Consider the following 115,343-nt stretch of genomic DNA (forward strand, 5'->3'; position numbering starts at 1 on the left):
ACGGCACCGTCATCGTCTGCGGCGAGGACCCGCATCTGGTCGAGCTCGCCAAGTCGACGGGCCGTCACGTGCTTTCCTACGGCTTTGCCGAGAGCAACGACATCGTCTGCGTGCACCCGGATGTCAAGGGCATCCAGAGTGACTTTATCGTTCGCTTTGAGGACGGCACTGAGCACGCTGTGGAGATCAAGAGCAACCCCGGTCGCCACAACATGCTCAACGCTACGGCTGTGCTCACCGTCGCCCATGTCCTGGGCCTTGACATCGACGCCGCCGCCAAGGCGCTCTCGAGCTTTGAGGGCGTCCGCCGTCGCTTTACCCACGTGGGCGATATCGATGGCATCACCGTGGTCGATGATTACGGCCATCACCCCACCGAGATCAAGGCGACGCTTGCTGCCGCTTCGTCGCTGGGCTACAAGCACGTCGACGTCGTGTTCCAGCCGCACCGCTATTCGCGCCTGCAGGCCCTGTGCGACGACTTTGCCGATGCATTTGCCAATGCCGATAAACTGCTGCTGATTGATGTGTTCTCGGCTGGCGAAATGCCCATTCCGGGTGTCACCTCTAAGATGCTCGCCGATACCGTGCGCGCCAAGCATCCTGGCAAGGAGGTCGTGTACTGCTCCAGCCGTCTTGAGCTCAATCAGGAGCTCGAGCAGATGGTGGGCGAGGGCGACCTGCTGCTCACCATGGGTGCCGGCGACGTTACGACCGTCGGTCCCGAGTTCATTGAGTATCTGACTGCCAAGAAAGACGCTTAAGTCTAATGGGTCTGTTTAACGCCGTCATGGCGCTCTCGGGCATGATCGACACGGATGTGATCGAGGACGAGCGCCTTGCGCGTCATACGAGCTATCGTATCGGCGGCAAGGCCGACCTCTTTGTGACGTGCCATAGCTATCATGCCCTCCGCCGCGCCGTGGCGGTGCTCGATCGCGAGCAGGTGCCGTGGGTCATCATCGGCAAGGGCTCCAATCTGCTGGTTGCCGATGGCGGTTATCGCGGTGCCGTCATTTCGCTCGGACGTGAGTTTCAGCGCACGGTTGTTGCCGATGACGGTTGTACGCTGACGGTCGGTGCGGGCGTGATGTTTGCGCGCCTGGTCAACGATGCCCTGTCGCGTAGCCTCTCGGGCCTTGAGTTTGCCGTTGGCATCCCTGGTTCGGTCGGCGGTGCGATATCTATGAATGCCGGCACACGGACCGAGTGGATTGGCTCGCTGGTTGAGGATGTCGTAACGTTTGACCCGGCATCCGGTATCAAGCATTATGCGGGGTCCGAGATCACTTGGGGCTACCGCGAATGTAGCCTTCCGCGCAATGAGATCATCCTCGAGTGCGTGCTCAAGCTTAAACCGGCGCCCAAGGCCGACATTCGCGAGCGCATGGAGCGGTACCTTACGAGGCGCAAGCGTACGCAGCCCATGGGTCGCGCATCCTGCGGGTCGGTCTTTCGCAATCCGCCCGATGCGAGTGTGGGCAAGCTTATCGAGGATTGTGGATTAAAGGGTTTTTCGATTGGCGGCGCGGAAGTTTCGCCCGTTCACGCTAATTTTATCGTTAATAACGGAACTGCCTCGGCCGATGACGTTGCCGCGGTTATCAGACATGTGCACGGAAAGGTGAGGGAGGCGTATGGCATCGAGCTCAGACCGGAAGTTAAATTCCTCGGCTTCTAGAGCATCGAAACCCACCTTCCGCCGCGCCGGAGGGCGTTCCGGCGCGCCTGCCAAACCTCAACGCAATACCGTCGCGCACTCTAAGTCTGTCGGGCATGCTCGACAGATCGGTCGTCCGGTCGTCGGCTCGCAGCTCGGTAATCGTCCGGCCGCAAAAAAGTCCTCGCGTCCCTCGGTGACGTCAAAGCCTGTTATGGGCGCCAAGCCTGCCCGTCCCATGGCAGCTCCCAAGCCCTCGACGGGAACTAAAGTGGCGCGTCCAGGTCGCACGCTGGGCGCATCGAAACCGCGCTCGCTGACATCGGTGCCGGCTACCGCCAAGAAGCCTTCGAGTAAAAAAGGTTTCAACCCGTTATCTTCACTTGGAGCGATGGCAAATAAAACATCAGACGCCGCTTCTGTCGTTACAGGCAAAGGCAAAATCGTGGGCGGCGTTCTGGCCGTCTTGGCCGTGCTCGTCGTCGTTGCCATCGTGGTGATCAACTCTGGATTGTTTACCGCCACTGATATTCAGATTCAAGGCAGCGAGCATGTGACGAAGCACGATGCTATCCAGCTGATCGACTTGCCCGAGGGAACGTCGCTTTTTAACGTCGATCCCGACCAGATTACCGAGGATCTCAAGCAGAACCCGTGGGTCTCGGGCGTGGATGTCCAGCGCCAGTTTCCCCATACGCTTATCATCACGCCGACGGAGCGTAAAGTTATCGCCATTGCGTATATCAGCTCCGATGACCTTGCCTGGGCTATCGGAGACGATGACACCTGGATTGCCCCGCTGTCGACGTCGGTCGAAGTGGACGACCAGGGCAACGTCATCACGACAGGGCAGGGCTCAAATACCTTGACCGGAATCGATGCCGCGCTGGCGCTCGCCAAGCATTATGGCGCGGTGTTGTTGACTGATGTCTCGGCGGATGTCGCTCCGGTTTCCGGCCAGGCGGTGAACTCCAAAGCCGTTAAGGCCGGCTTGGATTATGTGCGTGGTTTTTCGAGCGAGTTCTTGGGACAAGTCAAGGATATTTCCACGCCTTCGGTCGAAGCCATCTCGGCAAACCTCAATAACGGCATTGAGGTGTCGCTGGGCGATTCGGACGATATCGCCAAGAAAGAACGCGTAGTCACTAAGTTGCTTTCGCAGGTAGAGGGCGTAACGTATATCAATGTGCGCTCTCCGGGCAACTACACATTTAGGAATGCTCCGACCTCGTAGCGCTGGTTGATGCTTTGTTGAGGGGCCATACCACGCCGTTTATCTGGTTTGTTTGGTTTTCACGGTCAATTATTTGACTGATACGTTCATAATGTGCAAACATAATACGGTTTACCTTTGCATTTACTTTCAACCTGAAGGTTAATGTGCGCAGGGGTCGACCCATGCTATGGCTATAACCTTTGTTCGGAGGACCGACATGCACGAGACAGAGATCAACAACTACCTTGCCGTCATTAAGGTGGTCGGCGTCGGCGGCGGCGGTACCAACGCGGTCAATCGAATGATCGAAGAGGGCATCCGCGGCGTCGAGTTTGTTGCCATCAACACCGATGCTCAGGCGCTCGCGATCTCTGATGCCGATATCAAGGTGCACATCGGCACCGACCTTACCCGCGGCCTGGGCGCCGGCGCCAACCCCGAGGTTGGCCGCAAGGCTGCCGATGAGTCCCGCGACGACATTGCCGAGGCGCTCGCTGGCGCCGACATGGTGTTTATCACCTGCGGTGAGGGCGGTGGCACCGGTACCGGCGCTGCTCCCATCGTTGCCGATATCGCGATGAACGAGGTCGGCGCACTGACCGTCGCCGTCGTGACCAAGCCCTTCACCTTCGAGGGCCGCAAGCGCAAGAAGAGCGCCGAGGAGGGCATCAAGACCCTCTCCGATTGCGTCGACACCATGATCGTCATCCCTAACGATAAGCTGCTCGACATCGCCGAGAAGAAGACCACCATGCTCGAGGCCTTCGCGATTGCCGATGGCGTCCTTTCCCAGGGCACCCAGGGCATTACCGACCTCATCACCGTCCCCGGTATCATCAACCTGGACTTCGCCGATGTTAAGACCATCATGAAGCAGGCCGGTACCGCCATGATGGGTATCGGTACCTCTTCTGGGGATACTCGTGCCGTCGACGCTGCCCAGCAGGCCATCTCCAGCCCGCTGCTCGAGAGCTCCATCGATGGTGCCACGCGCGTGCTGCTCTCCATCGCTGGTTCCAAGGACCTGGGCATCCAGGAGATCAGCGACGCCGCCGACGTTGTCGCCAACGCCGTCGACCCCGAGGCGAACATCATCTTCGGTACCGTTGTCGACGAGTCCCTGGGCGATCAGGTGCGTATCACCGTCATCGCTACGGGCTTCTCCGATTCCAACGTCAACCGTCAGGACGAGCTCTTTGCTGCCCAGCAGTCTCAGAGCAAGGCGGCTGCCTCCGCTGAGCCGCAGCGCACCGCTCCGGCTGCCAGCCCGGCTCAGGCCGCTCCGACCCGCAACGTCGGTGGTACCGAGCTGCCCAACTTTGGCAACGACCAGTTCGAGCTTCCCGACTTCCTGAAGCGCGGTAGCTTCTAGTTCGTTTTTCTCAACGACCTGCACGGGGTGTGTCCATTTGGATGCACCCCGTTTTGTTTCTCGTTTGTAAACGAAAGCCTCCAATCTCCTTACGTTCCCTTTACGTTTGGTCCCTACCGCTGCGGGTATCCTTTTAAGGAAGTATGACAGCCGTATAAACGCGGACTGCGCGGCGACGCCGCGGTACTTGTGTTATTAGGAGGCTTTAGTATGGCAGCACGTGCGGACAACGTTTCGCGTGTCGACCATGATGGAGTTACGTTGGTGGAGGGCGCGACATCCGATGTCCGCTTTGCCTTTACCGAGCGCACCGGTGGCGTTTCTGAAGATGCGTACTCCTCGCTCAACCTGGGCTCGCATGTAGGCGATGACCCCTTTGCTGTTCAAGAAAATCGTCGTCGAGCGCTCGAAGCTATGGGCGCCACTGAGTGCGAGCATAATCTGCTCGTGCCCAATCAGGTACATGGTGACCATATCGTTACGGTGACTTCGAACGGCGCCGATGACCTTGAGGACGTTCGCGAGCAGATTGCCGAGGGCTGCGATGCCATCGTCTGTACGGCCCATGACGTGCCCGTGCTGCTCTGCTTTGCCGACTGCGTTCCCGTGGTGCTGGTGGCCCCCGGCGGATTTGCCGTGGTGCACTCCGGTTGGAAGGGCACGATTGCACGTATTTCTGCCAAGGCGTGCCGGGCGCTTTGCGATGCTGCCGGCTGCGATGCGAGCGACGTTTCCGCCTATATCGGCCCCCATATCTTGGCTGACGAATATGAGGTATCCCAGGAACTCATGGATCGCTTTGCCGTCGAGTTCTCTTGCATCGATGCGAGTGCCTCTCGCATGCTCGATCTTTCCGCTGCCATTTGTGAGGCGCTGGTAGATGCCGGTGTGGACGCGGATAATATCGTGGATACCCAGCTTTCGACTGTGCGTCAGAACGACCGCTTTTATTCCTACCGTAACGAGGACGGCACCTGTGGGCGCCATGCTGCGATCGGCGTGATGCTATGAGAAAGATCGTATCGGTCCTGAGCGCCGCTGTGCTTACGCTTACGCTGTGCGCCTGTTCTTCGGGATCTTCTACCTCTTCCATTACCGTGGCCGGCTCCACGACCTGTCTTCCTATCGCCGAGATTGCGGCGGAGGGCTTTAAGGAGGAGACCGGCATCGACGTGCTCGTTTCCGGTTTGGGTTCTTCCGCTGGCATCGAGGCCGTCAGCGCCGGCACGGCCGATATCGCCAGCTCCTCCCGTGGACTCAATGCCGACGAACAGGATCTGGGCCTGACTCCTATCGTCATTGCCCACGACGGTATCGCGGTCATCGTGAACGACGATAACCCGGTCGATAACCTCTCGACCGAGCAGCTCCGCGATATTTACGCCGGTAAGATCACCAACTGGAAGGAAGTCGGCGGAGAGGACCTGAAGATCCAGGTCATCAACCGAGACGAGGCGTCCGGCACGCGCGAGGCCTTCCGCACCATCGTGATGGACGGCACCCCGTTCGATCGCCGCTCGGCCGTTCTTTCGGGCACGGGCCAGGTGCGCGACGTGGTATCTCGTTCGCGCGGGGCTATCGGCTACATTTCACTGGGCTTCGTCGATAGCCTCAACGCCAAGACCTCGGTCAAGGCCGTCTCGGTCAATCATGTTGAGGCGTCCGAGAAGACGGTCGCGAGCGGCGGCTATCCCATCTCGCGCGACCTTTACTTCTTTGTGAAGGGTGCGCCTTCGCAGCAGGCGCAGGATTACATCGACTACGTGACGTCCGAGAAAATGGACAAGCAGATTCGCGAGGCGGGCTTTATCCCCGTCACCAACGACGAGAAGGGGAGTGAGTAGCATGGAAGCACAGGAAAACTCCCAGACTGGGCAGAATGTTCAGACGCCCAAGAAGCGCGAGCTGGCGCTCGTTTCGCGCAGCACCTATATCAAGGAGAAGGCGCTGCAGTGGATCTTCTTTGCCTGCGCGTTCTTGGCGGTTGTTACCGTCATCCTGATTTTTGTCTTTACCACGTACTCGGCGCTGCCCGTCTTTACCGACATCGGCCTGGCGGACTTCTTCAGCTTTACGTGGGCGCCCTCTGAGGGCCACTACGGCATCGTGTCGCTGCTTGCCGGCTCGGGTCTGGTGACCGTCGGTGCGCTCGCCATGGGCGTGCCGCTAGGTGTGGGTACGGCCGTGTACCTGGTCGAGATCGCCGGCAAGCGCGTGCGCAAGCTCATCAGCCCTGCCGTTGACCTGTTGGCCGGCATCCCTTCTATCATCTATGGCTTCTTTGGCATGATCATCATCCGTCCGTTTATCGCGCAACTGACCGGTGGTCTTGGTTTTGGTGCGCTGACGGCGTGGTTCGTGCTTGCCATCATGATCGTCCCTACCATCACCACGCTCACCATCGATGCTCTCAATTCCATTCCCATGGGCATTCGCGAGGCATCGTATGCTATGGGTGCTACTAAGTGGCAGACCATCTATAAGGTCGTGCTACCTGCCGCCAAGCTGGGTATCGTGGATGCCATCGTGCTGGGTATGGGTCGCGCCATCGGCGAGACCATGGCCGTGCTCATGGTCGTGGGTAACGCCCCGGTTATTCCCGACAGCATCGCGAGCCCCATCTCGACGCTCACGAGCCAGATCGCGCTCGACATGAGCTATTCCTCGGGTCTGCACCGCTCGGCGCTGTTCGGTATGGGCGTGGTCCTGTTTATCATCTCCGCCACGCTGGTGGGCATCGTCCGTCTGATTTCCAAGAAAAAGAGGGGGTAGGCTATGTCCGATTCCGTTGACACGACGGTCGATACGACCTCGTCGCGCGAGCGCATCAAGCGTGCCCTTTCCCACGGCAAGAAGGGCCGCATCAACAAGGACCTGTCCAACAAGATCATGCTTGGCGTGTTTCGTGCCGCGGCATACATCACCACACTGGTGCTGGTCGCTATCATCGCCTACGTGGTCATTAACGGCCTGCCGCATATCTCGCTCGACTTTATCTTCGGTTGGCCCCAGGGCGTCAACGCCGAGGGCGGAATTTGGCCCACGATCGTCTCGACCGTCTATGTGACGGCGCTCGCCATGCTTATCTGCACGCCGATCGCTGTGCTGGCAGCCGTCTATCTGGCCGAGTACGCCAAGCAGGGCAAGGTCGTCGAGCTCATTCGCTACGCTGCTGACGCTTTGGCCTCGGTGCCCTCCATCGTTATGGGCCTGTTTGGCTACGCCTTGTTTGTCGAGGCCATGGGTCTGGGCCTTTCGATGGTCTCGGCCGCTCTGGCACTCGCGCTCTTGATGCTTCCCATCGTCATGCGCACCACCGAAGAGGCCATTCGCGCCGTTCCGCGCTATATCCGTTGGGGCGCGTACGGCCTGGGCGCCACCAAGTGGCAGGTCGTCTCCAAGATCGTGCTTCCTTCTGCCTTTGGTCGTATTGCCACGGGCATCGTCCTCGCCATCGGCCGTGCCATTGGCGAGACCGCGGTGGTGCTCTACACCATGGGCCAAGCCATCAATCTACCTATTTCGCCGCTCGATTCCGGCCGCCCCATGACGGTTCACCTGTACCTGCTTGCAAACGACGGCATCAACATGAACGCAGCCTACGGCACCGCGCTCTTGCTGATGGTGATCATTCTGGCCTTCAACCTGTTTGCGCGCTTCCTGTCGCGCAAGCGTCGCTAGTTAAGGAGTCCCATGTCCGTTTATCAGTCCGCTCCCACGCTGGAGCAAGCGGCCATTACGGCCAAGGATTTCAACTTTTGGTACGGTGACTTTCATGCGCTGACGGGGCTTGACCTCAACATCGCCAAAAACGCCATCACCTCCTTCATTGGCCCTTCGGGCTGCGGCAAGTCGACGTTTTTGCGCTGCATCAACCGCATGAATGATCTGATCGAGGGTACGCGCGTCGAGGGCGCCATGACGCTCGACGGCAATGATATCTATGCCGAGGGCGTCGACCCGGTCGATCTCCGTCGTCGCGTGGGCATGATCTTTCAGCAGCCCAACCCGTTTCCCAAATCCATCTACGAGAATGTCGCCTTTGGCCCTCGTCTGCAGGGCGTGACTAGCAAAAGCGACCTCGATGACATCGTGGAAGAATCGCTCAAGCGCGCCAACCTCTGGAAAGAGGTATCCAATCAGCTCAACAAGGATGGTTTGGCGCTCTCGGGCGGTCAGCAGCAGCGTCTGTGCATCGCGCGCGTGCTTGCGGTGCAACCCGATGTCCTCCTGATGGACGAGCCCTGCTCCGCCATCGATCCCACATCCGTCTCTAAGGTCGAGGATCTGATGGCCGAGCTGGCGCCCGAGATGACGATCATCATCGTCACGCATTCAATGCAGCAGGCAGCTCGTATCAGCGACTACACCGCATTCTTCTTGCAGGAAGTTGCCGGCGAGCCCGCCACGCTCATCGAGTATGGTCAAACCGACGCGATCTTCACCAGCCCGGTGGACTCGCGGACGGAAGACTATATCACCGGCCGCTTTGGCTGATCGGTGCGACTAGTCCCAAGCCGATCGGACCTGGTCCGGTGCGTATTCACTGTGCGGGCGGCATGACCGCACCCAACTGATTGGAGTGAACCATGCGCAAACTGTTTTCCCGTCAGCTCGTCGAGGCCCGTCACGAGATGCTGAGCATCTATGAGGCCGTCGATCTGGCTCTCCACGATGCCGTGAAGGCCTATGTGACCGACGACCGCAAGCTCGCCACCAAGACCAAGAAACGAACGCTTTCGATTGACGCGCGCTGCGCCAACCTGGAGGCCGTCTGCTACAACCTGATCGCCACGCAGTCACCGGTCGCCTCCGACTTCCGCCTGCTTCAGACGATCATCTACGTTGACTTTAACCTGCAGCGCATGACCGATAAGGTCCGTCAGATCTGCCGTGCCACGCGTCATATGATCAAGGCCGACATCTCGCTGCCAAAGGAGCTTGTCGGCACGGTCGAGGCCGAGGCTGAGGCCGTCTACCAGGTGCTGGGCTCTTCGCTTTCTGCGCTCGTCACCAATGACATGTCCATCATCTGCAACCTGGCCGTCGAGGACGAGCCGGTGCACGCCGCCTACGAGAAGTTCTTCCGCACCTTTAACCGTATGGATACAGGCGACTTTATGGACGACGATAGCAACTATGACGACCTGCGCCGCGCCATCATGGTTTCGCGCTACCTCGATCGCATCGCTTCGATTTCCATCGATGCCGCTTGCCGTCTGACCTTCCTGTTGACTGGTCAGCGTATGAACGCCGGCGATATCGCCCGTGTGGACGAGGATGAGCTCGAGAGCATGCGCGTGCCTTCGGGCGAGGGTGTTATCATGAGGCCCGCCGTCGACGCGCGCTACGTTGCCAAGGTGCCCGTTAACGAGGTCAGCGAGGGTCTTCGCTACCTGCTCGATCATCTTGAGGACGAGGACGATGGCGAGGACGACGAGGAGTAAGTAGCCCCGTTCGTCGAAAGATTGTAAATACCTAAGTGAGCGCGGCCTTGCACATGCGGGGCCGCGCTCTTGCGTTAGCATGGGACTACTTGTTTGGCTGTCAGCGGAGGCGATTAGCAATGGATAACTATTTGGACTTGATGCGCGCTCGCCGCGAGCAGATTCTGGAACGTTTTTATGCGGCGCTCGATCACGCGGGCCGCCCCCACGACGCCGCGCGCCTCATTGCCGTGTCCAAGACCGTTGGTGTCGATGAGACCGTTGCTGCCATCCAGGCGGGGTATCGCCATTTTGCCGAGAACCGCCCGCAGGAGCTGGTTCGCAAGCTCACGGGTCTGGCGGAGCATCCGGAGCTGCCCGAGGTGCGCTTCGATATGATCGGCAACCTGCAGACCAATAAGATCAATGCGGTACTGGGCTCAGCCGAGCTGATTCACTCGGTGGGTTCGCTGCATCTGGCGCAGGCGATCTCGAGCCGTGCTGTCCGCAAGATTGAGGCAGGCGAGCTCGCCGGCCCCCAGCGTGTGCTCATTGAGGTCAATGTGAGTGGTGAGGAGTCGAAGGGAGGCTTTTCGCCCGATGAGATTCGCGCCGCCGCGGGTGAGCTTGCGGAGCTTGAGGGAATTTGCGTGCAGGGGCTTATGACTATGGCGCCCCGGGGGAATAAGGATGTGGCACGCCGCACCTTTGCGGGGCTTCGTGAGCTGAGGGATGAGCTGGAGACGGCACATCCCGATTTGAACCTGCCTGAGCTTTCCTGCGGCATGAGCGAGGACTTTGAGCCTGCCCTTGAGGAGGGCTCTACGCTCGTTCGCCTGGGCAGGGTAGTATTTAGCCCGGAGTTTGCAGTAAAATAAGGCTCTGAAGTGCGCACTGATTATCGGGGCGCCTGCACTAAACCGCGAGAGGACACAACCATGGGCTTCCTTGACGAGATTAAAAATAAGATGCACCTGGGCGGCCAGCAGGGTTACGACCAGGGTTATGGCCAGGACGACGACTACGGCTACGATGACGGCTATGACGATGGTTATCAGGGCAACGGCTACAGCGGTGCTTCGGGCGAGGGCTTCTACACCCAAGACGAGCCGAGCAACGGCCTGCTTGGTCAGACGCGCCGCGGTGAAGCTGAGTCGGTTGCCGTGTATACGCGCTCCGGTCAGCTGGTCGGCGATGACTCCCGCCATGCCACGACGTATAACCCGCCTTCGCGCTCGCAGGACAGCGTTGCGAGCGGTTATCGTCCTGGTGCCTATGACACGCCGTCGAGCTACGCCGAGAATACCCGCGCCCGTGCCGCCGCTGCGCCCGCGCCTGCACCGAGCGATGCCTCGGCCTATGCGAGCAACATCATCAACGCCACGCCGCAGCTGCCGGCCTATGTCCTGCGCCCCGAGAGCTATGACGACGTGGAGACCGTAGTGCGCCGCGTTCGCACCAAGCAGCCTGTCGCACTGATTTTTGTGGGCGTACGCACCGAAGTCGCTAAGCGCGTCTTGGACTTCTCTTACGGCTTTGCCTGCGGTCTGGGTGCCACGGTCAAGGAGGTGGGCGACCGCGTGTTCATGGTGCTGCCCGCCGGCTGCGAGGTCAAAGATTCCGATCTCAAGAAGCTTCGTGCCGACGGCTACCTTAAGTAAAGACAAGACGAGGAGATTCCCATCAACATCTACACTATCGTCCAGCTGGTCAACACGCTGTTCAACTTCTATTCCACGCTCATTGTCGTCTACTGCTTTATGACGTGGATTCCCATGAAGCAGGGCGGTTTGCTTCAGGATATTGCCGCGGTGCTTGATAGCGTGTGCGGTCCGTGGCTCAACCTGTTCCGTCGTTTCATCCCGCCGATGGGCGGTATCGATTTTTCGCCGGTCGTTGCGATTATTGCGTTGCAGTTGGTGCAGAGGCTGGTTCTGCAGCTTCTTATAGGTATACTCGTATAGAACTGGCTTAGTAACTTACGTCGGGCGTATAGCGCCGAGGCGATGATAAAGGAGACTTGTTATGGCTATTACCCCTGCAGACATCCAGGCTCAGACTTTCTCTGAGGCCAAGCGTGGCTACGATCCTGCCGAGGTCGACGTCTTCTTGGAGACGCTGTCCTCCGAGGTTGACGCTATGCTCGCTAAGATCGTCGACCTTAAGGGTCGTCTGACTGCTACCGAGCAGCAGCTTGCCGATGCCCAGGCTCAGCTTGCCCAGGCTCAGGATGCCACCGCCCAGGCCGTTCCTGCCGCCCCCGTGGCTGCTCCCGCCCCTGACTTCTCCGCTCAGGAGCGCCAGATTTCCGCTGCCCTGATCGCTGCCCAGCAGACCGCTGAGACTATCGTCAACGATGCCAACGAGAACGCTGAGCGTATCCGCAACGAGGCTGACGCCAAGGCCCGCGAGGTTATCCGCCAGGCTCTGACCGAGAAGCAGGCCGAGCTCGAGGAAATCGATCGTCTCAAGGCTTCCCGCGAGGAGTTCAAGGCCGAGTACCTCAAGCTCATCCAGCACTTCATGGATGATGCCCAGAACTCCTTCCCGGCCGACCTCATGGCCTCCACGCCGGTCGGTTCTGCCGCTTCTCCTGCGGTGACTGTTCCCGCCGAGCCGCTGCCCGTCGCTGACCCGGTTGTCCCCGTGGCCGATCCTTTCGCCCCGATCGACAACTTTGCCGCCGACGATCTGGACTAACATTCGTCCTACAATTTAGTATCTCGAAAGGACCCGCAGCTTGCGGGTCCTTTTTTATGACTGTGCAGGGTGTGCAGGGGCGCGCAACATAAAAAACCGAGCCCTGCACATAGTGGCGCAGAACTCGGCGAATGGGTGAGCGGTAAAAGGTAGGTTTTAGGGCATGTGCCAAAAACTACTTGAGGAGGAAGTTGGGGAGGGGAATGGTGCGGGCCTCGCGATGCTCGGGATCGGCGATGTGGTCGGCAGGATAGCCACAGACGAGCATGTGATAGGGATAGACGCCCTTGGGCAGGTCGAACTGCTCCTGTGCCACCTCGGGCTTAAAATGGCATACCCAGCACGTTCCCAGGCCCTGCTCGGTGGCCTCCATCATCATCTGGTCGCACACGATGGACGTATCGATTTCACTGGAATTCATCTGGTCATACGGACGCACCCAAGCATCATCGGTAACGCTGCAAATAAGGAAGACAAGCGGAGCCCCAAAGATAGACCCATCACGAGCAAACCGAGGCTGACAAGCAGCAGCCTTCTCCAGAAGCTCAGGCGTATCCAGCACCATCACACGGGTTGGATGGTTATTACAAGCTGAAGGAGCAATACGCCCAGCCTCAACAATGGCATCCACTACCGACTGCTCAACAGAACGATCCTCAAACTCGCGACAAGAATACCGACCCCGAGCCAGATCCAAATAAGACATACAGGTCCTCCTACAATTAAAAATCAAACAAACCCAAAGTAACCCAAAGAGTACCCAAAGCAGCAATCGCCAAACGTTCATCAAGGGCCAAAGTGTCCGAACGGGTACCAAAGGTCCCTTCAGCCAAACCTCCATTGCGCTACAACTATCAGCCAAAGTTCCCAATGGTGGTACGTAAGGGAGCGGGCCCGACCGCTAATACCTTTTGAACGACTCTGCTTGCAGCCGGAGTGAAAAAGGTATTAGCGGTCGGGCCCGCGACCGGTGGGATACGTGCCCCCAATTAACTGTTCTTCATGACAATCGAATCCACAACATCGGCCACATTCTCACAGCAGTCAGCGCAGTACTCCAGGAAGGCGTAGACGTCACGCCAGGCGATGACCTCGAGCGGATCTTTGCCGTTGACATGCAGGTTGCGCATAGCGTTGATGTAGAGGTCGTCGGCCTCGGACTCGATCGTGTTGATCTGGATGACGAGCTCGCGCAGCGTCTTGGACTTGCGGTAGTTAGGCAGCTCGACCATCAGGTCCTTCATGGCGCGGCAGGCGTCGGTCACCTTGTGGGCGATGACGATGGCGTCGGGATGGATACTCTGGATGTTGGTGAAGTAGACGCGCTGCACGACGCCCTCGATGCGGTCGAGCACGGTGTCGAGCGAGCAGCTCATCAGGTCCAGGTCCTCGCGCTCAAGCGGGGTGATAAAGGCCGTGAGCAGGGCGTCCTCAAGCTCATGGTGCTTCTTGTCGGCCGCATGCTCGATCGCGTGCATCTTGTCGAGCATATCGTGAATCTTTGCAGGATCGAAGTTCTCGAAAATCTTGGTGAGCAGCTCGGCGGCCTGGACGGCAAGGTCGGCGCAGGCGACGTAGTTGTCAAAGTAGAACGAATCGGGTTTCTTTGCCATGAGTGGGTCCTTTCGAGGCGAAGACGGGTGGGCGAAGTATTACGGTCCGGATGGACGCTCGGTTTGACTAGATGAACATCATGAACAGCTTGGCCATGACAAAGCTGATGAATCCACAGGCGGGGAAGGTGAAGAACCAGGTGAACATCATGTCCTTGACGACGCCGAAGTTGATGGCCGAAAGGCGCTTGACGGCACCGACGCCCATGATGGCGCAGGTCTTGATATGGGTGGAGGACACGGGGATGCCGGTAAGGGTGGCAAGCAGCAGGTTTGCGGCGCCCGCGAGGTCGGCGGAGAAGCCCTGGTACTTTTCGAGCTTGACCATGCTCTGGCCAACGGACTTGATGATGCGCTCGCCGCCCACGCTGGTGCCGATGCCCATGGTGGCCGAGCACAGCAGCATAATCCAGATGGGGATGCCGGCATCGCCGACGCTCGTCTGGCCGCTGGCAAAGGCCACGCCTAAAAAGAGCACGCCGATGAACTTCTGTCCATCCTGCGCGCCGTGCATAAAGCTCATGGCCGCAGCGCTCGCGATCTGAGCGTATTTAAAGAAGACATTGGCACGTCGCCTGTTGGCGGCGGCGAAAAGAATCGAGACGAGCTTGCACAGGACCCAGCCCATGACAAAGCCCAGGCCGATGGAGAGCGCCAGGCCGTAGATGACCTTCATCCACTCGTGGACGTTGACGCTGCTCGCACCGCCGAGGGCGATGGCGGCACCGGTCAGGCCGGCGATAAGGCTGTGGCTTTGCGAGGTGGGGATGCCAAAACGCGACGCTGTGGCGCCGTAGACGACGATGGAGAAGAGTGCCGCGCACAGGCAGGCGAGCGCCATGGTACTGTTTCCGCCAAAGTCGACAATATGGGAGATGGTGTTGGCGACGCTCGCGTTAAAGTGCGTCATGATGAGCACGCCGAGGAAGTTGAATGCGGCACTCATGAGAATGGCGGCGCGGGCGGGCATGCAACGCGTAGTGACGCAGGTCGCGATGGCGTTGGGTGCGTCGGTCCATCCATTGACGAAGATGGCGCCGAGCGCGAGGATCACGGTGACGGCAAGGACTGGGTTCGACACAAGTTGGCCGAGGAAGGTTGAGAACGTTACGTCCATATATGGGCTTTCTCGAAGTTTGCAGGCACGTTACAGAAACATGATAAATCGTATCACCTCCTGCGGGTTTCTTTACCGAGTTCTGATGGGAGCAGTGAATTTTTTGGCACTAAAATTGAATATTATCCCTGTTGACCGCGGGTGTTCTTTTTGCTAACACGCCATGCGGACACATGCGATCGCTCCGACACCCCAAAACCACAGCCTGTTCGCTTTACAACATGCAAACATGCGTTCGATAATAGGAGGCATGGAATATCGACAGACAGACGGCAAAACTCGGCGCGTGCACAAGCAGTATGTGGACGTCGTGGCTCGCATCCTCGCGGGCGGACAGGTTGTGCCGGTCACCGTCTGCTGGGTCGACGGCCGTTGTTTTACGATCGACGAGATTGTCTCGACCACTGGGTTTGGCCTGACGGTTCACGGCATCCGTACGGCAACCTATAAGGTACGTTTTGGCGGACATGCGACCGAGTTGTATCTGGAGGACCAAACGCGTGAGCGGGCGGATGGCTCGCAGACGCATGTGATGCGTTGGTGGGTATGGGCGTTTGACCGCACGCTTGAGGGCGAGCGCCGCAGGTAAGAGCGCGCGGCATTCGGGTACAATGGCAGGGATCTTGTCACCTACGGCGCTGTCGTGGCGCTTTTTGAAAGGACGAAGTATGAACGATATTCAGGGCTATCAGAACGGCCCCGTCGAGACCGGCGCAAGCCGCGCCAAGGAGATGTCGCCGCGCGCGTACAATCTCGCCATGTCCGCCCTCATCTTCTTGGGCTTTTGCGCCATGGGCGCTGGCGCCTACTTTACGAGCACCATGTCGTTTGCGCGCATGATGATGAGCGGCGCCGCCCTACCGCTGGTCTTTGGCTCGTTTATTTTAACCATCGTCGGCATGGTCATGATGTCGGCTGCTGCGGGCAAGCAGTCCGTGGGCCTGTCCCTTGTGGGCTACGTAATCTTTGCGAGCACCTTTGGCCTGACCGCGTCGTTTGGCCTTGCCAACTACGACCTGCCCACCATCAACACTGCCTTTATCGCCACGGCCGCTATCACCTTTGTCTTTGGCGCCTTGGGCGTGACGTTCCCCAAGTTTTTCCAGCGCGTATATGGCATCGGCTTTGGTATTCTGCTTGCCACCATTTTGGTTGAGATCGTGCTGATGTTTATGGGCGTTTCGCAGACCATCACCGACCTGATCGTGATTGTGGTGTTTGCCGGCTTTATTGGCTACGACACCTATGTTGCCACGACAGTGCCGCCTACGCTGCCCAATGCGGTGCTCATGGCGTCCAATCTGTTCGTGGACATTATCAACGTGTTCCTGCGCATCCTGAACATCCTCGGTCGTCGCGACTAGCGCGGGGGATTGCAGCGTTTCTTGCCGGACGCGGTAAAACGATGTGAAAGGCGGTCCTGCGGGGCCGTCTTTTTTGTAGCGGCGGGGTATCATGGATGGGAAAAGCCGATAGCGGCAGCGACAGGAAAGGTGACCACTTATGGCAGACGTCGACAACAGGAACCGTAACCGCAGGTCCAACCGAGCGGGTCAGCCCAATCCCAAGCGCGAGGCCCGTGCCAAGGCCGCCGAGCGCCATGTGGCGACTGTGTCCGAAGCGTTCGCCAAGGATATCGAGCGTTCGCTTGCCGGTGTTCGCGAGTTTGACGGCATGCCCGCCGGCTTTGTCGCGGCGATGAAGGCCAAGGTTCAGAAGGCAGCAGCTGCTGAGGAGCAAGCTGCCGAGGACGTCGAGGCCGCTGTCGATGTCGAGGTGGCGCCCGAGCCCGTCGAGGAGGCCACCGAAGCCGAGTCTGCGCCCGCCGAGGAGCCTGCGGAGACCGAGCCCGCGCCTGCTGAGGAGCCCGCTCCGGTTCTGCCCGAGGTCACCGTGCTCGATGCCTCCGCCACGCAGGCCATCTTGGACAACGGCCGCGGCTATGCGCAGTTCTGCGACATGGCTGTGCTCGCCTTTGCCTCGTTCACCAATCCGGGCGGTGGCTACATCCAGGGCTATCTGGGCCAGGAGGCCACGCTGTGCGCCGATTCGTATCTGTACAACGTCCTCGATAAGCAGCGTAAATGGTACGGTGAGAACCGTCGCCGCAACATCAACTGTGAGCTGTACCGCAACCGTGCGCTGGTGGTGCCCGCGGTGCGCTTCGACCGCAAGCATGTGCACGCCTATGCCGACGTGATCGTCGCCGCTGCACCCAACGCCAAGCGTGCTCGCCAGGAGTACCGCGTGAGCGACGATGCCTTGCTTGACGCCCTGCGCGACCGCATCCGCTTTGTGCTTGCTATCTGCGATGAGCTTGGCCGCGAGAAGCTCGTACTGGGTGCTTGGGGCTGCGAGAACAACGGCTTTGACGCAGAGGCCGTGTCCGAGCTCTTCCGCAAGGAGCTCGCATCGGGCGACTTCAAGGTCAAGCAGGTCTTCTTTGCCGTGCCCTCTACGCGCTGGGACGAGGACTTCGCCAAGTTCGAGCACGTGTTGGCAAACTTCCCCGAGCGCAACGAGGAGTCCTATGCTCAGGTTGCCGCCCGTGCCGCAGCCGCCCGTGCCGCCGAGCAGGCTCAGGCCGCTGCCGAGGATGACGAGGATGACGACGACTGGCGCAAGTACCTGTAAATGGTGCGCGTGATGCGATATACCGAGCCGACGGGGGCTGCTCCCGTCGGCTTTTTATTGAGTGGGGAGCTTACGATGAAAAACGTTCTGTGCTTTGGTGACAGCAACACCTATGGCTATGATCCGGCTGGTATGCGCGATGGCACTGCGGTGCGCTATGCGCAGGATGTGCGTTGGTGCGGCGTGGCGCAGCGTGATCTGGGCGATGGCTGGCATGTAATTGAAGAAGGCCTCAACGGCCGCACGACGGTACGCGACGACATGTGCCATCTGGACACCAATCTTAACGGCATCCGCGCGCTGCCGATGCTGCTCGAGGCTCATAAGCCGCTGGATGCGATCGTTATTATGCTGGGAACTAACGATTGCAAGACGGTCTTTAACGTGACAGCTTCCGATATCGCCCGTGGCGCCATGGCGCTGATTCGCGCCGTCCGCGCGTTTCCGTGGACCGACGCTGCGCCTTGCCCGCGCATCCTGCTGATGGCTCCTATCAAGATCAAGCCGCAGATCGCCGATGTGTATATGACCGACTTTGACGAGCATTCCGTCGAGGCCTCGGAGCATTTTGCTGAATACTATGCGCACGTAGCTGAGCAGTTTAGCTGCGACTTTTTGAATGCAGCGGAGTTTGCCGAGCCGGGCGATATCGACTATCTGCATATGATGCCCGAAAGCCACGAGAGCCTGGGTCACGCCGTGGCAGCCAAGCTCAAAGAGATGCTCGGTGAGTAGCACGGCCCCAAGCCACCACAAAGGTACCCTTGTGGTGGCTTGTTTCGTTGATTTGTCTCGATCTGTAACATCTAGGGTCGATTTAGCCGAGTTACTGTTACAGATCAAGACTATCTTCTCGGTGGAATTTGAATGTCTCGATCTATAGCAGGTGGGCTGAAAAATGGGCTCTAACTGTTACAGATCGAGATGTTTGTGGGAGCCACCGCAAAGGTGCCTGTCCCCTTTGCGGTGGTTTTGGGCTGCGAATCTTAATATTGCCACATGTGGTTGACGGGGCCGGAGCCTTTGCCCATGTCAAAGCCGGCGGCGAGAGCGCCGGTTAGGTAGGCCTTGCCGGCGTTGACGGCATCGGCAAGATCCATGCCCTGGGCCAGCGCGCAGGCGATGGCGGACGAAAGCGTGCAGCCGGTGCCGTGTGTGTTGTCGGTCTCGATGCGCTTGTGGCGGAACCACGTGGTGAGCGGATCGCCCAGATGGTTGCCCTCGTCATCGAGTGGCGCGGGTTCGGCCAATACATCGTTGGCCTCGTTGACAAGATGCCCACCCTTAACGAGGGATGCGCAACCAAAGCGGCGGGTGAGGAGCATGGCAGCATTTTGCTGTGTGCGCTCGGAGTCGACCTCGTAGTCAAGCAGGGCCATGGCCTCGGGAATATTGGGCGTGATGACGGTTGCCAGTGGGAACAGGCGGCGGGTGAGCGCCTCGGCGGCATCTTCGGCAATCAGCCGTGCGCCCGAGGTGGCTACCATGACGGGGTCGACGACCACGTTCGTCGCGTTCCAGGCGCTCAGGCGGTCGGCGATAACCTCGATAATCTCGGCAGAGGAAACCATGCTTATCTTGACGGCGCTGGGGCGGATATCGTCAAATACGGCGTCGATCTGCGCAGCGACGATATCAGGGGAGATATTCTGCACGGCGGTGACACCGAGCGTGTTTTGTGCGGTGATGGCGGTGATGGCCGTCTCGGCATACAGGCGGTGCGCCGTGATGGTCTTGATGTCGGCCTGAATGCCGGCGCCACCGCTGGAATCGGATCCTGCGATGGACAGGACGGCAGGTACCTTACTGCGATCCATGTTTGCTCCCTTGTTCGGTCGGAATCAAATGGGTCTTTAAGCCAGCATTATAAAGATGCCCGGGCCGACTCTATGTCGAACCCGGGCGGGCGATGCAATCTTTACGCAAATGTAAGCAAATGTTCACACGTCAACAATTGACGAACACCATGTTACCGATTGTGGCTCCGGTGACGAGTTAGTCCTCCATGCCGAGGTCGATCGTCGTGCCTTCGAACACCTTGTTAACGGTGCGGACGGCGCACATCTTGCCGCACATGGTGCAGGTGCCCTCGGTGGCGGCGGGGGATTCTTCGTAGCGTTTCTTGCCGGTAACCGGGTCGAGCGCGCACTTCCACATGGCGTCCCAGTCGAGCTTGCGGCGTGCCTGACCCATCTTGTCGTCCATGTCGCGGGCGTGCGGCACCTTCTTGGCGATATCGGCGGCGTGCGCGGCAATCTTGGTGGCCATGAGGCCATCGAGCACGTCCTGGGCGTTGGGCAGGCACAGGTGCTCGGCCGGCGTCACGTAGCACAGGAAGTCGGCACCGGAGCTGGCGGAGATGGCGCCGCCGATGGCAGCGGTGATGTGGTCGTAACCCACGCCGATATCGGTCACCAGCGGCCCGAGCACATAGAACGGGGCATTGTGGCACAGGCGCTTCTGCAGTTTCATGTTGGCGGCGATCTCGTCGAGCGCCATGTGACCCGGACCCTCGACCATGACCTGGACGCCGGCGGCCCAAGCGCGCTTACACAGCTTGCCCAGCTCGATCATCTCAGCGGTCTCGGTGGCGTCGTTGGAGTCGTAGAGGCAGCCCGGGCGGCAGGAGTCGCCGAGCGAAATCGTCACGTCGTACTCGTGGCAAATCTCGAGCAGCTCGTCAAAGTACTCGTAGAAGGGGTTTTCGTTGCCGGTGACCTCCATCCAGCCAAACAGCAGCGAGCCGCCGCGGCTGACGATGTTCATGAGACGGCCGGTCTCCTTAAAGGTCTTGGTGACCGACTTGTTGATGCCGCAGTGGATGGTCATAAAGTCCACGCCGTCCTCGGCGTGCGCGCGCACGACCTCGAACAGGTCATCCTTGGTAAGCTTGACCAGCGGCTTTTCCATGTAGCCGATGGCGTCGTACATGGGGACGGTGCCCACCATAAGCGGCGTCTCGTCGATGAGCTGCTGGCGGAACTGGCGCGTCTTGCCCGAGTTGGAGAGGTCCATGATGGCGTCGGCGCCAAAGTCCTCGGCGATCTTGACCTTCTTCCACTCCTCGGCGGCATCGGCCTTATCGCCCGAGATGCCCAGGTTGACGTTGACCTTGGTGGACAGGCCCTCGCCGACACCAAAGGCGCGCATGCCCTTTTTGATATGCACGATGTTGGCGGGGATGGCGATGCGGCCGTCGGCCACGCGCTCGCGGATGTACTCGGGGTCGCGATGCTCGCGCTCGGCAACCTCCTTCATCTGCGGCGTAATCTGCCCGGCACGGGCGAAGTCGATTTGCGTGACGAGCTTGGGCTCGGTCTGTGTGCTCATTGGCACGGCTCCCTTCGTTGGCATTACCCATATCAGGTTTGCGGGTCAGGGCGGGCGCGCCCAGTCTCAGCCTGCCGTCTTGTCCTGCAAGCTCCCCGTTATGTCATGGGCTCAAGTATAGCCTGAATGGGTACGATTGGGCCAACGAGCGTGCCTGTGGGGAGGCGAACATGGAAGACAAGCATCTGTATCGAGAGACGCAATGGGATGTATCGGCCGAGGAATGCCGTGCGCACCATGGCCTTGTCGCGATTGGTTTTGCGGTGCTTGCTGTGCTGGTGATTGCCTTTTGTATCTGGACGTTTGGTGGTCGCGGCGGCGTTGCATGGGAGTTCGAGGCTGATGATAGCCTACCGATTATGACGATGAAGGTCTCTGGCGGCAATACCGTTGCCGCGCCGGGCGACTATTGGTATCCGCGCGATGGATTTGTCCAGCTGCAGCTGAGCGGTGGTTCCATTCCTGGTGAAGAGATCGAGCGCGTGACCTTCGATGCGTCGCTTAAGACGCTGTTGGTCGAGCTCAAAGATCAAGGGGATGTGCCCACGACGATGGATATCGCCCTGACGGAATGGCGCCTGGAGCCCCCGTCGGGTGTCAAGGTGTCCGAGGTGGAGCACGTTAAGGTTACCTACCAAGATGGCTCGACGAGCGAGATTGCAAAGGCCGATGGCTTGGCGGAGTAACGGGGGGGGTGGAAACGGCGGGTCTATTGTGCCTGCGCGTTCATGAAAACCAGGGTGTTTTCGTCTGAAAGCTCGGGGATGTGACGATAGCCGATGTTGAATGCGGTGAGCCCGCTTGCATCCTCGAGCTCGTTTTCTGCCATCCACCGCACCATGGAACCGCGCGCCTTTTTGCTGGCGGTCGACCGTTGGATGGGCTTCCCGTTGCGGATACCCTCGCCAAAAAGGCATGTGACGGCCGTGGCGTCGCCCGCGAGATGGGGCAGAACGGCTTTGGCATACTCTACGCTGGCGAGGTTGACGATCGTGGTGTTTGAGCCTGCCGGGGCGACAGCCTGCGCGAGCTTGTCGCTCCAAAACGCGTAGAGGTCTCGGGCATCGTCAACGGCGAGCTTCGCGCCCATTTCCAGTCGATACGGTTCGACGGCATGAAAGGGACGAACGCACCCGTAGAGGCCGGAGAGGATCCATAGATGGTCTTGCAGCCATGCGAGCTGCGCTGAATCCATCACCTCGGGCGCCATGCTCTGGTATTGAATGCCGTGATAGGACATGACGGCAGGGGAGAGGTGACGGGCGAGTGCGGGATTGTCGAGATTGCCGTTTCCCAAGATGGGCCTAAACTCATGCAGGGTGTTGAGGCAAGGCCCCAGCAGTTTGTCACTCACGTTCCATAGCGCCTGCAGACCGCCGCTGCCCTCATTCCGCTCGATATCTAGCAGTGCGCGGTGGAGGCGAGCCGTCTCGTGCACAAAAGGTGGAATCCCCTGAACTTCAAAAGCATCTTGTGCCGCGCGCATCTGCTTGGCGGGCGAAATGATGACCTGCAGCATGGACTCTCCTCTGCCAAAAAGGAAGTTGCGGTGGAATACGGTCTGTTTGGGGGTGCGGACGATTTCTTGGACCGCGCCTAGGCGTATCCAAGCTTCCTGCGGTACTCCATCGGGCTCAGCCACTCGAGGGACTTCTTGATGCGCCCGTCCCGATAGTACACGAGGTAGGCCTCGAGCCTCCCCATGAACTCCTCGGCCGTCACGCCCTCCCAGTCCCTATAGCGGAAGAACTCGTTCTTGAGGCGCCCGAAGAAGCCCTCGCAGGCCGAGTTGTCCGGGCTGCAGCCCTTCGCGGACATGCTCCTGACCAGGCCGTTCTCCTCGCAGATCCCGATCCACTCCGGCCAGCGGTAGTGGCCGCCCCGGTCCGAGTGGATCGTCGTGCGCGCGCCCGCCGGCCTCGCCGCGCAGGCCTTGAGCAGGCTCGAGTTCGCGAGGCGCTTGTCGGGGTGCAGCCCGATCGACCAGGCAACGGGCATCCCGTCGAAGCAATCGATGACCGGGCTCAGGTAGACCTTCTCGCCGCCCGGGAGCCTGAACTCGGTGATGTCGGTGAGCCACAGCCGGTTGGGCTCGTCGGCGCGGAACTTCCTGTTCACGAGGTTCTCCGGCGCCTTGGAGACCTCGCCGGCGTAGGAGCTGTAGCCCCGGGCGCGCTTCTTGTTGTAGACGACCTCGAGGCCCTCCTCGCGCATCACGCGGGCCACGCGCTTCTCGCTGGCGCGGACGCCCTCGCGGCGCAGGCGCGCCCAGACGGTGCGGTACCCCCAGCAGCCCGAGCCCTCGCGGAAGATGCGCACCACGCGGCCGCGTATGTCGGCGTCGCGGTCGCGCGGCGCGGCGACGCGGGGCCTCCAGTACTCATAGGAGCTCTTCGATATCCTCAAGAAACCTGTGATCGAGCGGAGGGGCAGGGCGGTCGCCCGCCTCAATCTCTCGCCGAGCTCGCACTTGCTCCTGTTCGAGATCGAAGCCGGGTCCCACCCTTCCGCTTTTAGGTCGGCCAACACCGCCCTGAGCAGCAGGTTCTCTATCTGGTCCTCGTTGAGCCCGGCGAGCGGGCCGGTCGCGGGCGGGGCGTAGGTCGACTTGTCGGGGCCCAAGCTGGCCTCCTTCCGTGGCGGTTTCCTCGCCACGATTCTACAGCCCCCGCCGGTGTAGCTGCGCGGGAGGTGCCCCGTCGCCCACTTCTTGGCCGCGCTCACCGTGACCCCCGCGAACTCCGCGGCGGCGGTGGGCCCCATGCCGTCCTCCGTCGCCAGGAGGAAGAGCTCGACCTTCTCCCTGCTGTACATGCGAACCTCCAGTCCGGACCGCTTCACGGTCCAACTTTCTGTCCGCACCCCCTTTTGGCCGGTTATGGGCCAGTTTAGTCCGTATTTCACCGCAACTGATGAAGGGTTGGTTAGGCGCGCTCGAGGAAGGCCTTGTAGCCACGGTAGGCCTCGTAGATATCGGCCTTGTTGGCGACCTCCCACAGGGCGTGCATGGACAGGACGGCAACACCGGAATCGATGACGTTCATGCCGTACTTGGCCATGATGTAGGCGATGGTGCCGCCGCCGCCCGCGTTGACGCGACCGAGCTCACAGGTCTGGAAGTCCACGCCGGCCTCGTCCATGATGTCGCGGATGAGGGCCACGTACTCGGCGTCGGCGTCGTTGGAGCCGCCCTTGCCGCGGCTGCCCGTGTACTTGTTAAAGCACAGGCCGCGACCCATGAAGGCTGAGTTCTTGGTCTCGAACTTGCCGGCGTAGCCCGGGTCGAAGCCGGCGGACACGTCGGAGGAGAGCATGCGGCTGCGGGCGAGTGCGCGGCGCAGGGCCAGCGGGCTGTCCTCGCCGGCGAGCGTCATGATCTCGGCGACGGTGTTCTCGAAGAAGCGGCTCGTCATGCCGGTGGCGCCCACGGAACCGATTTCCTCCTTGTCGACGATGAGCGTGATGCTCGTGCGCTCCACGTTGGCGACGTCGATCTGGGCGAGCATGGAGGGGTAGGCGCAGACGCGGTCGTCGTGGCCATAGCCCAGAATCATGGAGCGGTCGAGGCCCATGTCACGGGCGGGACCGGCGGGCACGACCTCGATCTCGGCGGAGAGGAAGTCCTCCTCCTCGACGTCGTACTGCTCCTTGAGGATATCCAGGAACATCTGCTTGACGGGCTCCTTGGGAGCGTCCTTGTCGTCCTCATCGAACTTGACGGGACGGCCGCCCACGATCACGTCGAGGATTTCGGCGTCGACGGCGTCCTTGGCGGGCTTGGACATCTGCTCGCTCGAGAGGTGGATCAGCAGGTCGGAGATGGTAAAGACCGGGTCGTCCGTCTTGTCGCCGATGTTGATGTCGACGGTGGTGCCGTCCTTTTTGCAGATGACGCCCACAAGTGCGAGCGGGGAGGCCACCCAGTGGTAGCTCTTGACGCCGCCGTAGTAGTGCGTGTCGAGGTAGGCCATGTCGCCGGCCTCGAAGGCGGGATTCTGCTTAAGGTCCAGGCGCGGCGAGTCCACGTGGGCGCCCAGGATGTTAAAGCCCTGCTCGAGCGGGGCGGTGCCAAGGTTGACGAGCATAAGGTCCTTGCCGTGGTTGGCGGCGTACACCTTGTCGCCTGCCTTGAGCTCGCGGCCCTCGGCAATCACGGTCTCCAGGTCGACGTATCCCGCCTCCTCGGCCATCTTGATGCCGGTCTTGACGCACAGGCGCTCGGTCTTGTTCTCGCTCAAAAACTGCTTATAGCCGCGGCAAAGCTCCTCGAGCTCCTCGATTTGCTGTGGCGTGTACTTTTTCCATGCGCAGGGACGCTCCATGACGCAGGCTCCTTTCGGATCGATCGTGCTGGTTGATGTACCGTGAGCCATCGTATCACGCGCGGGCCCGCGGCGGCAGGGAAGCCTGATGTGCGGTGGCCGCGGGGCGGGGAGCGTGTAAACTGGAGTGAGCAAACCGTGCCCAGCCCAAAGCGAGGTATTCAATATGTCTGACAAGCGCCGCACCTTTGCCGTTATCGACGGCAACTCGCTCATGCACCGTGCCTTCCACGCCGTGCCGCCGACCATGAACGCGCCGGACGGTCGCCCCACCAACGCGATCTTTGGTTTTCTGAACATGTTCCTCAAGATGATCGATGCCTTTAACCCCGACGGTGTGGTCGTGGCGTTTGATAAAGGCAAGCCGCGCGTGCGCATGGAGATGCTGCCGCAGTATAAGGCGCAGCGCCCGCCCATGGACCCCGATTTGCACGCGCAGTTTCCGATGATCAAGGAGCTGCTCGGTGCGCTCAATGTGCCGATTCTGCAGTCTGAGGGCTGGGAAGGCGACGATATCCTGGGAACCATGGCGCGCCTGGGTGAGGAGGCCGGCTGCGACATGCTGCTGGTGACCGGCGACCGCGACATGTATCAGCTCGTGACCGAGCACGTCAACGTGGTCTCGACCCGCAAGGGCCTGTCCGACGTGGCGATCATGACGCCCGAGAGCGTGGACGATCTGTATCACGGCATCACGCCGGCGCTCGTGCCCGACTTTTATGGTCTGAAGGGCGACACGTCGGACAACATTCCCGGCGTACCGGGTATCGGCCCCAAAAAAGCAAGCGCGCTCATCGCGCAGTACGGCAGCCTGGACGAAGTCATCGCGCATGCCGACGAGGTCAAGGGCAAGATGGGCGAGAACCTGCGCGCGCACATCGACGACGCGCTGCTGAGTCGTAAGGTGGCGACCATCCGCACCGATGCGCCCGTTGAGCTCGATTTTGAGGCGACGTCCTTCCCGGCGTTTTCTGCCGATGAGGTGTCCGCAGCACTGGGTACGCTTGGTATCACTGCCATGCAGAACCGTTTCTTGGCACTGATCGGTGACGAGGGTGGCGCTGCTGCCGCTGCTAGCACGTTTGAGATGCCTACGATTGAGCGCACCGCTGCCGGCGATGCCGAGGCGCTTGCTGCCGTGGCGTCCGAGGTTGCCCGTGCGATCGAGGCGGGCGAGTGGGTCGCCGCCGTGGTGGACGACGACAAGGAAGAGGGCGCGCTCTTTGGACTGACGCGCACACTGTGGTTGGCGACGTCCAAGGGCCTGTTCGCGCTCGAGGAGGCCGATGGCGGCACGCCTGCCGCTGTCGAGGGCTTCAACTTCGTCCACGGCGTGATCGCCGGCGTACTTGCGCGCCTGTTTATGGAGGGCCGTGTGGCGAGCCCGGATATGAAGGCGCTGCTGCACGAGCTTTCGCCCATCGATTCTTCTGAGCCCGAGCTCATGGACCCGTTGTCAGTCGATTCCACGCGCATCTTCGATACCGTGGTGGCTGCCTATCTGCTGGATTCCGATCGTTCCGAGTTCGATGAGGCATATCTTGCCGATACGTATTTGCAGATGGCGTTGCCTGCGGCGCGCGGCGCAGAGGGTGCTGGTGAGAACGCTCCGGTGCCAGCCGCCCGTACTGCGGCCCTGACACTGGCGCTGGTCGCACCGCTGCGCGAGTGCATGGCCCGCGAGAATGCCGCCAACGTGTTCGATGGCATCGAGATGCCGCTCGTTCCGGTACTTGCCAAGATGGAGCGCGCGGGCATGCTCGTGGATCCCGATCGGCTGCGCAGCCTGTCCGAGGGTCTGGCGACCCAGATCACCGAGGTCGAGCGCAGCATTCGTGACCTGGCAGGCGACGAGACCTTTAACATCGGCAGCCCCATGCAGCTCTCGCACGTGCTGTTTGATGTTATGGGGCTTCCGACCAAGGGCCTCAAAAAGACCAAGCGCGGCTACTATTCGACCAACGCCAAGGTGCTGAGCGACCTTGCCCGCGACCACGAGATCGTGCGCCTGATTTTGGACTGGCGTGAGAAGTCCAAGATTAAGTCGACCTATCTGGACACGCTAGGTCCGCTGCGCCGTGGTGACGGGCGTGTGCACACCACGTACAACCAGACCATCACCGCGACGGGGCGTCTGTCTTCGAGCGACCCCAATCTGCAAAACATTCCGACGCGCTCGGAGCTGGGGCGTACCGTCAAGACGGCGTTCTCGGCGGGCGAGGGAAGCGTCTTTTTGGCGGTGGACTACTCGCAGATTGAGTTGCGTTTGCTGGCGCATCTTTCGGGAGACGAGCACCTGGTGCGCGCCTTTAACGAGGGTGAGGACTTTCATGCCGAGACGGCCGCGCGCGTGTTTGGCGTGCCGGTGTCCGAGGTAACGCCCGACTTGCGCAGTCGCGCCAAGGCCGTGAACTTTGGCATCGTGTATGGTCAGCAGGCCTACGGCCTGTCGCAGTCGCTGCATATCTCGATGGCTGAGGCACGCGACATGATCGATCGCTACTACGAGGCCTACCCGGGCGTGCGCACGTTCCTCGACAATGTGGTGGCGCGAGCCAAGCAGACGGGCTATGCCGAGACCATGTATGGCCGCAGACGCCATATTCCCGAGCTCAAGGCCAAAAACCCACAGCTCCGCGGCTTTGGTGAGCGCACGGCCATGAACCACCCCATGCAGGGCACCGCCGCCGACATCATCAAGATCGCCATGGCCCGCGTAAGCCGCCGTCTGGAAGAAGAGGGCTTTGCCGCCCACATGATCCTGCAAGTACACGACGAACTGGACTTTGAGTGTCCCGTCGACGAAGTCGAGCGCCTCACCGCCATGGTCCGCGACGTCATGGAACATGTAGTAGACCTCCGCGTACCGTTGATCGCCGAAGCCAGCACCGGCATAACCTGGGCCGATGCGAAATAGGGAAGCACTCCGTAAGGCAAGCTCGCCCAAGACGCAAGCCCCCACATACTTAAGATTTGGGACAAACACTACTGATTAATTTGTCCCACAGTAACCAAAACAGAGGGGAGCCCCTTCCAACAAGGAGCTCCCCTCTGCTCAAATCATTTCAGCTAAGTATCTAGACACTCAAGACGCCATCTTGGCGGCAGGAAAGTAAACCTAGGGCCTGGCCGGGCGGCACGGGTTAACTTTTCGTAGATTCCGCACGCAAAGAAAGCCACTTAATGTGGCTTTCGTCTTGCGCAGGACCTGACCGAGCGAAAAGTTATCCCGTGCCGCCCGGCCAGGCCCGATGGGACGGCTACCGAGCCGCCAAGATGGCGTCGATGAGCGTCAGTACGCCCCCGTCGTTGTTGCTCGGAATGCGCCACTTGGCGTGCGCGTTCATGTGCTCCTCGGCATTATCCACGATAAAGCTATGCCCGACGCGCTCCAGCATGGGAATATCGTTGTAGGTGTCGCCCACGGCGGCAGCGTCGGCGATATCGATGCCCAGGTGCTCGCACAAATGCGCCACGCCCGAACCCTTGTCGACGCCCAGGTTCATAAAGTCGATCCACTCGCGGCCCGCATTGGTGACGTAGAGCTGATCCGAGAACGCGGGGCTATAGGTCTCGCGGAATGCGGGCTCGGCATCGTAGGCAGGGAAAAAGACCGAGATCTTATTGGACTCGATATCAAGGCCCTCAAAGGTGTCGACATAGTTGATCGTGTTGTAGTACACGCTGATCTCGTCGTGGTACTGATGGTCGCGGGCGAGCACATAGAACTCGTCGTAGCAGCACAGGACGGGAACGGCGCGCGGGTCCTCCGAGGCACGAGCGAGCACCTGCTGATACAGCGCCATATCGATGTTGCTCTTATAGATATAGCTGCCGCGATAGATGACGCAGGCTCCGTTGTCGGGACAAAAAGCAAGGCGGTTCTTAATACCCTCGAACATCTCCTCGAGCTTGGGGGCAGGGCGTCCGCTGGCGGGGCAGAACACGATGCCAGCCTCGGCGAGCTTGTCCAGGCGCTCGTCGAGGCCCTGGGGTAGTACACGCTCGTCGGTGAGAAGCGTCTTGTCCATATCAACGGCGAGAATCTTAATGCTGCCGATATTGGTGTCCGATTCGTAAGTTTGCATAAAAGCGCGCCTTTCGTTTCGAAATTGTTTCAGACGTTATAACCATCAACCAGTAACCGAGCGTATTGTCGCAGGAACGGAGCGTATTTGCACTGCAATTCACAAAGTAATGAAAAAACTTTTCAGAAATTTGAATTTGTCGCTTGTGCTGCTGGCACTTTAGCGTAATATAGCGAACATCGAAAACGGAGACGGAAAAACAACCGCTTACCGAGGAAAAGGTACCGTTTACGATATATGAATTGCGCCCGGCGATAGGTGAAAGGAGAGGCAGATGCAGTTCGTAAAGATCATCACTACTGCAGACAATGCCATCCGACGCCAGCGCGCAATTTCCCGACGACGATAATAATCGTCTCTGTTCGTATGGGGTGAAATGCCCCAACAGAGTCATTTTGAGGTCGTTGGGTTTTAGCACGACATAGACGCATGTTTCTAGGGCATGTTGTGCTGCTTTTTGCTATTTAACCTGATATTGCACGGTTTTTGACCTCGAAATGACTTGCAACTGACCGATGTTCTAACTAGCTACCAAGGGCGAAAGGAAACAGCCATGAGCAAGGAAAAAGTCGTTCTCGCATATTCCGGTGGTCTTGATACATCTGTATGTGTCAAGTGGCTCCAGGACGAGAAGAATCTCGATGTCGTTTGTGTCTGCGGCAATGTGGGCCAGGAGGAGACCGGCCTGGACGCCAAGAAGCAGAAGGCCCTCGACCTGGGCGTTCTGGATTGCCAGGTGCTCGATCTGCGCGACGAGTTCTCCGATGAGTTCCTGACCAAGGCCATCGCCGCAAACTCCATGTACGAGAACAAGTATCCGCTGCTCTCCGCTCTTTCCCGTCCGCTGCTCGCCAAGAAGCTTGTCGAGGTCGCCCACGAGTTTGGCGCGACCTACGTCGCCCACGGCTGCACCGGCAAGGGTAACGACCAGGTCCGTTTTGAGGCCGCCGTCAAGGCCCTCGACCCCGAGCTCAAGGTTATCGCCCCGGTTCGCGAGTGGGACCTGAAGTGTCGTCCCGACGAGGTCGCCTACGCCCATGCTCACAACGTGCCGGTTCCCGAGGGTGCCAACGACAACCCCTACTCCATCGACGACAACCTGTGGGGTCGTGCCATCGAGTGCGGTCACCTGGAGGATCCTTGGAACGAGCCGCTCGACGACGCTTGGGTTATGACCAAGAACCCCGAGGACACGCCCGACACCCCGACGTATACCGAGATTGAGTTTGAGGCCGGCAAGCCCGTCGCCGTCGACGGCAAGAAGATGAAGCTCTCCGAGATCGTCATCGCACTCAACAAGATCTCCGGCGACAACGGCTTTGGCCGTCTCGATCTGGTCGAGGATCGTCTGGTGGGCCTCAAGAGCCGCGAGTGCTACGAGGTTCCCGGCGCCCTGACGCTCATCACCGCCCACAAGGCGCTCGAGGACATCTGCGTCGAGGGCGACCTGCTCAAGACCAAGATCAAGCTCGAGCAGGATTGGGCCACCGCCGTGTACAACGGCCAGTGGTACAGCCCGCTCAAGAACGCGCTCGATGCCTTTATGGCCGACACCCAGAAGTTCGTGACCGGTACCGTCCGTCTGAAGTTCTTTAAGGGCAACTGCCATGTCGTCGGCCGCAAGAGCCCCTTCAGCCTCTACGACTACGGTCTGGCTACCTACGACCGCGACACCACGTTTGACGAGAAGGCCAGCGCCGGCTTTATCGAGATCGATACGCTGTCGCTCAAGACGTGGGCAAAGGTCCAGGGTCCCAGCTCCGCTGCCGCCCAGGCCTAGCGCCTCCTTCCCTTGGTATCCGCGCGGCCCATCCGCGTGATACATAACGGGCGCACGGGGTCCCTACCTTTCGTTATGCTTGCTGACACTTCTTAACATCGGTGGCCCCTACGTTCCGCCCGCATATATGATGCCGCGACTGCGGCTGAGTCCGAGCCCCGCCGGGGTTGTCCGGCGGGGCTCCTTCTATCAATTTGGCGGCTCTGCGCCCATATATATGAGGAGTATCCATTATGTTCAATGCTATCGCGCATGCTTTACTTTCCCTCGCGCCCGAGCTCGATGCTGCGAAGGTCGAGGACGTCCCTATGAGCCTGAAGGCCTGGATCGATGGTTCGCAAGGCAACATCCGGAGGGAGACGTTGGGCGCCAAGTGCCTGGTGCGTCACTTCTTTGCAAATTAGCTACATGGCCCCGCGCACAGTGGGGAATGTGTAAAACTAGCGGTTGAAAAATCGCTTTAGCGACATGGCGCATTGCTTTGGGCGCTTGTTTTGGTATTTGGAGAAAGGGGACGGTTCCATGGCTCTTTGGGGCGGTCGTTTTGAGGCGGGAGTGGCCGAGGTCACGCAGGAGTTTGGCGCGTCGCTGCCGGTCGACAAACATCTCTATAAGCAGGATATCGCCGGTTCTAAGGCGCATGCCAAGATGCTGGCGGCCCAGGGCATCATCAGCGCCGAGGACGAGCAGGCGATTGCCGAGGGCCTGACCGGAATCGAACAGGATATCGATGCCGGCAACTTCACCTTCGATATCAACGATGAGGACATTCATATGTCCATCGAGAGCGAGCTGACGCGCCGTATCGGCGAGGCCGGTAAGCGCTTGCATACCGGGCGTTCACGCAACGACCAGGTGGCGACCGATACGCGCCTGGGCGTCAAGGCGTTGGCCAAGGAGCTCATGGAGGCCAATCTTGAGTTGCGCCATGTGCTGGTGGATGCGGCCAAGAAGTACGACAAGGTGATTCTGCCGGGCTACACGCACATGCAGCATGCTCAGCCCGTGCTGCTGTCACATCATCTGCTGGCGTATTCCTGGATGTTCGCGCGCGACTTTACACGCCTGAAGGCCGCCTTTGATGCCGCCGACAACTGCCCGCTGGGTGCTGCCGCGCTTGCCGGTACGAGCTATCCACTCGATCGTCAGATGACGGCTGCCGAGCTTGGCTTTGCGGGTGTGATTCCCAACTCGCTCGATGCGGTTTCCGACCGTGATTTCCTGCTCGATCTGCATTACGCCGGCTCCGTCATGGCCATGCACCTGTCGCGTCTTTCCGAGGAGATCGTGCTGTGGTCGAGCTCCGAATTTGGCTTCATCACGCTTTCCGACTCGTACTCCACCGGCTCGTCCATCATGCCGCAGAAGAAGAATCCCGACTTTGCCGAGCTTATCCGCGGCAAGAGCGGCCGAGTCTATGGCAACCTGGTGCAGCTGCTTGTGACCATGAAGGGCCTGCCGCTGGCCTATAACAAGGACTTGCAGGAGGACAAGGAGGGCGCGCTCGATACCGCCCACACGCTCATGCAGTGCCTGTCGGTTATGGCCGGTATGATTTCGACTTGGACCGTCAACGAGGATGCCATGGCGCGCGAGTGCGGCGTGGGGCACCTTGCCGCTACCGATGTTGCCGATTACCTGGCCAAGCGTGGCCTGCCGTTCCGTGAGGCGCATGCCGTGGTGGGCCATCTGGTCCTGATGTGTGAGAAGCGCGGCTGCAATCTTGAGGACCTGCCGTTTGAGGTCTTCCGGGAGGCAAGCCCGCTCTTTGAGCGCGATATTACCGAGGCGCTCGACATCCCGTCGATTGTCGCCGCGCGCACGACCGAGGGCGGTACCGCCCCTGCCGCCGTTGCCGTGCAGCTGCAGCGTGCCGAGGCACAACTTTTTGCCGACGAAGGTGTGTTTGGCTCGTTGACCAAGGTCGTCGAGATGGGCCACGGAGCCAATTAGCTTATAGGATGCGTCTGTCTGGTGCGTTCATCATATCTTGCCTTTACGGGTGCTCGCTACGGTGGGCGCCCGTTTTGTTATAGGGAAGGAAGGAGCTTGTCGAGAACTTTTGTAGGACATTTGCGCAGGTTGTGAAGGGGGTGCGTTCACGGGCGGCAATCGACCGTCCGTTCTGTTCGTTGCAGTTGGAAGTGGGGCGGATGGTACTCTAGTCGGGCTTCGGAACAGAAGTGACACATATGGAGCGCTTCAATTAATAATAACGCTTCAATAAACGGCTTTTTGTTTAACTGCAGCTAGAACTCTGTTACGATGCAGTCCAGGCGGGTGCCGGAATGGGACTTGGGCACGCGCGAACCTACTTGAAAGGCTACCTTATGGCTATCGAGAAGACCTTCATCATGATTAAGCCCGACGCTGTGCGCGACCGCAAGATCGGCGAGATCGTTGCTCGTATCGAGCGCAGCGGCCTTGTCATCGAGCGCATGGAGATGACCACGCTTGAGCGCGCCACCGTCGAGGAGCACTACGCCCATCTGGCCGACAAACCCTTCTTTGGCGGTCTGTGCGACTTTATGACGAGCGGTCCGGTCGTCAAGATGGTTGTTTCCGGTCTTTCCGCCGTCTCCAAGATGCGCACCCTTATGGGCGCCACCAACCCGCTTGATGCCGCTCCTGGCACCATTCGCGGCGACTTTGCCGTCGATGTCAACGCCAACGTGATTCATGGCTCCGACTGCCTGGAGAACGCCGAGATCGAGATCAAGCGTTTCTTTGGCTAAACCAGCTTTGACTCCTTAAAGCTGTTAGCGTGTGGCTTGGGCGCCGCGGAACTCCATCCGCGCCGCCCTTTTATTCCAAAATCTATGAAGGGGCCCGCTCGGACATGTGTTCCGAGCGGGCCCCTGCTGTTAGCTTGTGGCGCTAAGTGGTTTAGGCCTCGTCGACAACCTTGAGGCCGCGCGTGTGGTCGATCTCGTTGAGGAGGTTAACGCGACGCTCGTGACGGCCGCCCTCAAATTCGGCGTCGAGCCACTCGTCGACGATCATCTTGGCGAGCTCGGAGCCCACGACGCGGGCACCAAAGGCGAGCACGTTGGTGTTGTTGTGCATGCGGGAGAGCTTGGCGCTGAAGGGCTCGGAGCATACGACGGCGCGTACGCCCTCGACCTTGTTGGCGGCCAGGCTAATCCCGACGCCGGTGCCACAGATCAGGATACCCAGGTCGACGTCGCCGTTGGCAACGGCCTTACCCACCTTGTAGCCGGCGATGGGGTAGTCGAAGCTCTCGGAGGTGTCGGTGCCAAAGTTCACAACCTCGCAGCCGCGCTCCTTCAGGTGCTCGGAAATGATGTTCTTGAGCTCGACGGCGGCGTGGTCGTTACCGATACCGATCTTCATGGATGGTTCCTCTCTGGTCTATGCGGCGCAAATGCTAAAGGTGTTTACCGCGTTCGACTGCATGATAGCGCGACTTTTGTGTAAACGCTCGGGCGTTTTTTGGTCAAACGCTTTAGCAGGCAATAAGACCTGCTTTTCATGAATGAATACCGCCAGTTTGTGCTTGAGCGCCGTCCGCCGGAACCATAGTTGCGGTTTTTGATGCATTGTTATCAAATAAAAGGGCTAATTATTTTCGAGAGCCCAGCCCGTTATGCAAGCAGGAGATACCTATGCCTACCGATTCCCTTCGTGATGCCGCGTTTTGCGATGTTTTGAACCGCGAGCTTGTCTGTGCGCTCGGCTGCACCGAGCCTATTGCCGTTGCCTATGCAGCGGCGTTGGCGAGCCAGACGCTCGGTTGCGAACCCGATCATATGGACGTTGCCTGCTCGGGCAACATCATCAAGAACGTTAAGAGCGTGACCGTGCCCAACTCGGGCGGTATGCACGGTATTGAAGCTGCGGCCGTGCTGGGCGCCGTGGGCGGTGACGCCAAGAGCGCGCTCGAGGTGCTCGAGAGCGTTAACGACGAAGATCGTGCTCGCGTGATCGAGCTCCTCGCCGATGCCGGTTACTGCGATGTGTCGCTTGTCGAGGGTGTGCCCAACCTCTACATCAAGGTGACCGCCACGGCCGGGGGCCATACCGCGGTCGTCGAGATTACCGATCACCACACCAATGTCACGTGCCATACGCTCGACGGTATTCCGGTGTGCGGCAAGTCGGCGGGGGAGTGTGCCGCCTGCGCCGAGCGCGTGGTGGCCGAGCGGGCGGCGGATAAGGCTGACACGCCCATGTCGATTGAGTCCATCATCGACTTTATCGAGGACGGCGACATTGAGGGCGCCCGCGCTGCCGTTGAGCGTCAGATTGAGCTGAACGGCGCGATCAGTGCCGAGGGCCTCGCGCACGCTTGGGGCGCCGAGGTGGGCCGTACGCTGCTGGGCGCTCGTGCCGATGACGTCGCCTGCCGTGCCCGTGCCCGTGCGGCCGCCGGGTCCGACGCCCGCATGAACGGCTGCGCGCTGCCGGTCGCCATTGTGTGCGGCTCGGGCAATCAGGGCATTACCTGCGCCTTGCCCGTCATGGAGTATGCCGAATACCTGCGCTGCGACCACGAGCGCCTGGTGCGCGCCGTGATGCTGTCCGATCTTATCGCCGTGCATATCAAGAGCTATATTGGTGCGCTCTCGGCGTTTTGCGGTGCTATCTGCGCCGCGTGCGGCGCCGGCGCTGCGATTACCTGGCTGTGCGGTGGCACGCGCGAGCAGATTGGCGCGACGGTTTCGAACACGCTCGGTAACGTTGGCGGCATCGTGTGCGATGGCGCCAAGGCGAGCTGTGCCGCCAAGATTTCGGCTGCCGTTGATGCTGCGATTCTGGGACATGACATGGCCATGCAGGGGCGTGGCTTCCGTGCCGGCGAGGGTTTGATCCAGGATACCGTCGAGCAGACGATTGCTAGCATGGGCTACGTGGGCCGCGTGGGCATGAAGGACACCGACGTCGAGATCCTCAACATCATGATCGGCAAGACTCGAGTTTGTTAAGACAGTTCGTCGGCTACTTGGTGTTCGTAGAAGGCTTCTACTACGGCGTTGAAGTCGCGGGCGAAGTCTTCCATGGTTCCGCGCCAGGTGGCTCGGCCGGGTTTTCCCTGACCAACATAGGCAGTCTGAATGCCGCAGGCGGGGCTGGGGAAGTCACGCTTGGGGTCGTTGCCCACCATAAGGACCTCGTGCGGCTCGAGCCCCATCACCTGAAGCTGCTCTAGATAGTAGGTGGCATCGGGCTTGCAGCGGGTGGTGTTTCCCATGTGCGTGACGAGCTCAAAGGGGGCGTCGGCCAGGTCGCCCCAACCCATGCGGCACTCGATGGCCCCCTGCGGAAAGCTGGGGTTGGTGAAGAGCGCGCAGCGCAGCCCAGCGTCCTGTACGGCCTGAAGCGCGGCGTGTGCGCCCGGCATGGCGTGGGCGTTGATGACGTCATCATTCTTGTATGGAAGAACTTCGCGGTCGTAGTAGGTAAATGCCTCGTAGATGATAGGATCGGAGAGGCAGATGCCGCACCTGCGCTCGACCTCGGTGCGGTAAAACTCAAGATTGGTGCGGTTGTCCGTGCCGCTTCGGCGGTTGGCGTTGAGGTCGACCAGGATGGTGCCGAGGCGTGCCATCGTGCCACCGCGGCTGCGGCGCCCGATATCCGCGAGCATCGACGAGACATCCTTAAAATAGCGAAGGATGAACGCGTTGAGGTTGATGCTAAGAAGCGTCTCGTCCATATCGAAAACGACTGCTTTGAGCACGCGGGCACCTTTCTCGAAATAACGTTCCAGAATCGTTGGTTCCGGATACTTTACCCCAAAGCCGTATGCCTAACGGCCTATCGTCAACTTACGGAGACGGTCGTCCACAAGATTGCGAAAAAGTCTCCATACGAGTAAAAAATCGCAGTTCGCGCTTGAAATCGAAGTAATTTCCCCGTAATCTATACGAACGTGATTGCATAAGCGTCACATTAGTATCTGTCGGCTCCCGAGTGTTCCTAAACGTTGTGTGCTTGTCGCACCCTTCTGTAGGTCCTAGCAATCGGGGCCCCGTAGTTCGAAAGGGGTCCACCTTTGAGTGAGATTCAGAACTCGTCCATTTTCTCTCTTGACGATGTCAACGAGGAGGAGATGAACAACCTCATCGACGGTACGATTACCGACTTTGATGAGGGCGATCTCGTTAACGGCACTGTCGTTAAGATCGAGCATGACGAGGTGCTCGTTGACATCGGATTCAAGTCCGAGGGCGTTATCCCGGTCCGCGAGCTGTCCATCCGCAAGGACGCTAACCCTGCAGACATCGTTGCACTCGGTGATCCCATCGAGGCCCTGGTTCTCCAGAAGGAGGACAAGGACGGTCGTCTGGTCCTGTCCAAGAAGCGTGCCGAGTACGAGCGTGCTTGGAATCGCATCGAGGAGAAGTTCAACTCCGGCGAGAACGTCGAGGGCGAGGTTATCGAGGTTGTCAAGGGCGGCCTGATCCTCGACATCGGCCTGCGTGGCTTCCTGCCCGCTTCCCTCGTCGACCTCCGTCGTGTTAAGGACCTCACCTCTTACATGGGCACCCGCATCGAGGCCCGCGTCATCGAGATGGACCGCAACCGCAACAACGTTGTCCTCTCCCGTCGCGTCGTGCTCGAGGAGTCCCGTAAGGCCGAGCGCTCTGAGATCCTGTCTAAGCTCAAGTCTGGCATGCGTCTCCAGGGCACCGTTTCCTCCATCGTCGACTTCGGCGCCTTCGTCGACCTCGGCGGTATCGACGGCCTCATCCACATCTCCGAGCTCTCCTGGAACCACGTCAACCATCCTTCCGAGGTTGTCAAGGTCGGCCAGGAGGTCGAGGTCGAGGTTCTCGACGTCGATCTCAACCGCGAGCGCATCTCCCTGGGTCTCAAGCAGACCACCGAGGATCCGTGGCGCGCACTGGTCAAGAAGTACCCCGTCGGCGCTATCGTCGAGGGCACTGTGACCAAGCTTGTCCCGTTTGGCGCTTTCGTCGACCTGGGCGAGGGCATCGAGGGCCTGGTGCACATCTCCGAGATGGCCAACAAGCACGTCGACCAGCCTTCTCAGGTCACCCACGTGGGCGACAAGGTTCAGGTCAAGGTCATGGAGATCGACCTCGACCGTCGTCGTATCTCCCTGTCCATGAAGTCCGCTGCTGAGACTCTGGGCGTCGAGATCGAGGTCACCCCGCTGCCTTCCGAGAAGAAGGACGAGGAGACCGACGCCGAGTAAATCGGTTTGACGATCACTTGTTTTAAGGGATCCGTCCGCAATGGACGGGTCCCTTTTTGCATTTGCTGCTGAGGTACGCGATGCTGCTCGTGCGCAATGCTGCCGGGCTGTTCACAGGCTATTGAGTTGTCGGTGCATGAATAAATGCCGACATCCCGCCTCGGGGAGGAGGCGGGAACGCACCGAGTAGACGGAGGGGTGCGGAGCGCGGTCGTGTCTCGACTGACGACGTTGCCCATCGACGGAACTATTGTAGCGCATGGGTGGTTCTTGGTTTATCGTGCGAGCGCTTGTGTTGTGCCGTTGCCTGCGGCAACGGTGTGTTACACTCTTGCACTGCTGAGTGGGCCAGACGGTCGCGCGATGTGCTGCTTGCAGCACGCGTGAGGAAAGTCCGGGCTCCAGAGGGCGGGATGCCGGCTAACGGCCGGGCGGAGTGATCCGACGGAAAGCGCCGCAGAAAAGAAGACTCCCACCTGCGCCGCAAGGCGTAAAGGGAAAAGCTGAAACGGTGGTGTAAGAGACCACCAGCGTCGTGGCAACACGGCGGCTTGGCAAGCCCCATCCGGAGCAAGCGCGAATAGGAACGCTATGGGCCGGCCCGGTCCGCGTTCGGGTAGCGTGCGTGGAGCTGCACGGTAACGTGCAGACAAGATAAATGACCGTTCACGACAGAACCCGGCTTATAGGCCCACTCAGCTTTCTTGTTGACGCTGCGACGACGTCAGCTGGCCGATTTGGCGCTCATTCGTCGGTCGCCGCCATAAGGCGTGCTCCCTCCTCTTTCGGGCCAAATCGACTCAGCTGACGCCGTCTCGCTGTTGGTGACGGCGTCATTGGCGTTTCCGTTCTTGTTGGCGAGGGCAACGGTACACCCTTTGCCGTATTATTGAGGCTGTTTGTTGCTTTGCTTGTTGTTGAGGGGCTTTGTTGGACAGCTATTTTACTCTGCAATCGAATATTGAGGCTTCGGGCGAGTTTGTGGATCGCAAGAGCCGGTTTATTGCCCAGCTGGTCCATATTGAGTCTGAGGATGAGGCGAATGCCTTTATCGAGATGATTCGCAAGCGTCATTACGACGCTCGACACAATGTTCCCGCGTGGATTTTGGTCGATGGACGCGAGCGCCAGAGCGATGACGGCGAGCCGAGCCGTACGAGCGGCATGCCGACGCTCGAGGTGCTTCGCGGCGCGGGGCTCAAAGATGTTTGCTGCGTAGTGACGCGCTATTTTGGTGGTACGTTGTTGGGGCCGGGCGGCTTGGTTCGCGCCTATACTGCGGCGACGCAGGCGGCGGTGGCTGCGGCTCAGGAAGCCGGGCAGATCGTTGAGATGACGAGCCTCGTGCCGGTTGATGTACGTGTGGCCTATCCGCAATACGAGCAGGTGCTTCGCTTGGCGCAGGATTCGGGTGCTAAGGTTGCGGATACCGATTATGCGGATGCCGTGACGATTCACTTGGTGTTTAAAGCGGGGGAGCAGGAGCCGTTTTGCACTAAGATGCGCGAGCTTATGGCGGGGCGCGAGGAGATTGAGGTCGGTGCTCCCGAGTTTGCGGAGTTCTAACGACGACGGTCGGCGTGCTTTTGGATGAATCCCAAGCGCGCCGGCCGTCGTTTTATGTTGCCGCCGTTTACTCGGCGAGCTGCTTTAGCACATCGCAGGCGATGTCGACGGCGTCGTCGATGCAGCCGGGGCAGCTGCGGAGCGGACCCTGGTCCGAGCCGATGCCCTTGAGCGTGCCGCAGACGGTCGTGGTGTTCTTCTCGCCAAAGCGCTTGGCAATCTCGCGCGACAGCTTGTAGGTCTGGCCCTTGGTCTTGGGGTTCTCCATACCGTCGCTCATCACAAAGCCCATGATGGCCACGGCGCCCGAGATGGCGCCGCAGGTCTCGGTCATGCCGCCCATGCCGGCGCCAAAGCCCTCGGTGAGGGTAAAGGCGATCTGGGGGTCGAGCCCCACAGCGGGCGCGAGCGTGCAAGCGACAGCCTGGGCGCAGTTAAAGCCGCGGGCGTGGTACTCGGCAGCCTGAGCCTGGCAGGCGGCAGTGTTGAGCTGGGTGGTATCGATCTGCTTCATCGGTGTCTCCTTGATTGCGGTGTACCCGCCTATGGTACCCTTGCCGGCGCATTCGCTTATCGAGACCGCAGTGCATATCTCATTGTTTTTCGCCATCGAACACTTTCTTAAGATTTGGGACAAATAAACCTGATTAATTTGTCCCATAACCTATCGGCGGGATGGGTTGAGAGGGGTGCGGGGTAGCGGTATCGTGAACCGAATAAAAACAAAACCCAAGTAAGGGAGTTGGATATGAGCGAGCAGACTATCGGTACCACGTGTGTTCAGGGCGGCTATCACCCGGGAGATGCGGAGCCGCGCCAGGTGCCCATCTACCAGTCCACCACGTGGAAATACGACACGTCCGAGCACATGGGCAAGCTGTTTGACCTGGAGGAGTCGGGCTACTTCTACAGCCGTCTGCAGAATCCCACGTGCGATCTGGTTGCCGCCAAGATCTGCGAGATGGAGGGCGGCACCGCTGCGATGCTCACGAGTTCGGGCATGGCCGCGAACTTCCTCGCGATCTTTAACGTGGCCGGTGCCGGTGATCACGTGGTCGCGAGCTCTGCTATCTACGGCGGTACGTATAACCTGCTCGCCCACACCATGGGCCGCATGGGCGTGACTTGCACGTTTGTCGCCCCCGACTGCACCGATGAGGAGCTGGAGGCAGCCTTTGAGCCCAATACCAAGCTCGTCTTTGGCGAGACGATTGCCAACCCTGCCCTTGCCGTGCTCGATATTGAGCGCTTTGCCAAGGCCGCGCATGACCACGGCGTGCCGCTGATGGTCGACAACACCTTCCCGACGCCCGTGATGTGCCGTCCCTTTGAGTGGGGCGCCGACATCGTCACGCACTCCACGACCAAGTACATGGACGGTCACGCGGCCTACCTGGGCGGTGTAATCGTCGATCACGGTCAGTTTGACTGGATGGCCCATGCCGACAAGTTCCCGGGCCTCACCACGCCCGACGAGAGCTACCACGGCGTGACGTATGCCGAGAAGTTCGGTCGCGAGGGTGCCTTCATTACCAAGGCAACCGCTCAGCTCATGCGCGACCTTGGTCCCATGCAGAACCCGCAGGCGGCGTTTTTCCTGAACAGCTCGCTCGAGAGCCTGCATGTGCGCATGCCGCGTCATTGCGAGAACGGCCTGGCCGTTGCCAAGTTCCTGCAGAGCCATCCCAAAGTGCGCTTTGTGAGCTATCCGGGCCTGGAGGGCGATAAGTACTATGGCCTGGCTCAGAAGTACATGCCCAACGGTACCTGCGGCGTCGTGAGCTTTGGCTTTACCGGCGGTCGTGCGGCTGCCGAGACCTTTATGAAGAGCCTCAAGCTCGCCCAGATCGCCACGCACGTGGCCGACGCCCGCACTTGCTGCCTGCATCCCGCTAACGCCACGCATCGCCAGATGAACGATGAGGAGCTCATCGCCTGCGGCATCTCCGCCGACATGGTGCGCCTGTCGTGCGGCCTCGAGGACACGGCCGATCTGATTGCCGACCTTGAGCAGGCGCTCGAGCAGTGCTAGGCTAGCTCCGTACAAGGTGCCGATGCTGGCAGAAAGCTTCGGCGACCTTCAGTTCCGATTCCGTAGGCGGGACCCCAATTGCGTCTTTGCAGGCGATTGGGGCCCCGTTTTTTGCGTTGTGCCACTCGAAAGGATGGATATGGAGAAAACCGCAGAGCAGCTGCGCCGCGAGCGCATTGCCCTTGAGGGCGACACCCACGGCAAGAACAAGTGGGCGATTCTGTTTACCGTGCTCATCATGACGTTTATGGTGTGTCTGGATTCGACCGTCGTGACCGTGGCGCTGCCCGTGATGCAAAAGGAGCTGGGCGTGGGCCTCGATCGCATTCAGCTGGTAAGCTCGGTGTATCTGCTTGCGACGTGCGTGGCTATGTTGCCGTTTGGCCGTCTGGGCGACGTGCGCGGCAAGGTGAATGTGTTCCAGCTGGGCGTCATCGTCTTTTCGGTCGGTTCGCTGCTGTGCGGCCTTTCGGCCTCGCTCGAGGTTCTTATCCTGGCACGCATTGTTCAGGGCGTCGGTTGCGCGGCAGCCATGGCCAACAACATGGGTATCATCACCGAGTCGTTTCCGGCGCGCGAGCGCGGCCGTGCCATGGGTATTCTCGCGACCTTCGTGGCCCTCGGCATGATGTGCGGCCCCGTGCTCGGCGGCATGCTGGTGGCAAGCTTTCCCTGGGAGAGCATCTTCCTCATCAACCTGCCCATTGGCGTCATCTCGTTTATCGTGGGGCTCTATACGCTACCGCATGTTAAGCCGGAGGCCGGCGAGCGCCCCATGTCCCTGATCGAGGCTGCTCGTCGCTGCTTTGCAAATTCGGCCTTCACCATCAACCTTGCCTGCATGCTCATCGTGTTCGTTGGTATTGGCGCATCCGAGTTTATCCTGCCGTTCTATTTTCAGGACGCCCACGGCTTTGGTTCCGATATCTCCGGACTGCTCTTTTTGGCACTGCCGATGGTAAATGCCTTTATCGGCCCGCTTTCGGGTACGGTTTCCGACCGTGTTGGCTGCGAGGGCCCCACGGCCGTGGGCCTGGGCGTGTACGTGTGCGGCCTCTTTGCGGTGAGCACGCTCGACGAGCACTCTTCGATCCCTGTCATCGTGTGCTGCGTCGCATTTATGTCGTGCGGTACGTCGATCTTCCAGAGCCCCAACAACTCCCTGTACATGGGGTCGGCCCCGCACGAGGCGCTCGGTTTTGCGGGCAGCTTGGGCAGTTTGGCGCGCTATGCGGGCATGGCGCTGGGTATTACGGCGGCGTCGCACATCCTGTATGGCCAGATGAGCGTGGCGATGGGCGAGGCCGTGACCAGTATTGTTGCAGGTCGTCCGGATGTGTTCCTGTACGGCTTTCGCTCGGTGTTCTACGCGCTCATGGCTGTGGCCGCTGTGGGCTTTGCGCTCGCCATGGTGCGTTTGGTGAGGATGCGCGCCCGCCATTAGCGTGTTGGGAGGCTGTCTGCCACGATTCGCGCCGTCCCAAAAAGACTGGTTTGTGGTGCGATGCGGCTTGTGGGGCGGGCGGGGGTCGGTCCGTGGTAGACTATCGAACAACGTTTATTAATCGCGCGGTATCGTTGCCGCGAGAAGGGGTTGCGCCATGCAGGAGCTTGAGGATCGTATTCGCCATGACGGCATCGTAAAGGCCGGTAACGTCCTTAAGGTTGATGCCTTCCTCAACCACCAATGCGACGTTGAGCTGTTCGACCACATGGGCGCCGAGTGGGCTCGTCTGTTCGAGGGTGTCGAGATCAACAAGATCCTGACGATTGAGGCTTCGGGCATTGGCATGGCTTGCATCGCAGCCCAGCATTTTGGCGGCGTGCCGGTGGTCTTTGCTAAGAAGGCACAGTCCATCAACCTCGACGGCGAGCAGTATGCCACGACCATCTACTCCTTCACCAAGCAAAAGGAGTATCCGGTCATCGTTGGCAAACGCTTCCTGTCCGAGGGTGACAAGGTCCTGATCATCGATGACTTTTTGGCCAACGGCTGCGCGCTCGAGGGCCTTATCAAGATCTGCGAGGCTGCAGGTGCCGAGGTGTCCGGTATTGGCATTGCGGTGGAGAAGGGCTTCCAAGGCGGTGGCGATAAGCTCCGCGAGCGCGGCTTCCGCGTTGAGAGCCTGGCCCGTATCGCCGATATGGACTGCGAGACCGGCGAGATTACCTTCGCCTAAGCGCGCAACACAAGCGATTGGTATGCGATGTGACAAAGGGACCGTCCCTTTGTCACATTTTTTGTATGAAGGGAGGTGTTGATATGGACGAGAACAAGATGGGATGGCGCGAGTATGCGCGCTATGCCGAGATGCCGGCCGAGGAGTTGGCGCGCGATTGCGAGGTGCAGGTGTTTCGCGCGACGGGTCCGGGCGGACAGGGCGTCAACACGACGGACTCGGCGGTGCGTATGAAACATATCCCTTCGGGAATTACCGTGACGGCGCGCGAGAGCCGCAGTCAGTTCCAAAATCGCGCGAGTTGCCTGCGTAAACTGCGCGCTGAGCTTGAACGTCGCGGGCGTCCACCGCGCCGACGCGTAAAGACTAAGGTGCCTCAGCGCTCTCGCCAACGCAGACTCAACGACAAGCACTTCAACGCCATTAAAAAGGCCAACCGTCGCAAACCAGGCGGGGAGGAATGATCTTCTCAATAAGTTGCGGTGAAATAGGGACTGTTTCGCGGCTTTAACTGCATAAACAGTCCCTATTTCACCGCAACTTAGGTGGGGTTAGCGGGTGGGGCGCCAGACCTGGAGGGCGCCGCCGAGGACGTCGACCTCGATGCGCGAGGCGACAACGGGCTCGCCGTCGGCCTGGATGGGGTAGTCGGGCTCCTCAAAGGTGAGCTCGGCATGGCGGCAGCGGCGCATGCGAACCGGCGGCAGCTTGGTGTGGTGGCCGTCTTTGGCCGAGAGGAACATAGGCAGGGCAACCGCGCGGGGGACGGGGCCGCAGGCGTAGCAGACGTCGAGCATGCCGTCGCAGGGGTCGGCATCGGGGCAGATGCGATAGCCCGAGCCGTACGTGGGGCCCAGCTGAATCGCCATGATGATCGCCCTCACGCGCTCGGCGGGCGTGCTGTCAAAGCTGGCTGTCATGGGGTAGTTGCGATAGCGCAGGCCAAACTGCTCAAGTCCCGAGAGGGTGTAGAGCGGAGCACCCGTCAAGCCGGTCTTTTTGCGAAGCTCGGTGGTGCCAAGGCCGATGGCGGCATCGATGCCGACCGAAAGCGTCTGGTCATAGTACTCAACGGTAGCCTCGCCGCTACCGCTTGCGGGGTTCCATGAGCGAATGCGCCCGATATCTTGACGCTGCAGCTCACAAGTGAGCAGCGTGCCAAAATCCTTACCGGAGAAATCGTCGATGCCGAGCGTCTGGGCAAAATCGTTGCCGGAGCCCACGGGCAGGACGGCAAGAGCGGGGCGGGCGTCCTCCTTTTGCGTCATAAGCCCGTTGACGACCTCGTGGATCACGCCGTCGCCGCCGAGTGCGATAACGGTGCGATAGCCCTGAGCCTGCGCGGCCAGCTCCTTGGCGTGTCCCATACGTTCGGTCAACACCAGGTCAAACTGGGATGCGCGTGCAGTCATGTCCAAAAAGCGTTGCAGGCGCTCGGCAACTTCGCGTGCCGCAGCCGACTGGGCGGCTGGGTTAGCGATGATGAGCGTGCGACCAAAATCAGTTGCGTGCATGGGGCGACTCCCGGCGTGTGACATGACGGTGCGGTCGCGCTCAGGTCGAATTGCCCCCGATTGTGGCTGCACGGCGATTATTACATCTACTCTATCAGGTCGTTGTGGCGCTCGATAGCATCCGCTACCGTACCGCCCTCATCCACAATAAGCGAACGGCGCTTGGGTGAGATGATGCGCTGGGCGGGGTACACGCCGCGGTGTCCGCCGGTTAGGTAGCTGATAAAGGCCACGATGACAAAGAACCCGGCGGCCGTGCCGTGGAACAGGTCGATGGCCATCATGCAGGTGGTGATGGGCACGTTGAGGCCGGCGCAGAACACACCGAGCATGCCGAGAGCCGCCAGAAAACTGGGGTCAAGCCCGGTAAGGCGACCGATCCAGCCACCGAGTGCCGCACCGATGCCAAACAGGGGCGTGACCTCGCCGCCTTGGAAGCCCGCACCCAGGGTAAGCGCTGTGACGACCAACTTGATGGCTGCGTCCGCCAGGGTAGTGTTGCCTGCAAATCCTGCGCCGGAAAGCCACGTGGAAAGGCCGGCGTAGTCCCAGGCGTCGAGGAGGGCATAGGCGGCCAAAACCACGAGTGCGCCTATGAGTGCGCGGACGAGGTAATTGGCGATAAAGCGACCGTACAAGCTTTTGACGGTTCGAACCGACCAGGCAAAGAGGCGTGCCGTCAGGCCGAAGATAATGGCGCTGATAACAACGATGACAACCGTCCGTGGTGTCATGTTGGGAACGCTGGCGATGACATTCGCCTCGTACTCGGTTCCCAAGGCAAGCGACGTAAAGTAGCCGGTAAACGAGGCGACCAGGCAGTAGATGCCCGCGGTGTAGTCGATCTTGCCGATAAAGCACATCTCCATGCCAAAGAAAGCTCCAGCAAGGGGCGAACCGAATACGGCGCCAAAGGCCGACGAGATGCCGGCGAGCATGAGGTCGTGGTGGTCATGCTTTTTGAGGTGGGCGAGGCTCGAGATGTTGCTGGCGATGGTGCCGCCAATCTGCACCGCGGCTCCCTCGCGACCGGCCGATCCACCCGTTAGGTGCGTGAGCGTAGAGCAGACGAAGGTGAGGACGGCCATGCGCATATGGATGAGGCGTGTGCCCAGAGCGGAGTCGATGACCAGGTTGTTACCGCGTTTGGCAGCAAGGCCGTGGTTTTTGTACACCCATGCGGTGGCAATGCCCACAACGGGAAGCAATGCGTAGACCCACGCGTGGTGCTCGCGATAATCGGTCGCGATATTCAGCGAGGCCAAAAACGCCCAAGCGGCAACGCCCATGGCGAGCGAGACGATGACGACGAGCGCGAGCAACTTGGCGCTCGCGAGTAGGTTGCGGGCGTTGCGGCGCGTGTCGGCAGCCAAGAGATGCTCGGAGCGGGTGAGCTGTTGCCTGCCTGCCATGATGACGTCATTAAGGGAGAAAAAGCCGCCGTCGTCGAGCGACTGGGAATGATCCTGCGCCTCGTTTGCGCTTTCGGGTTTGTCGGTAAAAGCCATACGTTCCTCTTTTGGGTTGCAACACGAGCATTATAGAACGTGCCATACGTGACAAACCGGCAGGTTGGTTTTGGTTTTGTTTCGCGGCCCGTTACCGACAGGTGTATTCGTGGGTACGGGCCGTGTCGCCGTCGTGCGGCGGGGGATTATACTGAGATAAACATAAAGAATCGGCGCCCGTGGTGTGCGCCGCTGCATGCTAGAGGTGTATATGGCAGAGAAACTCATTCCGTTGGAGGACGCACAGGCAATCGTCTTGTCGCACGTGAATCGCACCGAAGTTGTCGAGATTCCCGTGTGGCAGGCCGCCGGTCTTCCCTTGGCAGAGGACGCGGTGGCCGATACCGACATCTCGCCGTTTGCTAACAGCGCTATGGACGGATATGCCGTGCGCTCGGCGGATTTGGCGCAGGCATCTGGCGAGGCGCCGGTGACGCTCGACGTTATCGGACACGAGGCCGCGGGCCATGTGTTTGAGGGCACAATTGGCGCGGGCGAGACGGTCCGCATCATGACGGGCGCGCCGGTACCCGAAGGTGCCGATGCCGTGGTGAAATACGAGATCGTTGAGGTGCTTGACGGCGACGGCAACGAGGGCTCACACGTGAGCTTCTCGACGCCGGCCAAGGTGGGGGAGAACGTTCGCTCTGCCGCCGAGGAGGCCCATGCCGGCGACGTTGTGATGCACGCCGGCGAGGTCGTGGCTCCGGCGGGCGCGGGTCTGCTGGCAAGCGCCGGATACGCGAGCGTGAAGGTGCACGCTGCCCCGCGTGTGGGCATCATCTCGCTGGGCACGGAACTGGTCGCGCCGAACGAGCTGCCGGCGCGCGGGCAGATTCGCGACTCCAACTCGTCGGCGTTGATGGCCGAGGCACTCGATGCCGGCGCCGAGCCCGTGTTCTACGGCATTGCGCCCGATGATGAGCAGGCGATTGCCGAGCTGGTGCATCGTGCCGTGCAGGAGTGCGATTTTGTCATTACGAGCGGTGGCGCCTCGGCAGGCGACTACGACTACGTGACGGCGCTCGTCCGGCGCGAGGGCGAGGTGCTGTTTGACCGCATCTCGATGCGTCCGGGCAAGGCCATCACGTTTGGCTTGCTCGGGGGTAAGCCCTACCTGGGGCTTTCAGGCAATCCGGCCGCGGCGTATGTGGGCTTTGAGATGCTCGCCCGCCCGGCGATTCGCAAGATGCGCGGCTTTGCCGAGGGTGCACGTCCCGTGCAGCAGGCGATGCTCACGCACGGCGTGAAAAAGCGACAGCATCGCCGCTTCTTCGATCGCGCCACGGTTTTGCGTGACCCCGAGACCGGTGGGCTGTTGGTGACCGAGGCCAAGACGCAGAATTCGGCGCTGCTCGGCACGATGCAGCGGGCCAACTGCCTGCTGCGTATTGACGAAGGTCCGTGCGAGCTTGCGGCGGGCGACGTCGTGGACGTTGTTCGCGTCGACCTGCCCGAGGGCGCCGTGTTGTAGGAGGAATGCTATGGAGCTGAAGATATCGATCGTGACGTGCTCGGATACGCGCGATCTAGCCCAGGACGAGGCTGGAGCCGCACTCGAGGAACTTATCGAGGCGCAGGGCTGGACGGTCGTCTCACATGTGGTCGTGCGCGACGACGTCAGCGAGATCGGTGATGCCATTGTGGAAGCCGCCGATGAGTGCCACGCCAATGTCGTGCTCACCTGCGGCGGCACGGGGCTTTCGATGCGCGATGTGACGCCCGAGGCGACGCGTGCCGTCTGCGATCGCGACGTGCCGGGTATTGCCGAGGCGATCCGTGCGTACTCGATGACCAAGACGCGCCGCGCCATGCTCTCGCGCGCTATTTGCATGCAACGAGGTCATACACTTGTCGTAAACTTTCCCGGTTCTACGAAGGCCGCCCGCGAAAGCTGGGAGGCCGTGAGCGATCAGCTGGAGCATGCGGCTCAGATGACAGCGGGCGGCGGACATACCAACTAAGCGGGTTTACCTGCGGCGGGGCGACCTAAACGGCTGCTCCGCCTTTTATTTGCGCCCAAGGGGACGGCATTCTGTAGGCATGCCTGAAACTATATTCTCAGAAGAGAATAATTTCTCATAATCATTATTCGCATCGAAGTATAATCTGATTGCAGAATAAAGCCCGCGGTGCGGTACCCGGGCATAAGGTCCGAAAGGGTTGAACATGTTCGATATGGTTTCTCGCCGCGGATTCGTCTCGCTTTCTGCTGTCGCCGCTGCCGGCCTTGGGCTTGCCGGCTGCTCCGGCAACAAGGAGCCTGAGTCGACCGGCTCCGATGCCGGCTTCGCCAAGGCCTCTTCCAAGAAGGAAACCGTCGAGCTGCAGGTCTTTGCCGCCAACTCGCTCGAGAAGGCTCTGCCCGAGGTTCAGGAGCTTTACACCGAGCAGACCGGTACCACGTTTGCCGACACGCAGTTCAAGGCGTCTGGCGACCTGGTCGAGCAGATGCGCGCCGGTGCCACGGTCGACGTGCTCATCACCGCTTCCAAGGGCACCATGGATGACGCTGAGACCGCCGAGCTCATCGACACCGACACCCGTGAGGATATGTTCGTCAACGATCTTGTGATCATTCGCGCCGAGGGCTCCGACACCAAGGTCGAGGCCATCGCCGACGTCGCGAATCTGGACGGCAAGATCGCCATTGGCGACGCCAAGACCGTTCCCGCCGGCAAGTACGCCAACCAGGCGCTGGCTTCTGTGGGCCTTTATACCGGCACCGAGGGCGACGACGGCGAGTATGCGCCCGAGATCGCCGACAAGGTCGCACTGGCCGACAAAGTTGGTACCGCCGCCGCCTATGTGTCCACAGGCGACTGCGTGGCCGGTTTCGTCTACAGCTCCGATATCTTCCGTTATGACGGCATCGAGGAGGCCTTCGTGTGCCCCGAGGATTCGCACAAGCCGATCGTGTATCCCGGTGCTGTCGCCGATAGCTCCGAGCATGCCGACGAGGCCAAGGCGTTCATCGAGTTTTGCCTGTCCAACAAGAAGGCCCAGAAGATTTGGGCCAAGTACGGCTTTGAGCTTTCCGAGTAGTGCGGCTTGGCGCGATAATTCCATCGTTTTGTGTTTCACTCCGTCCTTGTATTTGCTTGGAGCTTTTCGTGCTTAATAGATTCCGCATACTTGTCGCCTGTGCTTTGACCCTCGCGCTTTGCTGGGTGCCGGGATTTGCGGTTGCTGGGGACGCTGAGGACGGGGCCCAGGTTGCTGCGACCGTTCATGGGCTTTCCTATGGGATCGAGGGTTTTGAGCGGTTGGCCAAGGGGACTGCTCGTGCCATGGAGGGCCAGCCTGAGGGCTACCGGTTTCCCGTTGACGAGGACGTGGACCTTGTAGTGGCGCCTGCTGCCGATCGCGTTGTGGTGTGGATATCGCCCAAGGCGGCCGAGAAGTATGGATTGGATCCGCAGGACAACGAGTGCGTATCGGGTCTCAAGGCCCTCGTCTGTAAGCTCGACAGCGCAAACTGCATGGGAGGTGCGCAGCTAGGGGATGTGGATCTTCCTTGGTATGTCACGGCGGAAACAACGTTTGATGCCGGCGGGTATACCTATGGCTTTGACGAGCGCGGCGCGGATGGGGACCGCTATGTGGTGATTGCATCGGCCTCGGGTGATGCCAAGGGCGGCGCGCGTTGGCTTGATAGCGCTCAAATGGTTGAAGCATCGTCTGTCGTGTTGCGGGATGAGCAGAGGCCCTTGACCTCTCTGGCCTCCTTTTTAGGCGGCATCGACTACCGCCCGTTTTGGGTGTCTATCAAAACGAGCGGCCTTGCCCTGGTGATTGCCTTTGCGCTGGGCCTGTTTGCCGCGTGGAAGACTATGGGTACCTCGAGTCGCATCAAGGGCCTTCTTGATTCGGTCTTTACGATTCCTATGGTGCTGCCGCCCACGGTCTGCGGCTTTCTGCTCCTTATGCTGTTTGGCCGCTCGACCGGGGTGGGCCAATGGCTCATCGCGCACGGCATCTCGATCGTCTTTACCTGGCCCGCGGCGGTCATTTCGGCTGTCGTTGTGTCGTTTCCGCTGGTCTACCGCACGGCGCTCGGAGCCTTCGAGAGCCTCGACACGCAGATGCTCGACGCCGCGCGAACCTTGGGGTGGTCCGAACGTCGCATCTTTGCCAAGCTCATGATGCCGCTCGGCTGGCCCTCAATCGCGGCGGGCACGGTGCTCGCCTTCGCTCGCGCGATGGGCGAGTTTGGCTGCACGCTGTTCTTTGCGGGCAACTACGCCGGCATTACGCAGACCATTCCCATTGCGATTTACTTTGAGTGGATGGGCGGCAATACGTCGGTGGCTCTCTTTTGGGTCGTGGTCGTAATAGCGTTCAGCTTCCTGGTCATCCTATTCATCAACATGTACACGGCGCATTCTCAAAAGTATCGCGAGCGCGGTCTCTCCCGTGCGGAGCGCAAGCAGGCCAAAGAGCTCGCCGGACAGGGCGATTCGCTTGACCCGGTGGGCGGTGATGCCTTGCGTATCGATCGTGAGGCGTTGGCCGAGCTTATGTGCGATGATACGGTCGCAATGGGAGGTCGATAAGCCATGTCGCTCGTTTTGGATATTAAGAAACGTTATCCCGGGTTTGTGCTCGACATGCAGCTTGAGGCCGGCGAGGAGCGCGTGGCGCTGCTGGGCGCCTCGGGTTGCGGCAAGAGCTGCACACTGCGCTGCATTGCCGGTGTGGAGACGCCCGACGAGGGCAAGATCGTCGTCAACGGCGTGACCTTTTTTGACTCGGCCGCGGGCATCAACCTATCGCCCCAGGAGCGAAAATGCGCCCTGTTGTTCCAAAACTATCAGCTGTTTCCCAACATGACGGTGGCCGATAACGTATGCGCCGGTGTAAAGGACGCGGGTGACGCCGCCGCGCGCAAAAAGCTCGCCGAGTGCTATCTGAGCATCTTTGGCCTGGCCGATTTTGCCGACCGCTATCCCGCGCGGCTCTCGGGCGGTCAGCAGCAACGCGTGGCGCTTGCGCGCATGGTGGCGGCGCATCCGGGCATCTTTATGTTCGATGAGCCCATGAGCGCGCTCGACGCGTATCTCAAGAGCGCGCTTGAGCAAAACATGCTCGATCTGTTCGATGTATGCAACCGAACCGTGCTCTACGTGAGCCACGACATTGACGAAGCGTGTCGTCTGTGCGAGCGCATCTGCGTGATGCACAACGGGCATGTTGAGGAGATCGGCTCCGTCGAGGACGTGGTCCGTCATCCACAGACGTTGGCCGCGCTGCGCTTGACGGGCTGCAAGAATACGAGCCGCGCGCGCAAGATCGGCGACGAAGAAGTTGAGGCCCTCGATTGGGGCATGACCTTTAGTGTGGGTCGCGAGGTTCCCGATGACGTGGCATATCTGGGCATTCGTGCAAGCTACTTCCATGTTGACAATCGCGCTGAGCGGGGCCGCAACAGCTACGACCTGCATGTGGCCCGCGTGAGCGATTCACGTTTTGAGCGCCTGGTGCTGCTGGACGTGCCGCGCGCCGACGCGCCGACGCGCCTGCAGTGGAAGGTCAACAAAGTGCGCATGCCTGTCGACGAGCTGCCGCAAGCAGGCGAGACGCTGCGCATGCATTTTGATGCCAGCAGGATCCATTTGGTTTGTCGATAGCGCCGGGTAATGCCGTCGGGGAATATAAGCCTCGGCGGCTTTGTTTTTGCCGTTCGCCGAATGAGGAATGACAAACTCTTATCAATCAAGATAATTATTTATTAAACGACGGCACACGACGCTGTCGTACGAATGTCAACGGTGTTCGCATGGTCGATGACCGTTGATATAGTTGACCTCAACTTGTAAAGGAGGGTGCGCACATGCCGCAGACGACATATATTCGCCGCGTTGCCGCGCGCGCCCTGTATATGGCTCGGAGTCGCATGTGAGCAGGTATGTTCACGGCTCCGGGAGAGACGACGCACAACTAAATAATCGACCGCAAAGCAGGTTCCCTAAAATTCCGGGTTTGAGCACGGTCGGGCAATCGCCACCCACCGTGCAACTCGTGTCGCGCGTGGCCACTATGGCTGGGCAGGCGGCGGGTGCCCCGTACTATCTGACCGGCGGTTTGTGTGAGAACGCTTATGTCGTTGAGCGGCTGGCCGCGCCGTTGGGCTCGCCGGTGACTACATCGCCCCTGGCCCGTTTTGCCGGCGCGATCGGCGCGGGCGTTCACGCCCAGGCACTAGGGTGATGTATCGGCCGTGGAAGCGCGTTCATGCGTATACTGGGAGGCATTGTTTGTGTTTGAGGGGAGGTATCGATGGCTGACGAACAGATGAAGCTCACGTCTATGACCGCCGCGAGCGGTTGAGCCGCTAAGTTGGCTCCTGGAGCCCTCGCCCAGGTCCTGGGCGACTTACCCAATGTGCATAACGATAACCTGCTCGTGGGGTTCGATACTTCCGACGACGCGAGCGTCTTCCGCGTTGGCGAGAACCTGGGCCTCGTGCAGTCCATCGACTTCTTCCCGCCGATGGTCGACGATCCCTATCTGTTCGGTCAGATTGCCGCGGCCAACTCGCTGTCGGACATCTACGCCATGGGCGGGCGGCCGAGCCACGCCATGAACCTGCTCTGCATACCCAGTTGTCTGGGCGTTGAGGTTGCCGGCCAGATTCTGGCGGGCGGTGCCGACAAGTGCGTCGAGGCGGGCTGCTCCATCGCGGGCGGTCACACCATCAACGACGACGAGCCCAAGTACGGCCTGTCCGTGAGCGGTTTTGTCGCGCTCGACCGCATGCTCGCCAACAGCGGCGCACGCGTGGGCGATGTTCTGCTGCTGACTAAGGCGATCGGCTCGGGCATCATCACCACGGCCATTAAGGGCGAGCTCATCGAGCAGGACGAGGCCAGCCGGATGTTTGATTCTATGCGCGCCCTCAACGAGGCGCCGATTCGCCTGGCCGAGGGACTCGAGCTTCACGGTTGCACCGACATTACGGGCTTTGGTCTGATCGGGCACGCGTGCGAGATGGCCGAGGGCTCGGGCGTGCAGATTGAGCTTGCGTCGGGGGCGGTGCCGCTCTTTGACCAGGTGCTCGACATGGCGCGTCTGGGCATTATCCCCGCGGGCTCCTACCGCAACCAGGACTTCTTTGGCCCGCGCGTGACGGCCGACGATGGCCTGGAGCCGGGCATGCTGGATGCGCTGTACGATCCGCAGACCTCGGGCGGCCTGCTCATCGCAGCGCCTGCCACCGTTGTGGATGAGCTCGCGCACCGTCTGCATGCCGAGGATCGCATCGCTGCCGTTATCGGTCGCGTGTGCGAGGCAGTGCCGGGCGGTCCTGCCGTTCGTGTTGTGCATTAAGGAAAACCGTTTATGCGACCGTCCGTTGTTCTGGGCGGCCCCTTTCGAAAGGAATTTACTATGTCTACCAAGATTGAAGTCAATGCCATGGGCGATGCCTGCCCGCTGCCCGTCGTCAAGACGCTCAAGGCCCTGAAATCACTCGATGGCGAGGGCGCCGTCGTGACCTCGGTCGATAACGAGACCGCCGTCAAGAACATCTCCAAGATGGCGCAGGAGAAAGGCTGCACGGCCTCGGTCGAGAAGGTTTCTGACGCCGAGTGGCACGTGACCGTGGCGACCTCTGGCGCCGTTGCCGTGGCCGATCCAGAGCAGGATGGCGCTGCCTTCTGTGATGCCAGCGCCGGCAAGGGCAGGCTCGTCATTTCCGTCTACACCGACTGCATGGGCCGTGGCGACGACGAGCTGGGCCACAAGCTCATGAAGGCGTTTATCTTTGCCGTGACGCAGCAGGAGGAGCTGCCCGCGACCATGCTGTTCTACAACGGCGGCGCCAAGCTTACCGTTGAGGGCTCGCCGGTGCTCGACGACCTGAAGGGCCTGGCCGAGCAGGGTGTCGAGATTCTCACCTGTGGTACCTGCCTCGACCACTATGGCATTAAAGACCAGCTTGCGGTGGGCGAGGTCACCAACATGTACGTAATCGTGGAGAAGATGGAGCAGGCCGTGCGCGTCGTGCGCCCGTAGCGTATTGGTTGGAGTTGCCATGAGGGAAAAGCGCCCGGCGCTTGTCATCACGTTTCCCACCACGGCGGCCGCCATGGGGTGCGAGAGCCTGTGCGTTGAGCGTGGCCTTCCTGGGCGTACGATTCCCGTGCCCGGAGAGGTTGCTGCCGGCTGCGGTCTGGCGTGGAAGGCATTGCCTGCGGATGAGGACCTGCTGCGCGGCGAACTCGCCTCGGCAGGCATTCTCGCCGAGGGCTATACCGTGATCGATATGTGGGAGGTCGTGCGATGATCTACTTGGATAACGCGGCGACGACCATGCACAAGCCACAGACGGTGATTGATGCCGTGACGCAGGCGATGTGCTCGCTCGGCAATGCCGGGCGCGGCGCCACGTCGGGTGCCCTCGATGCCGCTCGTACAATTCACGGCTGCCGTGCCAAGCTCGCGCGCCTCTTAGGTTGCCCGAGGGCGGACCATGTGTGCTTTACGCCCAACTCGACGGCGGCGCTCAACACGGCCATTAACGGCGTGGTGCGCCCCGGCGACCGCGTGGTCACGACGGTGCTCGAGCACAACTCCGTGCTGCGTCCGCTCAACCGCCTGGCGGCTGAGCGGGGCGTGACCGTTGAGCATGCCGGCTGCGACGCGAACGGCGTGCTCGACTATGACAAGCTCGAGCGGCTGGTCACGCCCGGTACGCGTGCCGTGGTGGTGACGCATGCCTCTAATGTGACCGGCAACGCGGTCGACATTGCGCGCGTGGCGGCCTTGGCACATGCCGCAGGTGCGCTTGTGATCATCGATGCCTCGCAGTCTGCCGGTACGGCGCATATCGATATGCAGGCCATGGGGCTCGACGTGGTGTGCTTTACCGGCCACAAGGGGCTCATGGGCCCGCAGGGCACCGGCGGCCTGGCCGTGGCGGAGGGCGTTGACGTGGCGCCTTGGGCCATGGGCGGCACGGGCGTGCACAGCTTCGATGCGTTGCAGCCCATGGAGTGGCCCACGCGGCTCGAGGCGGGCACGCTCAACGGTCACGGCATAGCGGGCCTTTCCGCAGGCCTCGATTTTATCGAGGCACAGGGTGGAGTTGAAGCGATTGCGACTCACGAACGCGCCCTGGCCGATCGCTTTCTCGCCGGCGTTCGTGAGATTCCGGAAATCAAACTCTACGGTGCCTTCGACCAGTCAGCACGCTCGGCGATCGTCTCGCTCAACGTGGGCAATATCGATTCGGCCGAGATTTCGGACGCGCTCATGCAGGGGTGGGGGATTGCGACGCGCCCCGGTGCCCATTGTGCCCCGCTCATGCACTGTGCGCTGGGAACCGGGCGCCAGGGCGTGGTTCGGTTCTCGTTTGGTTACTTCAACACGGCCGAGGAAGTCGACATGGCGATTGAGGCTCTGCGCGATTTGAGCTGCGATTAGACCAACCTTTTGCGCCCTTAGATAAACCGTTTACGCTACCTTCCCGCATTGTCGCTTATACAGGGTAATGTGAAATGATGGCCCACACTGGGACTCTGTATCTTTGCGAATTGCGGGAAGGTTCCTATGAACAGGATCACTGCTGCCCTCTATAGGTTTTTAGTCGTCTATCTTTCGGTCGCGATGGTCGTGACCTCGATACCCCTTGCTCCCAGCACAGCCTATGCCGATGATGCCGGGGCGCTTGCCGTCGAGAGCGAGGCCCAAGAGACCGACTCGAGCTCTGACGCTGATGTCGGTGCGGTCGATAACGCGTCGTCTTCGGGCGAGGGCAGCTCATCCACAACTTCCGACCAAACGAATAACGCTCAGGACGAATCGTCCAGCTCGGATACCAGCACTTCCACGTCGAGCTTGGCCCAAGACCTTTCGAGCTCCGCGACCGATTCTGATGCAGCAAAGAGCTTGGTTGCCACGGCGGAACCCTCGTCCGATGACAGCGAAGTCGATCCCCTCGTGTATGAGGACCCAACGGTCTGTGAGTATGCCAAGCTTATGCCGAACGGCTATGTGTATCCGTGTGATGCTGGCGGAAGCGTTACGGTAGAAATTGATGGAAACGACCCGTATGAGAACTCTGTCGATGGTAAATTGGTGACCAACCTGATCGTTGATTACGGAGTGGATGGGGTCCCCGGATATATTTGTGAGTATTCCTCCAATTTGCGTTCGGTGCGTTTTGAGAACAGCTCTATTTCTTCAATTGGACTGCACGCCTTTTCTGGGTGCTCCAATCTCGCCGATATCAGCTTTTCCGGTATGACCATTGGGGGCATCGGAACAGAGGCGTTTTCTGGGTGCGGATCGCTTACGAGCCTGAACATTAATGACGTTGCTACCATCGGCTCTATGGGCGATGCCGCGTTTGCCTGGAGCGGGCTGCGGTCTACGGGTCTCGACAAGGTCGTTGGTCTCAGTTCGATTCCTGAGAACGCTTATAATGCCTGCAGCGCTCTGACCGATACCGGTCTGGGCGGGAACACATCCATCACATCAATCGGCGTTAATGCGTTCAAAAACTGCTCTCGCCTTGCGACGACGGGACTCGAGAACAATACGACGATCAAGACGCTCCGCGAAGGTTGTTTCTCCGGGACCAATATGAGCGGCGGGCTGACGCTGCCCCTTTATTCCAAGATCGAGGAACTGCCGAGTCGTGCGTTCTATGGCTCTAAGCTCGAAACCGTGTACTTTGGATGCGACCATGTGGTGCTCATTAATTCCACCACGTTCCCCAAGCAAAACATGACTGTCATGGTCCCTGCCAAGATGGTTTCGCAATACGCAAGCGGTCGCCCCAAAGAGGTTTGGGAGAGTTGCAATGGCAGCCTGCCCGTCCCCGTGGGCAAGATGCTTCAGAAGATTAAGGTCTCGCGTGATCCCGACAAGATGGCCTATCGGCAGGGTGACACCATTTCGCTCGAGGGCATGAGCGTCACGTTTCAATATCCTCATTCGACGATGGATAGCGACTACGAAGCGCTCATAAAGGACGAACTCGGCGAATACCTTACGGCGACCCCCTGCGATGGTGATGTCTTCGACGAGTCGATGGATGGAGAACCCATACAGCTGGTGTATGACGATGGCTACACGCGCCTTGTCGCGTACAGCAAGGGCAACCTGCAGCAGGCGGCCTACGAGTATGCCAAGCTCATGCCCAACTACTATCTGTATCCGTGCGATGCAAACGGAAATCTTACGGTAGAAATCGATGGAAACAACCCGCGCGAGAACTCTGTCGATGGTCGAATGGTAACGAATTTGATTGTCGATTACGGGGTTGATGAAGTCGACGCACAGCTCTGCGCCGACTCTACCAATCTGCGCTCGGTGCGCTTTGAGAATAGCTCCATTTCCAAAATCGGATTGCACGCCTTCTATAACTGCCCGAATCTCACCGATATCAGCCTTTCCGGTATGACCATCGGCACCATCGGAAAAGAGGCGTTCTATGGCTGCGAGTCGCTTGCGAGCCTGAACATCAGCGAGACTACTACCATTGGCTCGATGGACTATGCCGCGTTTGCCGACAGTGGGCTGGTGTCCACGGGGCTCGACAAGGTTGTCGGCCTCACATCGATTCCCGACAGCGCCTACGAAGGCTGCAAGGCTCTGACCGATACCGGCCTGGACAAGAATACCTCCATTACATCGATTGGCGTTTGCGCGTTCAGGTTCTGCTCGAACCTTGCTACCACCGGGCTCGAGAGCAACACAACGGTCGAAACGCTTGGCCACACCTGCTTCTACGGCACCGACTTGAACGGCGGGCTGACGCTGCCATATAACTCCAAGATCGAGGAGTTGCCGGAAAAGGCGTTTTATAGCACCAACCTCGAGACCGTGTTCTTTGGGTGCAACCATGCGGTGCTCATTAATACCGACACGTTCCCCAAGCGCAACATGACCGTCATGGTCCCTGCCAAGATGATTCCGAAGTACAGCAAGGGAGAGTCCAAGGCTGTTTGGGAGAGGTGCAACGGCTGTCTACCCGTCCCGGTGGGCAAGGTGCTCAAGAACGTTGAGATCTCCTGCGATCCCAACAACATGACCTATGAGCCGGGGGACACCATTTCGCTCGAGGGCATGAGCGTCGAGCTCGATTATCCGCATTCGGTATCGATTTGGAACTACGAAGCCCTCATAAAGGAAGAACTGGGTGAGTACCTAACGGCAGCTCCCTGTGACGGCGACGTCTTCGACGAGTCGATGGACGGACAACCCGTAAAGCTCGTGTATGACGACGGCTATTCACATTTTGAAACCCAGACCAAGGGCACGCTACAGCTTAAGAAGCCTGAGCCGACGTCGTTCCAGATCTCCTATGCCCAAACGATCGATAAAGGCGAACGCAAACTGATGGACGGCGTTGAGCTGCCCGATGTTTCCGGCGCGACGACGATCGATGCGGGCGCCGAGGTCACGCTCGATGCCGGTGCTTTGGGGATGCTCAACGACAACCTTACCTTTAAGGGCTGGTATGACACCGAGTCCGGCAAGTACATCTCCAAAGAGACGGTCTACACGTTTACGCCGGATAAGGATCTGTCCCTGGAGGCTCGCTTTAAGCTCAGGGACTATGCGGTGCATGTCAACGATGCGCAGGCGACCGATTCGTCGCAGGACTATGCGCACCTGAGTGTTACCGCCCAAAACTGCTATCGCAATGCCGGCGAGACGGTTGAGGTTTCCGCCGTCACGGATAACGCCCTGTTTCTGGGCTGGTATCTGGGCGAGGGCGATGATGCGTACGCCGCGAGCGATCAGCTCGACTTTACCTATACGGTGGACAAGGCGGACGCGATTGTGTCCGAGGACAAGACTGACGCTAGGATCGAGATCACTCCGCGATACTGCGCTCCGCAGGCGAGCGTTGTGCTGAGTGTGGATGGGCTCGATGAGAACGGGCAGCCGCTCGGGCAGTTCCTTTCCACCGGTCTTTACGGTATCGGGTCGCGCGTCACGGTCGTGGCCGTCCCGTCGCCCGGTTATGTGTTTGACTATGCGACCGATGCCCTCGGTAACGTTGTCTATTCCGGCGACGATGGTCCGTCCTACACGTTTGTGCTCGAGGGAGATGTGCAGTACACCGCGCATTTCCGGGAGGCGACTGACCCCGACGAGTCACTCGCGGCGCTGAAGGCCGCGCTCATCGCCGCGATTACGGCTGCGGCCGTTCTCGCCACCATGTATGGCCTGGGCGAGATTGTCGACCCCATCGCGGCCGACGCGGTGATTGAGATCGGTATGGCCGACAACATTGAGGATGTTGCCGCTGTGGGCACCAAGGTGCTCAAGGAGATTAAGGACATCATCGACGACCACAAGAAGCCCAAGCCTCATGGTGACCATAAGATCGAAATTATTGCCACCGCACAGCCCGAGGTAGGCGGTGTCGTTACCGGCGGCGGTATCCACTATGAGGGGACGGTCGCCACGCTCGAGGCTGTCGCAAATCCCGGCTATCGCTTCGTATGTTGGAAAGAGAACGGCGTCGAGGTCTCGACATCTCCTCTCAAGACGATGACGATCACGGACCTGACGCCCGAGGTTGTTAAGATGACGGCCGTCTTTGAGAAAAAAGTCGAGGTTACGGCAGTTGCCGAAGCCGATGGCATTCAGGCCGATTTTTCGACAGGCTGCACCGCGAGCCCCGTAAAGCAGAGCATTACGCATGGCGATCAGGCTATGGTTACCGCGAGCGAGGGTCCCGATTATGCCTTTGTGGGATGGTTTGAGGACGGCATCGAGGTTTCGCTTGAGCGTACGTATATCTTTAAGGCCGAGGTCGACCGCCATCTGGTTGCGCGCTTCCGCAAGGCGGATAAGACCATCCTGGTGAATGCCGATCCCTTCGACAGCGCGGAGGTGCTGTGCGACGGCGTGCCGGTCGTGGACGGCAAGGTTCGCGCGAAGGATGGCGATATCCTTACGTTTACGATGCGTCCCAAGGTGCGCCCCGACAATCCGGAGAAAACGTACCGGTTTGTGGAGTGGCGCGAAACCGATGCGCAGGGCATCACGATTGCCAACAAGCAGGAAGTTTGCGAATACCGCGTTAACGGGAATGCCCGAATTGAGGCCGTAATGGACGGCAGAGATACGCATACCGTGCGTACCGAGGCTGACCCGCTCGAGGGCGGCACCGTTGCACTGAAGCGCGGCGAGACTGCTGGCATGGTCCTCGAGGTTCCCGAGGGCGAGCGCGTGACCGCGGAGGCCACGCCATCTGAGGGCTATATCTTTGACGGTTGGTATCTGAGCAATGGTGGCTCGGATACCACGTCGACGCTGGTGTCGAGTGAGCGTTCCTATACCTTTGAGCCCATTACCGACTGCGTGATCCAAGCGAAGTTTACGCGCGCCTGCAAGGTGGATGTCGTAGTTGAGCCTGCCGCGGCCATGGCGGGCAAATATATGGTACACGGCGAGGGCTACTGCATGAAGGGCGAGCCTGCCACGCTGAGCATAGAGCTCACGGCCGAGGCGAGCAAACAATTTACCTTTAAGGGCTGGTACGACGCCAAGACGGACCTGCTTTTGGGCACCGACCCCAGCTACCTCGAGTTCTATCCCGAGGACGTGGAATGCACCGTGCGCGCGGTGTTTGAGGAAAACACGTATACCGTGACGGCGAAGGCAAAAAAGACCTTTGTGGAGCGCGGTACGGTTGAGATCGAGGGCCACCCGGGGGCGTCTTCTGTTACCTGTGGATACGGCGATACGGTGATGCTCAAGGCAAAGGCCAACGACGGCTATCGTTTTGACCATTGGAAGGACGGCTCCGGTAAGGAGTACGAATCTGCCGAGCTGGCCGTTAAGGTTACCAAGAGCGATACCTATACCGCGATCTTTACCGACTCAAAGCCCGAGGTCATGGTCACGGCCGATTCGTGGCTCGGCGGTACCGTGACGTGCAATGGGGCCGTGGTGAAGCCTGCGACCGATAAGTTCAAATTGGGGGAGACCCTTCATCTGACGGCCAAGGCTCATCCTGGCTATTTGTTCTGGGGTTGGTACGTCAACGGGCGCCTGAAGAGCCTTAAGCATGAGACCACGTTGGTTGCCAAAGCTCGCGGCAAAACTGGGCACTGTGTTATTACCGCGGCCTTTGTGCCTATCGATACCGTCTGCGTGCCCCTCGCCGATCCTGCGGAGGGCGGCACCGTCAAGGCGAGCCGAATCCTTGCCGACCGCGGCGCGGAGGTTGCCCTGAAGGCGACGCCCAATCCCGGTTATGTCTTTACTGGTTGGTATACGGCCGACGGCTCGTTTGAGTCTGCCGATGCGGAGTTCACCTGCCATCAGGAGCGCGGCCATGTGCACGTCGCTCGCTTTATGGCGAAAAGCTATGAAGTCGACGCCACGGCGGTAGTCGATTCCGGCACCGGTTCGCTGGTCGAATCGAGCGTCGCCGGCTGGGTCGAGGGCGCAGGCACCGTCGAGGCGGGGCATGCCGCCACGCTGACCGCGCATGCGCTTTCGGGCTATGCGTTTGAGTATTGGGCCGATGCTTCGGGCGCCGTGGTAAGCCGTGACAGCACCTATCACGTGGTGCCGACGTCCGACACGACGCTCCAGGCCGTGTTCTCGGCAAAACAATATGCGGTGGACGTCTCGTGCGAAGAGAGCATGGGCTCGGTCGAGGGCGCGGGGACGTATGCCGCCGGACAGGTTGCAACCGTGCGTGCGGTTGCCGCCGAGGATACGGCTTTTGTGGGCTGGTTCCGTAACGGCACGTGCGTGAGCTCCAAGAAAACCTATCGATTTACCGTGCGTGAGGATACGTCGCTCTATGCCGTCTTTGCGTCGGGTTCGTATGTCGTGCATACCGTTGCTTCGCCTGCCGAGGGCGGAGCCGTGAGCGGCTTTGGTGGCTATGAGGCCGGCGACCGCGCAACGCTTCGCGCGACCGCAAACACCGGGTATTCGTTTGCGGGTTGGATGGACGACAAGGGCGAGTCAGTCAGCGAGAACGCCGACTATACCGTTAAGGTCACGGGTGACGCCACCTATACGGCGGCCTTTACGCCTAAGTCCTATCAGGTCGTTTTGAGCGCGAGTGACGATAGCGTGGGCACCCTGAGCGGCGAGGGCTCCTATCAATTCGGTGATACGGTCGAACTCAACGCTACGCCTATGGGAGTCAAACGTTTTGTCGGCTGGTATGTCCTGGATGCCGAGGGCAACAAGTCGCTGCTGAGCTGCGACGCCCATTGTTGGGTTAAGCTCGACAAGGATATGGTCGAGGGGCTCGAGGACGATACGCTGGAGCTCCAGGCCGTGTTTGCCGATCCGTACGAGGTGACCGTTACGGGCGAGGTCGTGGTGAAGAACAGGGCCTCGAGCAGGGGCTGCCGTGTTACGGGCAGCGGTAGCTTTGCCGTGGGCGATCAGGTGGAACTGACCGCTGTTGCCGGTATGGGCTATCGCTTTGTGGGCTGGAGCACCGATAAGGAGGGCACCTCGATTGTCGAGACCGCGACGACCCTCGATGTGACCGCCATGCAGGACATAACGTACTACGCGCAGTTCGAATCCGATGGACAAGTGACCATTACCGTCACGGGGTCGTCCATCTTCCGCGGTACGGCCCTTCTGGTCGACGGCATTCCTGCCGGTAGCAGGTCGTACGACAGGGGTGACATGTTTATGGCCATCGCGATCCCGTGGAAGAAGTACCACTTCTCGCATTGGGTCGACGATGCGGGTGTTACGGTGAGCTACAGCGCTTTCTATATCGGTACCGCCAAGGAGAATAAGCAGCTTACGGCCGTGTTCTATGAGACGGGCTGCGATGTTCAGGTCGCTACGTATCCTAAGGATGCTGGCTTTTCGATGGTAGCGCTCGGTACGGGTGGCTCCTACCACTCCGCGGCGATTATGTTTACCGTGCCGCATAAGGGTTGGAAGTTTAAATACTGGGTCGACGAGAACGGCATGCCTGTGGGATTTACGCCGGTGATCAACCGCGTAGTGTTTGGCAACCGTACTTTTACGGCCGTTTATGAGCGGGCGTCGATGACGGTGACGGCGGTTGATCCGCGACAGGGAGGACATGTCGAGGGTTCGTCTGCGCACGAGTCGCTGGGCTATGCCGTGACCAACGAAGTCGAGAACGGTGAGTCCACGACCCTGACTGCCGTTCCCGATGCGGGGTATGTGTTTGATGGGTGGTATGCGCGCAATGACGACGGGTCGTTGGTCGATGAGCCGCTGAGCACGGATGCTACCTGGACGTTTGTCCCCGAGGACAATATGACCGTCGAGGCGCGCTTTGCGGAGGCGCCTAAGTACCAGGTGACGGCCCGAGCGGTTAACGGATCGGTTGCTCCGGAGTCTGCTTTGGTCGCTACGGATGGCAAGGTGACGCTTTCGGCGACGCCCGATGAGGGCTGCTACCTGACGCGCGTGACCGTTGCCGAAGAGGCGGGTGATGACGGTTCGGCCGGCAATGCCTATGACCTTGATATTTCTGACTATAAGGGTGGGGCGTACGAGGTCACACTGAGTGGCGTGAGTGCTCCGCAGCAGGTCACGTTTGAATTCGCGAAGGCTGCGGCTCCGGAGGTGCTCGCTCAGCCGCAGGATGCGAGTGCTTACGAGGGCGATCCGGTTGAGCTTTCGGTCGCCGCCGAGGCGGGGCGCAACGTTCGCGTCCATGCGGCCGTGTCTTCTGGATCCGCTGCAGACGTCAAGCTGAGCTACCAGTGGTATCGCGTGTCTGACGATGGCGGCAAGGCGGTGGCGCTGAAGAGCGAGACGGGGGAGACTCTTTCGATCGCCCAGCTCGACAGCGACGGCGAGGGCGAGTACTTCTGCCGCATTACGCAGAACTACCTGGGCACGGTGATAAAGACGGATACCGAACATGCGAAGGCATCCATCGCGCCCCGAGAAGCACTTGTGTTTAACGGGCGCGTGCTGCCGGCGGCGACCGCTCACGATGAGTATCGTGCAGAGATTGCCGGCGCTACGGGCGGCAAGGCACCGTATGCGTACAACTTGGATGATGTTGAGGTTCCTGAGGGCATGCAGCTGACGCTGGCAGATGACGGATCGGGCGCCTTGGTGCTCTCGGGCGTGCCGCCTGCGGCTACGGGTGTTTGTCGCTTTAAGATTTCGTGCACCGATGACCTGGGCGACAAGTGCGATGCACACTTCGCGCTGCTCGTGAAGGCGAAGGAAGCCTCGCTTGCATTTGAGGGCCAGACCTTTACCTACAACGCGACGGCGCAGGCCCCGGAGCTTTCGGGCGTGCCCGAGGGTTGCGAGGACGATGTCAAACTGACCTATGTTGGCACGGGTGACACACATTACTCGTCGGATCAGGCGCCGGTGGATGTCGGCACGTATCGTGCGGTGGTGACGCTCGACGCCAAGGGATATGTCGGTAATTCCTCCTGTGACTTCACGATCGAGAAGGCCCCGGTCGATATTTCGATCGAGACGTCTGATGCGACATACGATGGTGCACGACACGGTGCGGCGGTTGCGGTTGCCGGTCTTGATACGTCTGCCTATTCCGTTGCCTATCGCGGTATAGATGGAACGTCCTATGGTCCGACGGCGCTGGAGCCGTACGACAGTGGCAACTACCGCGTCACGGTTAAGGTGACTGCCCCCAACTATCAGGGTAAACAGTCCGCCGAGTTCTCGATTGCAAAGGCAAGCCAGGTCATTACGGGAACGACGAGCTATTCGGGTGTTTACGGTGGAGACCCCATTGTGTTTAACAACGTTGCCCAGACTCCCGTGAGCTTTGAGCTGGTTGATTCCGATGACGATGCGAGCCCGGTTTCGATTAAGGGACGCTGCGCGACGGTGAAGGCCGCCGGTACGGCACGTGTTGTCGCCCATGCCGCTGCCTCGCGTAACTATCTTGCTGCCGAAGACGTTGAACTGACGGTTGCTGTTGCGCCGGCTCAGCTGCTGGTGAAGGTCGACGATGCCGAGCGCTTTGAGGGTCAGAAGAACCCCGAGTTTACCTCCAGCTTGGTGAGTCGTTGCGACACGTCGGACGTAAAGGTTACGTACTTCTGCTCGGCGAATGAGAAATCGCCGGCGGGTGAGTACCAGATCGACGCGGCGGTCGCCGATCCGAACTTTGATGTCGCGGTCGACCCCGGCACGCTGACGGTCAAGAAGAAGCCCGAGCACTACAAGGTGACGGCGAAGGCAGTCAACGGTTCGGTCGACAATGCTTTGGTTTCGGTTGTTGAGGGCGGGGACGCGACCCTCTCGGCGACGCCCGACGAGGGCTGCTACCTCGAGCGCGTGACGGTCGTGCAGGCCGGCTCGGATGCGACCGTTGACCTCGACATTTCTGATTACAAGGGCGGGGCGTACGAGGTCACGCTGAGCGATGTCACCGCATCGCAGGAGGTCACGTTCGAGTTTGCGAAGGCGGACGCTCCGCGTGTGGTCGCGCAGCCGCAGGACGTGAGCGTCCATGGGGGCGATTCGGCTGTGCTCTCGGCTGCGGCCGAGGCAGGCAAAAACGTCGTCGACCACGCGGCCTCGTCCACGGGTCCTGCTGCTAAGATTGAGCTTTCGTACCAGTGGTTCCGCATGGCGAATGGCAAGGCCGTGGCGCTCGAGGGCGAGACGGGGGAGACGCTCTCGCTCGCGGACCTCGATGACGAGCAGGCCGGCGAGTATTTCTGCCGCATCACTCAACGCTACCTTGGCACTGAGAAGCAGGCGGACAGTGATTGTGCTTCCGTCTCCATCGTGCCGTGGGACACCCTTGTGTTTAACGGCGACCTGCTGCCGGCAGCGAGCGCCCACAGCACGTACTTCGCGACGATTGCCGGGGCCGCGGGCGGCAAGGCTCCGTACGAGTACGCATGGGATGAGACGAAACTCCCCGACGGGCTCAAGCTCTCCCGTACTTCGGGCGGCCTGACGCTCTCGGGCGTTCCGTCCAAGACGGGCGTTTCCGCCTTCGATATCACGTGCACGGATGCTCGTGGCGAGGCCATGACCGCCCGCTTTGCGCTCGTTGTCCAGGCAAAGCACGTAAAGCTATCGTTTACGGATGGCGACTTTACCTTTAATGGCGCGTCGCAGGCGCCCGAAGTTTCCGGTGCTCCTAAGGTCTGCAAGGGCGATCTTAGGGTCTGGTACCTCGGTACCGGAAGCACGCAATATTCCTCGACGGAGGCCCCGACCGATGCCGGCACATACCGCGCTGTCGCCATGCTGCGCAGCCACGGCTACATCGGTGCCGCTGCCTGCGAGTTCGAGATCGCTCCGGCAAAGCTCAAGGTGAAGGTTGACGACGCCGAGCGCTTCGAGGGGGAGGCGAATCCAGCGTTTACCTCGAGCCTGGAGAGTGCGGTTGACACTTCGGGTGTGAAGGTCGAGTACTCCTGCGATGCCGATGAGAGCTCTCCTGCTGGCAAGTACCAGATTGGCGCGACGGTCTCCGACCCGAACTTCGATGTCGAGGTCGTGCCCGGAACGCTGACGGTGAAAAAGAAGCAGGATCCCGTCGATCCCGGCCCGGTGGTTCCGGACCCGGACAATCCGGATAGCCCTGATCCGGACAACCCGGATCCCGATCAGCCTGATCCTAGTCCCAACCCCGACCCGGATAATCCGGATCCCGATAATCCCGATCCGGATCCCAAGCCCGATAACCCGGACAAGCCCGAGCGCTCTGAGGTGACGGCAAAGGCGGTCAACGGTTCGGTCGACAACGTTTCCGTTACCGTTGATGCCGGCGGCGACGTGACGCTCTCGGCGATGCCCGACGAGGGCTGCTTCCTCGAGCGGGTGACGGTCACAGAAGCCGGCTCGGACAAGGCCATCGATCTCGATATCTCCGACTATGAGGGCGGAGCGTACGAGGTCACGCTGAGTGACGTCACCGCTTCGCACGAGATTACGTTCGAGTTCGCGAAAGCAGACGCTCCGAAGGTGATCGTGCAGCCACAGGACGCGAGTGCCCACGAGGGCGATGCTGTTGTGCTCTGGGTTGCTGCCGAGGCGGGCAAGGGCGTCCTCGAGCACACGTCCTCGTCCACGGGTCCTGCCGCCGATGTCGAACTTTCCTATCAGTGGTTCCACATAGTGGGCGGCGAGGCCGTGGCGCTCGAGGGCGAGACGGAGGAGACGCTCCTCATCAAGGGCCTCGATGACGATTGCGCCGGCGAGTATTTCTGCCGCGTCACCCAGCGCTATCTCGGTACCGAGACGCTGGTGGAAAGCGATCGCGCTGTCGTTTCCGTTGTGCCCCGGGATGCCCTTGTGTTCAACGGTGGTCTGCTGCCGGTCGCATGCGCGCATAGCACGTATCGCGCGACGATTGCGGGTGCCGCGGGTGGCGAAGCTCCGTATAAGTACGCGTGGGACGACGCTAGGCTCCCCGACGGGTTTAAACTCACCCGCACGGCGGGCGGTCTGACGCTCTCGGGCACCCCGTCCAAGGCCGGAGTGTCTACCTTTGACATCACGTGCAAGGACGCTCAGGGTAAGACCGTGACCGCGCACTTCGTTCTGGTCGTTCAGGCGAAGCGGGTCGAGCTTGCATTTGAGGGCGGCAACTTCGTCTATAGCGGTGATGCTCAAGCGCCCAAGGTCACGGGGGTTCCCAAGGCCTGCGAAGGTGACCTGAGGGTCAGGTATTACGGGACGGGCGGCACGCACTATTCGTCGAGTGAGGCCCCGACCGATGCCGGCACGTATCGCGCTGTTGCCACGCTGCGAAGTAACGGGTATGTCGGCGCCGCCTCGCGCAAGTTCAAGATTGCGCCGGCGAAGCTCAAGGTAAAGGTCGACGATGTTGAACGCTTCGAGGGAGAGATGAATCCCGCCTTTACCTCGAGCCTAAAGAGCTCGGTCGATACCTCGGGCGTGAAGGTCGAGTACTCCTGCGTCGCCGATGAGAGTTCCCCGGCGGGCGAGTACCGGATCGAGGCGACGGTCACCGACCCGAACTTCGATGTCACGGTTGAGCCCGGTACGCTGACGGTGAAGAAGCGGGAGCCTGTCGACCCGGACCCGGTGGTTCCCGATCCGGACAAGCCGGACCCGGACCAGCCTGACCCGGACCAGCCGGACAAGCCCGAGCCTGACCAGCCTGATCCGGGCAAGCCCGAGCCCGACAAACCGGAGCCTGATCAGCCGGACAAGCCGGACCCGGATAACCCGGATAAGCCTGAGCCCGACAACCCGAGTAAGCCGGAGCCGGAAAAGCCCGGAACGCCCGATTCCGACCAGCCGGATTCAAAGGATCCGACAAAACCCGGTAGTTCGGATAACTCTGCGGTCGATAAGGCAAAGGCATCGGGTACGGAAAACTCCGGCAAGAAGGAGTCTTCCAAGTCGAGCGCTCAGCAGCTCGCCGACACGGGCGATCGTGCGCCATTGGCCGTCGCCGTCGCTGCGGGCGCCGTTGCGCTTGTCGCGCTGGGACTCGAGCTGCTGCGTCGCCGTCGCTCTGACGCGTAGCGGCTCTAAAGGGGCAACCAGATTGATACTTTGCACCATCTGGCCTGCTCAAGCGTTTATACTTGCGGGACGGGTATTTTGCCCGTCCCGTTTTTGTTTCGACCCGAAAGGTGTGCCTATGCCCTCATCTGCACCGCGCGGTCTGCGCTCCGACCATGTCGTTACCGTCGGCATCGCCCTGTTCTCGATGCTCTTTGGTGCCGGCAACCTCATTATTCCGCCGTTGCTGGCGCTCCAGGCCGGCACGGCCACACCGCTTGCCATGGTTGGCTTTTTGATTGCCGCCATCGGCCTGCCCGTCATGGGCTTTATCGCCGTGGCGCTTGCCGGCACGGCGCGTGAGCTTGCCGGCCGCGTGCACCCCAAGTTTGGCGAGTTCTTTGTTGCGGCAGTGTATCTGGCCATCGGCCCGTGCCTTGCCATTCCGCGTACGAGCTCCACGGCGTTTGAGATGCTGGTACCGTTGCTACCCGAGGGCATCTCGCTTGGCACCGCGCGCTTGGTCTTCGCCGTTGCCTTCTTCGTGGTCGCATTTGCACTTACGCTGCGCCCCGGCGTCATCACGCGCGTGCTCGGTCGCATTACGGGCCCCGCGCTCATTGCGCTTATCGTACTCGTTGTCGGCGCCGCCGTGATCTCGCCGCTGGGACCGGCTGCTGCCCCGCAAGCTCCCTATGATGCCGGCGCTGCGGTCCAAGGCTTCTTGACCGGCTACCAGACCATGGACCTGCTTGCGTCGCTCGCCTTCGGCATCATCATCGCCGAGACCATTCACGAGCTGGGCGTGACCGACGACAAGCGCGTCGCTTTTGAAATTTCGCGCTCCGGTGTGATCGCCGGCGTGCTCATGGCCATCATCTATTGCGGCTTGGCCCTTGCCGGTATGCAGCTCGGCACCGTGATGCCCGACGCCACCAACGGCGCTGCCATCCTTGCTCGCTCGGCCTCCATGCACTTTGGCCTTGCCGGCACGGTTGTGGTGTTTGCGATTTTCTTCCTCGCCTGCATGAACGTGTGCATCGGTCTCATTAGCTGCTGTGCGCGCTATTTCTGTGAGACGTACGTAGTTGAAGGGGGAGCGGAGGCCTCCGAGGAGGCCATGCGCCGCCCCTTCGCGATCCTCGCCTTTGTGTTCGCGGCGTTTTCGTGCGTGCTTTCCAACGTGGGCCTCGACGTGATCCTTATGTTCTCGGTGCCCATGCTCAACGCCTTGTATCCCGTCGCCATCGTGCTGGTACTGATGGGCCTGGTGCATGGCTTTTGCGACGCTCATCCGCAGGTGTGGGTCTGGGTCGGCGGCGTGGTCGCGGTGCAGAGCGTAATCACTTCGGTCCGCGATGCGTTCTTTGCTGGCGCGTGGCTGCCGTTCGATGCGTTGCCGCTGGCAGATATCGGCGCTGCGTGGGCGCCGGTTGCTGTGGTCGCGTTTGTGATTGGTCTGGTTCATAGCCAGTTTGTCGCACATTCGAGGAGCTAGGGTTTCTGCGCTTGCACAGGCGGGGAGTCTCCCCTATAATTTCCTTCGCTTTGGGACACGCAAGGTTTAGACCTTAGCTGCTCAACACCTTCGGGACGTGGCGCAGTTTGGTAGCGCGCCTGCTTTGGGAGCAGGATGTCGCAGGTTCAAATCCTGTCGTCCCGACCATATCTTGCGGGCGTAGTTCAATGGTAGAACCCCAGCCTTCCAAGCTGATGACGCGGGTTCGATTCCCGTCGCCCGCTCCATAAGAATTGTTTTAACGGCTTTGGTTTCCTTTGGGGACCAGACCTGTTTTCGTTTACGCGCCGGGCGACGGGAATCGAACCCGCCAGGGTGCGGAGCTGAGAAAATGCGTGAGCATTTTCCAGCGCAGCACGCAAGGGCCGAAGGCCCGCAGCGAAACAAGGATTTGCGAAGCAAATCCTTGGACTTCCCGTCGCCCGCTCCATTAGAATTGTTTTAACGGCTCTGCTTCCTTTTGGGACCAGAGCCATTTTCATATACATGCCGGGACCCCACATCCCCTCCTAAGTTGCGGTGAAATACGGACTGTTTTCCGGCTTTTATGGCCCATGTAGTCCGTATTTCACCGCAACTATTTGTAAGGTTGGATTTTGATGCCGTTGGGAGGGTCGTAGCGACCGTCTACCGAGAGTGGAGATATTTTTTGAAGCGCTGACCTGCGACGTCAAGCTTTTGGTCAGCTTTTGGCAAGGCCTGCGGACGGAAGCATGCGATAGCGTAATGGTATTCTCTCCGCCGTGATGGTTATGGGGTTGGCCATGCTCGATAAAGGCAAACATTTTCCGCAGTCATATGCAAGGATGCTATTCTCGGCCCTTGGAAATCATCAAGATGGACAGCTGCTTATAACAATTGATCCTTGGGATGAACGCCGTGCGCGCGAGCTTATGCAGAAAGAGCTCATGCTCCGTCTTTACAACCATGTGTATGCTGATCCGGTCTATTGGAATAATCTTGGGGTTGAAGATCGCATTTTTCAGCTGGCATCCGCTATTGCGTTCGTTGAACCGGATGCTGTGTTTTGCGGATCGACGGCAGCGCTGCTCTACGGCATCGGCTCGGCGTATGCGCTTCTGGATAAAGTGCAAGTGCTGCTGCCACGTTCTACAAGGCGTGATACGTATGAGTTCGTTGAATACAAGCGCTGGCGCCCGGGCGTGGTATGGCGGCTCGGCCCGTTTACGCTGACGGATCCGTATCGGACGGTGGTCGATATCGCCCGAACGAGCGCCTTTCGCTATGCACTGGGCTATGTCGATGGCTTGGCCCGTGAGTACGATGTCGAACGCGAAGAGCTGCGAGCATATGCGCAGGCAAATTGCCGAGGGTTGCATGGCATCGCGCGTGCTTTTGACGTTTTTGAGCATATGGACGGCAGGTCAGACAATGGTGGCGAGTCCGAGGCGAGAGCAGCGATGATTCTCGCTGGGGTTGTCGCGCCTGAGCTTCAAGTTGAGATACCGCGACCGGGAAACGCTGGCTATTATCTAGCAGATTATGGCTGGCAGATGCCAGACGGCTCATGGACGCTGGCAGAGCTGCATGGGCTAGGTAAGTTTGAAGACGAAGCTCAAAATGATCCAGAGCAAGCGGCGGCAAAAACCTATCGAGCGGCCCTCATGCGCGACGCGAATCTTCGCGCCATGGGCCACAACGTCATTCATTTCAAACTCTCGGACACCTACGACGTGGAATCGTTCGGTGCCATGATGCGCGGTTACGGCATTCCGACAACAAAACCCTACGCCGACTCCCGATAGCGAAATCGTTCGCAGCCAACCTTCAATAAGTTGCGGTGAAATGCGGACTGTTGAGGCCTTTAAAGGCATGAAACAGTCCGCATTTCACCGCAACTTAGGAGGGGATGGGGCTGAGGGGCGGGCGATGCCGTTGCTTGTCGGTTAGTGGCGGGATTGGTGGCGGAGCTTGTCGATGATGGCGTCGGTGCCGTGGCAGCGGGCCTCGGCGGCGCGGTCGCGGGCTTCGGCTGCGGTTTGGCGCTTGCGGCGGTAATCGATCATGCCTTGGATGATGGGCTTGCCAAAGCTCACGACATCATCGTTGTAGATGGCGGTTCGGGCTGCGAGGAGGCAGTCGGTAAAGTCCATATGGGTCTTGCCAAAGAGTTTGACGGCAAGGGCGACAACGGTGGGCTCGTCGACCATGACGTCATCGAGCAGCCTTTTCATGGTCGCAGCAATCTCAACGCGGGGAACCTTATAGACGTCGCGCAGCGTGACCACGACGCGCGTGATGATTTCGGGGTAGACACGAGCGGTGCGCGTGGCGATGACCTTGGCGGCGCGCGGCGACAGGACCTCGTCGTCGTCGAGCAGATAGCGCAGGATGACGGTCTCGTCGATGATGGTGCTACTCATGGATATCTACTTCCTCGGGACCCAAAATCGAATCGTCGCTTTCTGTAGCAAGGTATTCAATCCAGGCATTGCGCTCCTTGGAGCGGCGATTGGGGTCCCCATATGCTTTGAGCGATCCATAGGCGGCGGTGCCGTCCTTTGAGCGCACGGCGACCGGCTGAAAGGGGAGCTTGCGCATCAAAATGCTCTGCGCGACAAATAGACGGACAGCCTCGGCGAGCGATGTGCCCATGGCGTCGTAGAGACGCTCGGCATGCTGCTTGTCTTCCTCGCGAATGCGCACCTGCAGGATGGCTCGTTTTTGAGTCGATGACATCACTGGCCTCCCTTAATGAGCGTGCAATATGAATAGTCAAATACAGCTTTGGCTAGTAATAGCCAATTCTATAACAACTACTTTATTGCACTCGAGTAAATGAGTGTGAACAATATTACAAACGTACTACATCCTTCAGAAGCGAGCGTGAAATCTATGTTGGGCGTACGCGTGTAATACACTCGCTTTTATATCCTATCGAGAATAATCCTAACCAGCCCAAACCCCTGCAATACACCCGTAATGCAGGGCCTATGCTCAAGTTTACCCCCTGCAACTGCGTATATTTAACCTGTATACCGTTGGAGATATTCTACCGAGTGCCTGTTTCGCCGCATGCTCTCGATACGCCGATGCCGGACCACGGGCGGTCCGGGGCAACGTCGACAGGGTCTCTCCGGCATGGGATTCAGGAGGGAGTGAACAACATGGGCAATAAACGAGTCGTAGCCGATTCATCGCGCTGCATTGGGTGCCAAACCTGCATGGCAGCGTGTATCGAGGCACACGACATCCCCGGCAACATTGCCGCGCCGCGTCTGCGCGTGACGCGTACGTACGAGATCTCCGCACCGGTGGCTTGCCATCACTGCGAGGATGCCCCGTGCGCTAAGGCCTGCCCCACGGGCGCCTTGTTCTTTGATCCAAAGAACCATCGCATCGGCGTCAACGAGGACAACTGCATCGGCTGCAAGAGCTGCGTCATGGCCTGCCCCTTTGGCGCCGTGAGCGTGGCGACCACGCAGGTCCCCGTCTTGATGGGCGACGTGCGCGTGGGTTCGCAGACTAAGAGCTTCGTGCTCAAGTGCGACCTGTGCGTGGACCGTCCCGGCGGTCCGGCGTGTGCCGAGGCGTGCCCGACCAAGGGCCTCACCCTGGTAGACGAGGAGCGCCTGGCGGAGCTGACCGCCGAGCGTGCCCGCGCCACCATCGAAAACGAGGCGTAGGCGGGCGGCCATGCAGGCCCAACGATTGTCAAACAAGAACCGATTAATCGGTAGCAGAGAAAGGAAGGAGGGTGTCATGGAGAAGCATAAAGTGATCTGCCCGTACTGCGGCGCCGGTTGCCAGTTTAACCTCCTGGTCCAAAACGGCCAGGTCGTGGGTACCGAACCGCTCAACGGCATCACCAATCAGGGCGAGCTGTGCCTTAAGGGCATGAGCGGCTACGACTTCATCAACGACACCAAGATCTTGACTCCTCGCGTACTGCACCCGATGATCCGCCGCACCAAGGGCGCGGATCTTGAGCGCGTAAGCTGGGACGAGGCACTGGATTTCACCGCATCTAAGATGCAGGCCATAATTGACGAATATGGTCCTAACGCTGTCATGACCACCGGCTCTTCGCGAGGCGGCGGCAATGAGGCGAACTACGTCATGCAGAAGTTTACGCGTGCGTGCATCGGCACCCACAGCGTGGACAACTGCGCCCGTACTTGACACGGCCCTACTGTCCTCGGTCTGATGGACACGGTTGGTTCAGGTTGCATGTCATGCTCCATCCCCGGTATGGAGGATGCGGGCTGCATTTTCCTCTTCGGCTATAACCCTGCCGATTCGCACCCCATCGTCGCAAGGCGTATCGTGCGAGCCAAAGAAAAGGGTTGCAAGATCATCGTCGCCGACCCGCGCCATATCGAAACCGCGCGTATCGCCGATCTCTACCTTCCGATCAAGAACGGTTGCAATGTTGCGTTCCTCAACGCCTTTGCCAACTGTCTGGTCAACGATGGCCTCTACGACAAGGAATTCGTCGCCGAGCACACGAACGGCTTTGACGAATGGTGGGAGACCATCAAGAACTACACTCCCGAATCCGTACAGGACATCACGGGTGTCGAGCCCGCGCTGATCCACCAAGCTGCCGAGATGTACGCCACGGCGAAGCCCTCTGCCATCATTGGCTGGGGCATGGGCGTATGCCAGCAGAAGCAGAACCTGAAGACGGTGCACACCATCGCCTCCATCGCCTGCGTTGCCGGCCAGATCGGCAAACCCAACTCCGGCCTCGCGCCCGTGCGCGGTCAGAATAACGTCCAGGGCTCTTGCGATATGGGCATGCTGCCCAACCTGTACCCTGGCTATCAGAAAGTCACCGACCCCGCCGCTCGCGCCAAGTTTGCCAAGGCTTGGGGCGTGCCCGAGGAAAAGCTCCCGCTCGAGGAGGGCTACAAGCTCACCGACCTGGGCCACCTGGTCGACGAGGGCAAGGTGCACTGCTTCTACAACTACGGCGAGGACCCGGTGCAGACCGAGCCCGATTCGGCCGGTATGCGCAAGACGCTCTCCGAGCTGGATCTGTTCATTTGCCAGGACATCTTTATGACGCAGACGACCATGCTCGCCGACGTCATCCTGCCCGCTACCTCTTGGGGCGAGCACGAGGGTGTCTTTACCGCGTCTGACCGTAGCTTCCAGCACTTTGACGCGGCCGTTCCGCCCAAGGGCGAGTGCCGCCACGACTGGGAGATCTTCGCGGACCTGTCTACGCGCATGGGTTACCCCATGCACTACGACAACACCGAGCAGATCTGGAATGAGTGCATTAGCCTGTGCCCCAACTTTGTGGGCGCGACCTACGAGAAGATGGCTCCCGAGGGCGGCTACGCCCAGTGGCCCGTCAAGAGCACCGATGTGAACGACCACGGTACGGCCGACATGTTCGCCGGTGGCAAGTTCACCACCAAGGACGGCCGCGCCAACCTGATGGCGCACGACTGGGAGGCGCCTTCCGAGCTTCCCGACGATGAGTACCCGCTCATCCTGTGCACCGTCCGCGAGGTTGGCCACTACAGCTGCCGCTCGATGACCGGCAACTGCAAGACGCTGGCGCTGCTTGCCGACGAGCCCGGCTTTGTCCGCATGAATCCCGCGGACGCCCAGGCGCGCGGCATCAAGAACGGCGACATCGTCTCGATTCACAGCCGCCGCGGCCAGGTATACAGCCGCGCCGACGTGAGCGACCGTATCAACAAGGGCACGGTCTATATGACCTACCAGTGGTGGATCGGCAAGTGCAACGAGCTGACCATGCACAAGGTCGACCCGGTCTCGCATACGCCCGAGGACAAGTTCTCCGCCTGCCAGGTTGACGCCATTGCCGACCAGGTCTGGGCCGAGGGCGAGGTCGAGCGTCAGTACACCGAGCTCAAGCAGGCTCTGGTCGACGCCGCCGCTCCCCAGGACGTTGAGCCTGGCGCCGCCAAGTTCGACGACGAGACGCACGTGAATCAAATCGTGTAGTCCCGTTCTCGTTGGCTTTTTGGGCCGGGCGTCCCGTACGTTCGGGAGCCCGGCCCGTTATTTTGAAAGGAAGTGGGGATGAACCGCTTCATCGACATCAACCCGGAGAGGTGCATCGGCTGCGGAACATGCCAGTCCGCCTGTGCCGACGCCCACCGGATGCAGGGTCTTCAGGATACGCCGCGCCTGGCGCTCGTGAAGACCGGCGGTATTTCGGCCGCCCTTGCCTGCCACCATTGCGAGGGTGCCCCCTGCGCCGAGGTTTGCCCGGTGAATGCCATCGAGCACGATGGCGATCGCATCCACGTCAAGGAGCAGGAGTGCATCGGGTGCAGGCTGTGCGCCATCGCGTGCCCCTTCGGAGCCATCCATCCCGATGGCACGTCTATCGCCGGTGTCGCAGGCATGTGCGACCCGACGCCTTCGTATCCTAAGTCCCTGAGCAGCCTGCTTACGTGGGCTCCCGGCCAGTACACCTGCGCTGTCAAGTGCGACCTGTGCGCCTTCGATCCGGACGGCCCGCATTGTGTGGCGGCGTGCCCCACCAAGGCGCTGACCGTCATGGGCGGCGCGGCCGATCGCGAGCTCGACGAGGCCAAGCGCCTGCGCTCGATCGAAAACGGTCCGGTCGTCGACGTTACCGCTGTGCCCCAGGGCCTCTCCGAGAAAGCAGAAGGGAGCGTAAACAATGGATAGCATGACGCTGTTTATCGCATCGCTTGCCGTCTCGTGCATCGGTGCGCTCGCCTCGGTTCTGCTGATCAAGGCCGATAACGCCGCCAAGACCGCCGGCTGCCTTATCGGCGCCGTCGCGGCCGTGCTGTCGTTCATCGCGGGCCTCGAGGCCGTGCTTGGCGACGTTTCGTCCCTCAACACGGTCTTCTTCTTCCCGTTCGCCCGTCTCGAGCTCTTGCTCAACGGCCTTGCGGGCCTGATCGTGGTCCTCATCTCGATTCTCGCCTTTGCGGGCTTCATCTACGGTCTGTCCTACTTCGACGAGTACCCGGGCAAGGTCGGGCGCGCCGGCTTCTTTATGAACACCTTCGTCGCCTCGATGATGCTCGTCATCACCGCCGACAACGTGTTCTGGTTCCTGGTCGCCTTTGAGCTCATGTCCCTTACGAGCTACTTCCTTGTCGTTATCGAGGAGAACAAGAACTCCATTAGGGGCGGTTGGCTCTACTTCGTCATCGCGCACGTGGGCTTCGTTCTCATCATGGCGAGCTTCCTGCTCATGACCAACGGCGTGGGCGGTTCCTTCAGCTTCAGTGATTTCCGTACGCATGACTTTGGACCCGCCGTCTCCTCCGCGTGCTTCGTCCTCGCGTTCTTCGGATTTGGCGCGAAGGCCGGTATCATCCCGCTGCACTCCTGGCTGCCCCAGGCGCACCCCGAGGCGCCGTCCAACGTGTCCGCCCTCATGTCCGGCGGCATGATCAAGATCGGCATCCTGGGAATCCTCAAGGTCGGTCTCGACCTGCTCGCGGGTTCGGGCGTCCAGCTCTGGTGGGGCCTCATGGTCCTGGTCTTCGGATCCATCTCGTCGGTCCTGGGTGTCGTCTACGCCCTCCACGAGCACGACATCAAGCGCCTGCTTGCCTATCACTCCGTCGAGAACATCGGCATCATCTTGCTCGGTGTCGGCGCGTCCATGACGGCGCACGCCCTGGGCAACGATGTCATCGCGACGATCGCGCTCATGGCCGCCCTCTACCACACGCTCAACCACGCCATGTTCAAGGGCGAGCTGTTCCTCGGCGCGGGCTCCCTGCTCTATGCCACGGGTACGCGCAACATGGAGAAGATGGGCGGTCTGTTCCGCCGCATGCCGGTCACGGCCGTCTGCTTCCTCATCGGTGCCCTTGCCATCTCGGCCATCCCGCCGCTCAACGGCTTCGTTTCCGAGTGGTTCACCTACCAGTCCCTGTTCAACATCTCGACGCTCTCCGACCCGGTCGTCATGGTGTTCGCCGTCGCCTCCGCGGCCGCCCTCGCCATCACCGGTGCCCTGGCCGTCACGTGCTTCGTGAAGGCCTACGGCGTCTCGTTCGCGAGCAGCCCTCGTTCCCAGGAGGCCGCGAACGCCAAGGAGTCCCCGGCTCCGATGTTGTTCTCGCAGATGCTCCTCGCGGCCATCTGCGTGGTACTGGGAATCGGCTCCCCGGTCATCGCCCCGGTTCTGGGCGACGTCGCCCAGAGCGTGCTTGCCGGCTCCGCCGTCACAGCCACCTCGGGCGTGTCTCTCGTGAACGAGATTTCCGGTGCCGCCACCTCCACCCCCGCGATCGCCATCGCGCTCGTGGTCCTCACCGGCCTCGCGTTCGCGCTGAGGTCCTGCCTCGGCGCCAAGGCCCCCGCTAAGAAGACCGACCCTTGGGCGTGCGGCTACGAGCCCAACGAGCACATGCCCGTCGTCGCCACGAGCTTCGCGTCCGACGTCGAACTCTTCATGGGCCCGCTCTACACCCTGCGCGAGGTATGCACCAAGATCTGCTGGTCCATCGCGCACGTGTTCCAGAAGCTCACCGGTGTCGCCCAGGGCGTCGAGCCCCTGCCCGACCGTTTCCTGGTCGATGCACCGAGCGAGGGTGCCGACAAGCTGGCCGGCCTCGCCTCCAAGATCGAGGGCGGCAACTACTCCGTATACATCTGCTACATCGTCGCGGCGCTCGTGGTCTTCCTCGTGCTCGCCGTGGTCATGGTCTAGAGAGGGGAGAGGATATTATGAACATCGTTCTTGCGATGGCGCAGGGCCTCGTGGTCATGCTGGTCGCGCCCTTCTTCTCCGGCCTCGCCCGTGTGATTCGCGCGAAGATGCACAATCGCCGCGGTCCGTCCATCCTTCAGGATTACCGGGACCTCGCGAAGCTCATGGCGCGTCCCGAGTCCGTGAGTTCCGACTCGAGCTTCGTGCTGCGCATCATGCCGCCGCTGTTCCTCGCGGTGTCGTTTATGCTCGCCATGGGCCTGCCCATGTTCACGCTCCAGAGCCCCATGCCCGTCTTTGGTGACGCCATCACCATCATGTACGCGCTCGCGCTGTCCCGCTTCTTCTTCGCGCTGTCCGGCGTGGATTCCTCCAACGCCTACGCGGGCTTCGGCGGTATCCGCGAGCTCCTCATGAGCGTGCTCATCGAGCCGTCCATGCTCATCGCGCTGTTCACCGTCGCCATCGTGTGCGGCTCCACGGACATTGCGACCATGGGTCAGCACATCGTTACGGGCAACGTCTCGAGCGTCGTCGCCGTTATCCTCGCCGGCGTCGCCTTCGCGGCCGCCTGTTACATGGAGCTCGGCAAGCTTCCGTTCGATCAGGCCGAAGCCGAGCAGGAGCTCCAGGAGGGCCCGCTCGCCGAGCTCTCCGGCCCGTCCCTGGCCATGATGAAGCTCGCCATGGGCATGAAGCAGGTCGTGGTCGTCGCTTGGTTCACCTCCATCTTCATCCCCTGGGGAGAGCCCGCGACCATCGGCGTCACCGCTCTCGTGGGCGCCGTCGTCTTCCTCGTCAAGTGCCTGGTCGATTTCGTCGTCTGCGGCGTGCTCGAGAACTCCGTTTCCCGTTCGCGCTTCAAGGTGCTCGGTAACCAGACCTGGGCCGTCGTCGGCATCGCGGTCCTCGCGTTCGTCTTCGTCGTCGTAGGCGTGTAGGGAGAAGGGAGAAACTATGTCAATCGAATCGAGCTTGTCCCTCTTTGCCATGGTGGCGATCGCCGTCCCCATGCTGGGCTCCCTGCTCATCGTCATGCTGCCGCGTCCCTACGCTAAATGGATCTGCGCCTTTGCCGGCGGCATCGCCACGGTCGCTTCCGTTGGCTTGGCCGCGACGTTTGCCGGAAACGGCATGAACGCGGTCGATGTAACCTGGGCGAGTATGGGCCAGACCTTGGTCATGGGCTTCATATTCGACCGGATGAGCACGCTGCTCGCACCCGCGTTCGTCGCTATCGGCCTGCTCGTCGTCATCTATTCGTTCCCGTACATGAGCGATAAGAATAAGGAGCATCCCGACGCGCCCCGTCGTCGCTTCTACGTGTACTTCTCCACGTTCATCGGCGCCATGGCCGGTCTCGCCTACAGCTCCACCATCGTCGGCCAGCTCGTTTTCTTCGAGATCACCGGTGTGTGCTCCTGGGGCCTCATCAGCTACTACATGACGCCCACGGCCAAGAAGGCCGGTATGAAGGCGCTCATCATCACCCATATCGGCGCTCTGGGACTCTACATCGGCGCGGCCTTCCTGTTCGCCGGAACCGGCACGTTCGCGCTGAGCGCGATCTCCCAGCTCGATTCCGGTATGAAGACCGTCGTGCTGCTGCTCATCCTGTTCGCTGCTTGGGCCAAGTCCGCCCAGTTCCCGCTCTACATGTGGCTGCCCTCCGCAATGGAGGCCCCCACGCCCGTTTCCGCCTACCTTCATGGCGCGTCCATGGTTAAGGTCGGCGTGTGCGTGTTCGCCCGCGCTCTTGCGAGCGCCGGCGATATCCCCGAGATCGTCGGTTGGGTCGCCATCATCGACGCCGTCGTGACCATGCTCTTCGGCTTCCTCATGTACCTGCCCCAGAAGGATATGAAGCGCCTGCTCGCCTTCTCGACGATCGCGCAGCTCGCCTACGTGTTCTTTGGCCTGGGCCTCTCCGTGTTCGGAAGCCAGATGGCGTTTAACGGCGCCGTCGAGCACATCTTCAACCACGCGTTCACCAAGACCCTGTTCTTCCTCATCGCTGGCTCTCTCAGCTTCACGCTGGGAACCCGTATGCTGCCCAAGATCCAGGGCCTCATGAAGAAGTACCCGGTCACGGGCGTGGGCTTTGCGGTCGCCGCGACCGCTATCGCCGGCGTGCCCCCCATGAGCACGTTCTTTTCCAAGTTCCAGATCATTTCCGGTGGCTTCGCGGTTGGTGCTACCAACACGGTCATCTTTGTCCTCGTGTGCGTCATGGTCGTCGAGACCGTCGCCACCTTCGCATGGTTCCTGCGTTGGATGGGTAAGGTCCTGCCCGGTGAGCCGAGCGAGACCGTGGCCGCCGGCCAGCCCCTTCCGCGCGCCATGGCGTTCGTGTTCGTCGTCCTCATGATCATGGTCGTCGTCGCCGGTCCTCTGTCCTCTAGTTGGATGGGTTAGGAGGTAGGACATGGGTTATTCGTTAGTCAATATCCTGGGCGGTCTTCTGATCGTGACCTCCACCATGGTGGTCGTCTCGAAGACCATCCCGTCCGCCATCAAGTGGTACGCGATCCAGTCGGTTGTCCTGGTGGGCGTGCTGCTCACCCTGGGCCTCACCACCGGTGCCACCGAGCTTCTCATGTGGGCCGCGTCGGCCTTCGTCACCAAGGTGATCCTCGTTCCGTTCATTCTCAACCGTGCCTACAAGAAGATGGGTTCGCCTGCCGATAGCACGCTGACCTCCTCCATCAAGCCGGCCTGGACCATCATCCTCACCGGTCTGGAGGTGGCCGTCTGCTTCGCGGTGGTCACGCGCCTGAGCCTGCCCACCGCCGAGGTGGCCACTCCGGCCCTCGCCATCAGCTTCGCGCACTTCTTCGTCGGCCTCACGTGCATCATCTCCCAGCGCAACATCCTCAAGCAGATCTTCGGGTACTGCCTTATGGAGAACGGTAGCCACGTGACGCTCGCTCTGCTCGCGCCCACGGCCCCCGAGATCATCGAGATCGGCATCGCCACCGACGCCATCTTCGCCGTCATCATCATGTCCGCCGTCGTCGTGAGGATTTGGAACGACACCAAGTCGCTCGACTCCCACGACCTGACCGAATTGAAGGGGTAGGCCATGGATGTTTCAATGCTGACGGTCGCCCTGCTCGCTTGTCCTCTCGTGTTCTCCCTGATTATGGCTGCGCTCCCCAAGACGACGTCCTACAACGTCTTCGCGGGGCTCAACACCATCTCCGTCGCGGCGACCCTTGTCCTTTCGGTCGTCACCGCGGGAACCATGCTCTCGAGCGGGCAGAATATCGACGCTTTGGGCCTGTGGCTCCATCTCGATTCGCTCTCGTCGATCTTCGTCCTTCTGGTAGGCATCATCGGGTTCATCACCGGCGTGTACTCCATCTCCTATATCAAGATCGATATCGAGGAGAAGACCATGCCGGCCGAGCGCACCAAGCAGTACTACGCGCTGTTCAGCCTGTTCGTCTTCACGATGCTGCTCGCCTGCCTGTCCAACAACATCATCCTCACCTGGGCGGCGGTCGAGGCCACTACGCTGTCGACCGTGTTCCTCGTGGGCATCTACAAGAACAAGCAGGCGCTCGAGGCGTCTTGGAAGTACGCGATGGTCTGCACCGCCGGTGTGGCCTTCGGCCTGTTCGGCACGCTGCTCATCTACGCGAACGCCGCCGATATCATGCCCAACGCGCATGAGGCCGCCTTCCTCACCTCCATCATGCCCTACGCCGACCAGTTCGACCCGATGCTCGTGCGCCTCGCGTTCGCGTTCATCGTCATCGGCTTCGGCACCAAGGCGGGCCTGTTCCCCATGCACACCTGGCTGCCCGACGCGCACTCCCAGGCTCCGAGCCCGGTCTCCGCGCTGCTCTCGGGCGTGCTGCTCAAGTGCGCCATGCTGGTGATCATCCGCTTCTACTCCCTGTCCATCATCACGGTGGGCGACACCTATCCGCGAACGCTCCTGCTCATCCTGGGCACGCTGTCCATCCTGGTGGCTGCCCTGTGCATCTTCAAGCAGGACGATATCAAGCGCCGCTTCGCGTACTCCTCCGTCGACAACGTCGGCGTGGTCGCGCTGTGCCTGGGTATCGGTGGCCCGCTCGGTATCGCCGCCTGCCTGCTGCACTGCATCTTCCACGGCTTCACGAAGGCGCTCGCCTTCTGCATGGCCGGTAACATCCAGCACATCTACCACACCCGCGACCTGAACAAGATCAAGGGCGTCGTCGAGATCGCTCCCGTCACGGCAGCGCTCACCATCATCGCCCTGCTCGCGCTCGCCGCCTTCCCGCCGTTCGCCCTGTTCATCTCCGAGTTCCTCACCTTCGTGGCCGGCGTTCAGTCCGGTCCCATCTGGGTGGTCGTGCTCGTGGCCATCGGCCTCACCGGCGTGTACTTCGCCCTTACCGGCATCGCGCTCAAGTCCATCTTCGGCAAGGCGCCCGAGGGCATGAAGCGCCACGAGGTGCCCGCCCTCATGATCATCCCCGAGATCGCCCTCGCGATCGTGGTCATGTGGTTCGGTATCGCCACCCCGGTCGCCATCACGAGCGGCGTCGAGGATGCAACGTCCGTCGTTTTGAACCAGAGCGTCGAAGAGCTCCACGAGGCCCCTCTCTACCGCATGGTGTTCAGTTCCCAGACCAAGACAAGTGAGGTGAATTAGCACCATGGCAGAACCTGAAAAGAAGGACTACGCTCGTCGCTGCGAAAGCCACGTCGAGGCCCTGCGCGCTGCAGTGCCGGGCGCTATCGAGAAGGTCGAATGGCAGTGCGAGGACCAGCTGACGATCACCGTCAAGCTGGACCGTCTGCCCGAGGCCGTCCATTACCTGTATTACGAGCGCTACGGCTGGATTCCCGTGATCATCGGCAACGATGAGCGCAGTCTGTGCGGCCGTTACGCTGTGTACTACGTCATCTCCATGGAGGGGGAGGACCCCGGCTGGGTGACCGTGCGCACCGAGGTCGATCCCGCCAAGATGACGTTCCCGTCCGTGACGCCGTTCGTCCCCGCCTGCGTGTGGGGCGAGCGCGAGCTTCGCGACATGTTCGGCCTGATCCCCGAGGGTCTGCCCGACCGTCGCCGCCTGGTGCTTCCCGATGACTGGCCCAGCGGCCTGTACCCGCTGCGCAAGGACTCCATGGACTACCGCTTCCGTCCCGCTCCCGCGAGCGATATGGAAAACTACGAGTTCTTGGCCGATACCAAGGGCAAGGAGACGACGCTTGTCCCCATGGGCCCGCTGCATATTACCTCCGACGAGCCCGGCCACTTCCGCCTGTTCGTTGAGGGCGAGACGATCGTCGACGCCGACTACCGTCTGTTCTACGTGCACCGCGGCATGGAAAAGGTCGCCGAGACGCGCCTGAACTATGACGCCGTGACGTTCCTCGCTGACCGCATCTGCGGCATCTGCGGCTGCGCCCACTCGGTGGCCTATGCCGAGGCCGTCGAGCGCGCCCAGGGCATCCATGTCCCGCCGCGCGCCCAGTACATCCGCGCCATCATGCTCGAGGTCGAGCGCCTGCACTCGCACCTGCTCAACATTGGCCTGGCGTCGCACTACACGGGCTTCGACTCCGGCTTCCAGCAGTTCTTCCGCGTCCGCGAGAAGTCCATGGACCTGGCCGAGAAGCTCTCCGGTCACCGCAAGACCTACGGCCTCAACGTGATCGGCGGCGTGCGTCGCGACATTTTGGCCGAGCAGAAGCTCTCCACGCTCACGACCATCCACCAGCTGCGCTCCGAGGTTCAGGAGCTCGTCGACGTGCTGCTCTCCACGCCCAACTTTATTGAGCGTACGAGCGGTATCGGCATCTTGGACCGCAAGATCGCACGCGACTTCTCGCCGGTCGGCCCGCTCATGCGTGGCTCGGGCTATGCCCGCGACGTGCGCTTTGACCATCCCTTCGACGGCTACGCCGATCCGGACGTTCAAAAGATGCACGCCGCCACGGCCGACACCTGCGACGCCTTCGGCCGTACCGCCGTTCGCATCCAGGAGGTCTACGATTCGATCGACATGATCGAGACCATGCTCGAGAACTGCCCGTCGGGCCCCATCCTCACCACGGATTGGGAGTACACCCCGCACAAGTACGCCATCGGCGCCACCGAGGCGCCGCGCGGCGAGGACGTGCACTGGGCCATGCTCGGCAATAACCAGAAGTGCTATCGCTGGCGCGCCAAAGCCGCCACGTACAGCAACTGGCCGGTCCTGCGCTACATGTTCCGCGGCAACACCGTGGGCGACGCTGCGCTGATCGTCGGCTCGCTCGATCCGTGCTACTCCTGCACCGACCGCGTGACGGTGACCGATGTCGCCGCCAAGCGCGACCACGTGCTCGACAAGGAGCAGTTCGAGAACGTCTGGCGCGACAAGTCGCCGCTTGCGGGCGAGGGCACCATGGCCGCTCCGCTCGATGAGGAGGCGCTCTAATATGCTGAAGCTTTGGAAGGTCAACGCCAAGGCCGGCGACGCGACGGTCAAGTACCCGTTTGCGCCGTTCCCCACCAACAAGGACATGCGCGGCAAGCCCGAGCACAACGCGGAGCTCTGCATCGCCTGCGGTGCCTGCGGCGTGGCGTGCCCGGCCGATGCCATTCGCATGGACACCGACCTTGCGGCCGATACCATCACCTGGTCGATCGACTACGGTCGCTGCATCTTCTGCGGCCGCTGCGAGGAAGCCTGCCCCATGGAGGCCATCAAGCTCACCGAGGAGTTTGAGCTGGCCGTCATGAGCAAGGACGACCTCACCAGCAAGAGCGTCTACACGCTCGAGCATTGCTCGCGTTGCGGCAAGCCGTTTGCCCCGCACAAGGAGATCGACTACGCTAAGCGCCTGCTGCAAAAGGCCGGCGGCATGGAGGCCGAGCAGGCCGCCCGTACCGTCGGTATGTGCCAGGAGTGCAAGCGCGAGCTCGACGCCCTGCGCGCCGCCTCGGCCGTAAAGACCGGCAACGCGCGCGGCATGGCTGCCAACGAGACGCTTGTGTCCGGTGAGCCCCAGGGCCCCGGCATGGAGTATCTGGGCGGCCACGGCGTGAACCCGGAGTATGTCGACCGCGAGCTCAACCCCGATGCGCCAGAGATTCCCGCTGGACCTGCACCGGTCGAGGGCATCATCATCGATTTTGAAACGAAGGAGGAGTAACCATGGCCGAACCCACGCTTTTGCCCGAGCGGCTTCAGTACCGCCCGACCAAGATCGAGCTCGACGAGAGCATCGAGAAGGCCAAGGCGACCCTTCTTAAGAAGATCAAGCGCTCGGTGTACGTCTACCGCGTTGACTGCGGCGGCTGCAATGGCTGCGAGATCGAGATCTTCGGTTCCATCACGCCCGTCTTTGACGTCGAGCGCTTTGGCATCAAAGTCGTGCCTTCGCCCCGTCACGCCGATGTGCTGCTGTACACCGGCGCCGTGACGCGTGCCATGCGCATGCCGGCCCTGCGCGCCTTTGAGGCCGCACCCGATCCCAAGATCGTAGTGTCCTATGGTGCGTGCGGCTGCACCGGCGGCATCTTCTACGACAACTACTGCGTTTGGGGCGGCACGGACAAAATCCTGCCGGTCGATGTCTACATCCCCGGCTGCCCGCCCAGCCCCGCGCAGACCATCTACGGCTTTGCCATGGCGCTCGGTCTGCTGGACCAAAAGCTCCATGCCGAGACCACGGTGGAGGCCGCCGGCGAGCAGGCCGATATCCTGCACCCCGGTGTGCCGTACAAGCTGCGCGTTGCCATCGAGCGCGAGGCTCGCGCCATGAGTGGTTACCGTTACGGCCGCGACCTGGCCAACGAGTTTATGGATACGCTCGAGGGCGCACCCAAGGGCGATATCCGCGGTGCCATGGCGCTGCTCATCGATAAGCAGGACGATCCGCGCCGCGTCGAGGTGTACTCGGCGCTGCAGGATCTGGTGCTGGCCGGAGGTCGCTAGATGGAGCTCACGGACCGCTCTGGTTACTTTGCGGGCCCCGGCATGCTCGGCGGCTCCTTTGGCGATGCCTCGCGCGCAAGCGACGAGGCTGCCGAGGGCGTCGCCGACCCCTGCCTGGGCCATGCGCCCGACCAGGTGGTCTTTTACGAGCTCACGCGTAAGTTCGTGGAGACCGAGGAAGACGTTCCCCAGGAGGCCTGCGACGTGCTGTACTACACGCTCGCCGTGGGCCACCACACCGGCGTGCTCGACTGCTTTGAGCCACGCCTGTCGGTGCCGGTGGATGTGTTCTATTCGCTCGTCGACGCGCTGCCGGAGGGGGAGGCCAAGACCAAGTTCGAGGCCATCCGCTCCTTTGGTGAGTGCCAGCTCGACAAGGCGGCGGTACCGTCGCTGCTCGAGGCCTGCGATGCGCTGCTCGACGAGCGCGGTTTTCGCGGGTCGGCCAAGGCCGGCATCTCGGTGTTCGACGACGACTTTGGCCTGCATGCCCAGCAGGTCGCGTTCTTAATGAAGTTCCGCGATCTGGTTGAGCGCGTGCGCGATGTGTCGGGCGTGTATCTGACGGGAAGGTTGCAGTAATGGGTCGCGTTGTAGACGGTCGTGTGAACGGCGCCCCGTTTGCGGGTATCGTGCTCACGGCGGGAAGCGTGCTGCGCGCCGACGATGCCGCCGGCCCCGTGCTCTCCAAAAAGATGGAGGACGCACCCATCGCCGGTTGGTACACCATCGACGGTGGCCAAACGCCCGAGGACGACATCATCGAGGTCAAGCGCGAGCGTCCGCCTCGCCTGGTCTTGGTCGATGCCGCCGACATGGCACTGCCCGTCGGGTCCATCCGCTTGCTCGACAAGCGCGATGTGGCCCGTAAGTCGATGTTCACCACGCATTCGCTTCCTTTGTCGATTCTGATCGAAGAGATTGAGCAATCGTGTGATGATATCGTCTTCGTTGGGATTCAGCCGGGCGACACGGAGTTCTACAACCCCATGTCCCCGGAAGTCTTTGACGCCGTCGACGCCGTGTATGACGCCGTGGCTGCCTACGACTTTTCCCACTTTGTCCGCTTGGGGCAAGAGCAATAGGAGCGCTTGTCCCTGCTGATTAGGAAAGAAGTGATTGACATGGCAGATTCCAAGGTGGAGTACCCCGCTCCCGATTGCCTGGCGCCCGCCGCGATCGAGGCCAAGACCGAGGCCGCCGGCGTGACCAAGGCCAACCTGCCGGTCGCAAAGGCCTTTGTTTTGGCAATGTTCGCCGGCGCGTTCATTGCCTTCGGCGGTCTGTTCTTTACCGTGTTCTTGAGCGACAGCACGCTGGGCTGGGGCGCCCAGCGCGTCGTGGGCGGCCTGTGCTTTTGCCTAGGCCTGGTGCTCGTGCTGGTGTGCGGCGCCGAGCTGTTTACCGGCAATTCTCTTATGGTCTGCGCGCTCAAGAGTAAAAAGATCACCCTGGCTCAGATGCTCAAGGCCTGGGTCGTCGTATGGGTCGGTAACTTTGTCGGTGCCCTGTTCATCGTCTTTTTGGTGTACATGGCCGGCATCTATAAGCTCAACGGCGAGGCGGTCGCCAATTCCATGGTGAGCGTCGCCGCCGGCAAGGTGACGGTCGACTGGGTGACGATCTTCTTCCGCGGCATCCTGTGCAACATCTTTGTGTGCCTTGCCGTGTGGATCGGTACCGCCGGCAAGACCGTGGTCGATAAGGTCGTGGGCATTCTGCTGCCCATTGCCGCGTTTGTGGCCTGCGGTTTTGAGCACTGCGTTGCCAACATGTACTTTTTGCCCATGGGCGCCGTGATGCATGCATGCGGCTACGGTGCCAAGGTCGCCGGCGCCGATGCGCTCAACGCCGCGGGCATTGCGTTTAACCTGTCCGCCGCCACGCTGGGCAACATCGTGGGCGGCGCGGTTCTGGTCGCGCTCGGCTACTGGTTTATCTACGCCAAGAAGTCCGAGGCGTAAGGTATCGTCTGTTTGACGTTGGGCCTCCCGCGGGGCGTTGCCGTGCGGGAGGCTTTTTGGGTCTGGGGCCCGTTGCCGGGCTTTTGGCCTGTTGTGTTTGGCTGATGAAAGGGGTAATCGAGATGGCATCTGCTGTGAAGCGTGACGGTCGCGCCGTGGTGACCACATGCGGGGGATGCTATGCCGATTGCGCCTTTGCGGCACGTGTTGAGGACGGTCGCGTGGTGGCCGAGTTGCCGGTGTCGGGGCACCCGTGCGCGGCGCGTGCCCTTTGCGCCCGCGGTCGGCATCGCCTGGCAATGCCGTTTGACGAGCACGATCGCATTGTGCACCCCATGCGCCGACGAGCTGATGGCTCGGGGTTCGATGTGATTTCGTGGGACGAGGCGTTCGCGCAGATTGCCAAGCGTCTTTTGGGGATTGTTGACGAGCGCGGACCTCGTGCGCTGGGCATTACGCTCGGCGTGCCCTCGTTCGACCGCTACTGGGGCTATCGTCTTATGCACGCGCTGGGTTCGCCCAACGTGTACGGTGCCGATGGCGCCTGCGAGGTAAGCCGTCTCACTGGTTGGGAGCATAGCTTGGGCTATAGCCCCGCCTCCGACCTTGCGCATACCGATTGCATCATGTACCTGGGGCGTTCCATTGTCGATTCGTCGACGATGGGGGCCGTTGATGCGCTCAACGATGCGCGCCGGCGCGGGGCGAAGATCATCGTGGTTGACCCCCGGCGCAGCGGTTCGGCTGCTATTGCCGACCGCTGGCTGCGCGTGCGCCCGGGCTGCGACTTGGCGTTACTGCTGGGTATTGTTCACGTGTTGATTGCCGAGGACCTGTACGACCGCAAGTTCGTTGCCCGCTATACCACAGGCTTTGACGAGCTGGCGCAGGCGGCTGCTGTTTGGACGCCTGAGTGGGCCGAGTCGATGTGCGACGTGCCGGCCGCAGAGATTGTCGCCACGGCGCGCGATCTCGCTGCCGCCGCGCCCGCTGCCGTGGTGGATGCGGGCTTTCATGGCGGTATCGGCATCGCGTATGCCAATAGCACCCAGACCGCGCGTGCTATCTGCTTGGTCGATGTGCTGCTGGGCTGCATCGGACACGCGGGCGGTGCACTCAATCCGCCTACGCCGCTTGTGTTGGGCGACTTGGACCCTGCGCGTTTTGCGACGCCGTCAGTGCCGCGTGAGCCTAAGTTGGGGTCCGAACGCTATCCACTCGTCGACCCCGAGCGCGGTCTGTGCACGACCATCGGCCAGTCGATTCTTGCCGGCGATTTGCGTGGGCTCATCGTCTATGCCAGTAACCCCGGTGCGGGCTATGGCAACGCGCAGGCTTGGTTGGGTATTTTGCAGCAGCTCGACTTGCTCGTGACGATTGATATTCGCTGGTCCGAGACGGCGCGTGCTTCTGACTTCGTGCTGCCCGATGTGACGTATCTGGAGGCTGACCGCGGCGTGGGTACGGTCGTGGACGTCAACGATTCGCGGGTGTTCTACCGCAATGCCGTGCTGCCTGTGCAGCATGACGACACGCGACCGGGGCGGGAGATCTTTGCCGGGTTGGCTGCAGCCTGCGGCGTTGGTGAGTACTTCGACTTTACGTCCGACGATCTGGCCGCTGCACAGGTGGCACCGTTTGGGATCAATCTGGACGAGCTCAAGGAGCGCGGCTGGGCCGACACGGGTGTTGCGTTGCCGTCGCGTACGGGCGAGCCGGTGATCCCCTTGAACGGCGGCAGGATCGCGCTGGCAAGCGACGTATGGGAACGTGCCGGTCTGGGTCGCGTGCCCAACTGGATCGCGCCCATGGTTGAGCCAAGCCCGGGAACGTTTCGCCTCATTAGCGGCAACCGCCCCTTTGAGTCGCATACCTCGCGAAGGCTTGCGGCGGCCGGTGCCGCCGAGGTGGGGTCGGACTTGGACGCCGTGCAGATGAACTCCGTCGTCGCCGCTCGCATGGGTATCGCCGATGGCGAGGTCGTCGAGCTTGTAAGCGACATGGGCCGCGACCGCGTGCGCGTGGAGACGACGCCCTATCTGCATCCGGCGTGCATCTTCACCTCGCCCGCCCCCGGTGGGCGTTCGTTTGGCGTCGATGCCGGTGGCGCTCAAGCCTTGGGCGTGGGACCGCTCGACCATACGCCGTTGCGTTGGGACCCGTTGACGGGTGCCGCGCTCACCCAGGAAAACGCCGTTCGCGTGGAAAAGATTGTCGCGCGCGGGGATAATGACGAGTAATTGTCTCAGCTGATGTATTCGACTGATCCACGTTTCTTTTGAAAGGCCGCACATGAGCGATAGCCAGAACATATCCGATGAGGTGCGCGCCCGCCTGCGCGCCATTCCCTCCGTCAACGAGTTGCTTGCCGAGTGGCCGGTGGTGAAGGCGGCAGGGGAGACCTGCGACGCGGTGGTACATGCCGCCGTGACGGCTGAGCTCGACGAGGAGCGCGCCGCGATTCGTGCCGGCGCCGATCCGCGCTCCAAGCGCGAGCTGGCATCGGCCATCGAGTGGCGTGCGCATCGCTCCGCACTGCCGAGCCTGCGCCCTGCCGTCAACGCCACGGGTGTGGTCATCCATACCAACTTGGGCCGCGCCCCGCTCGCGGAGTCGGCGGCAAAGGCCGTGGCCGAGGTCGCGCGCGGCTACAGCACGCTCGAGTACAGTGTGGACACCTGTTCGCGCGGGTCGCGCAAGGAGCACGCCGCGCAGCTCATCCGCTCACTCACCGGTGCCGAGGACGCGCTCGTGGTCAACAACAACGCCGCCGCGGTGCTGCTGGTGCTGGCGACCCATGCCGCAGGCAAGGAGGTCATCGTCAGCCGCGGCGAGCTTGTCGAGATCGGCGGCAGCTTCCGCATCCCCGATGTCATGGCGGCTTCGGGCGCCAAGCTCGTCGAGGTCGGCGCCACCAACCGCACGCACCTGGGCGACTACGAGCGCGCCATCACGCCCGATACGGCGATGATCCTTAAGGTCCATCCTTCCAACTATCGCATCGAGGGTTTTCACGAGGAAGTGAGCTCAAGGGAGCTCGCCGCGCTGGCCCATAAGCACGGCCTGCTGTTCTACGAGGACCAGGGCTCGGGCGCGCTGTTGCCCGACGACATCTTGGTGCGCGGCGGCGAAGAAACCACGCCGGCTTCGGTTTCGGCAGGGCTCGATTTGGTGTCGTGCTCGGGTGATAAGCTGCTCGGTGCCGCACAGGCGGGTATTATCATGGGCCGTCGTGATCTGATCCAGGCCTGTGGGTCGCATCCGCTTATGCGCGCCCTGCGTCCGGGCAAGTTGGCGCTCACGGCGCTCGAGGCCACACTGCGCATCTACATGGACGGTGCCGACGTGGCCCATCGTGATATTCCGGTGCTCAGCATGCTTACGCTACCGCAGGCCCATTTGGAGCGACGTGCCCGCAAGCTGCGCGATCGTATGGTCGCCGGGCTCGATAAGGCCGGTTGCCCGTGCGCCGTTCAGGTGGAGATCGTTGAGGAATCGTCGACCTCCGGTGGCGGTTCGTTGCCTACCGTGGAGCTGCCCACGATGTGCGTTGCCGTGCGTCTTGTTGACGCGCGCCTGACGGTCGACGCGCTCAAGCGCTCGCTTGTCCAGGACTTCGACACGCCGGTCGTCACGCGAACCTCGCACGATCGCATTTTGTTTGATGTGCGTACGCTTGTGGGCGACCGCGATATCGAGACGGCGGCATCGACGCTCGTGGCGTGCGTTGGGAAGGCGATTGCTCGATGAGTGAGGTTCAAACGCTGGTGGAGTGCCCCGTTATCGTTGGCACGGCGGGCCACGTTGACCACGGTAAGTCCGCACTGATCGAGGCACTGACCGGCAAGAATCCCGACCGTCTGGAGGTCGAGCGCCGTCGCGGTATGACCGTGGAGCTTGGCTTTGGCGAGCTGGCGCTGCCGAGTGGCAAGATCGTTGGCCTGGTCGACGTGCCGGGCCATGCGCATTACTTGCGCGCCATGGTGCAGGGTGCCACGGGCATCGACGTTGCCGTGTTGGTGGTATCGGCCGTCGAGGGCGTGATGCCGCAAACCCGCGAGCACGTGCATGTGCTGGAGCTGCTGGGCGTCACACACATGGTGGTCGCGCTGACGATGTGCGACCTGGCCGATAGCGAGATGACCGAGCTTGCTGAGCTCGATGTCGATGACTTTTTGTCGGGTACCGTGTTTGCGGGCGCGCCGATCGTGCCCGTGTCGTCCAAGACAGGCGAGGGGATCGATGGCCTACTGGCTGCGCTTGACGAGCAGGTTGCCACTTGCTGGGATGCTTGCCGTGCCCGTGCCGAGCTCACCGATGCCGCACCGCGTCTGCCTATCGACCGCTGCTTTACGATCAAGGGCGTCGGCACCGTTGTGACGGGAACGCTGCACGATGCGCCGGTTGCGGTGGGCGACGAGCTGATGGCCTTGCCGTCGCGTACGGTCTGTCGCGTGCGTGGGATTCAGGTGCATGGCGATACGCCGCGCGCGCTGCCTGGTCAGCGTGTGGCGCTCAACCTGGTTGGTGACGGTGTCGCGGCGCTTGACCGTGGCGAGATGCTGGGCGTGGCGGGCCGCTTTGGCCAGACGATGCGCTTTATGATGACGTTTACGTATTTGGGCCGCGAGGGAGCCAAGCCGCGTGTGCTCGAGTCGGGTGCGCGTGTGCACGTGATGGCGGGTACGGCCGAGGTCGTCGGTCGCATCATGTTCATGGAGGGCGAGGCCCCCATGCCGGTGGGCGAGACCCGTATCGTTCAGGTGCGCTTGGAGGAGCCGCTGCCTCTGCGTGCTGGAGACCATGCCGTGGTGCTGTCGTATTCGCCCGTTATGCTTATTGGCGGCGGGCGCGTGCTGCTTTCGCGCTGCCGTCGCTCGCGCGAACTTACTGAGGGGGAGCGCGTGCTGTACGCGGCGCTTGAGGCCGGAGATATTACGGGCGCGGTGGATGCGTGGCTGGCGCTGCAGGCGTTGCCGGTCGCGGCTTTCGATGTTGCCGCGGCACTGGATCTTGTTGCCGGCGATATCGACGCTGCGTTGCATGTACTGGCGGACCAGGGCACGGTGCGTGTGCTTACCGCGGGCGACGTGGCGCTATACGCGAGCGCTGCCGGGCTCGACGCCGCAATGGACTTGCTCGCCTCAAACTTGTCTGCCATGCACGCGGCAGCTCCCAAGGAGACGGGCTTTACGCCCGGCGCGGTCGCCCATGCCGCCTGGCCTACCGCTGACGATACAGTTGCCGCTGCCCTGATTTCCGAGGGCTGCTCGCGCGGCGTGTGTGCCTCCGAGGGCGCCGAGGTGTTCGACCCGCACTCCGCTGCCGCCGCGGCGCGTGTGGTGCGAGAGGCCTGTGAACGTATCGTTGCCTTGCTGGACGAAGCCGGCCTCGATGCACCGACATTGCCCGAGGTGGGCGAGCAGTTGCAGCTCGATCGCGACACCATGACGCGTGCCCTGCGCGAGCTTTCGCTCAATCGCTCGATCGTTAAGGTTGAGCGCGACGTTGCCTTGTCCGCCGCCGCCGAGGCCCGCGCGCGTGAGCTTGTCGCCGCTGCCATTGCCGACGCCGGCGGCGCTGCAACCACGAGTGTATTGCGCGAGGCCCTGGGTGTGTCGCGCAAGCGTGCTATCAGCATCTTGGAGCACCTGGATGCCGTGCGCTTTACGGTGCTCGACAAAGACGCCGGCGGCCTGCGCTCCCTGCGCTAGATTGGCTGCTCGGTTTGGTAAAATACCGCCGCACTTGGGAACGGATGGGCTCCGGTGGGCTCCGCGGTCCTCAAAACCGTTGCGAGGCGTGCAAAACGTCTTGGATGTGTTCGATTCACATACGTTCCCGCCATACGCTACCAGCGCTTTTGTGCTCGCGGTCTTGCTGCGTGCCGCAAAGGCGCTGTTTTGTTTTTGCATGGGTTTGCAGTGCCGCCCGTTTTATCGGCGACGGTATTTGACTTCGCGTGCCGGGTTTTGAGCATGCCGATGGAGGTGTTTTGCCGTATGACTACCGTAAGACGTGCCGATCTTTCTTGTGTCGTCCAGGCGGGCGGGATGTCCTCGCGCATGGGCTGCGATAAGGCTCGCATGGCGTTTTGCGGCGAGCCACTCATCGAGCGCGTGCTGGGTCGGTTGGCGCCAGTTGCCGGTGAGTTGGTCGTGACGACGTCGCGTCCCAGCGAGCTTGCCTACCTTGAGGAGCGCACGTTTGGCGGTCTGGTGCCGCGTGTGGTGGCGGACCTTGAAGGGTCGGCGGGCGCCATGCGCGGCATCGCGAGCTCGCTGACTGCGGCTCGGCTGCCTCTCGTGGCGATCGTTGCCTGCGATATGCCGTTTGTCTCGCCGGAACTCATCGGCGCGCTTGCCGATCGTGTTGAGGCCGAGGCACTCGACGTGTGCGTGCCGCGCGAGGAGCGGGGGATTGAGCCGCTGTGCGCCGTGTGGCGCCGCCAGGCTTGCGCGCCGGTTGCCCGTGAGTTGCTCGACCAGGACCGCCAACGCATCCGCTGTTTGATCGACCGGGTCCATGCCGGCTATCTGGATGAGCCTCAGATTGTCGCGGTCGCAGGCTCGACGCTCTGCTTCGAGAACGTCAATACGCCCGAGGAGTTTGCGGCGGCCGAGTTACTCGCCTAGACGATTGGAGTTGCCATGTCTCAAGATATTTGTCCCGACACGGGAGAACCTTGCACTTGCGACGGGTCCGAACCCTGTACCTGCGGTTGCGGTGGCTGTGGACATACTGCGGAAGAGGAAGCGGCCGCCGCGGCGTATCGCGAGGCACACCGCGGCGGCCCGTCCGGTGATGCCCTCGACCACGAACGCAAGATCATCGTATCGTTCGACAGCACCTTCGATGTGATGGAATGCGAGCAGCTGTGCCTGGATGACGGTGTGCCCGGGCGCATCATGCCGCTGCCCGGCTCCATCACCGCCGGCTGCGGGCTGTGCTGGGCCATGCCGTTCTCGGGCGATGCCCTCGCCGCCTTCCGCGCCGCCACCGAGGGCCGCGTAACCCCCGCCGACTACCATCAGCTCGTCCTCTAGCCGTCAACACCACCACAAAGGTGCCTGTCCCCAATGTGGTGGTTTGGAGCACGTGGACGAAACAGGTTTGAAACACGGGTTTTGCACGTCAGGCACTCAAAAACGCCTCTACCTGCATCGTAATCAAAACGAAACATCTGCTCGTCTGCTTATGCGAAACTTTCCCGCAACAGTGCGATATTATCCATACACGATAAAGTTCGCGGCGCACAGGGTGCCGCGACCGACACTTTTCGTTTCCCATCATTGGAGGAAGCATGAGCTACACGCAGAAAGTTCTCGACGAGCTCAAGGCCCGCTATCCCGAGCAGCCTGAGTTCATCCAGGCCGCGACCGAGATCCTCGGTACCATCCAGCCGGCGCTCGACGCCCACCCCGAGTACGAGGAGGCCGCCCTGCTTGAGCGCCTCGTCGAGCCCGAGCGCATCGTTATGTTCCGTGTCCCCTGGGTCGACGACCAGGGCAAGGTCCAGGTCAACCGCGGCTACCGCGTCGAGTTCAACTCTGCCATTGGACCCTACAAGGGCGGCCTGCGCTTTAACCCGACGGTCACCCTGGGCATGCTCAAGTTCCTGGGCCTGGAGCAGATCCTCAAGAACAGCCTGACCACCCTTCCCATGGGCGGCGGCAAGGGCGGTTCCGACTTTGACCCCAAGGGCAAGTCCAACAACGAGATCATGCACTTCTGCCAGTCCTTCATGACCGAGCTCTATCGCCACATTGGCCCCAACACCGACGTTCCCGCCGGCGACCTGGGCGTTGGCGGCCGCGAGGTTGCCTACCTGTTCGGTCAGTACAAGCGCCTGACCAACGAGTGGACCGGCGTCCTCACCGGCAAGGGCCTCTCCTTTGGCGGCTCGCTCGCCCGTACCGAGGCCACCGGCTACGGTCTGGTCTACTTTGTGGACGAGTACCTCAAGAGCCGCGGCGACTCCTTCGAGGGCAAGAACGTCGTCGTTCACGGCTCCGGTAACGTCGCCATCTATGCGGTCCAGAAGGTCGCCCAGCTCGGCGGCAAGGTGCTGGCCTGCTCCGACACCCACGGCTGGGTCGAGGACCCCGACGGCATCGACTACACCGTGCTCGAGCATGTCTATAACAAGAAGCGCTCTGGCCACGACAAGGGCGTCACGCTCGCTATGTACGTCGACGAGAAACCCAATGCCACGTGGCACGAGGGCGACGGCCGTGGCGTGTGGCAGCTTCCCTGCGACATCGCGCTGCCCTGCGCTCGCGAGAACACGCTGCTGCTCGAGGACGCCCAGGCGCTCGTCGCCAACGGCTGCAAGGTGGTCGGCGAGGGCGCGAACATGCCCACGACCATCGAGGCCACGACTTACTTCCAGGAGAACGGCGTTGCCTTTATGCCCGGTAAGGCTGCCAACGCCGGCGGCGTGCTCGTGTCCGGCCTGGAGATGAGCCAGAACGCTGAGCACCTGTCCTGGACCTTCGAGGAGGTCGACGGCAAGCTCGAGCAGCTCATGCGCGGCATGTTCCACAACGTGGACGACACCGCCAAGGAGTATGGCCAGGAGGGCAACTTTGTCATGGGCGCCAACATCGCCGGCTTCCTGAAGGTCGCCGACGCCATGCTCGCCCAGGGCGTCTGCTAAATCTTCGCTCGATATAGCATTGCAGAAATTGCAGGAGGCTCCCAGTCATCTTGGCTGGGAGCCTTTTTTGATCCGCATGCGACGGAGGAAAATGGTTCATTTTGTCCCGACATGAGCTGTGCCCCCTCGTTTGGTACACTTAAAAGTACTGGACAAGTGAAGAGATGGGGGAGAACGTGCTCAAGTTCGGTACCTACGTCCGTGTTGGAAACGCGGCCGAAGCCTATGAGCTCTTGCAGAAGAACCGCAACAACAAGATTGTGGGCGGCGGCATCTGGATGCGCCTGGGTTCGCGTCGCGTGGCGACGGCGATTGACCTTTCGGCCTGCGGACTCGATCAGATCGAGGAGACCGAGACCGAGTTTCGCATCGGTGCCATGTGCACCCTGCGCCAGCTCGAGCGCCATGCCGAGCTCAACGCGCTTGTCAACAATGTCTTCGAGTTCGCCGTTCACGATATCGTGGGCGTGCAGCTGCGCAATACCGCCACGGTGGGCGGCAGCATCTACGGCCGCTTTGGCTTCTCGGACGTGCTCTCGGCATTCCTGGCGCTCGATTCGTATGTTGAGCTGACGGGTGCCGGCCGTGTGCCGCTCGCCGAGTTCGTGGACATGGGCTATGTGCGCGACGTGATCGAGCACGTCGTGGTCGTCAAGCACGATTACCGCGCGAGCTACGAGACCGTGCGCAAGGCCGCGACCGACTTCCCCTCGCTCAACGTCACCGCCGCCTGGTGGGACAACACCTGGCACGTCACCGTGGGCGCCCGCCCGCTGCGCGCGACCCTGCTGCAGGGCGAGGCGTGTGGTCTCACCAACGAGCAGCCTTCTGAGGACGAGCTGCGCGCCCTGGCCGCATCAGTGCGCGCGCTGAGCTACGGCACCAACCTGTGGGGCTCGGCCGACTACCGCCGCCGCATCTCGGCCCCGCTCGCTGTCCAGGCCGTGCGCCGTGCCGCCGGCATCGAACTTTCGGCCGCGCTTGCCCGCGAGCTCGAGACCGTGCAAGTGCCCAAGTTTGCCACGGACGAGTATTCCTGCCGCCGCGTGCCCGGCGTCGATTCTAGCGAGGTGCGCTAATGGCTGCCAAACTCATCGATCTTTCCTTTACGCTCAACGGCCGCAAGGTCAAGGTTCAGATTGCCCCCGATACCATGCTCTTTGCACTGCTGCGCGAGCAGGGTTGCGCGTCGGTGCGCTGCGCCTGCGAGACCACCAACTGCGGCCTGTGCACGGTGTGGCTCGATGGCGACCCGGTGCTGAGCTGCTCGGTTCCCGCCGCACGCGTCGAGGGCCGCTCCGTCACCACGCTCGAGGGCCTCAAGGCCGAGTCCGAGGCGCTTGCCCGCGCTATGGCTGCCGAAGGCGCCGAGCAGTGCGGTTTTTGCGCCCCCGGCCTTATCATGAACGTGCTGGCGCTTGCCCGCGCCGCCAAGGAGGATCCGAGCCTCGTCGCCACGCGCGAGGAGCTCTCGCGCCAGCTCGCCGGCAACCTCTGCCGCTGCAGCGGCTACGAGAGCCAGCTGCGCGCCATTGTGCGCTTCCTCAACGAGTCCGGCGTGCAGGTGGGCTTCGAGATGCCCGAGCTGCCGGTCAATAACACCAGCTCTGACGGCGTCACCTACAAGCAGATCACCCACAAGCAGCCCAAGAAGGACTCGAAGGCGCTGCTCGAGGGTCGTCCCGTCTACACGGGCGACATGGTGCCCGCCGGTGCGCTCATCGTTAAGCTCAAGCGCAGCCCGTATGCGCGCGCTAAGATTCGCTCCATCGATACGTCGCGCGCCCTGAAGGTGCCCGGCGTCGTGGGCGTCTACACCTACGAGGACGTGCCCAAGCGCCGCTTTACCATCGCCGGTCAGAGCTATCCGCAGCCGAGTCCCTACGACCGCCTGATCCTCGAGAACCTCGTGCGCTATCAAAACGAGGAGGTGGCGATCGTTGCCGCCGAAACCGAGGAGGCCGCCGACAAGGCGCTCAAGCTCATCAAGGTCGACTATGAGGTGCTCGAGCCGCTGCTCGACTTTACCCAGGCACTCGATAACGACATCGTGGTCCACCCCGAGGGCGACGTGACCTTTATGTTCCCGCAGGGCGGCGATGTCTCGCGCAACCTGGTGTGCAGCGGTACCAGCGACTTTGGCGACTTGGACGAGGCCTTCGCCCAGAGCGACATCGTCTTCACCCGCACCTACACCAGCCAGGCCACGCAGACCGCGCCCATGGAGACCTTCCGCGCCTTCGCGACGACCGACGCCTTCGGTCGCATCTCAGTGACCACCTCCACGCAGGTGCCCTTCCACGTGCGTCGCATGGTTGCGCAGTCGCTCGACATTCCGCAGTCGCAGGTGCAGGTCATCAAGCCGCGCATCGGCGGCGGCTTTGGCTCCAAGCAGACGGGCTGCTGCGAGATCTTCGTGGCGTTCGTGACCCAGCAGACTGGCCGTCCGAGCTATTGCTGCTACACCCGCGAGGAGACCATCACCGCGGGCAACTCGCGCCACCAGATGCAAATGACCGTTAAGCTGGGCGCCATGAACGACGGCACCATCACGGCCATCGACCTGCATACGCTGTCCAACGCCGGCGCATACGGCGAGCACGCCACCACGACGATCGGCCTTTCGGGCCACAAGAGCCTGCCCATCTACAACCATGTGAAGGCGAGCCGTTTTAGCTGGGACGCCGTCTACACCAACACCAACCGCGGCGGCGCGTATCGCGGCTACGGTGCCACCCAGGGCCAGTTTGCCGTGGAGAGCGCCGTCAACGAGCTCGCCGACATGCTGCACATAGACCCCGCCGACCTGCGCCTTAAGAACATCGTGCGCGAGGGCGAGATCATGCCGCAGTACTACAACGAGAAGCTCAACGCCTGCGCGCTCGACCGCTGCCTGCTGCGCGCGATGGACATGATCGGTTGGCGCGACAAGCCGCTGGCCGTGGACCTGGGCGACCGCGTGCGCGCCCTGGGTTGCGCACTCACCATGCAGGGCTCTGGCATTTCCAACGTGGATATCGCCGGCATCGACATGCGTCTGGAAGAGGACGGCTTCATTACCATCGGCACCGGCGCCACCGATAACGGCATGGGCGTCGATACGATCCTGGCGCAGATTGCCGCCGAGGAGCTGGGCGTGGAGAGCTCGCTGATTGTGGTGCGCGGCGTGGACACCGATGTGTCGCCGTTCGACGCCGGCTCGTACGCGAGCTCGGGCACGTACGTGACGGGCTTGGCCGCCAAGAACGCCGCAAGCGAGCTGCGCGAGAAGATCTGCGCCAAGGCCGCCCAGATGTGGGATGTGGACGCCGCCGATGTGGTCTTCGACGGCCAGTACGTGCGCCTGTCCGACGAGCGTGCCGCGTGCGAGCAGAATCGCTACCTCACACTGCGCGACTTTGCCAACCTATGCGTCAAGAACATCGCGGGCGGCGACGCGCTCACCTCGCATGCCTCTGCCTGCCTGCCCGTTTCGCCTCCGCCGTTTATGGCCGGCATTGCCGAGGTCGAGGTCGACAAGGCCACCGGCAAGGTGACCGTGGTGGACTACGCGGCGGCTGTGGACTGCGGCACCGTGATCAACGAGGCACTCGCGCGCGTCCAGGCCGAGGGCGGCATTGCCCAGGGTATCGGCCACGCGCTCTACGAGATCGTCGAGCACGATGACCGCGGCCGTCTGCGCACCGGCAACTTTATGAGCTACAAGCTGCCCACGCGCTTGGATATCGGCAGCATTCGCGTGGCCTTTGAGCCGAGCTACGAGCCGACGGGCCCGTTTGGCGCCAAGTCGATCGGCGAGGTCGTCATCAACACGCCGCTCGCCGCCGTGGCCTCGGCCGTGGCGCACGCCACCGGACATCAGGTACGCTCGCTTCCGATCACGCCCGAGAAAGCGCTGCTGGGGGAGTAGCGGGTTAGCGAACAAGTCGTAGTTGGCGGGACGGGACAACTCGTCCCGCCTTTTGCACTCGTGGTGAGGTCGTGAGCCTGTAAAACGTGTGCGTGCGCTTGCCGCTCGTATCTGCTATCATTCCTAGTCTGTGCGCTCATGCGGGCGTGGCGGAATTGGTAGACGCGCCAGATTTAGGTTCTGGTGGGATTCCCGTGAAGGTTCGAGTCCTTTCGCCCGCACCAACGCATCCGCGTCGGCTTATGCCCTCGCGACACATTGTTGCATAAAGGTACCAGCACCTCAGATAAGCTGGGCAGTATGAGGAGGAACGTGTTGTACATCACCGCTTCTGACGTCAAGGACGCCAAGCTCACCGCTACGGTCACCATCCCGGCCGCCGACGTCGACGCCGCGATCAAGAAGGCCTACAAGGACACCGCCAAGAAGTACCGCTTCCCGGGCTTCCGTGCCGGTAAGGCTCCCCGTCCGGTCATCGACTCCGCTCTTGGCGCCGAGGCTACCCTCGCTCAGGCCACCAACGACCTGATCGCCGCCAACGAGCCCGCCGTCCTCAACGAGCTGGACATCGTCCCCACCAAGAACGGTGACTACAAGGACCTCGACCTCGCCAAGGATCACGAGGACTACACCTACACCGTCGAGTTCTCCCTGCGTCCTGCTGCTGAGCTCTCCTCCTTCGACGCTGTCGAGATCGAGATGCCCCCTGCGGAGGTCACCGAGTCCGAGATCAACAACCAGGTCGAGATGCTCCTCAACTACCGTGCCACCTTCGAGGACGTCGAGGGTCGCGCCGTCGAGGCTGACGACTATGTGACCGTCGACCTCAAGGCCGTCGAGAACGCCGACAACTTCGCCGCCGAGGGCCGCATGCTCATCGCCGGCAGCGACAGTAACCCCAAGGAGTTCAACGAGGCCCTGATCGGCGCCAACGTTGACGATGTCAAGTCCGTCACCTGGACCGACGAGGCCGAGGAGGGCGAGGAGGCCGAGACCCACACCGTCGAGGTCACCGTCAAGGGCATCAAGGTCCGCAACACCCCCGAGCTCACCGACGAGCTCGTTAAGTCCGACTTTGGCTTCGACAGCATCGACGCCATGCGCGACGCCATCAAGATCGAGATCGAGCAGGACAAGGCTTCCCGCCTCCCGGCCGAGAAGGAGAACCGTTGCGTCTCCGCTCTCGCCGAGCGTCTGCAGCTCGAGGAGATGGACGCTGACTACGAGCAGTCCGTCTTTGAGGAGCTTGGCCAGAACTTCCTGTCCAACCTCGCTGCCCGCGGCATGACCCTGGACACCTGGCTGCCCGCTTCCGGCCTGACCATGGAGCAGTTCATCGGCGACCTGCACAAGCAGGCCAACGACGTTGCCCGTGAGTCCCTGGCGCTCGACGCTCTTGCCCGTGAGCTCAAGATCGAGGTTACCGAGGACGACATCAACGCCGAGTTCGAGAAGGCCGGCGTCAAGGACGTCGAGGCTTCCAAGGCCGAGTTCATCGCCGACGGCCGCATGCCTGCCGTCCGCGAGTCCATCCGTCGCTCCAAGGCCGTCGACCACCTGGTCGAGAACGCCAAGGTGACCGAGGTCGACGAGACCGCCAAGGACGCCGAGTAATTCTCGCCACCTTGCCCGCGAGCGCATGCGTGTGCCCGTGATGGGGTAAAGTTATACACCGGTTATCCGGTTGCTTCGTACGGTGCCAGCCAATGCATAGCATGCGGGCACCGTACGTTTATCTAGAACCAATTTGGTCCGCAAGAGAGAAATGGAGATGCGTATGATCGCTAAGTTCGATTCCGCCCTCGTGCCATACGTTATCGAGCAGACGCCGCGCGGTGAGCGCAGCTACGATATCTATTCGCGCCTGCTCAACGACCGCATCATCTTTTTGGGCGAGGAGATCAACTCCGTCAGCGCCAACCTGGTCGTTGCCCAGCTGCTGCATCTTGAGAGCCAGGATGCCGAGAAGGATATCTCGCTCTACATCAATTCGCCCGGCGGCGAGGTTTACTCCGGCCTGGCGATTCTTGACACCATGAACTTTATCAAGCCGCAGGTTTCCACCATCTGCGTCGGTATGGCCGCGTCCATGGCCGCCGTGCTGCTTTCGGCCGGCGCCAAGGGCAAGCGCTTCTGCTTGCCGCACTCCAAGGTCATGATTCACCAGCCCAGCGGCGGTGCCCAGGGCCAGCAGACCGAGATCGAGATCGTGGCCGAGGAGATCAAGAAGACCCGCCGCGAGCTCAACCAGATCCTGTCCGACGCCTCGGGCCAGCCGATCGAGAAGGTCCAGGCCGATACCGAGCGCGACAACTACCTCACGGCTGCCGAGGCCCTCGACTACGGCCTGATCGACCGTATCGTTACCTCGCGCGACCTCGCCGCGAAGGACGCCTAGGATGGCAGGAAACATGCAGGACAACTTTGACGAGAACGGCAACCCCATCCGCTGCTCCTTCTGCGGAAAAGAGCAGGGCCAGGTCCGTCGCCTCGTAAAGGGCCCGACCAACATCTTTATCTGCGACGAGTGTGTCGCCGCCTGTTCCGAGATCCTTGAGGAGTCGCTGGCTTCGGACTTTATGGACGCTGCCCGCAACGGCAAGCTGCCGGGCTTCCTCAACGACCACGGCCAGGCTGCATCCCAGCCCGCCGTGGACCCTGAGGCCGAGGGCTTTGAGCTCGAGGACGACCGCCAGGTCATCACGCACGTGCCGACGCCGCATGAGATCTATGACGAGCTTTCGGCCTATGTTATGGGCCAGGAGGACGCCAAGCGCGCCATGTCTGTGGCCGTGTACAACCACTATCGCCGCGTGATCGAGGGCGGCGCCGCGGTGTCTGCCTTTGATGACGACATGGGCTCGCAGTTCGATGACGATATGGACGAGGTAGAGCTCGCCAAGTCCAACATCCTGCTGCTCGGTCCCACCGGTACCGGTAAGACTCTGTTGGCCCAGACGCTCGCCCGCATCCTCGAGGTGCCGTTTGCCATCGCCGATGCCACCGCGCTTACCGAGGCCGGCTACGTGGGCGAGGACGTGGAGAACATCCTGCTCAAGCTCATCAATGCTGCCGATGGCGACATTGAGCGCGCGCAGGTGGGCATTATCTACGTGGACGAGATCGACAAGATCGCCCGCAAGGCAGAGAACCTCTCCATCACCCGTGATGTCTCGGGCGAGGGCGTTCAGCAGGCGCTGCTTAAGATTCTTGAGGGCACGGTGGCCAGCGTTCCGCCCACCGGCGGCCGCAAGCATCCTCAGCAGGAGCTGCTGCAGATCGACACGACCAACATCCTGTTCATCTGCGGCGGTGCCTTTGTGGGTCTGGACAAGATCATCGCCGACCGCGTGGGCAACAAGGGCGTGGGCTTTAACTCCGAGATCGCCGGCCCCACCTCGGTCGACGAGAACGACCTGCTGCGTCAGGTGCTCCCGCAGGACCTCAACGCCTTTGGCATGATCCCCGAGTTCGTGGGCCGTACGCCCGTCGTCACCCAGACGCAGGCGCTTGACGAGGACGACCTGGTGTCGATCCTGACCGAGCCCAAGAACGCCGTGGTGCGTCAGTACCGCAAGATGTTCCAGCTCGAGGACGTTGAGCTTGAGTTTGAGGACGCCGCCCTGCACGAGATTGCCCGCATGGCGCTCGCTCGCAAGACCGGCGCCCGCGGCCTGCGCTCCATCTGCGAGGACGTGCTGCAACAGACGATGTTCGACCTTCCCAGCGAGGAAGGCGTCACCAAGGTCATCGTGACCGAAGCCTCTGTAAAGGGCGAAGAACAACCCCAGCGCATCTACGGGTAAACCAGCCTAAAACGTGTTTGCAAATAGCCTCCGACCACCCGCGGTCGGAGGCTATTTTATATATACGCAATAACCCCAACTACCTGTGCTATTCTGTGTGTTTGTTTAAGCCTCGGTAAAGTCAATTCAGACTGAAGTAATCGATACCTAAGGGGAGGAATGTAGGCCCGATTTTCGTAGATTCCGCACGAGCCGAAGACCACTTAATGTGGTCTTCGAGCGAGCCCAGGACCTGACCGAGCGAAAATCGGGCCTACATTCCTCCCCGATGGGCAAGGGAGAGATATATGGAAGAAATGCCCAAGAACTACGATCCGTCGACCAATGAGCCGGCGATCCTGCAGAAGTGGCTTGACGGCGGCTACTACAAGCGCCGCGAGGGCGTGGGCGACTGCACCGTCACCATTCCGCCTCCCAACGTGACCGGCAAGCTCCACATGGGTCACGCCACCGACGACTCCATCCAAGACGCCATCGTCCGTATGGCCCGCATGCGTGGCAAGTCCACGCGCTGGGTGCTCGGCACCGACCACGCCGGTATCGCCACGCAGACCAAGGTCGACAAGAAGCTCAAGAGTGAGGGTATCAGCCGCCTGGAGATCGGTCGCGACAAGTTTGTCGACGCTTGCTGGGATTGGACCCATGAGTACGGCGGCATCATCGTCGAGCAGATCAAGCGCATGGGCTGCTCCGTCGACTTTGATAACGAGCGCTTTACCATGGACGAGGACTACGCCCAGGCCGTGCGCAAGGTCTTTTGCGACTGGTACCACGACGGCCTGATCTACCGCGGCAAGCGCATCGTCAACTGGTGCCCCAACTGCACCACCGCCATCTCGGACGACGAGGCCGAGTATAAGGACGAGAAGGGCCACCTGTGGCACCTGCGCTACCCGCTGACCGAGCCGGTTAACGGCCAGGACTACATCGTCGTCGCCACCACGCGCCCCGAGACCATGCTCGGCGACACGGGCGTCGCCGTCTCTCCGAAGGACCCCGAGAAGGCAGCCTTCGTGGGTAAGACCGTCATGCTGCCGATCGTCAACCGCGAGATCCCCATCTTTGAGGATTGGCACGTCGACGCCAACTTTGGCTCCGGCTTCGTCAAGGTCACCCCTGCTCACGACCCCAACGACTACGCCATGGGTCAGGCCCACGACCTGCCGCAGATCAACATTTTCGATGAGCACGCGGTGGTCGTCGAGGGCTACGGCGAGTTCACTGGCATGAACCGCGATGAGTGCCGCGAGGCCGTCATCAAGTGGTTCGAGGAGCACGACCTGCTCGATCACGTCGAGGACCTCGACCACTCCGTCATGCACTGCTACCGTTGCGACTCCGCACTGGAGCCGTGGCTGTCCGAGCAGTGGTTCGTGGCCGTCGACAAGCTCAAGGGGCCGGCACTCGACGCCGTCAACTCCGGCAAGGTCACTTTCCACCCCGCGCGCTGGACGCAGACCTACACCACCTGGATGGAAAACCTCAAGGACTGGTGCATCAGCCGCCAGCTGTGGTGGGGCCATCGCATCCCCGTGTTCTACTGCGAGGACTGCGGTTGGGAGGACGCCCTGACCGAGGACACCGACGTGTGCCCCAAGTGCGGCGGTCATCACGTGCACCAGGACGAGAACGTGCTGGACACCTGGTTCAGCTCGCAGCTGTGGACCTTCGCCACGCAGGGCTGGCCGCAAAAGCCGGAACTGCTCGAGGGCCATCACCCCACGACGGCGCTCGTCACCGCGCGCGACATCATCGCGCTGTGGGTCGCTCGCATGGTCATGAGCTCGCTGTACTTCTTGGACGAGGTACCGTTTAAGGACGTCGTCATCTACCCGACGATCCTGGCCAAGGACGGCAGCCGTATGTCCAAGTCCAAGGGCAACGGCGTTGACCCCATGGACCTCATTGGCATGTACGGTGCCGACGCCATGCGCTACAACCTGCTCACGCTGTGCACCAACAACCAGGACGTCAAGTTCGACGCGAACATCGACAAGAAGACCAAGAAGCTCATCGACAGCCCGCGTACCGACCAGGCCAAGTCGTTTGTGACCAAGATCTGGAACGCCAGCCGCTTCCTGCTCATGAACATGGAGGGCTACACGCCCGGCGAGCCCGTCGTGGAGACGCCTGCCGACGCCTGGATGTTCAGCCGCCTGGCCAAGGCCGTGAAGATGGTCACCGAGGGTATTGAGAACTACACCTTTGGCGACATGGCCCGCGGCGTGCAGCAGTTCTTCTGGAACGAGGTCTGCGACTGGTACGTCGAGGTCACCAAGGCCCGCCTGAAGGGCGAGGGCCGTCTGCAGGCCCAGCGCAACCTGATCTTTGTGCTCGACACCTCCATTCGCCTGATGCACCCGCTCATGCCGTTTGTCACCGAGGAGATTTGGGACAACATGCCGGTGAGCGTGCTCGATCTGGACGCCGAGGGCAACGTGAACCGCGCCGAGGCGCTCATGATCGCTAAGTGGCCCGAGCCCGCCGACTACGCCAAGTACGTCGACGAGGATGCCGAGCGCGCGTTTGAACTGTGCCGTACCGTCGTGTCCGCCGCCCGCGCCACGCGTTCGCGCTATCGCTTGAGCCCCAAGGCCGAGCTCGACGTGGTCGTGCGCGCCGGTGCTGAGGATATCGAGAAGCTCGAGAGTCTGCGCTCGACCATCGAGCCGCTGGCCAACACCGCTTCGCTGGTTATGGGTACCGACGTTGAGAAGCCGGCTGCGAGCATTGCCGTGGTCGATAGCGGCGTCGAGGTCTTTGTGGTGCTCGAAGGCAAGGTTGACCTTTCGGCCGAGAAGGCACGCCTGGAGAAGGAGATTTCCGCGGCTCAGAAGGAGCTTGCCGGCTGCGAGAAGACGCTGGCCAACGAGGGCTTTGTGGCCAAGGCCGCGCCCGCGGTGGTGCAGAAGAAGAGGGACCGTGCAGCTGAGCTCAAGGAGATTCTGGCGGCGCTGACTGCTCAGGTTGCTGACTTCTCTTAAGGTTTACTCGGGGGCGCGTCCCGACGCTTTGCTCTCCGCTGCGGACAGTCCTGCGCAAGACGGACAGCACATTTAGTGCTGTCCTTTGCGTGCGGAACTTGCGGCGAGCAAAGCATCGGGCCGCTCCTAGTTCGTTTACGTGGTTGTTTGCATCTGGCGTGTTAGGGCCACTGGGTTGTGGCCTTGATCTCGCTGCAAGCGGGTAAAGGCTGATATTTTGAATGGGAGGGGCTCGTTGTTGCGTACGGGCCTCTTTTTATGTTGAGGGGACTTTGGTTTATGCCTAAGCGTTCTGGGTCGTATTCTGTGCCGTTCTCGTTTGAGTTGCTTTCGTTTGGTGAGGCTGTGGGGCTTGCTGCTGATACGGGGCGGATTTCTGGGGATGCTGGTCCTTTGCTTGAGACGGTTGTCGATATGCTCGATGAGTTGGGGCGTCCGGACGAATATTTTGATTGCATTCAGGTTGCCGGTACCAATGGCAAGACTTCGACTACGCGTTTTTCGGCTGCCATTCTTCGTGGTGAGGGGCTCAAGACCGCGCTGTATACGTCGCCGCAGCTGGTGCGCTATCCCGAGCGCATGGAGGTTGACGGGCGCGTTGTGAGTGACGAGGCCTTTGCCCGTGGCGTTTCCGCCGCTGTTGAGGCGGGGCATCGAGTGAATGCCCGTCGTGTGGCAGCGGGGGAGCGTGCCTATACCATCACACCGTTTGACCTGCTGACGGCCGCTGCGCTTGTGGTGTTTGCCGAGGCCGCGGTTGATGTTGCCGTGCTCGAGGTTGGCATGGGCGGGCGTTGGGACGCCACGAGCGCCACCGATCCTGTCGCCGTGGCCATTACGGGCATCGGGCTTGACCACACGCGCATTCTGGGCGACACGCTCGAGGCCATTGCGGGGGAGAAGGCTGCGGTCATTAAGCCCGGACGCCTGGTTGTACTGGGCGAGGGCACGCACGAGGCGAGCGTTCAGCGCGTGATGGATGCGCGTTGTCGCGAGTGCGGCATCGTGCCGCTGGTGGTGAACCATGCCACGACCAAGGTGCCGGCACATGTGGGCGACACGGTGGAGTTCAGCTGCACTACGCCGCGTGCGATCTATACGTCGAGTATGGTTAAGCCTGCGTATCAGCCGCAGAATGCTGCGTGCGCGATTATGCTGTGCGAGGGGTATCTGGGCCGCGAGCTCGATCATGACAAGCTCGATGCGTCGCTTATGGGCTGCCCTACGCCGGGTCGCTTTGATGTGCTGGGAACTGATCCGCTCAAGCTGATCGACGCCTGCCATAACCCTCAGAGCTGCGAGAACTTTGTGAGCGCGCTGAACGAGATTGATCCGTGCGTAGAGAATCGCCCCACGCTGCTGTGTGCCGCGCTGGCCGATAAGGACGTGGCGGGTATCGTCGACGTATTGATCCCTGCCTTTCCGCGCGTAGTCGTGACCCAGACCGATTCCGATCGCGCCCTGCCGGCAGAGGAGCTCGCCGCCTTGGTGGACGCTGACAAGCTGGCGGGCGTGTACCCCAGCGTGTCCGAGGCCCTCGCGGCCCTCGATGCCGCCGGCGAGCCTTTCGTAGCCGCCGGCACCATTACCTTAGCCGGCGAAGTAGCCGGCCTGCTGCGCTAACCCATCCCCTCATCAGTTGCGGTGAAATACGGACTGTTTTACAAGTCAGAAGCCTCAAACAGTCCGTATATCACCGCAACTCAAAAGCAGTCAATTTGGGACGGGGCTTTGATTAGCCTACAAGTGGATAGCCAAAATAGCCCCATCCCAAATTAGCTGCCCTTGGGTGCCCGTTTACGTAATCTTTTATGCCGCTTAACCTGTAGCATATTGCAAACCTCCATCTGAGAAGGATACGCTCAACTTAACTTGCCAATCGGACCAGTGCTGTTTGGTCCGTTGAGCGTGTCGGGAGGAAACATGAACAGAAGGCATGTCAACGCGGCCATTACCGCGGGTTTGGCTCTGACGATGACGGTCGGCTCGGTGCCGCCGCAGGCGTTCGCCGAAATGATGCAGGGTGATACTACCCAAGTCGTTGCCGAGCAAAGCGATGCGACGGGTGCGGCTGCCACGTCTGCGGACACCGGTCAGGCAACCTCGCAAGACCAGAGTGAAGACAAGATCGCCTCTTTTGCCAGCCTGAACGAGCTACATGTTGCCGAGGGATCCGACGCCACGCTGCCCCAAACTGTAACGGCAACCTACGAGAGCGGTACCACCAAGCAGGAAAACGTCATCTGGAAGCTGAACGGCGCCGATGCTCCGGCAACCTTGGCGCAGCTGCCTGCCGGCTCGTATGAGTTTGAGGGTACCGTCGACGACATCACGCAGACGGTCAAGCAGCGCGTGGTTGTCGAAGCTGCTACGGCGGACCCGGCAGTGGTAGATCCGGCGGCAGTAAACGCCCCTGATGTCACAGAGACGAGCAACGAAAGTGGCATTACGGTCGAGTCGATCGACGCCAACCCGATTCTGGAAAAATATGTCGGTGCCGATTACTACGGCCAGATCCAATCTTCGAGCGTTAAGGTAAAGCTGTCGGATGGCACCGAGACCTCGGCGTATGTTAATTGGGACGAAAAGTCGCAGACGGCATTTGATACAGCGACAGAAGAATCCGAAGTCCCCATCACCGGACAGATTACCGGCGTAAGCGTGAATAGCAATTGGATCACGCTCGCGGAGCCGTACGAAGTGAGCGGCGTGCTTAAGGTATACGTTCCTCGCTCAACCAGCAATGGCTCATGGATATGGACCGCGGCAGGTATTGCTCCCGCGGTTCCGTCTAGCATGTCGGTCGATTATTCAAATGGACAATCTTATACGTGCCCGGTTGAGTGGAATGAAATCTCGGCAGACCAGTACCAAAAAGAAGGAACCTTTGTTGTCGAGGGACATTTGAAGAACTATCCTTCCATGCTTGCGCACTGCACGGTCACAGTCCGCGCGGTTAAGAGTGTCCAGACCGAGTTGACGTGTACGACCCTAACCGGCGAGGCCCCGTCTCTGCCGTATTCTGCAGCGGTAACCTTCGATAACGGAGCCACCGAGCAGATTCCGGTGTCTTGGGATTCTTTCGACGCGTCGCTTTACTCTAAGGTGGGCTCGTTTACGGTTAAAGGTAAACTAAACGGTTTTGATTACCGTGAGGTTACCTGCACCGTTACCGTCAAAGATCCTAAGGACGTACTCGATCTTAATTCTTTGAGGTTCGAGCGTGTGGTCGGCGACATTTCTCCTCTTAGCACGTATGTCTATTTCCCGGTTACGCAGTCAAATAACACTACATACACCCAAGGTTATCAGGTTACCTGGGACAACGCCGACGTGTCTCAATTCCAAAAGGCAGGCACCTATACGGTCACGGGCACGCTTGTGACATATAACGAATCTTCAGCCGCTAATGGCCTAAAGGTAACTGCTCAGGTCGAGGTCAAAGAAGTTGCCTCTATCGACGCTCTTGCTCCCGTTAATACGCCCGTCGGCGTACGTCCTACAACGGGCGGCGGTCTTCCCTACAGCGTTGAGGTTGCATTCGCCGACGGTACAAAGAAGCAGTGCAACATTGCGTGGGACCCTATTTTGGACACGCAGGTGGCAAGTGAGGGGTCGTTTAAGCTTTCCGGTTCGCTGTCGTATTGGACCAATACCTCATCTTCATCGTCTACTCAGGTGGAGCTGGGTGACAGCAATCGAGTCACGGCGACCATCTCCGTCCGCGCCCTGCAGATGCCTTCCTCGACATCGACAAGCACGCTTATCGGTTGCCAGCCCAATATGCCGGGTTCAATCGAGGCCACGATGTGGAATGGCTCGCGAGGCAATTTCCCCGTTCAGTGGTCGACTATTAGTCAGGACGCCCTAAAGAACCTTGGCCAGATTACGGTTAGCGGATACTTTACCGGCTCTAACATTCCGGCTACGGCGACGGTCAATGTGTGCGATCTTGAAGACAGCTACATTGGCAAGATTCCTTATGTTCCCGGCGCAGGTCTCTTGGCTCCGGGTTATGCGACCACGTTGTATTTATCGGACGGCAGCTCCTTCTATCCCAGGTACTCTTCGGGGAATTCTTATAATTGGGATGAATTTCCCCAAGAGCTGTTGGACGGCAAGCCGGGCGAGTACGAAATTACCGGCACCATTGCCGGCTCGCTGGCAAAGATTAGCGCCGTCGCAGTGTGCGACGAGGTCAAGGGCGTCAATAACTATAACGATAGCGGCGTGACGCTTGGACAGTCGTACGAGGACTGGCGTGTTATCTACCCCGGTGAGGAAGTCAATCTGGACTATTTCACCGTTTCTGGCGCGCTGCAGAACGGAACGACCTTTAACGACTTGCACGTTAACTGGGACGCCTACGATAGGTGTCCCCAGAAAGACTGCACGGTTACCGGAACGGTCGCGGGAACGAATATTCCCGTGAAGGTGCACGTCATCGTGACTAAAAACTGGGAGGCTCAGCCTCAGGCCATTACGGTGCTTAAAGGCAGCGACGGTACCGCCATGCTTCCCAGCTATGTCGATCTCGTCAGTCCCGATGCGGCAGAACATCCGGACTATTCGAACAAATACGCCGAGGCCAAGTGGAACACGAAGGGCTTCGATTGGACCCAGGGCGGCGTGGTCCGCGGCACTGCAACAATGAGCTATAGCACGGGATACGGCATGCAGGCGGTCGACGTTCCGATTACTGCCACCGTTAAGATCGCGAGTAAGGCGACCTCGGTTCAGGGCGGAACCATATGGACCGTCCCCGGCACCAAGCCGATGCTGCCGGAATACCTTGAGGTTCGATACGATAACAATGTATCCTCTGAGCCCCAGCGCGAAAAGGTCACATGGGATCGTGTCGCCGAAGACGCGTATGCCAAGGACGGTTCGTTTAAGGTGAAGGGCAAGCTCCAAGGTGGTGCCGAGGCAACGATCACTGTCGACGTTTGTTCTGTCACCTCTATTGCCGTTCCTGAACGAATTAACACGGTCAGCGGCGTTTTTCCTGAGCTGCCATGGAACGTCACGGTTGCCGCGAGCGACGGTAAAACTCACAATGCCCAGGTACAGTGGGATGACATTCGCCCCTCGGTTTATACCGGAGAGCCGGGTCAGGTCACGACAGTGTCTGGCGCGCTGTTTGCAAGCGGCCTTACTGGATACGTCGACGGCACCAACACCGGCCTCACTGTTCAGACCAAGATCGTTATCCAAGGCGTTGAGAAGGCAATCGACAACGGCGAGACCGCGGTGACTACCAAGGCCGGCACTGCGCCTGCTATGCCGTCCAAGATGGCGGTCGAGATGAGCGACGGCTCCGTTTCGACGGCGGCTATTGATTGGGATCCAATCGCGCCCGAGAAGTACGAGCAGCCCGGCACATTCTATGCGACGGGTCATGTGATTGGCTTTGATGCCGCTGCCGTTATGGCGCTGCTGGACGACGACGGACAAAAGGTCGGCGTGGATGAGAACGGCAACGTGACCGCCAAGGTGACGGTTGCCGACAAGAAGGCAAAGAAGGTTGCGCTGCAGCCCGAGGCCGTCGTGGTCAACACTACGGTCGGTTCGATGCTGGAGCTGCCAGATGCCGTGTCCGTATATTTCTCGGATGGCTCAGCGCGGGATACTCGGGGCGGTTTAGGCGGCATCGAAATCGAAAAGTGGACTGACACCGACGGCCTCGATCTTTCCAAGCCGCTCGCCAAGAAGGGCACATACAAACTCGTCGGTAAGCTTAAGGATGTCGACAACGTTAACGCCATCGTGTACGTCAACGTCTCCGAGGCGCCGCGAACCATCACCAAGCTCGAGGCCAAGTCGTTTAGCGTTGCCAAGGGCACGTCCAAACAGGACCTGTATGCCCAGATGCCTAAGCAGGTCGTGGCGACTTACTCCGACGGTTCGACCGATCTGCTCGACATTGACGTGTGGAATCTTTCCAACGTCACGGATAAGCTGCTCAACGGAACCGGCACCGTGGAGATCACGGGCACGGTTAAGCTCAACGGCGCCAAGGTGACCTGCAACGTGACCGTGGTGGATCAGGATGCCCAGACGCCCGACTACGTCGAGCCGATCGATGCTATTGAGATTGCTGACAATGCCAAGGTCAGCGACCTTATGGATAAGCTGCCGTCCAAGGTGACGGTGGTCATGAAGGACGGCAAGACCAAGAACGAGACGCCCGTTAAGTGGTCTCAGGTCGACAGCCTGGGCCGTGCCGGCACCGAGTTTGAGGTCACGGGTCTGAC

87 protein-coding genes, 4 tRNA genes and 1 other RNA gene (2 of these 92 running past the window's edge) are annotated in these 115,343 nt (G+C 60.9%); 76 read left to right on the forward strand and 16 right to left on the reverse strand.

Translation table 11 applies throughout. From position 1 onward, the window contains the following. The 14 genes from murC to CSV91_RS01615 all read left to right on the forward strand — a co-directional run. On the forward strand, window positions 1-764 hold the 3' portion of the coding sequence (murC, locus tag CSV91_RS01550) for a UDP-N-acetylmuramate--L-alanine ligase (RefSeq protein WP_099431529.1). 655 nt of this gene lie to the left of the window's left edge; the window shows 764 of its 1,419 coding nt (coding positions 656-1,419); the start codon falls outside the window, past its left edge; it ends in the stop codon at window positions 762-764. Window positions 765-769: 5 nt separating this feature from the next. Then, window positions 770-1,681 (forward strand): UDP-N-acetylmuramate dehydrogenase, encoded by a 912-nt coding sequence (gene murB, locus CSV91_RS01555; RefSeq protein ID WP_006234257.1) that lies wholly within the window; start codon window positions 770-772, stop codon window positions 1,679-1,681. A 424-nt stretch (window positions 1,682-2,105) separates the two neighbouring features. Continuing rightward, on the forward strand, window positions 2,106-2,894 hold the full coding sequence (locus tag CSV91_RS01560) for a cell division protein FtsQ/DivIB (protein WP_231501570.1): 789 nt from the start codon (window positions 2,106-2,108) through the stop codon (window positions 2,892-2,894). Window positions 2,895-3,093: 199 nt separating this feature from the next. Beyond that, entirely contained in the window at window positions 3,094-4,248 is a 1,155-nt protein-coding gene (gene ftsZ, locus CSV91_RS01565; protein ID WP_055251674.1) for a cell division protein FtsZ, read from the forward strand. Between the two features lie 210 nt (window positions 4,249-4,458). Beyond that, a complete protein-coding gene (locus CSV91_RS01570) occupies window positions 4,459-5,259 on the forward strand; it encodes a purine nucleoside phosphorylase YfiH/LACC1 family protein (protein ID WP_099431530.1) in 801 nt (266 codons plus the stop codon). Next, window positions 5,256-6,092, forward strand: coding sequence for a phosphate ABC transporter substrate-binding protein (locus CSV91_RS01575; RefSeq protein ID WP_099431531.1), 837 nt, complete (start codon window positions 5,256-5,258; stop codon window positions 6,090-6,092). Before CSV91_RS01570 ends, CSV91_RS01575 begins: the two co-directional genes overlap by 4 nt. A gap of 1 nt (window position 6,093) precedes the next feature. Next, window positions 6,094-7,020: a phosphate ABC transporter permease subunit PstC gene (gene pstC, locus CSV91_RS01580; RefSeq protein ID WP_099431532.1), complete on the forward strand. Its 927-nt coding sequence runs from the start codon at window positions 6,094-6,096 to the stop codon at window positions 7,018-7,020. A 3-nt stretch (window positions 7,021-7,023) separates the two neighbouring features. Further along, window positions 7,024-7,929 (forward strand): phosphate ABC transporter permease PstA, encoded by a 906-nt coding sequence (gene pstA / locus CSV91_RS01585; RefSeq protein ID WP_006234250.1) that lies wholly within the window; start codon window positions 7,024-7,026, stop codon window positions 7,927-7,929. Between the two features lie 12 nt (window positions 7,930-7,941). Beyond that, entirely contained in the window at window positions 7,942-8,745 is an 804-nt protein-coding gene (gene pstB / locus CSV91_RS01590) for a phosphate ABC transporter ATP-binding protein PstB (protein WP_099431533.1), read from the forward strand. A gap of 92 nt (window positions 8,746-8,837) precedes the next feature. After that, entirely contained in the window at window positions 8,838-9,695 is an 858-nt protein-coding gene (locus CSV91_RS01595) for a phosphate signaling complex PhoU family protein (RefSeq protein WP_099431534.1), read from the forward strand. Between the two features lie 119 nt (window positions 9,696-9,814). Further along, window positions 9,815-10,552: a YggS family pyridoxal phosphate-dependent enzyme gene (locus tag CSV91_RS01600; protein ID WP_099431535.1), complete on the forward strand. Its 738-nt coding sequence runs from the start codon at window positions 9,815-9,817 to the stop codon at window positions 10,550-10,552. A gap of 60 nt (window positions 10,553-10,612) precedes the next feature. After that, a complete protein-coding gene (locus CSV91_RS01605; protein WP_022094497.1) occupies window positions 10,613-11,335 on the forward strand; it encodes a cell division protein SepF in 723 nt (240 codons plus the stop codon). Window positions 11,336-11,392: 57 nt separating this feature from the next. Beyond that, entirely contained in the window at window positions 11,393-11,638 is a 246-nt protein-coding gene (locus CSV91_RS01610) for a YggT family protein (RefSeq protein WP_227790178.1), read from the forward strand. Between the two features lie 61 nt (window positions 11,639-11,699). Further along, the gene (locus CSV91_RS01615) at window positions 11,700-12,374 is read left to right on the forward strand and encodes a DivIVA domain-containing protein (RefSeq protein ID WP_006234242.1); all 675 of its coding nucleotides are present in this window, start codon (window positions 11,700-11,702) and stop codon (window positions 12,372-12,374) included. 175 nt (window positions 12,375-12,549) lie between these two features. Here the strand turns inward: CSV91_RS01615 and CSV91_RS01620 are convergent, their stop codons facing one another. From CSV91_RS01620 to CSV91_RS01630, 3 genes are all read right to left on the reverse strand, one after another. Next, window positions 12,550-13,080 (reverse strand): nitroreductase family protein, encoded by a 531-nt coding sequence (locus tag CSV91_RS01620; protein WP_099431536.1) that lies wholly within the window; start codon window positions 13,078-13,080, stop codon window positions 12,550-12,552. A 283-nt stretch (window positions 13,081-13,363) separates the two neighbouring features. Then, a complete protein-coding gene (locus tag CSV91_RS01625; RefSeq protein WP_099431537.1) occupies window positions 13,364-13,987 on the reverse strand; it encodes a DUF47 domain-containing protein in 624 nt (207 codons plus the stop codon). Window positions 13,988-14,054: 67 nt separating this feature from the next. Continuing rightward, complete coding sequence (locus CSV91_RS01630) at window positions 14,055-15,104, reverse strand: inorganic phosphate transporter (RefSeq protein ID WP_099431538.1); 1,050 nt, start codon at window positions 15,102-15,104, stop codon at window positions 14,055-14,057. A gap of 250 nt (window positions 15,105-15,354) precedes the next feature. Here CSV91_RS01630 and CSV91_RS01635 point away from each other — a divergent pair, with 250 nt between their 5' ends. The 4 genes from CSV91_RS01635 to CSV91_RS01650 all read left to right on the forward strand — a co-directional run bounded on the left by CSV91_RS01635 (window position 15,355) and on the right by CSV91_RS01650 (window position 18,473). Next, a complete protein-coding gene (locus tag CSV91_RS01635; RefSeq protein WP_099431539.1) occupies window positions 15,355-15,693 on the forward strand; it encodes a hypothetical protein in 339 nt (112 codons plus the stop codon). Between the two features lie 79 nt (window positions 15,694-15,772). Next, window positions 15,773-16,468, forward strand: coding sequence for a Bax inhibitor-1 family protein (locus CSV91_RS01640; protein ID WP_157757968.1), 696 nt, complete (start codon window positions 15,773-15,775; stop codon window positions 16,466-16,468). Window positions 16,469-16,607: 139 nt separating this feature from the next. Next, complete coding sequence (locus CSV91_RS01645; RefSeq protein WP_099431541.1) at window positions 16,608-17,738, forward strand: TIGR02452 family protein; 1,131 nt, start codon at window positions 16,608-16,610, stop codon at window positions 17,736-17,738. Window positions 17,739-17,813: 75 nt separating this feature from the next. Then, window positions 17,814-18,473 (forward strand): SGNH/GDSL hydrolase family protein, encoded by a 660-nt coding sequence (locus tag CSV91_RS01650; RefSeq protein ID WP_157757969.1) that lies wholly within the window; start codon window positions 17,814-17,816, stop codon window positions 18,471-18,473. A gap of 251 nt (window positions 18,474-18,724) precedes the next feature. Here the strand turns inward: CSV91_RS01650 and thiD are convergent, their stop codons facing one another. Both thiD and thiC read right to left on the reverse strand, forming a co-directional pair. Further along, window positions 18,725-19,555: a bifunctional hydroxymethylpyrimidine kinase/phosphomethylpyrimidine kinase gene (gene thiD / locus CSV91_RS01655; RefSeq protein WP_099431543.1), complete on the reverse strand. Its 831-nt coding sequence runs from the start codon at window positions 19,553-19,555 to the stop codon at window positions 18,725-18,727. Between the two features lie 178 nt (window positions 19,556-19,733). Then, complete coding sequence (gene thiC / locus CSV91_RS01660) at window positions 19,734-21,068, reverse strand: phosphomethylpyrimidine synthase ThiC (protein ID WP_099431544.1); 1,335 nt, start codon at window positions 21,066-21,068, stop codon at window positions 19,734-19,736. 170 nt (window positions 21,069-21,238) lie between these two features. Between thiC and CSV91_RS01665 the strand changes: the two genes are divergently transcribed. Further along, window positions 21,239-21,754, forward strand: a complete 516-nt coding sequence (locus CSV91_RS01665) for a hypothetical protein (RefSeq protein ID WP_099431545.1) — start codon at window positions 21,239-21,241, stop codon at window positions 21,752-21,754. A gap of 23 nt (window positions 21,755-21,777) precedes the next feature. On the opposite strand, the gene CSV91_RS01670 is transcribed toward CSV91_RS01665, so the two are convergent. The 3 genes from CSV91_RS01670 to CSV91_RS01680 all read right to left on the reverse strand — a co-directional run bounded on the left by CSV91_RS01670 (window position 21,778) and on the right by CSV91_RS01680 (window position 25,390). Then, on the reverse strand, window positions 21,778-22,587 hold the full coding sequence (locus CSV91_RS01670; RefSeq protein ID WP_099431546.1) for a YaaA family protein: 810 nt from the start codon (window positions 22,585-22,587) through the stop codon (window positions 21,778-21,780). A gap of 77 nt (window positions 22,588-22,664) precedes the next feature. Continuing rightward, on the reverse strand, window positions 22,665-23,882 hold the full coding sequence (locus tag CSV91_RS01675) for an IS3 family transposase (RefSeq protein WP_099431547.1): 1,218 nt from the start codon (window positions 23,880-23,882) through the stop codon (window positions 22,665-22,667). Window positions 23,883-23,992: 110 nt separating this feature from the next. Next, window positions 23,993-25,390, reverse strand: coding sequence for an aminopeptidase (locus CSV91_RS01680; protein WP_099431548.1), 1,398 nt, complete (start codon window positions 25,388-25,390; stop codon window positions 23,993-23,995). 166 nt (window positions 25,391-25,556) lie between these two features. Between CSV91_RS01680 and polA the strand changes: the two genes are divergently transcribed. After that, window positions 25,557-28,307, forward strand: a complete 2,751-nt coding sequence (polA, locus tag CSV91_RS01685; RefSeq protein WP_099431549.1) for a DNA polymerase I — start codon at window positions 25,557-25,559, stop codon at window positions 28,305-28,307. Between the two features lie 343 nt (window positions 28,308-28,650). On the opposite strand, the gene CSV91_RS01690 is transcribed toward polA, so the two are convergent. Next, complete coding sequence (locus CSV91_RS01690; RefSeq protein ID WP_099431550.1) at window positions 28,651-29,478, reverse strand: Cof-type HAD-IIB family hydrolase; 828 nt, start codon at window positions 29,476-29,478, stop codon at window positions 28,651-28,653. 553 nt (window positions 29,479-30,031) lie between these two features. Between CSV91_RS01690 and CSV91_RS01695 the strand changes: the two genes are divergently transcribed. From CSV91_RS01695 to ndk, 4 genes are all read left to right on the forward strand, one after another. Further along, window positions 30,032-31,258: an argininosuccinate synthase gene (locus tag CSV91_RS01695; RefSeq protein WP_035138001.1), complete on the forward strand. Its 1,227-nt coding sequence runs from the start codon at window positions 30,032-30,034 to the stop codon at window positions 31,256-31,258. Window positions 31,259-31,491: 233 nt separating this feature from the next. Further along, window positions 31,492-31,662, forward strand: a complete 171-nt coding sequence (locus CSV91_RS09995; protein WP_157757970.1) for a hypothetical protein — start codon at window positions 31,492-31,494, stop codon at window positions 31,660-31,662. A gap of 118 nt (window positions 31,663-31,780) precedes the next feature. Further along, on the forward strand, window positions 31,781-33,211 hold the full coding sequence (gene argH, locus CSV91_RS01700) for an argininosuccinate lyase (RefSeq protein ID WP_099431551.1): 1,431 nt from the start codon (window positions 31,781-31,783) through the stop codon (window positions 33,209-33,211). A 377-nt stretch (window positions 33,212-33,588) separates the two neighbouring features. After that, window positions 33,589-33,993 (forward strand): nucleoside-diphosphate kinase, encoded by a 405-nt coding sequence (gene ndk / locus CSV91_RS01705; protein ID WP_055251725.1) that lies wholly within the window; start codon window positions 33,589-33,591, stop codon window positions 33,991-33,993. A 151-nt stretch (window positions 33,994-34,144) separates the two neighbouring features. Here the strand turns inward: ndk and rpiB are convergent, their stop codons facing one another. After that, window positions 34,145-34,612 carry a ribose 5-phosphate isomerase B gene (gene rpiB, locus CSV91_RS01710; RefSeq protein ID WP_006234151.1) on the reverse strand — a complete coding sequence of 156 codons (468 nt, stop codon included), beginning with the start codon at window positions 34,610-34,612 and terminating at the stop codon, window positions 34,145-34,147. A 272-nt stretch (window positions 34,613-34,884) separates the two neighbouring features. Here rpiB and CSV91_RS01715 point away from each other — a divergent pair, with 272 nt between their 5' ends. Further along, window positions 34,885-36,204 carry an L-cysteine desulfidase family protein gene (locus tag CSV91_RS01715; protein WP_099431552.1) on the forward strand — a complete coding sequence of 440 codons (1,320 nt, stop codon included), beginning with the start codon at window positions 34,885-34,887 and terminating at the stop codon, window positions 36,202-36,204. Here the strand turns inward: CSV91_RS01715 and CSV91_RS01720 are convergent. Beyond that, window positions 36,201-36,959, reverse strand: coding sequence for an HAD family hydrolase (locus tag CSV91_RS01720; RefSeq protein WP_099431553.1), 759 nt, complete (start codon window positions 36,957-36,959; stop codon window positions 36,201-36,203). The genes CSV91_RS01715 and CSV91_RS01720 overlap by 4 nt on opposite strands. Before the next feature lie 315 nt (window positions 36,960-37,274). Here CSV91_RS01720 and rpsA point away from each other — a divergent pair, with 315 nt between their 5' ends. From rpsA to CSV91_RS01735, 3 genes are all read left to right on the forward strand, one after another. Next, a complete protein-coding gene (rpsA, locus tag CSV91_RS01725; protein WP_022095232.1) occupies window positions 37,275-38,441 on the forward strand; it encodes a 30S ribosomal protein S1 in 1,167 nt (388 codons plus the stop codon). A gap of 340 nt (window positions 38,442-38,781) precedes the next feature. Continuing rightward, window positions 38,782-39,143, forward strand: an RNA gene (gene rnpB / locus CSV91_RS01730) — RNase P RNA component class A. Window positions 39,144-39,368: 225 nt separating this feature from the next. After that, the gene (locus CSV91_RS01735) at window positions 39,369-40,007 is read left to right on the forward strand and encodes a YigZ family protein (RefSeq protein WP_172622422.1); all 639 of its coding nucleotides are present in this window, start codon (window positions 39,369-39,371) and stop codon (window positions 40,005-40,007) included. Window positions 40,008-40,074: 67 nt separating this feature from the next. Here the strand turns inward: CSV91_RS01735 and CSV91_RS01740 are convergent, their stop codons facing one another. Continuing rightward, complete coding sequence (locus CSV91_RS01740) at window positions 40,075-40,521, reverse strand: C-GCAxxG-C-C family protein (protein ID WP_099431555.1); 447 nt, start codon at window positions 40,519-40,521, stop codon at window positions 40,075-40,077. 234 nt (window positions 40,522-40,755) lie between these two features. Here CSV91_RS01740 and CSV91_RS01745 point away from each other — a divergent pair, with 234 nt between their 5' ends. The 4 genes from CSV91_RS01745 to CSV91_RS01760 all read left to right on the forward strand — a co-directional run bounded on the left by CSV91_RS01745 (window position 40,756) and on the right by CSV91_RS01760 (window position 44,683). Beyond that, window positions 40,756-42,039 (forward strand): O-acetylhomoserine aminocarboxypropyltransferase/cysteine synthase family protein, encoded by a 1,284-nt coding sequence (locus CSV91_RS01745; RefSeq protein WP_099431556.1) that lies wholly within the window; start codon window positions 40,756-40,758, stop codon window positions 42,037-42,039. 139 nt (window positions 42,040-42,178) lie between these two features. Further along, a complete protein-coding gene (locus CSV91_RS01750) occupies window positions 42,179-43,483 on the forward strand; it encodes an MFS transporter (RefSeq protein WP_099431557.1) in 1,305 nt (434 codons plus the stop codon). Window positions 43,484-43,640: 157 nt separating this feature from the next. Beyond that, window positions 43,641-44,219, forward strand: a complete 579-nt coding sequence (locus tag CSV91_RS01755; RefSeq protein WP_022095227.1) for a xanthine phosphoribosyltransferase — start codon at window positions 43,641-43,643, stop codon at window positions 44,217-44,219. Between the two features lie 83 nt (window positions 44,220-44,302). After that, window positions 44,303-44,683, forward strand: coding sequence for a peptide chain release factor family protein (locus tag CSV91_RS01760; protein ID WP_172622423.1), 381 nt, complete (start codon window positions 44,303-44,305; stop codon window positions 44,681-44,683). A gap of 87 nt (window positions 44,684-44,770) precedes the next feature. Here CSV91_RS01760 and CSV91_RS01765 read toward each other — a convergent pair whose 3' ends face one another. After that, the gene (locus tag CSV91_RS01765; RefSeq protein WP_099431558.1) at window positions 44,771-45,733 is read right to left on the reverse strand and encodes a diacylglycerol/lipid kinase family protein; all 963 of its coding nucleotides are present in this window, start codon (window positions 45,731-45,733) and stop codon (window positions 44,771-44,773) included. A gap of 86 nt (window positions 45,734-45,819) precedes the next feature. Continuing rightward, on the reverse strand, window positions 45,820-47,241 hold the full coding sequence (locus CSV91_RS01770) for a chloride channel protein (RefSeq protein ID WP_172622424.1): 1,422 nt from the start codon (window positions 47,239-47,241) through the stop codon (window positions 45,820-45,822). Between the two features lie 211 nt (window positions 47,242-47,452). Here CSV91_RS01770 and CSV91_RS01775 point away from each other — a divergent pair, with 211 nt between their 5' ends. The 14 genes from CSV91_RS01775 to CSV91_RS01845 all read left to right on the forward strand — a co-directional run bounded on the left by CSV91_RS01775 (window position 47,453) and on the right by CSV91_RS01845 (window position 72,951). Continuing rightward, window positions 47,453-48,715 (forward strand): molybdopterin molybdotransferase MoeA, encoded by a 1,263-nt coding sequence (locus CSV91_RS01775; RefSeq protein ID WP_099431559.1) that lies wholly within the window; start codon window positions 47,453-47,455, stop codon window positions 48,713-48,715. A 10-nt stretch (window positions 48,716-48,725) separates the two neighbouring features. Further along, window positions 48,726-49,205, forward strand: a complete 480-nt coding sequence (locus CSV91_RS01780; protein ID WP_099431560.1) for a MogA/MoaB family molybdenum cofactor biosynthesis protein — start codon at window positions 48,726-48,728, stop codon at window positions 49,203-49,205. 205 nt (window positions 49,206-49,410) lie between these two features. Beyond that, complete coding sequence (modA, locus tag CSV91_RS01785) at window positions 49,411-50,286, forward strand: molybdate ABC transporter substrate-binding protein (RefSeq protein ID WP_099431561.1); 876 nt, start codon at window positions 49,411-49,413, stop codon at window positions 50,284-50,286. Between the two features lie 245 nt (window positions 50,287-50,531). Next, window positions 50,532-51,797: a molybdate ABC transporter permease subunit gene (gene modB / locus CSV91_RS01790; protein WP_232049533.1), complete on the forward strand. Its 1,266-nt coding sequence runs from the start codon at window positions 50,532-50,534 to the stop codon at window positions 51,795-51,797. A 3-nt stretch (window positions 51,798-51,800) separates the two neighbouring features. Then, the gene (locus tag CSV91_RS01795) at window positions 51,801-52,871 is read left to right on the forward strand and encodes a sulfate/molybdate ABC transporter ATP-binding protein (protein ID WP_099431562.1); all 1,071 of its coding nucleotides are present in this window, start codon (window positions 51,801-51,803) and stop codon (window positions 52,869-52,871) included. Window positions 52,872-53,520: 649 nt separating this feature from the next. Beyond that, window positions 53,521-54,570, forward strand: coding sequence for a selenide, water dikinase SelD (selD, locus tag CSV91_RS01805; RefSeq protein ID WP_099431563.1), 1,050 nt, complete (start codon window positions 53,521-53,523; stop codon window positions 54,568-54,570). Between the two features lie 60 nt (window positions 54,571-54,630). After that, the gene (yedF, locus tag CSV91_RS01810) at window positions 54,631-55,257 is read left to right on the forward strand and encodes a sulfurtransferase-like selenium metabolism protein YedF (RefSeq protein WP_099431564.1); all 627 of its coding nucleotides are present in this window, start codon (window positions 54,631-54,633) and stop codon (window positions 55,255-55,257) included. Between the two features lie 19 nt (window positions 55,258-55,276). Next, window positions 55,277-55,528, forward strand: coding sequence for a DUF3343 domain-containing protein (locus CSV91_RS01815; RefSeq protein ID WP_099431565.1), 252 nt, complete (start codon window positions 55,277-55,279; stop codon window positions 55,526-55,528). Next, window positions 55,525-56,667 carry an aminotransferase class V-fold PLP-dependent enzyme gene (locus CSV91_RS01820; protein ID WP_099431566.1) on the forward strand — a complete coding sequence of 381 codons (1,143 nt, stop codon included), beginning with the start codon at window positions 55,525-55,527 and terminating at the stop codon, window positions 56,665-56,667. Before CSV91_RS01815 ends, CSV91_RS01820 begins: the two co-directional genes overlap by 4 nt. A 126-nt stretch (window positions 56,668-56,793) precedes the next feature. Beyond that, window positions 56,794-69,687 (forward strand): InlB B-repeat-containing protein, encoded by a 12,894-nt coding sequence (locus CSV91_RS01825; protein ID WP_099431567.1) that lies wholly within the window; start codon window positions 56,794-56,796, stop codon window positions 69,685-69,687. 118 nt (window positions 69,688-69,805) lie between these two features. Then, a complete protein-coding gene (gene brnQ / locus CSV91_RS01830) occupies window positions 69,806-71,164 on the forward strand; it encodes a branched-chain amino acid transport system II carrier protein (RefSeq protein ID WP_099431568.1) in 1,359 nt (452 codons plus the stop codon). A gap of 91 nt (window positions 71,165-71,255) precedes the next feature. After that, window positions 71,256-71,332 (forward strand) — tRNA-Pro (locus CSV91_RS01835). Window positions 71,333-71,338: 6 nt separating this feature from the next. Then, window positions 71,339-71,412 (forward strand) — tRNA-Gly (locus CSV91_RS01840). Window positions 71,413-71,949: 537 nt separating this feature from the next. Continuing rightward, entirely contained in the window at window positions 71,950-72,951 is a 1,002-nt protein-coding gene (locus CSV91_RS01845) for a hypothetical protein (RefSeq protein ID WP_147579363.1), read from the forward strand. A gap of 141 nt (window positions 72,952-73,092) precedes the next feature. On the opposite strand, the gene CSV91_RS01850 is transcribed toward CSV91_RS01845, so the two are convergent. Together CSV91_RS01850 and CSV91_RS01855 are read right to left on the reverse strand one after the other, a co-directional pair. After that, on the reverse strand, window positions 73,093-73,569 hold the full coding sequence (locus CSV91_RS01850) for a PIN domain-containing protein (RefSeq protein ID WP_197736837.1): 477 nt from the start codon (window positions 73,567-73,569) through the stop codon (window positions 73,093-73,095). After that, window positions 73,562-73,885, reverse strand: coding sequence for a type II toxin-antitoxin system RelB/DinJ family antitoxin (locus CSV91_RS01855; RefSeq protein WP_099431570.1), 324 nt, complete (start codon window positions 73,883-73,885; stop codon window positions 73,562-73,564). The genes CSV91_RS01850 and CSV91_RS01855 overlap by 8 nt, the downstream gene beginning before the upstream one ends. 428 nt (window positions 73,886-74,313) lie before the next feature. Between CSV91_RS01855 and CSV91_RS01860 the strand changes: the two genes are divergently transcribed. The 30 genes from CSV91_RS01860 to CSV91_RS02000 form a co-directional block, all read left to right on the forward strand. Continuing rightward, complete coding sequence (locus CSV91_RS01860; RefSeq protein ID WP_022095206.1) at window positions 74,314-74,832, forward strand: 4Fe-4S dicluster domain-containing protein; 519 nt, start codon at window positions 74,314-74,316, stop codon at window positions 74,830-74,832. Between the two features lie 76 nt (window positions 74,833-74,908). Further along, window positions 74,909-77,131 carry a formate dehydrogenase subunit alpha gene (gene fdhF, locus CSV91_RS10210; RefSeq protein WP_099431571.1) on the forward strand — a complete coding sequence of 741 codons (2,223 nt, stop codon included), beginning with the start codon at window positions 74,909-74,911 and terminating at the stop codon, window positions 77,129-77,131. A 78-nt stretch (window positions 77,132-77,209) separates the two neighbouring features. Then, window positions 77,210-77,827 carry a 4Fe-4S dicluster domain-containing protein gene (locus CSV91_RS01870; protein WP_099431572.1) on the forward strand — a complete coding sequence of 206 codons (618 nt, stop codon included), beginning with the start codon at window positions 77,210-77,212 and terminating at the stop codon, window positions 77,825-77,827. Beyond that, window positions 77,820-79,838, forward strand: a complete 2,019-nt coding sequence (hyfB, locus tag CSV91_RS01875; protein ID WP_099431573.1) for a hydrogenase 4 subunit B — start codon at window positions 77,820-77,822, stop codon at window positions 79,836-79,838. The genes CSV91_RS01870 and hyfB overlap by 8 nt, the downstream gene beginning before the upstream one ends. 17 nt (window positions 79,839-79,855) lie before the next feature. Continuing rightward, complete coding sequence (locus CSV91_RS01880; protein WP_006234113.1) at window positions 79,856-80,779, forward strand: respiratory chain complex I subunit 1 family protein; 924 nt, start codon at window positions 79,856-79,858, stop codon at window positions 80,777-80,779. 16 nt (window positions 80,780-80,795) lie between these two features. Further along, window positions 80,796-82,253: a hydrogenase 4 subunit D gene (locus CSV91_RS01885; protein ID WP_006234112.1), complete on the forward strand. Its 1,458-nt coding sequence runs from the start codon at window positions 80,796-80,798 to the stop codon at window positions 82,251-82,253. A gap of 10 nt (window positions 82,254-82,263) precedes the next feature. Beyond that, on the forward strand, window positions 82,264-82,917 hold the full coding sequence (gene hyfE / locus CSV91_RS01890; protein WP_099431574.1) for a hydrogenase 4 membrane subunit: 654 nt from the start codon (window positions 82,264-82,266) through the stop codon (window positions 82,915-82,917). A gap of 3 nt (window positions 82,918-82,920) precedes the next feature. Beyond that, the gene (locus tag CSV91_RS01895) at window positions 82,921-84,486 is read left to right on the forward strand and encodes a hydrogenase 4 subunit F (protein ID WP_099431575.1); all 1,566 of its coding nucleotides are present in this window, start codon (window positions 82,921-82,923) and stop codon (window positions 84,484-84,486) included. Between the two features lie 4 nt (window positions 84,487-84,490). After that, window positions 84,491-86,263 carry a hydrogenase large subunit gene (locus tag CSV91_RS01900; RefSeq protein ID WP_099431576.1) on the forward strand — a complete coding sequence of 591 codons (1,773 nt, stop codon included), beginning with the start codon at window positions 84,491-84,493 and terminating at the stop codon, window positions 86,261-86,263. Between the two features lies 1 nt (window position 86,264). Beyond that, window positions 86,265-86,981, forward strand: coding sequence for a formate hydrogenlyase complex iron-sulfur subunit (locus tag CSV91_RS01905; protein WP_099431577.1), 717 nt, complete (start codon window positions 86,265-86,267; stop codon window positions 86,979-86,981). 2 nt (window positions 86,982-86,983) lie between these two features. Continuing rightward, window positions 86,984-87,766, forward strand: coding sequence for an NADH-quinone oxidoreductase subunit B family protein (locus CSV91_RS01910; protein WP_022095195.1), 783 nt, complete (start codon window positions 86,984-86,986; stop codon window positions 87,764-87,766). Then, on the forward strand, window positions 87,767-88,348 hold the full coding sequence (locus CSV91_RS01915; protein WP_099431578.1) for a formate hydrogenlyase maturation HycH family protein: 582 nt from the start codon (window positions 87,767-87,769) through the stop codon (window positions 88,346-88,348). Further along, window positions 88,348-88,851 carry a hydrogenase maturation peptidase HycI gene (gene hycI, locus CSV91_RS01920; protein ID WP_099431579.1) on the forward strand — a complete coding sequence of 168 codons (504 nt, stop codon included), beginning with the start codon at window positions 88,348-88,350 and terminating at the stop codon, window positions 88,849-88,851. Before CSV91_RS01915 ends, hycI begins: the two co-directional genes overlap by 1 nt. 39 nt (window positions 88,852-88,890) lie before the next feature. Continuing rightward, entirely contained in the window at window positions 88,891-89,730 is an 840-nt protein-coding gene (locus CSV91_RS01925; protein WP_099431580.1) for a formate/nitrite transporter family protein, read from the forward strand. A gap of 122 nt (window positions 89,731-89,852) precedes the next feature. After that, window positions 89,853-91,970 (forward strand): molybdopterin-containing oxidoreductase family protein, encoded by a 2,118-nt coding sequence (locus tag CSV91_RS01930; protein ID WP_172622425.1) that lies wholly within the window; start codon window positions 89,853-89,855, stop codon window positions 91,968-91,970. A 52-nt stretch (window positions 91,971-92,022) separates the two neighbouring features. Continuing rightward, the gene (gene selA / locus CSV91_RS01935) at window positions 92,023-93,480 is read left to right on the forward strand and encodes an L-seryl-tRNA(Sec) selenium transferase (RefSeq protein ID WP_099431582.1); all 1,458 of its coding nucleotides are present in this window, start codon (window positions 92,023-92,025) and stop codon (window positions 93,478-93,480) included. Continuing rightward, a complete protein-coding gene (gene selB / locus CSV91_RS01940) occupies window positions 93,477-95,444 on the forward strand; it encodes a selenocysteine-specific translation elongation factor (protein ID WP_099431583.1) in 1,968 nt (655 codons plus the stop codon). Before selA ends, selB begins: the two co-directional genes overlap by 4 nt. 36 nt (window positions 95,445-95,480) lie before the next feature. After that, window positions 95,481-95,577: transfer RNA gene (locus tag CSV91_RS10000), tRNA-Sec, on the forward strand. Between the two features lie 155 nt (window positions 95,578-95,732). After that, complete coding sequence (gene mobA, locus CSV91_RS01945; protein ID WP_157757971.1) at window positions 95,733-96,365, forward strand: molybdenum cofactor guanylyltransferase; 633 nt, start codon at window positions 95,733-95,735, stop codon at window positions 96,363-96,365. Between the two features lie 15 nt (window positions 96,366-96,380). Continuing rightward, the gene (locus CSV91_RS01950; RefSeq protein ID WP_099431585.1) at window positions 96,381-96,776 is read left to right on the forward strand and encodes a DUF3343 domain-containing protein; all 396 of its coding nucleotides are present in this window, start codon (window positions 96,381-96,383) and stop codon (window positions 96,774-96,776) included. Window positions 96,777-97,033: 257 nt separating this feature from the next. Next, entirely contained in the window at window positions 97,034-98,389 is a 1,356-nt protein-coding gene (gene gdhA / locus CSV91_RS01955; RefSeq protein ID WP_099431586.1) for an NADP-specific glutamate dehydrogenase, read from the forward strand. A gap of 176 nt (window positions 98,390-98,565) precedes the next feature. Then, window positions 98,566-99,468, forward strand: coding sequence for an FAD binding domain-containing protein (locus CSV91_RS01960; protein WP_197736839.1), 903 nt, complete (start codon window positions 98,566-98,568; stop codon window positions 99,466-99,468). Then, the gene (locus CSV91_RS01965) at window positions 99,468-102,299 is read left to right on the forward strand and encodes a molybdopterin-dependent oxidoreductase (protein WP_099431588.1); all 2,832 of its coding nucleotides are present in this window, start codon (window positions 99,468-99,470) and stop codon (window positions 102,297-102,299) included. The genes CSV91_RS01960 and CSV91_RS01965 overlap by 1 nt, the downstream gene beginning before the upstream one ends. 140 nt (window positions 102,300-102,439) lie before the next feature. Then, a tRNA-Leu gene (locus tag CSV91_RS01970) sits at window positions 102,440-102,523 on the forward strand. A gap of 88 nt (window positions 102,524-102,611) precedes the next feature. Next, the gene (tig, locus tag CSV91_RS01975) at window positions 102,612-103,913 is read left to right on the forward strand and encodes a trigger factor (protein ID WP_232049535.1); all 1,302 of its coding nucleotides are present in this window, start codon (window positions 102,612-102,614) and stop codon (window positions 103,911-103,913) included. 163 nt (window positions 103,914-104,076) lie between these two features. Next, the gene (locus tag CSV91_RS01980) at window positions 104,077-104,697 is read left to right on the forward strand and encodes an ATP-dependent Clp protease proteolytic subunit (RefSeq protein WP_022095182.1); all 621 of its coding nucleotides are present in this window, start codon (window positions 104,077-104,079) and stop codon (window positions 104,695-104,697) included. Window position 104,698: 1 nt separating this feature from the next. Next, window positions 104,699-106,105, forward strand: a complete 1,407-nt coding sequence (gene clpX / locus CSV91_RS01985) for an ATP-dependent Clp protease ATP-binding subunit ClpX (protein WP_099431590.1) — start codon at window positions 104,699-104,701, stop codon at window positions 106,103-106,105. A 287-nt stretch (window positions 106,106-106,392) separates the two neighbouring features. After that, window positions 106,393-109,089, forward strand: coding sequence for a valine--tRNA ligase (locus CSV91_RS01990; protein ID WP_099431591.1), 2,697 nt, complete (start codon window positions 106,393-106,395; stop codon window positions 109,087-109,089). A 279-nt stretch (window positions 109,090-109,368) separates the two neighbouring features. Next, window positions 109,369-110,712, forward strand: a complete 1,344-nt coding sequence (locus tag CSV91_RS01995) for a bifunctional folylpolyglutamate synthase/dihydrofolate synthase (protein ID WP_099431592.1) — start codon at window positions 109,369-109,371, stop codon at window positions 110,710-110,712. A 300-nt stretch (window positions 110,713-111,012) separates the two neighbouring features. Further along, on the forward strand, window positions 111,013-115,343 hold the 5' portion of the coding sequence (locus CSV91_RS02000) for an Ig-like domain-containing protein (protein WP_099431593.1). 2,122 nt of this gene lie beyond the right edge of the window; the window shows 4,331 of its 6,453 coding nt (coding positions 1-4,331); its start codon is at window positions 111,013-111,015; its stop codon lies off the right edge, out of view.

It is taken from the genome of Collinsella aerofaciens, assembly GCF_002736145.1.
Classification (GTDB): Bacteria; Actinomycetota; Coriobacteriia; order Coriobacteriales; family Coriobacteriaceae; genus Collinsella; species Collinsella aerofaciens_A.

What these genes read in the sequence shown, in the direction of transcription:
- hycI (WP_099431579.1), top strand. Translation starts at nt 88,348, where the DNA reads ATGGGTCGCGTTGTAGACGGTCGTGTGAACGGCGCCCCGTTTGCGGGT.
- CSV91_RS01990 (WP_099431591.1), top strand. Translation starts at nt 106,393, where the DNA reads ATGGAAGAAATGCCCAAGAACTACGATCCGTCGACCAATGAGCCGGCG.
- modB (WP_232049533.1), top strand. Translation starts at nt 50,532, where the DNA reads ATGGAGGGCCAGCCTGAGGGCTACCGGTTTCCCGTTGACGAGGACGTG.
- CSV91_RS01880 (WP_006234113.1), top strand. Translation starts at nt 79,856, where the DNA reads ATGAACATCGTTCTTGCGATGGCGCAGGGCCTCGTGGTCATGCTGGTC.
- CSV91_RS01815 (WP_099431565.1), top strand. Translation starts at nt 55,277, where the DNA reads ATGAGGGAAAAGCGCCCGGCGCTTGTCATCACGTTTCCCACCACGGCG.
- CSV91_RS01635 (WP_099431539.1), top strand. Translation starts at nt 15,355, where the DNA reads ATGGAATATCGACAGACAGACGGCAAAACTCGGCGCGTGCACAAGCAG.
- CSV91_RS01755 (WP_022095227.1), top strand. Translation starts at nt 43,641, where the DNA reads ATGCAGGAGCTTGAGGATCGTATTCGCCATGACGGCATCGTAAAGGCC.
- rpiB (WP_006234151.1), bottom strand. Translation starts at nt 34,612, where the DNA reads ATGAAGATCGGTATCGGTAACGACCACGCCGCCGTCGAGCTCAAGAAC.
- yedF (WP_099431564.1), top strand. Translation starts at nt 54,631, where the DNA reads ATGTCTACCAAGATTGAAGTCAATGCCATGGGCGATGCCTGCCCGCTG.
- thiC (WP_099431544.1), bottom strand. Translation starts at nt 21,068, where the DNA reads ATGAGCACACAGACCGAGCCCAAGCTCGTCACGCAAATCGACTTCGCC.
- clpX (WP_099431590.1), top strand. Translation starts at nt 104,699, where the DNA reads ATGGCAGGAAACATGCAGGACAACTTTGACGAGAACGGCAACCCCATC.
- ftsZ (WP_055251674.1), top strand. Translation starts at nt 3,094, where the DNA reads ATGCACGAGACAGAGATCAACAACTACCTTGCCGTCATTAAGGTGGTC.
- CSV91_RS01925 (WP_099431580.1), top strand. Translation starts at nt 88,891, where the DNA reads ATGGCAGATTCCAAGGTGGAGTACCCCGCTCCCGATTGCCTGGCGCCC.
- CSV91_RS01665 (WP_099431545.1), top strand. Translation starts at nt 21,239, where the DNA reads ATGGAAGACAAGCATCTGTATCGAGAGACGCAATGGGATGTATCGGCC.
- CSV91_RS01965 (WP_099431588.1), top strand. Translation starts at nt 99,468, where the DNA reads ATGGCTGCCAAACTCATCGATCTTTCCTTTACGCTCAACGGCCGCAAG.
- brnQ (WP_099431568.1), top strand. Translation starts at nt 69,806, where the DNA reads ATGCCCTCATCTGCACCGCGCGGTCTGCGCTCCGACCATGTCGTTACC.
- CSV91_RS01650 (WP_157757969.1), top strand. Translation starts at nt 17,814, where the DNA reads ATGAAAAACGTTCTGTGCTTTGGTGACAGCAACACCTATGGCTATGAT.
- ndk (WP_055251725.1), top strand. Translation starts at nt 33,589, where the DNA reads ATGGCTATCGAGAAGACCTTCATCATGATTAAGCCCGACGCTGTGCGC.
- selB (WP_099431583.1), top strand. Translation starts at nt 93,477, where the DNA reads ATGAGTGAGGTTCAAACGCTGGTGGAGTGCCCCGTTATCGTTGGCACG.
- CSV91_RS01575 (WP_099431531.1), top strand. Translation starts at nt 5,256, where the DNA reads ATGAGAAAGATCGTATCGGTCCTGAGCGCCGCTGTGCTTACGCTTACG.
- CSV91_RS01680 (WP_099431548.1), bottom strand. Translation starts at nt 25,390, where the DNA reads ATGGAGCGTCCCTGCGCATGGAAAAAGTACACGCCACAGCAAATCGAG.
- pstA (WP_006234250.1), top strand. Translation starts at nt 7,024, where the DNA reads ATGTCCGATTCCGTTGACACGACGGTCGATACGACCTCGTCGCGCGAG.
- hyfE (WP_099431574.1), top strand. Translation starts at nt 82,264, where the DNA reads ATGGGTTATTCGTTAGTCAATATCCTGGGCGGTCTTCTGATCGTGACC.
- CSV91_RS01885 (WP_006234112.1), top strand. Translation starts at nt 80,796, where the DNA reads ATGTCAATCGAATCGAGCTTGTCCCTCTTTGCCATGGTGGCGATCGCC.
- CSV91_RS01980 (WP_022095182.1), top strand. Translation starts at nt 104,077, where the DNA reads ATGATCGCTAAGTTCGATTCCGCCCTCGTGCCATACGTTATCGAGCAG.
- CSV91_RS01855 (WP_099431570.1), bottom strand. Translation starts at nt 73,885, where the DNA reads ATGTCATCGACTCAAAAACGAGCCATCCTGCAGGTGCGCATTCGCGAG.
- thiD (WP_099431543.1), bottom strand. Translation starts at nt 19,555, where the DNA reads ATGGATCGCAGTAAGGTACCTGCCGTCCTGTCCATCGCAGGATCCGAT.
- CSV91_RS01950 (WP_099431585.1), top strand. Translation starts at nt 96,381, where the DNA reads ATGTCTCAAGATATTTGTCCCGACACGGGAGAACCTTGCACTTGCGAC.
- CSV91_RS01645 (WP_099431541.1), top strand. Translation starts at nt 16,608, where the DNA reads ATGGCAGACGTCGACAACAGGAACCGTAACCGCAGGTCCAACCGAGCG.
- CSV91_RS01715 (WP_099431552.1), top strand. Translation starts at nt 34,885, where the DNA reads ATGCCTACCGATTCCCTTCGTGATGCCGCGTTTTGCGATGTTTTGAAC.
- CSV91_RS01780 (WP_099431560.1), top strand. Translation starts at nt 48,726, where the DNA reads ATGGAGCTGAAGATATCGATCGTGACGTGCTCGGATACGCGCGATCTA.
- CSV91_RS01690 (WP_099431550.1), bottom strand. Translation starts at nt 29,478, where the DNA reads ATGCAAACTTACGAATCGGACACCAATATCGGCAGCATTAAGATTCTC.
- CSV91_RS01695 (WP_035138001.1), top strand. Translation starts at nt 30,032, where the DNA reads ATGAGCAAGGAAAAAGTCGTTCTCGCATATTCCGGTGGTCTTGATACA.
- polA (WP_099431549.1), top strand. Translation starts at nt 25,557, where the DNA reads ATGTCTGACAAGCGCCGCACCTTTGCCGTTATCGACGGCAACTCGCTC.
- gdhA (WP_099431586.1), top strand. Translation starts at nt 97,034, where the DNA reads ATGAGCTACACGCAGAAAGTTCTCGACGAGCTCAAGGCCCGCTATCCC.
- CSV91_RS01630 (WP_099431538.1), bottom strand. Translation starts at nt 15,104, where the DNA reads ATGGACGTAACGTTCTCAACCTTCCTCGGCCAACTTGTGTCGAACCCA.
- CSV91_RS09995 (WP_157757970.1), top strand. Translation starts at nt 31,492, where the DNA reads ATGTTCAATGCTATCGCGCATGCTTTACTTTCCCTCGCGCCCGAGCTC.
- CSV91_RS01915 (WP_099431578.1), top strand. Translation starts at nt 87,767, where the DNA reads ATGGAGCTCACGGACCGCTCTGGTTACTTTGCGGGCCCCGGCATGCTC.
- CSV91_RS01825 (WP_099431567.1), top strand. Translation starts at nt 56,794, where the DNA reads ATGAACAGGATCACTGCTGCCCTCTATAGGTTTTTAGTCGTCTATCTT.
- CSV91_RS01905 (WP_099431577.1), top strand. Translation starts at nt 86,265, where the DNA reads ATGCTGAAGCTTTGGAAGGTCAACGCCAAGGCCGGCGACGCGACGGTC.
- CSV91_RS01930 (WP_172622425.1), top strand. Translation starts at nt 89,853, where the DNA reads ATGGCATCTGCTGTGAAGCGTGACGGTCGCGCCGTGGTGACCACATGC.
- CSV91_RS01795 (WP_099431562.1), top strand. Translation starts at nt 51,801, where the DNA reads ATGTCGCTCGTTTTGGATATTAAGAAACGTTATCCCGGGTTTGTGCTC.
- CSV91_RS01670 (WP_099431546.1), bottom strand. Translation starts at nt 22,587, where the DNA reads ATGCTGCAGGTCATCATTTCGCCCGCCAAGCAGATGCGCGCGGCACAA.
- CSV91_RS01860 (WP_022095206.1), top strand. Translation starts at nt 74,314, where the DNA reads ATGGGCAATAAACGAGTCGTAGCCGATTCATCGCGCTGCATTGGGTGC.
- CSV91_RS01775 (WP_099431559.1), top strand. Translation starts at nt 47,453, where the DNA reads ATGGCAGAGAAACTCATTCCGTTGGAGGACGCACAGGCAATCGTCTTG.
- argH (WP_099431551.1), top strand. Translation starts at nt 31,781, where the DNA reads ATGGCTCTTTGGGGCGGTCGTTTTGAGGCGGGAGTGGCCGAGGTCACG.
- CSV91_RS01615 (WP_006234242.1), top strand. Translation starts at nt 11,700, where the DNA reads ATGGCTATTACCCCTGCAGACATCCAGGCTCAGACTTTCTCTGAGGCC.
- CSV91_RS01740 (WP_099431555.1), bottom strand. Translation starts at nt 40,521, where the DNA reads ATGAAGCAGATCGATACCACCCAGCTCAACACTGCCGCCTGCCAGGCT.
- CSV91_RS01620 (WP_099431536.1), bottom strand. Translation starts at nt 13,080, where the DNA reads ATGTCTTATTTGGATCTGGCTCGGGGTCGGTATTCTTGTCGCGAGTTT.
- CSV91_RS01895 (WP_099431575.1), top strand. Translation starts at nt 82,921, where the DNA reads ATGGATGTTTCAATGCTGACGGTCGCCCTGCTCGCTTGTCCTCTCGTG.
- mobA (WP_157757971.1), top strand. Translation starts at nt 95,733, where the DNA reads ATGACTACCGTAAGACGTGCCGATCTTTCTTGTGTCGTCCAGGCGGGC.
- CSV91_RS01850 (WP_197736837.1), bottom strand. Translation starts at nt 73,569, where the DNA reads ATGAGTAGCACCATCATCGACGAGACCGTCATCCTGCGCTATCTGCTC.
- CSV91_RS01760 (WP_172622423.1), top strand. Translation starts at nt 44,303, where the DNA reads ATGGACGAGAACAAGATGGGATGGCGCGAGTATGCGCGCTATGCCGAG.
- CSV91_RS01845 (WP_147579363.1), top strand. Translation starts at nt 71,950, where the DNA reads ATGCTCGATAAAGGCAAACATTTTCCGCAGTCATATGCAAGGATGCTA.
- CSV91_RS01870 (WP_099431572.1), top strand. Translation starts at nt 77,210, where the DNA reads ATGAACCGCTTCATCGACATCAACCCGGAGAGGTGCATCGGCTGCGGA.
- CSV91_RS01640 (WP_157757968.1), top strand. Translation starts at nt 15,773, where the DNA reads ATGAACGATATTCAGGGCTATCAGAACGGCCCCGTCGAGACCGGCGCA.
- CSV91_RS01750 (WP_099431557.1), top strand. Translation starts at nt 42,179, where the DNA reads ATGGAGAAAACCGCAGAGCAGCTGCGCCGCGAGCGCATTGCCCTTGAG.
- CSV91_RS01595 (WP_099431534.1), top strand. Translation starts at nt 8,838, where the DNA reads ATGCGCAAACTGTTTTCCCGTCAGCTCGTCGAGGCCCGTCACGAGATG.
- pstB (WP_099431533.1), top strand. Translation starts at nt 7,942, where the DNA reads ATGTCCGTTTATCAGTCCGCTCCCACGCTGGAGCAAGCGGCCATTACG.
- CSV91_RS01605 (WP_022094497.1), top strand. Translation starts at nt 10,613, where the DNA reads ATGGGCTTCCTTGACGAGATTAAAAATAAGATGCACCTGGGCGGCCAG.
- murB (WP_006234257.1), top strand. Translation starts at nt 770, where the DNA reads ATGGGTCTGTTTAACGCCGTCATGGCGCTCTCGGGCATGATCGACACG.
- CSV91_RS01600 (WP_099431535.1), top strand. Translation starts at nt 9,815, where the DNA reads ATGGATAACTATTTGGACTTGATGCGCGCTCGCCGCGAGCAGATTCTG.
- selA (WP_099431582.1), top strand. Translation starts at nt 92,023, where the DNA reads ATGAGCGATAGCCAGAACATATCCGATGAGGTGCGCGCCCGCCTGCGC.
- modA (WP_099431561.1), top strand. Translation starts at nt 49,411, where the DNA reads ATGTTCGATATGGTTTCTCGCCGCGGATTCGTCTCGCTTTCTGCTGTC.
- CSV91_RS01745 (WP_099431556.1), top strand. Translation starts at nt 40,756, where the DNA reads ATGAGCGAGCAGACTATCGGTACCACGTGTGTTCAGGGCGGCTATCAC.
- CSV91_RS01625 (WP_099431537.1), bottom strand. Translation starts at nt 13,987, where the DNA reads ATGGCAAAGAAACCCGATTCGTTCTACTTTGACAACTACGTCGCCTGC.
- CSV91_RS01770 (WP_172622424.1), bottom strand. Translation starts at nt 47,241, where the DNA reads ATGGCTTTTACCGACAAACCCGAAAGCGCAAACGAGGCGCAGGATCAT.
- CSV91_RS01570 (WP_099431530.1), top strand. Translation starts at nt 4,459, where the DNA reads ATGGCAGCACGTGCGGACAACGTTTCGCGTGTCGACCATGATGGAGTT.
- hyfB (WP_099431573.1), top strand. Translation starts at nt 77,820, where the DNA reads ATGGATAGCATGACGCTGTTTATCGCATCGCTTGCCGTCTCGTGCATC.
- CSV91_RS01820 (WP_099431566.1), top strand. Translation starts at nt 55,525, where the DNA reads ATGATCTACTTGGATAACGCGGCGACGACCATGCACAAGCCACAGACG.
- CSV91_RS01765 (WP_099431558.1), bottom strand. Translation starts at nt 45,733, where the DNA reads ATGCACGCAACTGATTTTGGTCGCACGCTCATCATCGCTAACCCAGCC.
- CSV91_RS01995 (WP_099431592.1), top strand. Translation starts at nt 109,369, where the DNA reads ATGCCTAAGCGTTCTGGGTCGTATTCTGTGCCGTTCTCGTTTGAGTTG.
- CSV91_RS01900 (WP_099431576.1), top strand. Translation starts at nt 84,491, where the DNA reads ATGGCAGAACCTGAAAAGAAGGACTACGCTCGTCGCTGCGAAAGCCAC.
- CSV91_RS01910 (WP_022095195.1), top strand. Translation starts at nt 86,984, where the DNA reads ATGGCCGAACCCACGCTTTTGCCCGAGCGGCTTCAGTACCGCCCGACC.
- CSV91_RS01675 (WP_099431547.1), bottom strand. Translation starts at nt 23,882, where the DNA reads ATGTACAGCAGGGAGAAGGTCGAGCTCTTCCTCCTGGCGACGGAGGAC.
- pstC (WP_099431532.1), top strand. Translation starts at nt 6,094, where the DNA reads ATGGAAGCACAGGAAAACTCCCAGACTGGGCAGAATGTTCAGACGCCC.